The organism is Streptomyces sp. R33 (genome assembly GCF_041200175.1).
Classification (GTDB): Bacteria; Actinomycetota; Actinomycetes; order Streptomycetales; family Streptomycetaceae; genus Streptomyces; species Streptomyces katrae_B.
This window is the reverse complement of the sequence record NZ_CP165727.1, coordinates 7000001-7112015: the sequence shown is the minus strand read 5'-3', so window position 1 is coordinate 7112015 and position 112015 is coordinate 7000001. Positions and strand designations below refer to the sequence as shown.

The following is a 112015-nucleotide window of genomic DNA, read 5'->3' as shown; positions in this document are numbered from 1 at the left end:
ACCGTCAAGCGGTCCGACCTGGCCGGCTGGGCCGCTTACTCCTACTGCCCCTCGCACTCGCGGTTCTTCTGGGGTCTTCGCCTGCACCTGCTCTGCACCCCCGGCGGACTCCCGGTCGCCTGGGCCCTGGCCAACCCGAAAACGGACGAGCGGGAAGTCCTGGCCGGCATGCTCACCCAGGACGCCGATCTGCTGGCCACCCACCCCGGGCAGACCGTCATCGGCGACAAGGGCTACGTCTCCAAGCACCTCGACGCCTTCATGACCGACCACGGCCTGACCCTGCTCCGGCCCAGCTACCGCAACCGCACACCGCGGCCCGGCGAGCACCTGCTCAAGCCGGTCCGCCAGCTGATCGAGTCGGTCAACGACACCCTCAAGGGCCAGCTCGACCTCGAACGCCACGGAGCCAGGACCCCAGCCGGAGTCCTGGCCCGCGTCGGGCAACGGATCCTGGCCCTGACCGCGGCGATCTGGCACAACCGGGCCAACGGAACACCGTTAACCAGGTCACTCATCGCCTACGACCACTGACCAGCACTTCGGACTTACTCGTCTAGGGTGCCGGTTGATCACCGACCGCCCGGTGTTCACCGCGAGACCCGAGGAGACATCCGTGGCCACTCCGCCACCGCAGCACGGCGCCGGCCCGTACCACCACCCGTACGCCCCGCAGCAGGGCGGCCCCCAGGGCCCCTACGGCGTGCCGCAGCAGGCGGGCCCGTACGGCCACCCACCTATGCCGCAGGCCCCGTACGGCTGCCGCGTGTGCGGGGCCGGGCCCGCCGTGCAGGCCACCGTACGAGGGCACCAGGGCATGTTCGTCCTGATGCGTTTCCTGCGCCAGGAGGGGCCGTTCTGCCGCGACTGCGGGCTCGCCACCTACCGCACGATGTCCGCGGACACCCTGTGGCAGGGCTGGTGGGGTCCGCTGTCGGTGTTCATCACGCCGGTGACCGTGCTGCTGAACCTCGGAGCGCGCTCGCGCTTCGTCAAGCTCGCTCCCCCGGCGGGCGGCATCCTGCCCTCACTGCGCCCCGGCAAGCCGCTGTGGCGCCGCCCGCCGGCGCTGGTCTTCCTCGCGGCGACCGTGCTCATCGCCTTCACTCCGCCCCTCCTCGTGCTGCTGGGCCTGATGGCCGGGGACGACGAGCTGCCGACCGGCCCGGCCGTCGGGACGTGCGTGCGCGACGCGGACAAGCTGCGCAACGAGAAGCTGGTTCCGGAGGCCTGCGGTTCCCCGCTGGCCAAGTACCTGGTCACCAAGCAGCGGGGCACCGGCGGCGCGGACTGTGCCGACGGCGACCTGATCAGCGTCCCCGAGAAGTGGGTCGAGGGCGCCCACTCGCTGTGCCTCACGCCCGTGCACTGACGGACACACGCGTGAGGCACGGCGGCCCGGCTAGCGGATCGGCATCTGCGAGATCGTGCGGGCGATCACCAGGCGCTGGATCTCGCTGGTGCCCTCGAAGATCGTGTAGATCGCGCTGTCACGGTGCATGCGCTCCACGGGGTACTCGCGGGTGAAGCCGTTGCCGCCGAGGATCTGGACCGCCTGACCGGTGACCTTCTTTGCGACTTCGCTCGCGAACAGCTTCGACATCGAGCCCTCCGCCGAGGTGAAGGGCTTGCCCGCGACCGCCATCCAGGAGGCCCGCCACACCAGCAGCCGGGCCGCGTCGATGGAGGTCCGCATGTCGGCGAGCTGGAAGGCCACGCCCTGGTTGTCGATGATCGGGCGGCCGAACTGCGTACGGGTCTTGGCGTAGTCGAGGGCGACCTCGTACGCGGCGCGCGCGGTGCCGACGGCCATGGCGCCGACCGCCGGGCGGGAGGCCTCGAAGGTGGCCATGGCCGCGTTCTTCACCCGCTCGCCGCCGCCCGCCCTGGCCCGCTCGCGGGCCCGCGCGAGGCGCTCGTCCAGCTTGTCCTTGCCGCCGAGCAGGCAGGAGCCGGGCACGCGCACGTCCTCCAGGACCACCTCGGCGGTGTGCGAGGCGCGGATGCCGTGCTTCTTGAACTTCTGGCCCTGGGACAGGCCCGGGGTGTTCGGCGGCACGATGAAGGAGGCGTGGCCCTTCGAGCCGAGCTCCGGGTCCACGACGGCGACGACGATGTGGACGTTGGCGATGCCGCCGTTGGTCGCCCACGTCTTGGTGCCGTTGAGCACCCACTCGTCCTTGGCCTGGTCGTAGACGGCCCGGGTCCGCATCGAGCCGACGTCGGATCCGGCGTCCGGCTCGGAGGAGCAGAAGGCGGCGACCTTGACGTCGTCCGGGGTGCCGTACATCTGCGGGATCCAGGTGCCGATCTGCTCCTCGGTGCCGTTGGCGACGACGCCGATGGCGGCGAGCCCGGTGCCCACGATCGACAGGGCGATGCCCGCGTCACCCCAGAACAGCTCTTCCATGGCCATCGGGATGCCGAGGCCGGTAGGGTCGAAGAACTGCTGGGCGTAGAAGTCCAGCGAGTAGATGCCGACCTTCGCGGCCTCCTGGATGACGGGCCACGGAGTCTCTTCGCGCTCGTCCCATTCCGCGGCTGCGGGCCGGATCACGTCGGCAGCGAAGCCGTGGATCCAGTCCCGTACCTGCTTCTGGTCGTCATTGAGCTCCATGGTGAACTCCGCCATGTCCCCTCCAGCTGTGCATCCACCAGTGCGTTACTAGCGGTAACCCTTACGGTGGCCACAGTCTGTTACCGACGAGTAAGCACTGTCAAGCAGGGCCGCCTCCGAGCCGCCCGCGGGGCGTCCGCGGGACGGCCGATTCCTTCGCGAGGGTGTGCGGGGTGTTACGTTGCGTGGGCGTCACGCACCATCGCAAGGGCGGGGAGAGAAACACGTCATGGAGACCACTCAGCAGGCCGGCGAACCGGGAGCGGCCGAGCGCCGCAGGCGGGAGCTGCTCGAAGCGGCCGACCGGGTCGTCCTCCGGGACGGCCCCAAGGCCTCCATGAACGCCATCGCGGCGGAGGCCGGCATCACCAAGCCGATCCTCTACCGGCACTTCGGCGACAAGGCGGGGCTCTACCAGGCCCTCGCCGTGCGGCACACCGACGCCCTGCTCGACTCGCTGCGGGCCGCGCTCGACGCCCCGGCCGAACGCCGCAGCCGGGTGGAGTCCACCCTCGACACCTACCTCACGGCCATCGAGGCCCGCCCGCAGGTGTACCGGTTCCTGATGCACCCGGCCGAGGACTCGCACGCCGCCGAGCGCGGCTTCGACGTGGGCCTGCACTCGGCCCCGCTGCTGCGCCGGCTCGGCGAGGAGCTCGCCCAGGTGATCGGCGAGCGGGTGGACCTCGGCCCCGGCGGCGAACGCCTGGCCCGCATCTGGGGCCACGGAATCGTCGGCATGATGCACGCCGCCGGCGACTGGTGGCTCGGCGAGCGGCCGTGCGAGCGTGCGGAGTTGGTCACCGGACTCACCGACCTGCTGTGGGGCCGGCTGGCCACCGCCGGCAACCGCCTGGACGGCCCGGGCTTCTAGGGGGTGTCGTCAAAGTAGCGTCGTCCGCCCGTGAGGGCGGGGCCGGCGGGGTCTGGTGCGTGTGATCGCAAGGCGGAGGAGGGAGGCGACGCTCGCGTCGTCGACCGACGACAACGCCGCGAGCGCGCGTGCCAGACCCCGCCGGCCTGGGGGCACCTCCCAGCGGTAGCTGGGGGAGGGACTTTGACGACACCCCCTAGCGGACGGGGTCCCCGGCCGGGGACCCCCGCTCAGTTCTGCGCGGCCGCAGCGGCCCGCGCACCCCACGGGGTCTTGCGGATCGCCCGTCGCAGCCGCCGGGCGCGCAGCCCGGTGACCCGGTCCGCGTAGACCGTGCCGTCGAGGTGGTCGCACTCGTGCTGGAGGCAGCGGGCGAAGAACCCCGTGCCGGTGATCCGTACGGGCGCGCCGTCGGAGGTGACCCCTTCGACGACCGCGCGGTCGTACCGGACCGTGCCCGCCTCCAGACCCGGCAGCGACAGGCAGCCCTCGGGGCCGCGGAACTCGTCCCCGTCGGCCGCCACCAGGCGCGGGTTGACGATGTGCCCGACGTGGCGCACGTCCTCGTCGTCGGGGCAGTCGTAGACGAACACCCGCTGTCCGACGCCGATCTGGTTCGCGGCGAGGCCGACGCCCTCGGCGGCGTACATCGTCGCGAACATGTCCTCGATGAGCCGGTCGAGGGCCGGGCCGAATTCGGTGACCTCCGCGCAGGCCGAGTGGAGCACCGGATCGCCCAGCAGGCTCATGGTGCGGACGAGGCCGGTGGTACCGGGAATGGGGCGCTGTCGCATGGCCGTAAGGGTACGACGGGCGAATATATGAGGAGATCTGCGGCGCCCCGGGGGCGCCGCGGTCAAGGCCCCTGCCGGTACTGGATAGGCTGGGGCCGACCGACGCAAGGAGGACAAGGGACGATGGCAGGCAACACAGAGCCGCTTTCGCCGCGGGCCAAGCTGGCCGTGACGGCGGGCAAGGCCGCGGCGGCGGTGTCGCGGGCCGCGGGACGCGGAAGCGGATCGGTGATCGGTGGCAAGGTCGCACTCAGACTCGACCCCGATCTTCTCGGAGCGCTCGCGCAGCATCTCGACGTCGTCCTCGTCTCCGCGACGAACGGCAAGACCACGACGACCCGGCTGATCGCCGAGGCCCTGCGGGCCAGCGGTCCGGTCGTCTCCAACGCCCTCGGCGCCAACATGCCGGCCGGCATCACCTCCGCCCTCGCGGGCGGCTCGGACGCCAAGTACGGCGTCATCGAGGTGGACGAGAAGTACCTCGCCGGGGTCGCCCGGGACGTCACCCCCAAGGTGATCGCCCTGCTGAACCTCTCCCGCGACCAGCTGGACCGCGCCGCCGAGACCCGCATGCTCGCGGAGAAGTGGCGCGAGGGGCTCCAGGGCTCCAAGGCCGTCATCGTCGCGAACTGCGACGACCCGCTCATCGTGTGGTCGGCCTCCTCCTCGCAGAACGTGGTGTGGGTCGCCGCCGGCCAGGAGTGGAAGGACGACGCCTGGTCGTGCCCCTCCTGTGGTGGCGTCATGCAGCGCCCCGGCGACGACTGGTTCTGCGGCGAGTGCGGCTTCCGGCGCCCCACCCCGAGCTGGGTGCTGTCCGGGGACCACGTGCTGGACCCGCACGGCTCGGCCTGGCCGATCCACCTCCAGCTGCCGGGCCGCGCGAACAAGGCGAACGCCGCCACCTCGGCCGCCGTGGCCGCCGTCTTCGGCGTCCCGCCGCAGGTCGCGCTGGAGCGGATGTACCAGGTGCAGGCCGTCGCCGGCCGCTACGACGTGGTGAACTTCCAGGGCCGTGAGCTGCGCCTGCTGCTCGCCAAGAACCCGGCGGGCTGGCTCGAAACGTTTTCGCTGATCGACCCGCCGCCGACCCCGGTGATCCTTTCGGTGAACGCGCGCGGCGCCGACGGCACGGACACCTCCTGGCTGTGGGACGTGGACTACCCGCGCCTGGCCGGCCACCCGATCTTCGTGATCGGTGACCGCAAGCTGGACCTCGCGGTCCGGCTCGAGGTCGCGGGCCTGGACTTCCGGGTGTGCGAGACCCTCGACGAAGCCGTGCAGCTGGCGCCGCCCGGGCAGATCGAGCTGATCGCCAACTACACCGCCTTCCAGGACGTGCGCCGCCGCGTCGGCAACTAGTACTCATACCTCCAGAGGACACAAGAGCATGAGCGACAACAGCCTGCGTCTGGTGTGGGTCTACCCCGACCTGCTGAGCACGTACGGAGACCAGGGCAACGCCCTCGTGGTGGAGCGCCGGGCGCGCCAGCGCGGCCTGGACGTGCAGCGCGTGGACGTGCGCAGCGACCAGCCCATTCCCACCTCGGGTGACATCTACCTGATCGGCGGCGGTGAGGACCGGCCGCAGCGGCTCGCCGCGGAGCGTCTGCTGCGCGACGGCGGTCTGGAGCGGGCCGTCTCGAACGGGGCGATCGTCTTCTCCGTCTGCGCCGGCTACCAGATCCTCGGCAACGAGTTCGTCAACGACATGGGCGAGCGCCAGGAGGGCCTGGGCCTGCTCGACGTGGTCACCGTGCGCGGCGAGGGCGAGCGGTGCGTCGGCGACGTCCTCGCCGACATCGACCCGCGCCTGAACCTGCCGCAGCTGACGGGCTTCGAGAACCACCAGGGCGTCACGCACCTCGGCCCGTCCGCGAAGCCGTTCGCCCGCACCGTCCTGGGTCGCGGCAACGGCACGGGCGACGGCACCGAGGGCGCGTACAACGACACGGTCTTCGGCACGTACATGCACGGCCCCGTGATGGCCCGCAACCCGCAGATCGCGGACCTGCTGCTGAAGCTGGCCCTCGACGTGAACGCGCTGCCGCCCATCGACGACCGGTGGTACGAGGCGCTGCGCGCCGAGCGCATCTCGGCGGCGACGCAGCCCGCGTAGCAGCGCGCGGGCCGCTCATCGGGGCGGCCCCGCCATCATGTGTTCGGCCCGGTTTTCCCTAGGGGGAACCGGGCCGACGTGGTTTCGTACGACGAGCATGACCAGCATGTGGAGGATGGTTCGGTCCACCTCTCCACCACTTGTAGGGTGGCCGTAGTTCCAACCGGACGACGTGGTCCGGTCGTCGGCCCACGTTGCAAAGGTCTTCCTGCCATGCGCATTGGTGTGCTCACTTCCGGTGGCGATTGCCCCGGCCTCAATGCCGTCATCCGCTCCGTCGTACACCGCGCCGTCGTCGACCACGGCGACGAGGTCATCGGCTTCCACGACGGCTGGCGCGGCCTGCTGGAGTGCGACTACCGCAAGCTGGACCTCGACGCCGTGGCGGGCATCCTGGCCCGCGGCGGCACCATCCTGGGCTCCTCGCGGGTGCAGCCCGCGCACCTGCGCGACGGCGTGGAGCGGGCCCGCGGGCACGTCGCCGACCTCGGCCTGGACGCCATCATCCCGATCGGCGGCGAGGGCACCCTCAAGGCCGCGAACCTGCTCTCGCAGGCCGGTCTGCCGATCGTCGGCGTCCCGAAGACGATCGACAACGACATCGCCTCGACGGACGTCACGTTCGGCTTCGACACCGCCGTCGGGGTCGCCACCGAGGCGCTGGACCGGCTGAAGACCACCGCCGAGTCCCACCAGCGCGTGATGGTCGTGGAGGTCATGGGCCGCCACACCGGCTGGATCGCCCTGCACTCGGGCATGGCGGCCGGCGCGCACGCCATCGTCGTCCCGGAGCGCCCCTTCGACATCGACGAGCTGACGGCGATCGTCGGCGAGCGCTTCTCCGCGGGCAAGCGGTTCGCGATCGTCGTGGTCGCCGAGGGTGCCAAGCCGCGCGCCGGCTCCATGGACTTCCAGGACGGCGGCACCGACCAGTACGGCCACGAGCGCTTCGCCGGCATCGGCAACCTGCTCGCGGTCGAGCTGGAGCGGCGCCTGGGCAAGGAGGCCCGCCCGGTCATCCTGGGCCACGTCCAGCGCGGCGGCACGCCCACCGCGTACGACCGGGTCCTGGCCACCCGCTTCGGCTGGCACGCGGTCGAGGCGGCGCACCGCGGCGAGTTCGGGATGCTGACCGCGCTGCGCGGTACCGAGATCGAGATGGTCCCGCTCGCCGACGCCGTACAGACCCTCAAGACGGTCCCGGCGGAGCGGTACGACGAGGCGCAGAACGTTCTGTGACGTTTCCCCCCTTCTGACCCGACCCCCGGACGAGTCCGCGTCCGGGGGCGGCACTACTGTGGTGGGGCACCACGGGTCAAGGGAGTGAACTGATGGATCACAGCGGTCACGGCATGGACATGCACATGGACATGGACCTGCCGCCGTTCACTCTCGGGCGCGGGCTGGAGTTCTCCTTCGACGCCTTCTTCCTGATCGGCTCGCTCGTGGGCCTCGGCCTGTACCTGTGGGGTGTGGTGCGGCTGCGCCGCCGCGGGGACGCCTGGCCGCTGGGCCGGACCATCGCCTTCACCTCCGGCGTGCTGAGCATCGCCCTCATGATGTGCACCAAGCTGAACGACTACGGCATGGTCATGTTCAGCGTGCACATGGTCCAGCACATGGTCATCAGCATGCTCTCGCCGATCCTGCTGCTGCTGGGCGCTCCGGTGACGCTGGCGCTGCGCGCGCTCCCGCCCGCCGCCCGCGGCCGCAAGGGACCGCGCGAGCTGCTGCTGATGCTGCTGCACAGCCGCTACATGAAGGTGATCACGCACCCCGTGTTCACCATCCCGATGTTCATCGCGAGCCTCTACGCCCTCTACTTCACGCCGCTCTTCGACTTCCTCATGGAAAGCAAGGCCGGGCACATCGGCATGATGGTGCACTTCCTGGCCGTCGGCCTGATCTTCTTCTGGCCGATCATGGGCGTGGACCCGGGCCCGCACCGCCCCGGCTACGTGATGCGGATGCTGGAGCTCTTCGCCGGCATGCCGTTCCACGCCTTCTTCGGAATCGCCGTCATGATGGCGAGCCAGCCGATGATCAAGACGTACGCGAACCCGCCGGCCTCCCTCGGCATCGACCCGCTGCTCGACCAGCAGTGGGGCGGCGGCATCGCCTGGGCCTTCAGCGAGATCCCGTCGGTGCTGGTGCTGATCGCGCTGGTCTACCAGTGGTACCACTCCGAGCAGCGGGCGGCGAAGCGCGCGGACCGGGCCGCGGACCGCGACGGCGACCAGGAGCTGGAGGCGTACAACTCCTATCTCGCCTCGCTCCAAGCGCGTGGCCAGTAGCGGAGGAGCACCTTCGCGCGCGACCATGGGGCATGACCGGATCCGTTAAGGCGATGGCCGTCATGACCTTCGCCTCTCTGGTGGCCGTCGCCACGTACTCCGTGGCCCTCGGCAGCAACGGCTGGCTGTGGTTCGCCTGGGTGGTCCTCGGCCTGCTGACCGCCGGCATGGCCGCGTCCCGCAAGACCTGAACCGGCGCACCCGCACCACCTTCCCCTCCTCTGGCCCGGCGCTTTTGGCCGATTCCGATCGGCCTCCACATGAACTCCCGGCAACGCCGTCCGTTCTATAGGGCAGCGAAAGTTCCCTGTGACGCCCCCCACGGCCTGGAGGAACCCCATGTCCAAGGGCAAAGACGACGCAGAGCACGCCGAACCGGGAGAGGAGGAGCCCACCCTGCACCGGCTCGTGTGCGACTCGATGGGCAAGAACCGGCTCGTGCACATGCGGAGAGGCTCGCCCTCTGGGGCGTCGCGTCCTTTCTGGTTCGCCATGCCCATCTGGCACCGTGTACGGCACACTGACCCGACCGCCAGGTGAAGGGAAAACGCCCCGGTGTTCTACCACTTGCTCAAGCACGTGCTGCTCGGTCCGCTGCTGCGGCTGCTGTTCCGCCCGCGCATCGAGGGACTGGAGAACATCCCGCCGGAAGGGGCCGCGATCATCGCGGGCAACCACCTGTCCTTCTCGGACCACTTCCTGATGCCCGCCATCCTCAAACGCCGGATCACGTTCCTCGCGAAGGCCGAGTACTTCACCGGCCCCGGGGTGAAGGGCCGGCTGACCGCGTTCTTCTTCCGCAGCGCCGGGCAGATCCCGGTGGACCGCTCGGGCAAGGACGCCGGACAGGCCGCGCTGCGCGAGGGGCTCGGGGTACTGGCCAAGGGCGAGCTGCTGGGCATCTACCCCGAGGGCACCCGCTCCCACGACGGGCGGCTGTACAAGGGCAAGGTGGGCGTGGCCGCGATGGCGCTCGGGGCCGGGGTGCCCGTCGTACCGTGCGCGATGGTCGGCACCTTCGAGATCCAGCCGCCCGGTCAGAAGATCCCGAACATCCGGCGCGTGACGATCCGCTTCGGCCGGCCGCTCGACTTCTCGCGGTACGCGGGGCTGGAGGGCGAGCGGGCCGTGCTGCGGGCCGTGACCGACGAGATCATGTACGCCGTCCTCGAGCTGTCCGGCCAGGAGTACGTCGACCGGTACGCCGCCGAGGTCAAGGCGGAGGCGGAGGAAGCGCGGAAGAAGGCCCGGCGCAAGACGCGCTGAGCCTTCTCCCGTGCTGTGACGTGCCGTGCCGTCTGCCTTAGCGGACGGCCGGCAGTTCCTCCAGCGCCGGCAGGGCCGACGACGGGGCCGCGGCGAGCGACTTCGCGGTGGCCGGGGCCGGGGCGACCGGAGTGGCGTGCGGACCGCACTTCACGTCCGCGGCGTCTACCTTGCCCTCGAGCAGGTAGGCGTCCACCCGGGTGTTGATGCAGGGGTTCACCAGGCTGGTGACACCGTGCGAGCCGGCGTTCTGCTCGGTGATCAGGCGCGAGCCGGCGAGGCGGCGGTGCAGCTCGACGCCACCCTTGTACGGCGTGGCCGCGTCACGCTCGGACTGGACGATCAGGACCGGGGCCAGGCCGCGCTTGGCACCGACCTCGATCGGCGTGCTCTGCTTGGACTTCCAGGTCGCGCAGGGGAGATTCATCCACGCGTTGGACCAGGTCAGGAACGGGTACTTCTCGTGCAGCTTGCTGTTGTCCCTGTCCCACTTGGCCCAGCTGGTCGGCCACTTGGCGTCGGCGCACTCGACCGCGGTGTAGACCGCGTTGCCGTTCTCCGAGGCGATGTTGCCCTTGATGTCGGACATGTCCGGCGAGATCGCCTCGATCAGCGGCTTCTCGTCACCGGCCACGTACGCGCTGAACGCCTGGGCGACGGGCACCCAGGAGGAGTCGTAGTACGGGGCGCCCTGGAAGAAGCCGATGAGCTCGGCCGGGCCGACGACCCCGCCGAGCGGGTTGGCCTTGGCCTTGGCGCGCAGCTCCTGCCACTTGGCCTCGACCTTGGCGCGGGTGTCGCCGATGTGGAAGACGTTGTCGTTCTTGGCGACCCAGTCCTGCCAGTCGTTCCAGCGCATCTGGAAGGCGACGTCCTGCTCGAGGTTCGCCTCGTACCAGATGTTCTCCTGCGCCGGGTTGACGACGCTGTCGACGATCATGCGGCGCACGTGGGTCGGGAACAGGGTCGCGTAGACCCCGCCGATGTAGGTGCCGTAGGAGACGCCGATGAAGTTCAGCTTCTTCTCGCCGAGGGCGGCACGGATGACGTCCAGGTCACGCGCGATGTTCGGCGTGGTCATGTACGGCAGCATGTCGCCGCTGCGCTCCTTGCAGCCGTCCGCGTACTCCGCGGCGAGCTTGCGCTGGGCGTTCTTGTCGGCCTTGGTGTCCGGGACCGGGTCGGCCTTGGGAGCCTTGACGAACTCCTGCGGGTCGACGCACGAGATCGGCGCCGAGTGGCCGACGCCGCGGGGGTCGAAGCCCACGAAGTCGTACGCCTTGGCGGTGTTCACCCAGAGGGGGGACTTGGTGGTGACCCGGCGCGGGAAGCGCATGCCGGAACCGCCGGGGCCGCCCGGGTTGTAGAGGAGCGCGCCCTGGCGCTCCTGCTTGGTGCCGGTGCTGACGGCGCGGTCGACCGCGAGGTCGATCGTCTTGCCGAACGGCTTCGAGTAGTCGAGCGGAACCTTGACCCAGCCACACTGGATCGGGGCCTCGAAGCCCCAGTCCGCCGGGCAGTCCTTCCACTCGACCCCGGTGGCGGCGGCGCGGGCGGCGGCGAGCTGGACGCCCAGCGCCTCCGGAAGCCCGCTGTTCTGGCTGGCCGGAGCGGCGGCGGCCGGCGGGGCCAGCAGCAGGCCCGCGGCCAGCGCTCCGGTGATCAGAGTGGCAGCGCTCCCCAGCGCTGCAGTGCGTATCACGTGGTTGTTCCCCCTGCGTCAGGCCCGGCCGGAGGAGGCCGGGTTGGTCGGTGCAGTGTCTGTGCAGGTGGATCCTTTCGTCTGACGTACACCTGACAACAGACCAAGGTCGCGTTCTTTGCCAACCCGATAACCGGAAAGGCGTGTACCGCTGAGCGGTGTCGCATTCGTCCCAGGTTTGCTCGGCAGTTACCAGCCGTAGGTGTGCCACGCCGCGTCGAGTACCTCGCGCAGCCGCAGCGCGTCCGGTGCCAGCGCCGTCACGAGGACTGCGGGACCGGCCAGCGGAGTGACGGCCGCGAACTCCCCGAGCACCGCGGCGGCGGGCGGCGAGACGGCGAATGCCGGGTCCACGACCAGGAGCTGACCGAGCGCCCGATGTCCCGCCAGCCCCGCCGGCCCGTCCCAGCCGCCGGGTGCTCCCGGACCGCAGGCCAGCTCCTGGTCCAGCAGCGGGATCCCGCCCCGGCTCACGGCGAGCCTGCTGCGCAGCAGGCCCGGCTCCTCCCCCGTCCGGCCCAGCACCTGCTCCTCGCGCAGCAGCAGCCGGGCCGTGGGGGCGAGTTCGGCCCGGGTGTGCACCCGCAGGTCGCTGCCGCGTACGGAGACCAGCGGCTCCGGCAGCCACCGCAGCGCCGCGTCCTCGGCCAGGGTCAGCCGTACGTCGTACCGCGCGGGCTCACCACCGCGGCCTGGCAGCGCCAGGGTGGCGGCCGCCGAGGCCAGGGCGAGGCGGGCCCCGGGGCCGACGGAGGCCTCCACCGTGAGGTGGTCCCCGCCGAGCGGGGCGCTCATCGCGCCGACCAGCATCACCCCGGCCTCGGCGGGCGTGCCGCGGGTGCGGCGCAGCGCGAGCGGTCCCTCACCGGCCAGCAGCGGCAGGGCGGTACCGCCGCGGCCGTCGGCGACGGCGGAGATCCGGGCGGTGGCCCGTACGCCGGCCGGAGCAGGGGCGGGCCGGGCCGGGGCCGGCGGGGCCGGGTCGGGCGGAGCCGGGGCCGGCGGGGCGGCGGGAGGCGCGGAGGCCGCCGTAGGGCTCACCGGGCGGCCCAGGCGGCGATCCGCTCGCGCACCCACGCGGCCACCGGCGCCACGCCGTCCTCGCCGCGCAGCGACTGGAAGGCGACGGGCAGTTCGCCGCGCTGCTCGGCGGCGTCGCGGGCCATCCGGTCCAGGTCGGAGCCCACGTAGGGGGCGAGGTCGGTCTTGTTGACGACGAGCAGGTCGGCGGTGGTGACGCCGGGGCCGCCCTTGCGCGGGATGTCGTCGCCGCCCGCCACGTCGATGACGAAGATCTGGGCGTCGACGAGGCCGCGGGAGAAGGTGGCGGTGAGGTTGTCGCCGCCGGACTCGACGAGGATCAGGTCGAGCGGGCCGACCGTCTCCTCCAGCTCCTCGACCGCCTCCAGGTTGGCGGAGATGTCGTCGCGGATGGCCGTGTGCGGGCAGGCACCGGTCTCCACCGCGCTGATCCGCTCGGGCGGCAGGACGGCCTCGCGGAGCAGGAACTCGGCGTCCTCCCGCGTATAGATGTCGTTGGTGACGACGGCCATGGACAGCTCGGTGCGCAGGGCGCGGCAGAGGGCGGCGACCGTGGCCGTCTTGCCGGAGCCGACGGGTCCGCCGAGGCCGATCCGCAGGGCCCTGCGCGAGCCGTCGGCCCGTACCGGCCCGGCGCTGTGGGTGTGGCGTTGGGGGTAGGTCACGCCGTGGTCGAGATGCATGGGGGTCTCCGGAGTCGATCGTGGAGGCGGCGGTCGGGAAGCGGTGAGGGGGCGGTCACGAGGCGAAGAGCCGTACCGGCCAGTCGGCATGGCTCTGTGCCGCGATGTCCAGCAGCGGGGAGGAGGCCGCGGGCAGCGCGTCCGGGCCCTCCAGCCGTGCCCGGTGCGCGGCCTGGGCGGCCCGGGCGGCGACGGCGTCGAGCTCGGGGGCGAGGCGGGCCAGAACCCCGCTCGCCTCGAACGGGTCGAGGCCGAGCAGCCGCACGGTCGCGGTCGCCGGTCCGCCGACGCTCTCGTACGCCGCCACGTGCGCGGCGTCCAGCGGACCCAGCCCGGCGGCCCGGGCGGCGAGCCCGAGCACGACCGGCTGGTGCGCCCCGCGGGGGAAGGCCGCGGCGAGCGCGTCGAGTTCGGCGGCGGGCCAGGTGGCCCGGGCGGCCCGCAGCAGCTGCCGGCCCAGCCGCCGCGCCGCGGTGCGCAGCGCGGGCGACGGAGTACGGGCGTCGGCGGCGGTGTCGAGCACGGCCGGGTCGAGCCCGAGTGCTGCGGCCGCGGCGAGTGCGGCGGCGACGAGTCCGGCCGTGTGGAGCCGGCCGCGGCAGAACTCCTCGAGGGTGGCGGCGTCGTGGATCCGGCCCGCCTTGCAGGCGGCCTCGGCCCCGCCGGAGTGGGCGTGCCCGCCCGCGGGGAAGCGGCCGTCGGCGAGCACGAGCAGGGCGGCGAGGCTCATCGGGCCGCGCCCGTCGGAAGGGGGCCCATGTCAGAACAGGAAGTAGCGCTGGGCCATGGGCAGTTCCGCCGCGGGCGCAGGTTCCACGGCCTCCCCGTCGATGGTGACCGTGAAGGTGTCGGCGTCGACCTCGACCCTCGGCATGGCGTCGTTGTTGCGCATGTCCGCCTTGCTCACCTTGCGGGTGCTCTCGATGGCCACGAACTGCTTGCCGAGTCCGAGCCGTTCGGGCAGTGCGTCGTCGAGGGCGGCCTGCGCGGTGAAGTTGACCGAGTTCAGCCCGGGAGCCCGGCCGTGGCCGCCGAACATCGGGCGGGGCAGCACCGGCTGCGGGGTGGGGATGGAGGCGTTCGCATCACCCATCTGGGCGTAGGCGATCTGGCCGCCCTTGATGACCGTTTCGGGCTTGACCCCGAAGAAGGCGGGCGTCCACAGCACCAGGTCGGCGAGCTTGCCGGTCTCCACCGAGCCGATCTCGCGCGCGAGCCCCTGGGCCACGGCGGGGTTGATCGTGTACTTCGCGACGTAGCGGCGGGCGCGGTGGTTGTCGGCGGGTCCGTCGCCGGGCAGGAAGCCGCGCCGCTTCTTCATCACGTGGGCGGTCTGCCAGGTGCGCAGCACGACCTCGCCGACGCGGCCCATGGCCTGGGAGTCGGAGGAGATGATGGAGATTGCTCCGAGGTCGTGCAGGACGTCCTCGGCGGCGATGGTCGTGGGCCGGATCCGGGACTCGGCGAAGGCGAGGTCCTCGGGAACGGCCGGGTTGAGGTGGTGGCAGACCATCAGCATGTCGAGGTGTTCGTCGATGGTGTTGACGGTGTGCGGCCTGGTCGGGTTGGTGGAGCTGGGCAGGATGTTCGGCTCGGAGACCACGGTGATGATGTCCGGTGCGTGCCCGCCGCCCGCGCCCTCGGTGTGGTACGAGTGGATGGTCCGTCCGGCGATGGCGGCGAGGGTGTCGCCGACGAATCCGGCCTCGTTGAGGGTGTCGGTGTGGATGGCGACCTGGGCGCCGGTCTCGTCGCAGACGCTCAGGCAGGCGTCGATGACGGCGGGGGTGGACCCCCAGTCCTCGTGGATCTTGAACCCGAGGGCGCCGCCGCGCAGCTGGGAGTGCATGGCCTCGCGGGACATGGTGTTGCCCTTGCCCAGCAGGCCGATGTTGACGGGGTAGGACTCCAGGGCCGCGAACATCCGGGCGAGGTGCCAGGGGCCGGGGGTGACGGTGGTGGCCTTGGTGCCCTCGGCGGGTCCGGTGCCGCCGCCGACGAGGGTGGTGATGCCGGAGGCGAGGGCCTCGTCGATGACGGTGGGCGAGATGAAGTGCACGTGGGCGTCGATCGCGCCCGCGGTGACGATCTTCCCGTTGCCCGCGATGATCTCGGTCTCGGGGCCGATCACGAGTGCGGGATCCACACCGTCCATCGTGTCGGGGTTGCCGGCCTTGCCGATGCCGCAGATGCGGCCGTCGCGGATGCCGATGTCGGCCTTGACGATGCCCCAGTGGTCGAGGACGACGACTCCGGTGATCACGGTGTCGGGGGCGCCCTCGGCGCGGGTGGTCCGGGCCTGGCCCATGGACTCGCGGATCACCTTGCCGCCACCGAACACGGCCTCGTCGCCCGAGCGTCCGGGGCCGCCGCTGAGATCCTGCTCGATCTCGACGAAGAGGTCCGTGTCGGCGAGGCGGATGCGGTCGCCGACGGTGGGCCCGAAGAGGTCGGCGTACGCGCGGCGGTCGAGCTCAGCCATCGAGCGGCCCCCCGGTCTCCCCGCGCAGGCCCGGTACGGTGCGCAGCCCGCCCAGCGGTACGAGCTCCACGGCGACCGGGATGCCCGGCTCGAAGCGCACGGCGGTGCCGGCGGCGACGTTGAGCCGCAGCCCGCGGGCGGCCCGGCGGTCGAAGTCGAGGCCGGGGTTGGCCTCGGCGAAGTGGTAGTGGGAGCCGACCTGGACGGGCCGGTCGGCGGCGTTGAGCACGGTGAGACGGGTGACGGGCCGGCCCTCGTTGAGGCGCACCGGACCGTCCCCGTGGACGATTTCGCCGGGGATCATGCGGGTACTCCCCTTCAGACGATCGGGTCGTGGACGGTGACGAGCTTGGTGCCGTCCGGGAAGGTCGCCTCGACCTGGACGTCATGGATCATCTCGGGGATCCCCTCCATCACCTCGCCGCGGCCGAGCACGGTGCGGCCGGAGGCCATGAGCTCGGCCACGGTCCGCCCGTCGCGGGCGCCTTCGAGGATGTGCGAGGTGATCAGGGCGACCGCTTCGGGGTGGTTGAGGAGGACCCCGCGCGCCCTGCGCTTCTCGGCCACGTCGGCGGCCACGTGGATGAGCAGTCTTTCCTGCTCGTGCGGTGTCAGTTGCACTCGTAACTCACCAAGCTTCCAGGACAAGATCGACGTCGTGCCGGGCCGACCCTAGCGACCTTCAACACTTTGTTGACCTGCACGTATCCGAGCCAAGCATGTCTTGCCCAACGCAGAGAAAGGCTTTCCGTCCCGAGCACCGCCGCTTTACCGGCGTATGGGTGATCATTGACGGAATGCCGTGCCCGCCACGCTAGGCGCCGCGCTTTTCCGCCGCGTTAACCCACGTTTCGGGGAAGCACCCGGTTCAACTCACGGGCCGCCCGCAGCCGGTTCCGTATACGGACCGGACCGGTGGTGCTGCGGCCGCTGCCGCAGCACCCGCCCCCAAGGAGATGCATGTTCGTCAACCCGGTCCGCCACATCACCTTCGACGCGCTCGAGCCGTACAAGATCGCCGAGTTCTGGTCGGCCGTGACCGGCTTCCCGATCCACCCGGACGACGTCGAGGGCGACGACGAGATCCTGCTGGACCCGGCGCAGCCCGGGGTCCCGGGGCTGCTGTTCATCCGGGTGCCGGACGCCAAGTCCGTCAAGAACCGGGTCCACCTGGACATCCAGCCGCCCACCGGCACCCGGGACGAGACCGTCGAGCGGCTCATCGGGCTCGGGGCGGAGCTGGTCGACGACCGGCGCCGGGAGGACGGCTCCGGCTGGGCCGTGCTCGCCGATCCGGAGGGCAACGAGCTGTGCATCGAGCGCAGTGCCGGGGAGCGCGGGCAGGGCTGAGCGGCTCAACAGCCCGTGATGCTCTTCGCGGTGGCCCCGACGGGCCAGGGCAGGGCGATCCAGACGGTCTTGCCGCCGTCCTCGGTGGGGCTGACGGAGAGCCGGCCACCCGCTTCGGCGGTGAGCCAGCGGATGATGACCATCCCCCGGCCGTTGTCCTGCTGGACGGCGGCCGGGAGGCGCTTGGGCCAGCGCGGGTGACTGTCGGTCACCCCGACGCGGAGCCACTCCGCGCGCTCGAGGCGGATGTCCACGGTGAAGGTTGGCGACTGGCCGAAGGTGTGCTGCACGGCATTGGTGGCGAGCTCCGAGACGATCAGCCGGACACTGTCGGCGGTGTCGGCCTCGTCGGGCAGTCCCCATTCGCCGAGCACCTCCGCGACGTAGCGGCGGGCTGTGGCGACCGAGGCGGGATCGCTCGGCAGAGTGACGGATGCTTCCTGGTGGTCTGCCATGGCGACGGTCCCTTTCCCACCGGGGCGAAACCCCGGATCTGTGCTGGACGCCAGAGTGCCACCCATCGTCCCGCCAGTGCTGCCGTTCCCCCAAGATCTGCATATATCTGTCGCTCAATGCAGTGAACTCTGCTACGGAAGAGCGTATTTGGACGGCAGACTGGTGCGAGCTGTGCCGGTGGAAGGAGGCGGGTATGCAGCACGGTCCCGCGGTGCGTCGGCGCAAGCTCGGCGAGGAACTGCGCGCGCTGCGCGACCGGACCGGACTCACCAGTGGTGAGGCCGCCCGGATCGCGGGGTGGCACCAGTCGAAAATCAGCCGCATCGAGACAGGGCGCAGTGGCGTGAAACCGGAGGACATCCGCCTCCTCCTCGATGTCTACGCAGAGGTCGTCAGCCCCGAACAGCGGGCGCTGCTGGAGGCCCTGTCGGCCTCCGCGGCCGGCCCCGGTCCCGGCGGCGACGCCGTGCGCGGCCGCCAGTGGTGGCACGACTACCGGGGGCTGCTGCCGCAGGAGTACCGGGATTTCATCAGCCTGGAGGCCGGCGCCCGCTCGGCCCGTACGGTCGAACTCTCCGTGGTGCCGGGCCTGCTGCAGACCCCGGAGTACGCGCGGGCGGTGACCCGGGCCGCGCTGGGCGGGTTGCCGGAGCCCAAGGTCGACGCGCTGGTCGACGTACGGCTGGCCCGGCAGTCGGTACTGCGGGCGGATCCCCCGCTGGAGCTGAGCGCCGTGCTGGACGAAGCGGTGCTGCGGCGGCAGATCGGCGGCCCGGGGGTGATGGCGGCGCAATTGCGGCATCTGGTGCAGGTGGCCCGGCTGCCCCAAGTGCGGTTGCAGGTGCTTCCGTTCAGCGTGGGGGGTCATCTCGGCCTGACCGGACCGTTCGTTATTTTCTCATTTCCGAACATCGCCGATCTGGATGTGGTGGTACTCGACCATTTGACGAGTAGCCTCTATCTGGAGCGGAAGGAAGACCTCGAGGCGTACAGCGCCGCATTCCGCACCATCCAGGCGCACGCCCTCCCGCCCCAGGACTCGTCGGATCTCATCAGCTCACTCGCTGACGACGCGTAAGGAGGCACCCCCGTGTCCGCAACCCCCCTCTCCACCAGCGGACTTCTGATCAGCGCGCGGTGGCGGCGGAGCAGCCGCAGCACCGGAATGAACAACTGCGTGGAAACCGCCGTGCTCGGTGGCGGCGGCCTGATGGCCGTCCGCGACTCGAAGCGGACGGACGGCCCGGCCGTGCTCTTCACCGGGCCGGCCTGGGACGGCTTCCTCGCATCCGTACGGGCTGACGTGGACGTACTCGCGTGAGGCCCTAGCGGTCCGTGGCTCCGGCCGGGGCGGTCCCCAGGATCGTCTCGACGGCCCGGTCGATCTCGTCCCCCGTGAGATCGGCCCGTGCGGTCAGCCGCAGCCGGGAGATGCCGTCCGGCACCGACGGCGGACGGAAGCACCCCACGGACAGACCTGCCTCGCGGCAGTCGGCGGCCCAGCGCAGTGCCGCCGAAGCCGACGGGGCCCGTACCGACACCACGGCCGCGTCCGGCCGGGCCGCGGTCAGGCCGGACGCGGTGAGCCGCCCGTACAGCCGGTCGGCCACCTCGCGGGCCCGGCCGGCGCGCTCCGGTTCCCTCCGGAGCAGGCGCAGGCTCGCCAGCGCCGCACCCGCGGCGGCCGGTGCCAGCCCGGTGTCGAAGATGAAGGTCCGCGCCGTGTTGACGAGGTGCCGGATCACCTTGGCCGGACCGAGCACGGCTCCGCCCTGGCTGCCCAGGGACTTCGAGAGCGTGAGGGTGGCGACCACCCCCGGCGCGCCCGCGAGTCCGGCGGCGTGCAGGGCTCCGCGGCCGCCCTCCCCCAGTACGCCCAGCCCGTGGGCGTCGTCCACGACCAGGGCCGCACCCTCCTCCCGGCAGGCGGCCGCGTACGCGGCAAGCGGGGCGGCGTCACCGTCCACGGAGAACACCGAGTCGCTGACCAGCAGCGCCCGGCCCTCGTGGGTGGCGAGCGTCTTGCGCGCGGCGTCCGGGTCGGAATGCGGGATCACCTCGGTCCCGGCGCGCGAGAGCCGGCAGCCGTCGACGATCGAGGCGTGGTTGCCGGCGTCGGACACGACGAGGGTGCCCCTGTCGCTGAGCGCGGTGACGGCCGCCAGGTTGGCGGCGTATCCGGAGGACAGGACGAGCGCCGCCTCGAACCCGCAGAAGGCCGCGAGCTCCCGCTCGAGCTCCGCATGAAGCTCGGTCGTACCGGTCACCAGACGTGATCCCGTGGCTCCGGCGCCCCACCGCTCGGCCGCCTCGCGCGCGCCGCGCACGGTCTCGGGGTGCCGGGACAGGCCGAGGTAGTCGTTGCTCGCGAGGTCCAGCAGCGGCGAGGACACAGGGCGGGGGCGCAGCGTCCGGACGAGCCCGGCCTTCTCACGGGCCCGCTCCGCTTCGTCGATCCAGGCGAACACGTCTTCGGGCTCGGGGCTCTGCTGGGGCATCGGCGGGTCCTCGTGTTTTGTCGGCTGTCCACAGGCGTGCCTGACCCTAACGGCCGTCACCCAAGTGCCAGGTGTGGCGATACACACACTCCGTTCCGGCCATGTTGTGCGATCTCTCCTTGGCCGGGAGTGCTCGTGTGGTCCAGGATCGGCGTCATGGACCTGCTGAACACCCTGGTGGACAAGGGGCTGCGGCGCGAGCTGCCGACCCGCGAAGAGGCGCTCGCCGTACTGGCGACCTCTGACGACGAACTGCTCGACGTGGTGGCCGCGGCCGGCAAGGTGCGCCGCCAGTGGTTCGGGCGTCGGGTCAAGCTGAACTACCTGGTCAACCTGAAGTCCGGGCTGTGCCCCGAGGACTGCTCCTACTGCTCCCAGCGCCTGGGATCGAAGGCCGAGATCCTCAAGTACACGTGGCTCAAGCCCGACGAGGCCTCCCAGGCCGCGGCGGCCGGTGTCGCGGGCGGCGCGAAGCGCGTGTGCCTGGTGGCGAGCGGGCGCGGCCCGACGGACCGCGACGTCGAGCGGGTCGGCAAGACGATCGAGGCGATCAAGGAGCAGAACGAGGGCGTCGAGGTGTGCGCGTGCCTCGGCCTGCTCTCGGACGGCCAGGCCGAGCGCCTGAAGGACGCGGGCGCCGACGCCTACAACCACAACCTCAACACGTCCGAGGCCACGTACGGCCAGATCACCAAGACCCACACCTACGCGGACCGGGTCGACACGGTGCAGAAGGCGCACGCGGCGGGCCTGTCCGCCTGCTCCGGTCTCATCGCGGGCATGGGCGAGAGCGACGAGGACCTGGTCGACGTCGTCTTCTCGCTGCGCGAGCTGGACTCCGACTCGGTGCCGGTCAACTTCCTGATCCCCTTCGAGGGCACCCCGCTGGCCAAGGAGTGGAACCTCACCCCGCAGCGCTGCCTGCGGATCCTGGCGATGGTCCGGTTCGTCTGCCCCGACGTGGAGGTCCGGATCGCCGGCGGCCGCGAGGTGCACCTGCGCTCGATGCAGCCGCTCGCCCTGAACATCGCGAACTCGATCTTCCTCGGCGACTACCTCACCAGTGAGGGCCAGGCGGGCCAGGCCGACCTCGACATGATCGCGGACGCCGGTTTCGAGGTGGAGGGCGCCGGTACGACGACCCTCCCGGCGCACCGGGCGGACGCGGTGGCCGCGGCCGCCGCGGCCCACGGCCCGTGCGGCTCCTCGGCGGCCGAGGCGGGCTGCGGTTCGGCGTGCGGCGGCTGCTCGGGGCACGAGCACGAGGCCGTCCCGGCGCAGGCCGCGGCGCAGGCGTCGGGGCAGGCCCCGGCCCAGGCCTCGGCGGGCGAGGTCCGCTCGGACCTGGTGGCGGTCCGCCGCCGGGGCGCGGGAACGGATCTCGCGCCCAATGCCTGACCAGCACCACGCGATGCCGGCCGCCGAGCTGCTCGCGCTGGACCGGCAGCACGTCTGGCACCCGTACGGCCCGATGCCCGGGCGGCAGGAGCCGCTGGTCGTCTCCTCCGCCTCGGGCGTCCGGCTGCGGCTGGCCGAGCCCTCCCAGGGCCAGGACGAGCTGGTCGACGGCATGTCCTCCTGGTGGTCGGCGATCCACGGGTACAACCACCCGGTCCTGAACGAGGCCGTGACCGACCAGCTCGGCCGCATGTCCCACGTGATGTTCGGCGGGCTCACCCACGAGCCCGCCGTCCGGCTGGCCGCCCGGCTGGTCGAGATCACCCCGCCCGGCCTGGAGCACGTCTTCCTCGCCGACTCGGGCTCGGTCTCGGTCGAGGTCGCGGTGAAGATGTGCCTCCAGTACTGGCGCTCCATCGGCCGGCCCGGCAAGACCCGGCTGCTGACCTGGCGCGGCGGATACCACGGGGACACCTGGACGCCCATGGCGGTCTGCGACCCCGAGGGCGGCATGCACGAGCTCTGGTCCGGGATCCTCCCGCGCCAGTTGTTCGCCGACGTGCCGCCGAGCGGCTTCGACGCGCCGGTGGACCCGGCGTACGTCGACCACCTGCGCTCCCTGGTCTCCGCGCACGCGGACGAGCTGGCGGCGGTGATCGTGGAACCGGTGGTCCAGGGCGCGGGCGGCATGCGCTTCCACAACCCGGGCTACCTGCGGGTGCTGCGCGAACTGTGCGACGAGTACGACGTCCTGCTCATCCTGGACGAGATCGCGACGGGCTTCGGCCGCACCGGCGCGCTGTTCGCGGCGGACCACGCGGGGATGACCCCGGATGTGATGTGCCTGGGCAAGTCCCTGACCGGCGGTTACCTCACGCTGGCGGCGACGCTGTGCACGGAGCGGGTGGCGAACGGGATCAGCAGGGGCGCCGTCCCGGTCCTCGCGCACGGGCCGACGTTCATGGGCAACCCGCTCGCCACGGCAGTGGCGCTGGCCTCGATCGACCTGCTGCTCGGCCAGGACTGGCAGCGTGAGGTCAAGCGCATCGAGGCGGGCCTGCAGGAGGGCCTGGCGCCGGCGCGGAACCTGCCCGGTGTCCGGGACGTACGCGTCCTGGGCGCGATCGGCGTGGTCCAGCTGACCCACGAGGTCGACGTGGCCGCGGCGACCCGCGCAGCGGTCCGCGAAGGCGTGTGGGTGCGCCCGTTCAGGGACCTGATCTACGTGATGCCCCCGTTCGTCACGGGCGACGGCGACGTGGCGCGCATCTGCCGTGCGGTGTGCGCGGCGGCGGAGGAGGGCTGACATGCCGGTACTGATGGTCTCGGGCACGGGCACGGAGATCGGCAAGACGGTCGTCACGTCGGCGATCGCGGCGGCCGCGGTGGCGGCGGGCCGCTCGGTGGCGGTCCTCAAGCCCGCGCAGACCGGCGTGGACGCGACCGAGCCGGGCGACGCGGCGGAAGCGGTCCGCCTGGCGGGCCCGACGGTCACGGCGGTGGAACTGGCCCGCTACCCGGAGCCGTTGGCCCCCGACACGGCGGCCCGCCGAGCGGGACTGCCCACGGTCTCGCCGACCGCCGTCGCGGAGGCGGCGAGCCGGCTCGCCCGGTCCCACGACCTGGTCCTGGTGGAGGGCGCGGGCGGCCTCCTGGTCCGCTTCGACGAGGCGGGCCACACGCTGGCCGATGCGGCCCGGCTGCTCGGCGCCCCGGTGCTGGTGGTCGCCCCGGCCGCCCTCGGCACCCTCAATTCCACGACCCTGACGGCCGAGGCCCTCCGGGCCCGGGAGCTGGAGGCCCTGGGCGTGGTCATCGGCAGCTGGCCGGCCGAGCCGGACCTGGCCTGCCGCTGCAACCTGGCGGACCTCCCGTCGTCCTCGGGGCTGCCGCTGCTGGGCGCCGTCCCGGAGGCTTCGGGATCCCTGTCCCCGGAGTCGTTCCGTACGGCGGCACCCACCTGGCTGTCCCCCGCCCTCGCGGGCACCTGGTCCCCGGAGTCGTTCCTGACGGCCTGGCAGCCCTGATCCCGGACGCGGACCTCATCGGCCCGGCGGCGCCAAGCGGCCCGCCGGGCCCCCGTCCTCGGTGCGTTCAGTGGCCGCCGCGCGGCTCGTGGCAGCCGCCCTCCATGTACACCCCGTGCGCCTTCACGCTCATCGGCGGGGTCAGATGGCCCGTCACACACGGGCCGCTCTCCGGGATCGACAGGACGAACGAGAGGTTGCCCGTGCTCGATGCGTACACGTCCCCGGCCTCCGGCTTGTAGCCCATCCCGGTCAGGAGCCCGCTGAGCTCCTCCGTCGACTTCGGTGCGCCCTTCCCGTCGGAACCGCCCAGCGCCTTCCTGATCCGGGCGGCGTGCGCGTCGCCCCGGCACTTGGCCGCAGGCGTGAGCGTGGCCTCGTTCTTGTACGCGTGGTTCTCCGCGTACTTGCGCGCCTCCGGGTCCGTGGGCAGTTCACCCGGCGTGGCCGGCCCGGTCGGGGCCGCAGTCGCCTTGCCCCGGCACAGCTCGGCCACCTCGGGGAAGAGCTTGTCGTGGCGGGCCACGGCGGCCGCCGCCTGGGCGGCGTGGTCCGGGGTCTGACCGGTCGTCGGCACCGGGGACGGGTCCGCGGCAGCGCCGCTCCCGGACACCGTGGTACCGCAGGCGGTCAGTGCGAGCAGTCCTGCGGCGAACAGCACCGCGCCGGCGGTGGTGGTACGGGATGTCACGGTCTCCACTTTCCCTGGGCGGGCCCCCGCATGCGGGGCGGGTCACCCGATTGTCCCCACGTCAGGTCCCGGGCTCCTGAGTACGCGTACTCAATCCCCGTGCGGGCGGTCGTCCCCGACGGGCAGTGAGGTGAGACCGCGTGAGACGGGTCCGTCCCGCGGGCAGGCGGTTTTGCGGGCCGCCCGGAGGGGGAACAGCCGGGCAGGGCAACCGCACCCGCCGACCCCGCCCCGGAGGCCCGCCATGGCCACACCGCACCAAGGCCCGGATTCCGTCGACCACCCGCTCTTCGCCCGGTTCTACGCCCGGTTCAGCACCGCCGCCGACACCCGCGGAGGCATCGCCGCCCTCCGCAGCGAGCTCCTGCACGGGGTGTCCGGCCGGATCATCGAGATCGGCGCGGGCAACGGCCTCAACTTCGCCCACTACCCCCGCGCCGTCTCCGAGGTCGTCGCCGTCGAACCGGAACGGCGCCTGCGGCGGCTCGCGGCCGACGCCGCCGTGCGCGCCGAGGTCCCCGTCGACGTCGTGCCGGGCCTCGCCGAGGCCCTCCCGGTCAAGAGCGAGGCCTTCGACGCCGCCGTCGCCTCCCTCGTGCTGTGCACCGTACGGGACCTGCCCCGCTCGCTCGCGGAGCTCCACCGGGTGCTGCGCCCCGACGCCGAGCTCCGCTTCTTCGAGCACGGCCGGGCGCCCACCCCCGGCATGTCCGCCGTCCAGCGCACGCTGGACCGGACCGTGTGGCCCCACCTCTTCGGCGGGTGCCACACGTCCCGGGACCCGGTCGCCGCGATCGAGGCCGCGGGCTTCCGGGCCGTCTCGTACCGCAGTTTCCGGCTGCCCGAGCGCGGACCGGCGCTGCCCACCTCGTACTGCGTGATCGGTTCCGCCCGCCGCGGTCCCGCGTAGGGGGTTTGCGGCGGCCGGGGAGCTGGGCCCTGCCCGCCGGGCCTCAGTCGCCCAGCGGTTTGACCCAGCGCGTCCAGTGGTCCTCGGGGTGGTACCCGGCCGCGTCCCACGCCCCGTGCGCCCGCTCGTTGCGGTCCAGCACCATCGCGTCCGCCCGCCGTCCGCCGAGCGCGGCGAAGCGCTCCTCCGCGGCGGCCAGCAGCGCCGATCCGATGCCCCGGCGGCGGTGTGCCGGGTGGACCGCGAGCCGGTAGAGGTGGCAGCGCCAGCCGTCGAAGCCGGCGATCACGGTGCCGACCAGTTCGCCTTCGCGCCGGGCGAGCAGCAGGGCGTGCGGATCGCGGGCGTGGAGCTGCTCGACCCCGGCGAGGTCGTCGCTGATACTCGTTCCCTCGGCAGCGGTCTTCCAGAAGTCGAGCACGGTGCTGAGATCGGCGGCCGCCGCGGGACCGATGTGAAGATCGCCCATGTCCGGATCCCATCATCCGGGTGCGCTCAGCCAAAAGAATGATCCGCTCTCTTTGCCCGTCCTTTACCCTTGTGGACAGCAAGCCGACCGACCCGATCGAAAGGTGTGAGCGTCCGCCCATGGGCGAGCCCCCCAGTACCCGACATCGCGCGATACCCCTCCTCCTGGCTGATCATGGAATGGAGGTGACCGACCGATGACCGAAGTGCTCCTGCTCCTCGTGGCGCTGCTGCTCTGCCTTGCCTGCGGGGCCTTCGTCGCGGCCGAGTTCTCGCTGACCACGGTCGAGCGCAGCGAGCTCGACCAAGCCGTCGAGCGCGGCGAGCGCGGGGCGGAGAGCGCCCGGGCGGCCGTGCGCAGCCTGACGTTCCAGCTCTCCGGCGCCCAGCTCGGCATCACCGTGACCGGCCTGGTCATCGGCATGATCTCCAAGCCGTCGATCGCCGCCCTGCTCCAGGGCCCCTTCGAGGCCATGGGGCTGTCGGCCGGCGCCGCCTCCTCCACCGCCCTGATCCTCGGCACGGTGCTGTCGACCGTCGTCCTGATGGTCGTCGGCGAGCTGGTGCCCAAGAACTGGGCGATCTCGTCCCCGCTTGCCATCGCCAAGCGGGTGGCCACCATGCAGCGGGTCTTCAGCCGCGCCTTCCGGCCGTTCATCAGCCATCTGAACAGCACGGCGAACCACATGGTCCGCCGGTTCGGCATGGAGCCGGCCGAGGAGCTGGCCTCCGCGCGCACCCCGCAGGAGCTGGTGGCGCTGGCCCGGCACTCCGCCAAGGCGGGCGCGCTGGAGAAGGACACCGCCGAGCTGTTCGTACGGACCCTGAACCTGGCCGACCTGACCGCGGAGAACGTGATGACCCCGCGCGTCCAGGTCACCGCCCTCGACGTGCAGACCACCGCCGAGGACGTGGCGAACGCGACGCTGGCGACCGGCCTGTCGCGCTTCCCGGTCTACCGGGGCAGCCTCGACACCGTCGTCGGCACGGTCCACATCAAGGACGTGCTCGCGCTGCACGCCGAGGAACGGCGCCGCCGGCCCGTCTCCCAGCTGCTGCGCCAACCGCTGCTGGTGCCGGAGTCGCTGACCGTGGACCGGCTGCTGGACCTGCTGTCCGGCCGCCAGACGATGGCCGTGGTGATCGACGAGTACGGCGGCACGGCCGGCGTCGTCACCCTGGAGGACATCGTCGAGGAGGTCGTCGGCGAGGTGCGCGACGAGCACGACCCGCACGAGACCCCGGATCTGGCCCCGGCCGGTACGGACACCTCCGGGCGCCGCCTCTACTCCGCCGACGGCGCCGCGCGCACCGACCAGCTGGAGCGGATCGGACTGCGCGTGCCGGACGGCCCGTACGAGACGCTGGCCGGGCTGATAGCGACCGAACTGGGCCGGATCCCGGCCGTCGGCGACAGCATGGAGCTGGACGGCTGGCGGATCGACGTGGTGGACGCCAGCGGACGGCGGGCGGCGCGGGTGCTGCTGCACGCGCCCGTCGAGCCGTCGCAGGACAAGGGTGGGGAGGGAGCCCGATGACGGTGCTCCAACTGCTGATCGGCCTGGCGACCCTGGTCGTCAACGCCTTCTTCGTCGGCGCGGAGTTCGCGCTGATCTCGGTGCGGCGCAGCCAGATCGAGCCGTACGCCGAGCAGGGGGACCGGCGGGCCCGCGCCGTGCTGTGGGGGCTGGAGCACCTGTCGGCGCTGATGGCGGCGGCTCAGCTCGGGATCACGCTGTGCACCCTGGTCCTGGGCGTGGTGGCCGAGCCGGCCATCGCACACCTGCTGACCCCGCTGTTCGACCTGTTCGGGGTGCCGTCCGGGCTGACCCACGCGATCTCGTTCGTCGTGGCGCTGGCGCTGGCGACGTACCTGCACATGCTCTTCGGCGAGATGCTGCCGAAAAACGTGGCCCTCTCCGAGCCGGTGCGCACGGCGCTGCTGCTCGGTCCGCCGCTGGTGACCCTGACGCGGGCGCTCAAGCCGGTGATCTTCGCGATCAACGCCTTCGCCAACCTCCTGCTGCGGCTGCTCAGGGTGGACGTGAAGGACGAGGTCTCGGCGACCTTCACGGACGACGAGCTGGCGCGGATCGTGCGCGACTCCAGCGAGGCGGGGCTGATCGACGGCCGGGCGAGCGAGCGGCTGCACGACGCCCTGGAGCTGGGCCGCCGGCCGGTCAACGACGTGGTGCTGCCGCTGCACGGGGTCGTCGTGGCCCGGGAGGGCCTCACGCCCGCGGGGCTGGAGCGGTTGTCGGCCGAGTCCGGGTACTCCCGCTTCCCGGTGATCGACGCCCAGGCCAGGATCCTCGGATACCTGCACGTCAAGGACGCCCTGGACGCGGACGGACCGGAGCGTGACGAGGCGTTCCCGGTGTCGGCGCTGCGCCCGATCGCCCAAGTGCGGGCGGAGACGCCGCTGGACGACGTGCTGACCGCGATGCGGCGCAGCCGGACGCACCTGGCGGCGGTGCTCGGGGCGGACGGGGCGATGACGGGCCTGGTGACGATGGAGGACGTGCTGCGCGAGCTGTTCGGCAGGCCGGCCTCCGCCTGACGCGGCTTGCGCGCGCGGGTTCGACCCGGCGCTGCCGGATGCGGCGCCCCGGCCCTGCGGGGTCGGGGTACCGCGCGGTAACATCACTCCGCCATGGAGATGAATGCGTCTTACACCAGTTTCGTCGCGGTCGGCGACTCCTTCACCGAAGGCATGTCCGACCTGCTGCCCGACGGCTCCTACCGGGGCTGGGCCGATCTGCTGGCCGCCCGCCTCGCGGTGCGCGAGCCGGGCTTCCGGTACGCGAACCTCGCGGTCCGCGGGAAGCTGATCGGGCAGATGGCCGAGGATCAGGTCCCGGCCGCGGCGGCGATGCGCGCCGATGTGGTGACCCTGGTGGGAGGCCTGAACGACGCGCTGCGTCCGAAGGTCGACATGGGCCGGGTGCGCGGACACCTCGAGGAGGCCGTGGGGCTGCTGGCGCCCACGTGCAAGACGCTGGTGCTGATGCGCTCCCCGGGGCGCAACGGGCCGGTGATGGACCGCTTCCGGCCGCGCATGGAGGAGCTCTTCGCGTTCATCGAGGAGCTCGCCGCCCGGCACGGAGCCCTGGTGGTGGACCTGTACGGGGCCGCCGTACTCGCCGACCCCCGCATGTGGGACGTCGACCGGCTGCACCTGACGCCCGAGGGCCACCGCCGGGTGGCCGAGGCGGTCTGGCAGACGCTGGGCCTGCCGCCCGAGCAGGACTGGCGCGCCGAGCTCCCGCCCGCGGTGCCCCCGGGCTGGGCCGTACGCCGCTCGCAGGACCTGAGCTTCGCACGGCAGCACCTGCTGCCCTGGGTGGGCCGCCGGCTGACGGGCCGCTCCTCCGGGGACGGCCGCCCGGCCAAGCGCCCGGAGCTGCTGCCGTACGAGGCCGTCGCGGGCGACCGGCTCTCGTAGCAAGGCACAATCCGGGGCGGGGCCCCTACCTGCGTAAACGCACAGCTGCGGCCCAAGTAGAATCCCTACACGTGACAGCCAAGCCCCGCATCCCCAATGTCCTGGCCGGCCGCTACGCCTCCGCGGAGCTCGCCGTCCTGTGGTCCCCCGAGTACAAGGTGACACTGGAGCGGCGGCTGTGGCTCGCCGTCCTCCGCGCCCAGAAGGACCTCGGCATCGACGTCCCGGACGCCGCCCTCGCCGACTACGAGCGTGTCCTGGAGACGGTCGACCTCGCCTCCATCGCCGAGCGCGAGAAGGTCACCCGGCACGACGTGAAGGCCCGCATCGAGGAGTTCAACGCCCTCGCCGGCCACGAGCACGTCCACAAGGGCATGACCTCCCGCGACCTCACCGAGAACGTCGAGCAGCTGCAGATCCGGCTCTCGCTGGAGCTGGCCCGCGACCGCACGGTCGCCGTCCTGGCCCGTCTCGGCAAGCTGGCCGGCGAGCACGCCGAGCTGGTCATGGCCGGCCGCTCCCACAACGTCGCCGCGCAGGCGACGACCCTGGGCAAGCGCTTCGCCACCGCGGCCGACGAGCTGCTGGTCGCCTACGACCGCCTGGAGGACCTGCTCGGCCGCTACCCGCTGCGCGGGATCAAGGGCCCGGTCGGCACCGCCCAGGACATGCTCGACCTGCTCGGCGGCGACGCCGCCAAGCTCGCCGACCTGGAGCAGCGGATCGCCGCCCACCTCGGCTTCGCCCAGGCCTTCACCTCGGTCGGCCAGGTCTACCCCCGCTCGCTCGACTACGACGTGGTCACCGCCCTGGTGCAGCTGGCCGCCGCCCCCTCGTCGATCGCGAAGACGATCCGCCTGATGGCCGGCCACGAGCTGGTCACCGAGGGCTTCAAGCCCGGCCAGGTCGGCTCCTCCGCGATGCCGCACAAGATGAACACCCGCTCCTGCGAGCGCGTCAACGGCCTGATGGTCATCCTGCGCGGCTACGCCTCGATGACCGGCGAGCTGGCGGGCGACCAGTGGAACGAGGGCGACGTCTCCTGCTCCGTGGTCCGCCGGGTGGCGCTGCCCGACGCGTTCTTCGCTTTCGACGGCCTGCTCGAGACCTTCCTGACCGTCCTCGACGAGTTCGGCGCCTTCCCGGCGGTCGTGGCCCGCGAGCTGGACCGCTACCTGCCGTTCCTCGCGACCACCAAGGTCCTGATGGGCGCGGTGCGGGCGGGTGTCGGCCGCGAGGCCGCGCACGAGGTCATCAAGGAGCACGCGGTGGCCTCCGCGCTCGCCATGCGCGAGCAGGGCGCCGAGCGCAACGAACTGCTGGACAAGCTGGCCGCCGACGAGCGCATGCCGCTCGACCGGGCCCAGCTCGACGCCCTGATGGCCGACAAGCTGTCCTTCACGGGCGCCGCCGGTGACCAGGTCGCCGCGGTGGTCTCCCGTATCGAGGCGATCGCCAAGCAGCACCCGGAGGCCGCCGGGTACACGCCGGGGTCGATCCTCTGACCCCCGAGGAGCTGAGCGCCGCCCGTGACCGCGTCATCCCGGACGTGGTCGCGGGCGGTCTGCGCGTGCTGTTCTGCGGGATCAACCCGGGTCTCCTCTCCGCCGCGACGGGCCATCACTTCGCCCGCCCCGGCAATCGGTTCTGGCCAGTCCTGCACCTGTCCGGCTTCACTCCGCGCCGCTTCGCCCCCGCGGAGCAGGAGGAGCTGCTGACCCACCGGCTCGGCATCACCAACGTCGTCGCCCGCGCCACGGCCCGGGCCGACGAGCTGAGCGCCGAGGAGTTCCGCGAGGGCGGCCGCATCCTGACCGCCAAGGTGGAACAGCTGCGCCCGCAATGGCTGGCGGTCGTCGGTGTCACCGCGTACCGCACGGCCTTTGGCGAACGCAAGGCCCAGATCGGCCCCCAGGACCGGACCATCGGCTCCACCCGCATCTGGGCGCTCCCCAACCCCAGCGGCCTCAACGCCCACTGGACGGCAGAATCCATGGCCCAGGAATACGCCCGCCTCCGCGCGGCCGCCGAGGCAACCCCCTAGGTGACGCGCTGAGGTGCCGGACGCCAAAGGCGGGCAGGAGTTGAGTCAACGGTCAGCCAGCCGTGGACGCGGGGTCTCATCCGTGGGTTCCGCGTCGGTGTCGTCGGTGCCGACCGGGCCGCCGGGAAGCATCCAGTCCAGCCACTTCGGCAGCCACCAGTTGGTCCGGCCGAGGAGTGTCATGGTCGCCGGTACCAGCACCATGCGTACGACCGTGGCGTCGATGAAGATCGCGGTGGCCAGGCCGAGCCCGAACATTTTGGCAGAGGGGTCCTCGGCGACGGCGAAGGACAGGAAGACCGCCACCATGATGAGGGCGGCCGAGGTGATGATCCGGGCGGTGCCCGAGACGCCCTCAACGATCGCCGTGCCGTTGTCGCCGGTGCGCAGGTACTCCTCGCGTACACGCGAGAGGAGGAACACCTCGTAGTCCATCGACAGGCCGAACAGGATGGCGAAGAGGAACATCGGGATGAACGACACGATCGGAACCGTCGCTTCCAGCCCGATGAGTGCGCCTCCCCAGCCCCACTGGAAGACCGCGACCATGACCCCGTAGGCCGCGCCGATGCTCAGCAGGTTCAGCAGTACCGCCTTCAGCGGTACGAGTATCGAGCGGAAGACCAGCATCAGCAGCAGGAACGACATCGCCAGCACGGCGGCGACGAACACCGGCAGGCGTTGGCTGGTGCGTCGGCCCACATCGGACAGGCTCGCGGCGGCGCCGCCGACGTGGGCCCTGGCCGGGCCGTGCCCGATCGCCGTGGGCAGCACGTCGGTGCGCAGCCGGGCGATGGTGTCGGCCGTGGCCTTGTCCTGAGGGCTGGTGGTCGGGAACACCACGAGGGTCGCGATGCCGGTGGCCCGGTCGACGTGCGTCGGCGCGACGGATGCGATGCCCGGATCCGCCGCGACCGCCCCGACGAGTCGGTCCAGCACTCCCGGATCACCGGTGGGGTCCGCGGCGACGACGAGGGGACCGTTGGTGCCCGGGCCGAACCCCTCGGCGACGAGGTCGTAGGCGCGGCGCTCGGTACGGCTCTGCGGCAGTGAGCCCTCGTCGGGCAGGCCGACGCGCAGGCCGAGCACGGGCAGCGTCGCGGTCAGCAGCAGCCCCGCCGCGCCGATCGCGTACAGGACCGGGTGCCGGCTGACGTGCCCGATCCAGCGACGCCACCCGGCGGCGGGAGCGGCGCCCGCCACCGTGTCCCGCCGCCGTGCGAGTCGGCCCAGCATCCCGGTCTGCAGAGCCCGGCCGATCCGGCCGGCCCGGCCCAGCCGCGGGCCCGCCGCGCCGAGGAAGGCCGGCAGCAGCGTCACCGACGCGAGCACCATCGTCAGGACGACGATCGAGACGGCGAACCCGCCCACCGTCATGAACGGCACGTTCGCGACCGCCAGGCCGAGGATCGATACGACGACGGTGCCGCCGGCGAAGACCACGGGCCGCCCCGCCGTTGCCACCGCTCGTCCGGCCGCCTCCTGGGGATCGAGCCCGCGCGCGAGGTACTCCCGGTGCCTGGCGAGCACGAACAGCGCGTAGTCGATGCCCACTCCGAGCCCGACCATGCTGCCCAGGACCGGTGCGAAGGTCGGGACGTCCGTCACCCCCGCCAGTACCGTCATCGTGGCGACCCCGACGGTCAGTCCGAAGACCGCCATGCCGATCGGCAGCGCGGCTGCGACGAGCGAACCGAACGCCAGGAACAGGATCGCGGCCGCGGCGAGGAGGCCGATGAGCTCGCTCGCGCCGCCGTCGGGGTCGGAGAAGGCGTAGAAGAGGTTCCCGCCCATCTCGATGCGCAGGGGCAGTTCGGCGCGCAGCCGGTCGCCGAGATCGACGAGGGCGTCGAGGTCTTCGGCCGACAGCCGGCTCTGGTCGGGGTACTGCACCCGGACGACCGCGATCCGCCCGTCGGCCGAGACGAGGCCGCCGCGCACGGCGGTGTCCCCGCCTGCGTCGAGTGCCCCCGCCGGGTCGCTCGTGCCGAGCACGTGCGGCAACCGCTTCACCTCGGTCTGCAGCCGCGTGAGAGCGGTGCGCGCGCCGTCGTCGTCGAAGAACGTCGCACCGTCGTCGAGGGGGGTGACGACCACTTGGGCGGTCATCCCCTCCTGGCCGGTGCCGGCCCTCTCGATCAGTTCCGCGGCCCGTCCGGAGTCCAGCCCCGGAGCGGTCATCGAGTCCGCGGTCCGCCCGCCGAAGGCGATCGCGGCGAGGACGACAAGCGTGGCGGCGATCAGCCAGGCCGCGATCACCCGCCAGGGATGGCGGGCGGCGCTTGCGCCCAGGCGCAACAGGGCTTTCGAGAGCATCAGGTCCTCCAACCACCTCGTCGGCCGTCCTTGTACGGCCGCCGATGCCGAGGCTCGTCGCCACGGCGCTCCGCGGCATCGGCCCGCGGGCCGCGGATCCGTCGGCCCCGGGGCGGAGTGACGACCCGTCCTTTCGGCCGATGCGCGGCACGCCGCGGTCCCTAGGCTGAGAACCGTGCTACGAGACGACCTGCGAACCCTGTGGACCGAACCCCGGCCGCCCGGCGCGCCCGCCCGGGTGCGGCGGGACTGGGCGCTGCTCGCCGCGGGCCTTGCCGGTGTGGCGCTGGAGGCCACCCTGCGCGAGAACGTCGTGTGGCGGCCGGTGGCTGTGGTGTTCGCCGTATGGCTGTGCCTGGTGCCCCTGTGGCGCCGGACCCGCCCGCTGGCGATGGTGACGCTGGCGTTCGGCTCGGTGATCCTGCTTCAGGTGGCCTCGCTCGTCGCCGCACCGCGCGAGCCCGTCGGCCTGTACACCGGCGCGATCGTCCTCGTGCTGGTGTACGCGCTGCCCCGGTGGGGATCGGGACGCGAGATCGTGCTGGGCGGCGCGGTGATCCTCGCGGCCGGCGCGCTGTGTTCCGTCACGGACGAGACCCCGGTCGTCGAAAATCTCGTGGGCATCGTCTTCCTGCTGCTGCCCGGCGTGGTCGGGGCTGCCGTGCGGTTCCGTGTGACCGCTCGCGAGCGGCAGTTGGAGCAGGTGCGCTCCCGCGAGCGCGAGCAGCTCGCCCGGGAACTGCACGACACGGTGGCCCACCACGTGTCGGCCATGGTGATCATCGCCCAGGCGGGCCGGGTGCTCGCGGGCACCGACCCGTCCGCCGCCGTCGAGGCGCTGGAGGGGGTCGAGGAGGAAGGGGCGCGCACGCTGGAGGAAATGCGCGCCATGGTCGCCGCGCTGCGCGACCGCGGGGTCGGCGCCGAGCTGGCGCCGCCTGCCGGTGTCGCGGATCTGGAGCGCCTGGTGCGCACCCCGGGTGGTCGCCTCAGGGTCGACCTGGGGCTCGACGGCGAGCTGGACGCGCTGCCCCCGGCCGTGGACGCGGCCGTCTACCGGATCGTGCAGGAGTCGGTGACCAACGCGCTGCGCCATGCGGTCGACGCGACCGAGGTCGTCGTCCGGGTCGCCGCGGAACGGCACACGGTGCGGGTGAGCGTGCGGGACAACGGCCGGCGCACCGGCCGGGGTCGCGACGGATACGGACTTACCGGATTGCGCGAGCGCGCGACCCTGATCGGCGGCACACTACGAGCCGGCCCGGGTACCGACCGGGGCTGGCATGTCGACGCCGAACTGCCGAGAGCGAGGAGCGAGAGCGGTGTCCATTCGCGTCCTCGTCGCTGACGACCAGACGATCATCCGCAACGGGTTGCGGATCATGCTGAACGCCCAGCCCGGCATCGAGGTGGTCGGCGAGGCCGCCGACGGGCGGGAGGCGGTACGTCTGGCCCGCGAACTGTGCCCCGACGTCTGTCTGTTCGACATCCGCATGCCCGTACTCGACGGGCTCGAGGCCACCCGGCTGGTCGCCGGCCCGGGCGTCGCCGACCCGCTGGCCGTGGTCGTCATCACCACGTTCGACCTCGACGAGTACGTCTACGGCGCGCTGCGTGCCGGTGCCCGCGGATTCCTCCTCAAGGACACCGGACCAGACCTTCTGGCCCAGGCCGTACGGTCGGCGTCCGGCGGTGAGGCGCTCATTGCGCCCAGCGTCACCGTCCGTCTGCTCCAGGCATTCGCGGACCTGCCCGCCGGCCGGCCCGTGGCCCAGCCGGTCTCCCCCGTCACCGCCCGCGAGGAGCAGGTGCTCCTCGCCGTCGCTCGCGGGCTGACCAACACCGAGATCGCCGATGCACTGCACATCAGCCTCAGCACGGTGAAGACGCATCTGGCCAGCCTGATGGCCAAACTCGGCGCCCGCAACCGGGTCGAGATCGCGATGTGGGCCTACGAAACGCGCCGTATCCTCCCCGGAACCTGAGCCGGGTGCCGGGCCATGTCCCATGAGTCCCTGCCCGGACATCAGTGCACCGGTCGGCTCACGTCGGCTCCACGTGCCTCACCCGCCCAGAGCGTGATGTACCAGGAGGCCGGAACCGGGACGGTGAAACCCGAACGACAAGACTCCCGACAGCTACCTCGCCAGTCTCCACCTGCACGCCTCGATGATCTGGATCAAAGACCGCACCAGGACCACCCGATGATCACGACTCGATACGCGCCCGTGGATCTCGGGCTGTGGATGATCACGGCTCACGGGGCGGGGAGGCCTCACGGAAGAGCAGTGGGCGACGCTGGAGCCGTTGTTGCCGCAGGGGACGAGGGTGGGCGGCCGCCTGTCTGGTCTCGGCGGCCGCTGATCGACGGCATACGGTTCCGGGTCCGGACCGGTGTTCCGTGGCGGGATGTCCCCGTCGAGTACGGGCCGTGGGTCCGGGGCTGCGACCTGTTCCGCCGGTGGCAGCGGAATGGCACCTGGCAGCGGGTCCTCACCCGGCTCCAGTCCCTGGCCGATGCGAAGGGTGCGATCACGCGGGACTTGAGCGTCGACTCCACTGTCTGCCGCGCCCATCAGCATGCGGCCGGGGGCCGCAAGCGGGGCGACCTGAGAAGGAAGACACCGCGCCGTCGCCACGCGATATGACAAGCTCGCGGTCCGCTACGAGGCGACCGTCTTCGTAGCAGCCATCGGCGAGTGGCTGTGACCAGCGGTCATACGGGATTGGCCAGGATGGCGCACGGGCGTCAGCAACCCGCCGTGGCTCGGTCGGACTCGCTGCGGAGAACGCAGAATTCGTTGCCTTCGGGGTCGGCAAGGACTGCCCAGCCAGAGCCGTCGGGATTCCGGTGATCGGCGACCAAGGTGGCACCGAGGCCGAGCAGCCGTTCCACCTCCGGCTCACGCGATGTCTCAGGGCGCAAACACAGATGGATCCGGTTCTTGACGACCTTGGACTCGGGCACCTGGTTGAAGTACAGCACTGGGCCCTCCGCCAGCAGCACCTGAGTCTCCCGATCACCCGGTTTGTCCTCCGGATGCAGTGGACGGCCAGTCACTCCGCTCCAGAACCGGGCCAGCTCGTAGGCATCCGCACAGTCAATCGCCACGTTCTGCAATACCGAAACCATGCGCGCGAGCCTTCCTCACTTCCACTCCACATGCCACCGAGTTGCACTCAGCCATCGCGCACACAGCTCAGGCGCACGGCAGCGCTTTCGATTCACGGCCTAGGGCGGGTCGATCACCGTCACCGCGGCCATGAGCTGCGGTGAGTGGTCGGCCCCCCACCGGGCCTCGTAGATCGCGACCCAGCGGTCCCCGGCCCGCCACAGGTGCAGGTGGTCGCTCGTGTCGCCGATCTCCTGCCACGGCTGCGCCACCTCCCCGGACTCCGTCCGCAGCTTCAGGCTGTCGAGCGTGAAACGGTCGGGCTTGCCCCACCGCTCCTCCAGCCGCTGGGTCAGGGCCTCGTACTCGGCGGACACCTGGTCCTCGTGCGCCAGGCGGTCGGCCGCGTCCTCGTCCCCGTACCACCGGCTCCCGCCCAGCTCGGCAAGGTGGTAGCCGGGCCCGCTGGTGCCCACTTCGGACCTGCCCCGGACATCAGGAAAGTCACGTGTCCGGAGCCGGTCGATCGTGTCGAGATGCTCTGCCGTGGTCATGCCGTCAGTATCCAGGGAGGCACTGACAACTGGCTCCGTGTCACGCGTCCCGTCGGCGTACCGCCGTCCAGCCGCCGGCCAGCGCGGCCAGCGCCCAGAGCGCCAGCACCCCGAGACCGCTCCAGGGACCGAGCCGACCGGTGGAGTCCAGGTGCATGACGAGCTGCCCGGCCTGGTCCGGCAGGAACTCGGCCGCACCGCCGGCAGCCTGGCCGATGATGAACGGAACCATGACGACGAAGGGTATGAGCACACTCAGCACGACCGCAGCACTGCGCAGCACCGCCGTCAGCCCGGCCGCGAACAGGGCCATGAGCGTGAGGTACACACCACTGCCGAACACGGCGCGGAGAGACCCCGGGTCCCCCAGCGAGAGCGCGTGCCGGCCCATCGGCACCTGGCCCAGGACGAAGGTGAGAAGGCCGGTGACCTCGCCGACCACGAAGGCGAGTACGCCCACCACGGCGATCTTCGACAGGTAGAAGCGGGTTCGGTTCGGCACCGCGGTCAGCGAGGTGCCGAGGGCGCCGTTTTGGAACTCGGCGGACAGCGCGCTCGCCCCGAAGGCGAAGGCCGCTATCTGGCCGAAGTTGATGCCGTAGAAGGCCCCGAGGAGCGGATCGTCCCCCAGGCTGCCGGATTCGGCCTCGCCTGTCGCCGCGGCCGCGAGCACCTGGATCCCCACCGTCGCGGCAAGGACGGCGATCAGCGCCCCGAAGGTGCCGCGAAGGGACCGTATCTTGATCCATTCCGAGTGCAGGACGGGGACGGTGGGCAGGGCAGAGCTCATGGCGAAGCCTCCTGAGTGAGCGGGATGGTCAGTGGGTGGCGGCGAACTGGGCGTGGTCGGCGGTGAGGTCGAGATAGGCCTGCTCCAGCGAGGCGCGCTCGTCGGAGAGTTCCAGTACGGGGATGCCCTCGCGGGCTGCCATGCCGCCGAGCTGCTCGGCCCGTATGCCGTCCACCGTCCAGCGCCCGTCGTCGGCTCTCGCCATTTCGAAACCGTCCCGGGCCAGGGCGGCCCGGAGCCGGACCGGGTCGGAGGTGCGCAGGCGTACCTTCGGGGTGCTGCGGGCTTCGATGAACTCCTCCATCGAGGAGTCGGCCAGCAGCCGGCCCCGCCCGAGCACGACCAGGTGGTCGGCGAGCGCCGCGGTCTCGGACATCAGGTGGCTGGAGACGAGCACCGTGCGGCCCTCGGCGGCGAGGCTCCGCATCAGCTCCCGGATCCAGATGATGCCTTCGGGGTCGAGGCCGTTGGTCGGCTCGTCCAGCAGCAGCACCGCGGGATCACCGAGCAGTGCGGCCGCGATGCCGAGACGTTGCCGCATGCCGAGCGAGAAGGTCTTGATCCGCCGCCTGCCCGCCGAGGCGATGCCGGCCTGCTCCAGTACCTCTTCGACCCGGCGCACCGGGATGCGATGGGCGGCGGCGAGGAGGCGCAGGTGGTCCCGCGCGGTGCGCCCGCCGTGGGCCGCCTGTGCGTCCAGGAGCGCGCCGACCCGGTGGAGCGGGTCGGGGAAGTCGGTGAACCGCGCGCCTTCGATGGTGGCCGTCCCGGAGGTGACCCGGTCCAGGCCCAGCAGCAGGCGCATGGTGGTGGACTTCCCGGCGCCGTTGGGCCCGAGGAATCCGGTGACCCGCCCGGGCAGTACGTCGAAGGTGAGGTGGTCCACGGCCCGGGTGCGGCCGTATTCCTTGGTCAGTTCTCGGATCTCGATGCTGTTCATGGCTCAAGACTCGCCGCCCGACCCACCCCCCTCCCTCCCCCATGCGAGGGTGCCGTCTCCCCCACGTGGGGGAGACGCGGCCAGGCCGCGCACTGCCACGATGGGGGCATGTACCGACTGCTCCGTGCCCCGCTCCAACCGGTGACCTACTCACGCTGGTTGCATCTGTGCGTGCCCGTGCTGCTGCTGGCCCTGTGGATGTTCATAGAGCCTGCGTGGCCGTGGATGCCGTTGGTCATCGTCATACCGTTCGGCCTGGTGCCGTGGGTGCGGCTGGCGGAAGGGCTGCAGGCGCAGTTCCTGCTCACGCCGCACGACCGCGATTCCCCCGACAGCGGCATCAGTGCCGCGCCGTCGGCGCGGTGGGGCGACCGGTGGCGGACGCTGTTGTGGCTCGAGGCACGGCTCGTCATCGCGCTCGCCGCCATGGCCGCGACCGTATGGCTCCCGGTGGTGACGGTCGAGCTGATCGCGGCGGCGCTGGGACACCCGCTCAACTCGGACCTCATGATCCCCTTCGCTCCGCCGCGTTGGGCCGCCGCGCTCCTCGTTCCGGTGCCGTTGGTCCTTCTCATCGCCATAGTGGTGCTGCTCGGCGAGCTGGTCACGGCGGTCGCGCGCCGGCTGCTGGGGCCTTCGGCTGCCGAGCGGCTCACCGCCTTGGAGGCCCGCACCGAGCAGCTGTTGGAGCGCACCCGCATCGCGCGGGAGCTGCACGATTCGATTGGGCACGCTCTGACGGTGGCCGTGGTGCAGGCGGGGGCTGCCCGGGCGGCCGGCGACCCGGAGTTCACCGACCGGGCGCTGAGTGCGATCGAGGAGACCGGCCGGACCGCGCTGGAGGACCTGGAACGGGTGCTGCTGGTCCTGCGGGAGTCGGCGCAGCCCGTCTCGCAGCGGCCGACGCTGGCGGAGGCCGACCGGCTGCTGGAGTCGGCCCGGGCCTCGGGGGCGGAGGTGGACGCACAACTGACGGGACGACTGGAGCAGTTGCCGGGCCCGGTCACCCGGGAGGGCTATCGGATCCTGCAGGAGGCGCTCACGAACGTGCTGCGGCACTGCGGTCCGGTGCCGGTCCGGGTCCGGGTGGAAATGGCCGTCGGCAGGCTGGACATGGAGGTCACGAACCCGCTGCCGGACGGGCCCGTCTTCATCCCCGGCAGGGGGAGCGGGCTGCGCGGGATGCGGGAGCGGGCCGCACTGCTCGGCGGCGAGGCCGAGACCGGGCCGTTCGAGGGCGGTTGGAGAGTGCGCGCCCGGCTACCGCTGGAGCGAATACGCTGACCGGATGCCGGTTACCGTTCTGCTCGTCGATGACGAACCCCTGGTGCGCGCGGGGCTGCGTGCCGTCCTGGATGCCCAGCCCGACATCGAAGTGGTGGGCGAGGCGGCCGACGGGGCCTCCGTCGTCCCGCTCGTGCGGCAGCTGAGGCCGGACGTGGTGGCCATGGACGTGCGGATGCCGCTGCTCGACGGGATCGAGGCGACGCGGGCCGTGCTGCGGACCGTGGACTCCCCGCCGAAGATCCTCGTGGTGACCACGTTCGAGAACGACGAGTACGTGTACCAGGCCCTGCGGGCCGGGGCGGACGGGTTCCTGCTGAAGCGGGCCCGCCCCTCCGAGATCGTGCACGCGGTACGGCTGGTGGCGGAGGGCGAGACGCTGCTGTTCCCGGCGGCCGTGCGGGCGCTGGCCGCGGAGTACGGGAACCGGCAGGCGCGGGCGGTGCTGGAGCGGGCCGCGCTGACCGAGCGGGAGGAGGCGGTGCTGCGGCTGATGGCACGCGGACTGACGAACGTCGAGATCGCCAAGGAGCTGATCGTCGGCACGGAAACGGTGAAGTCCCATGTGAGCGCGGTTCTGGGCAAGCTGGGGGCGCGGGACCGGACCCAGGCCGTGATCGCGGCGTACGAGTCGGGATTCGTCGCCCCGGCCTGAGCCGCGCCGACCAGAGGGGAACAGCCGGTTCCGGCCGATGGGGGGCTGGTTCTCGCCCCGGCCCCGGGGGCGCAGTACCATCCGGCAGACAAGCTCGCTAGCTGGGAGGACACACGTTGGGGCAGCTGACCGGCGGGGATCCCTCTCTGCTCCGGCGGATCAATTCGGCCGTGGTGCTGCGTGCACTGCGGGCGGCGCAATCGCCGACACTCACCGACCTCACCCGGGTGACCGGGCTGTCGCGGCCGACCGTCGAAGGCGTGGTCGAAGGGCTGATCGGGACCGGCCTCGTCGTCGAGGCGGGCGCGGAGGAAGGTGCACGGCGCCAGGGGCGGCCGGCCAGGCGCTACCGGTTCCGGGCCGAGGCGGGGCACCTCCTCGGCATCGAGATCGGCTCGCACCGGGTCGCGGTGCTGCTGTCCGGGCTGGACGGGCGGGTGATCGGCGCCGGCACCAAGGAGGTCGCCGAGACGGCGTCCGCCGACGAGCGGCTGGAGCGGGTGCGGGCCGCGGTGGCCGATCTGCTGCGGCGGGCCGGCGTGCCGCGCGACTCCCTGCGGGCGGTCGGCGTCGGCAGCCCCGGCATCGTGGAGGCGGACGGCACCGTACGCCTCGGCACGGCTCTGCCCGGCTGGACGGGGCTGCCGCTCGGCGAGCGGCTGCGGCGCTCGTTCCGCTGCCCGGTGCAGGTGGAGAACGACGCCAATGCGGCCGCGGTCGCCGAGCACTGGAAGGGCGCGGCGCAGGACACCGACGACATGGTGTTCGTGATGGCGGGGCTCAGCCCCGGGGCGGGTTCGCTGATCGGAGGCCGGCTGCACCGGGGGTTCGGCGGGGCGGCCGGCGAGATCGGTGCACTGCACCTGCTGGGCCGTGACGTCACGCCCGAGAAGCTGCTGTCGACGACCGGCGAACCGCTGCATCCGCTGGACGAACAGGCAGTGGCCGAGGTGTTCGCCATGGCCAAGCGGGGCGACGAGCAGGCCGTGGCCGCGGTGGAGCGCTTCATCCAGCGGCTGGTACACGATGTGGCGGCGCTAGTCCTGGCCATGGATCCGGAGCTGGTCGTGGTCGGCGGCTGGGCGGCCGGCCTCAACGGGGTGCTGGATCCCCTGCGCAGGGAGCTGGAGCGCTACTGCCTGCGTCCCCCGCGCGTGGCGCAGTCCCTGCTCGGCGAGGCCGCGGTGGCCACCGGAGCCCTGCGCCTGGCGCTGGACCACGTCGAGGAAGAGCTCTTCGCGGTGGAAAAAACGGTCACCACCCGCCGCCGCTGACCGCATCCCGGGGGCCGGATCCCGGCGGCCGCATCCGGTCCGCCTTCGGCCGGAGCTCGCCGCGGACGCGGTCGGCCCTCGGGCGTCGGCCCGCCGGGGGGTCGGAGAACGCGGTCAGTCCCGGAACGTCGAACGGCCCTGGTCCGGGGGTGCCGGAGTCGGGCCGTTCAGGGGCGGGGGGTTACGAGGCGACGCGCGCCTCGTGCGCGATCTCCACCTCTCCCGTGTCTCCGAAGGTCAGGCGGCAGGTGTCCGCGCGGTACGTGGCAACCGAGACGGCTGCCGTTCCCGCGGCGGTGAAGTAGCGGGTCGTGACCACCAGCACCGGAGCGCCCGGCAGCCGGTCCAGCTCCTTGGCGTCGTCGGCACGCGCCGAGCCGAGTTCCACCGAGCGGTCCTGGCCGTCCAGGGCGAGCCGCTGGAGCTCGCGCAGCACGGCGCGGGCCCGGGCGGGTCCGGCCGGGGAGTCGATGGAGGAGAGGCCGGGCACGGAGGCGGCCGGCACGTACAGCAGCTCGGCGGCGACGGCCTGGCCGTGGGAGACCCGGCTCCGGCGCACGGTGTGCACGGGCTGGTCGGGGGCGCCGCCGAGGAGCTTCAGGACGGCCGCGGACGGCACGGCGTCCTCGGCCACGTCCACGATCTCCCAGCCGTCGGCGCTCTCGCCGGGCCAGCTGTGCCCGGTGCTGCCGACGGCCACGCCGACCCGCGGCGGGGCGACGGTGGTGCCGACGCCGCGGCGGCGCTGCAGGCGGCCTTCGAGTTCGAGCTGTTCCAGGGCCTGCCGCAGGGTCGCGCGGGCGACTCCGAACCGGGCGGCGAGCTCACGCTCGTTCGGCAGGACCTCGCCCACGGAGAAGTCGCGGTCGAGCGCCTCGCTGAGGACGGTCTTGAGGTGCCAGTACTTCGGCTCCGGCACCGTTTCGAGCTGCGTGGTCCCCACCCTGACTCCTCCTGCCATCGCTGCAATCGCCGTGTTCCAGCGGCAGTTCCGCGCCTTTGTTTATTAAAGGTTCCTGCACTATCCCTGCCGACCATAGGACCGCACACCCCCTTGGTCAAGACCAATCCTCACCCCTTTACCGGGCAGATCGGGCATACGTATCAAGCCGTTCACGCGATGTTCTCGCTCGCCGACGGCTCACTCCGACGGCTCACTCCAACGACCCACCCCGACACGCGCCAGAGGCTTGTCCCGCCGGGCTACCGGGCGGTAATCATGGCCTTAGTCATTACTGACAGCCTGTCTCACACGCGTCCACCCGACGAGGAGCAGCATGACCGCAACGGTCTCCTTCCCGATCGAATCGCCGCTGGGCCCCCGCACCGCCACCGTCGCCTACGAGCGCAAGGGCGCCGGCGCGCCGCTTCTCCTGCTCCACGGCATCGGCCACCACCTCCAGGCCTGGCACCCGGTGACCGACATCCTGGCCGCCGAGCACGACGTCATCGCCGTCGACCTGCCCGGCTTCGGCGCCTCGGGGCCCCTGCCCCAGGGAGTTCCGTACGACCTGGGAACCTTCGTCCCCGCGCTCGGCGCGCTCTGTTCGGCCCTCGGCGTCGAACGCCCGCACGTCGTCGGCAACTCCCTCGGCGGGCTCCTCGCCCTCGAGATGGGCCGGAGCAACCTGGTCCGCTCGGTCACCGCGCTCTCCCCCGCCGGCTTCTGGACCGAGGCCGAGCGCAAGTACGCCTTCGCCACCCTCCGCGCGATGCGCGTCGGCGCCCTCACGCTGCCCCACTCCACCCTGGAGCGGCTCTCGCGCAGCGCCGCCGGCCGGGCGGCGCTGACCGGCACCATCTACGCCCACCCGGCCCGCCGTTCGCCGGAGGCCGTCGTCGCCGAGACGCTCGCCCTGCGCGAGGCCACCGGCTTCGACGAGACCCTGGCCGCGGGCCGCTCCGTACGGTTCACCTCGGACGTGCCCGGCCTGCCGGTCACCATCGCCTGGGGCTCCCGCGACCGGCTGCTCCTGCCGCGCCAGGGCGTCCGCGCCAAGCGCACGGTCCCCGACGCCCGGCTGATCCGGCTCCGCGGATGCGGTCACGTCCCGATGAACGACGACCCGGCGCTGGTCTCCCGTGTGGTTCTGGACACGGTGCGCGCCACAACCAGCCAGGTGGGCTGAGCGGCTGACGGCTGTTCATCCACGGTTCGGTTGCGCGACGCGGGCGGGCCGGTGTGCGGCGGCACACTGGTCCGACCCGTCCCCGCCGGCCCCTGGAGACGCTCCGATGGCACCGATTCCGCACACCCGACGGTCCCTGCTCGGCGGTTCACTCGCCGTGCCGGTGGGCCTCGCCCTGTCCGGCGCGCTGGCCGCGCCCGCGCTCGCCGCACCCGCCGACGCCCCGGCGTTCACCCGCTCCGGGCGCCCGAGCGCGCCGTGGGGCGTCCAGTCCGGCGAGATCACCGCGCACTCGGCCACCGTCTGGACGCGCTCCGACCGGCCGGCGCGGATGTACGTCGAGACGTCCCCGAGCGAGTCGTTCCGCTACGGCGTCCGGCGGCACGGCGGTCCGTTCCTCGGCCCCGCCACCGACTTCACCGGCACCACCACCCTGCGCGACCTCCCGCCCGGGCAGCAGATCCACTACCGGGTGATCCTGGCCGACCCGGACGACCCGCGCCGCACCGGCGAGCCGGTCCGCGGCACGTTCCGGACCACCCCCGTCTCCCGCCGCCACGACGTGCGCTTCGTGTGGTCGGGGGACCTCGCGGGCCAGGGCTGGGGCATCAACCCGGACCTCGGCGGCTACCGCGTCTTCGACGAGATGCGGCAGCGCGACCCCGACTTCTTCCTCTTCAGCGGGGACACGATCTACGCCGACGGGCCGATCCAGGCCTCCGTCCCCCTGCGCGACGGCAGCCTCTGGCGCAACATCACCACCGAGGAAAAAGCGAAGGTCGCCGAAACCCTCGACGAGTTCCGCGGGAACTTCCGCTACAACCTGCTCGATCGCAACCTGCGCGATTTCAACGCCCAGGTGCCGGTCCTCGCCCAGTGGGACGACCACGAGGTGCGCAACAACTGGTACCCCGGCCAGGTGATCGACGACCCCCGTTACACCGTGCGGGACGTCGACACGCTCGCCGGCCGCGCCCGCCGGGCCTTCGGCGAGTACTTCCCCGTCACCGACCTCCGCGGCGGCCGCGCCGAGGGCCGGATGTACCGGGTGATGCGGTACGGGCCGCTGCTCGACGTCTTCGTCCTCGACATGCGCACCTACCGCGATGCCAACTCCCCCGGCCGCCAGACCGTGGACCCGATCGGCATCCTCGGCCAGGAGCAGCTGGCCTGGGCCAAGCGCGAGCTGTCGCGCTCGCGCGCCACGTGGAAGGTCATCGCCGCCGACATGCCGCTGGGCATCGTCGTACCCGACGGGGCCGCGAACTTCGAGGCCGTCGCCCAGGGCGACCCGGGCGCCCCGCTCGGCCGCGAGCTGCAGATCGCCGAACTCCTGCGTCACATCAAGCACCAGCGCATCACGGGCACCCTCTGGCTCACCGCCGACGTCCACTACACGGCCGCCAACCACTACGCCCCCGAGCGGGCCGCTTTCACCGACTTCGCGCCGTTCTGGGAGTTCGTCTCCGGTCCCGTCGGCGCGGGCGGGTTCCCCGCAGGGAAGCTGGACGCCACGTTCGGGCCCGAGACCGCGTACGTCCAGTCGGCCCCGTCGGCCAACATGTCGCCGTCCGAGAACCCCCCGTACTACGGGGAGGTCGACATCGACGGCGCGTGCGGGGAGCTCACCGTCCGGCTGCGGCGCCAGGGCGGCGGCGTACTCTTCACCACGACGCTCCAGCCCGGCCGCGTGGGCCAGTAGGGCTGCGGGCAGGACCGCAGACGCCAGACGCCAGACGCCAGACGCCAGACGCCAGCGGGATCCTGCCTCTCAGATCCGGAAACCCGGGGTCCCGCCAGGAAAACAGGGCGAAATCGACCAGACGGACACTTAACCAGTCGGTCACAGACCGTTCGTGATCACGCAACACCCCTGCGCCACAGTGGCATGCATGACTGAACGCATCCACACCCCCGCACACCGCCACCACCGCCACCACTGGCGCCGCGACATCGTCGAACTGGCAGCGCTGTTCTGCGCCGTCGCGGTCGCCGACGGCATCGCCAATCTCGTCGTGCACGGCCCGAAGGGCCCGGTCCTGCTCGTCGCCTCGGCCGTCGCACTCCTGGTCACGGCGGCGTTCCACACCTGGTGGGCACGCCGCCACAGCCATGCGCCGCCGCCGCTGAGCACGGCTCCCTCCGATACGGCCCCCGGCGCGGTCCTGGCCGGGTCGCCGTCCGGGGCCGCGCCCGGGTCCACGTCCGAGTCCACGGCGCAGACCGCCGCCACCACCTCCTTGTGGCGGATGCGGACGACCGTACGGGACGAGCCCGGCAGCCTCGCCGCCCTGTGCACCGCGCTGGCCCGCCACGGCGTGGACATCCTGACCCTGCAGACCCACCCGCTCCCCGAGGGCGGCACCGTCGACGAGTTCCTGCTGCGCTCCCCGCAGCAGCTGGCCTCCGCCGACCTCACCCGCGCCATCGCCGGCGCCGGCGGTCACAGCACCTGGATCGAGCGCGCCGACGCGCACGACCTGGTCGACACCCCGACCCGCGTCCTGGGCCTGGCCACCCGCACCGCCCTGGACGCCGCCGAGCTGCCCCTGGCGCTGCGCCAGCTGCTCGGCCGCTGCACCATCCACTCGATCCCGGCCACCACCCTCTCCGGCCGCCCCAACGCGGCCGCCGACGCCCCGGTCGAGGGCGTCCTGGAGGCGACCGTGATGCGGCTGCGCGACCCCTCGGGCGGTGCCATCACCGTGGAGCGCCCCTACCTGCCCTTCACCCCGACCGAGTTCGCCCGGGCCCGCGCCCTCGTCGAGCTCGACACCCGGCTGGGCCCGCGCGTCCCGCGCAGCCAGGACGTGCTGACCCTGCCCGAGGGCAACGAGATCACCGTGCGCCGCGCCGACGCCTCCGACCTCGCCGACGCCCGCGCGATGCACGACCGCTGCTCCGAGCGCACCCTGGGCCTGCGCTACCACGGGCCCGTCGCCGACGCCGACCGCTACCTCGGCCACCTGCTGAGCCCCCGCTTCGGCCGTACCCTCGCCGCCACCACGGCCTCCGGCAAGCTCGTCGCCCTCGGCCACCTGCTGTGGGACGGGGACGAGACCGAGGTCGCGCTCCTGATCGAGGACGACTGGCAGCGCCGCGGCATCGGCTCCGAGCTCCTGCGCCGCCTGATCGCGATGGCCGTCGAGACCGGCTGCGACAGCGTGTACGCCGTCACCCAGGCCGCCAACACCGGCATGGTCGCGGCCATGCGCGGCCTCGGCCTCCCCCTCGACTACCAGATCGAGGAGGGCACCCTCGTGATCACGGCCCGGCTGGACGCCACCCCGGTCGTCTCCCGCGTCCCGTACGAACTGCCCCGCGCGCAGCACCCGTACGGGCAGCAGAACCATCCGCGCTGAACCCGGCCCGGCGGGATCCGGCCGGGCGGCGTGAAGGCGCCCCCGGGCGGACCCGCTTGACGGCGCGGGAGCGGCGGCCCGGTCCACCGCTCCCGCGCACGTCAGGAGGCTGACAGCGAACGGTGATGACGCGGGGCGGTCCGCCGTACGAAGATGGCCGCATGTCAGAGACCCTTCGCAGCGACAGCGCCTCCCGGCTGCCCCGCCAGGTCGCCGACGCATATGTCGACGACCTCATCGCCATCGATCCGATCACGGGCACCTATCTCGGTGTCGCCGCGAGCTCCAGCCGGCTCCCGGACTTCTCCCCGGCCGGCCGCGCGGCCGCCGCCGACCTGTCCCGCTCCACCCTCGCCCGCCTCGACGCCGCCGAGCGGCTGCCCGGCGCGGACAGCGACGCCGAGCGCCGCTGCGCCCGCCTGCTGCGCGAGCGCCTCACCGCTGAACTCGCCGTGTACGAGGCGGACGAGGACCTGCGGGCCGTCAGCAACATCCACTCGCCCGCGCACTCCGTCCGCGACGTCTTCACCCTGACCCCGGCCGACACGGACGAGGACTGGGCGGCGATCACCGAGCGGCTGCGGGCCGTCCCCGCCGCCCTCGCCGGCTACCGCGAGAGCCTCGGACTCGGCCTGGACCGCGGCCTGTACGGCGGCCCGCGCGCCACCGGGACCTTCATCGGCCAGCTCACCACCTGGGTGGGCGAGGACGGCGACGGCGAGGCCTTCTTCGGCGAATTCGCGTCCCGCGGCCCGGAGTCGCTGCGCTCCGGGCTGGAGGAGGCGGCCGCCGGGGCGACCGCGGCCCTGGCCGAGCTCCGCGACTGGATGCGCGACGTGTACGCACCCGCCGTCGCCGGCGCCTGCGACCCGGTGGGCCGCGAGCGTTACGCCCGCTGGTCGCGGTACTTCAACGGCACGGACCTGGACCTGGACGAGGCGTACGCCTACGGCTGGTCGGAGTACCACCGCCTGCTCGCCGAGATGAAGGCCGAGGCGGCCAAGATCCTGCCGGGCGCGGGCCCTTGGGAGGCACTGAAGCACCTCGACGAGCAGGGCACCCACATCGAGGGCGTCGAGGAGGTCCAGGCCTGGCTGCAGGGCATCATGGACGAGGCCATCCAGAACCTCGACGGCACGCACTTCGAGCTCGCCGACCGCGTGAAGCGGGTGGAGTCCATGATCGCCCCGCCGGGTGGCGCGGCGGCCCCGTACTACACCAACCCGTCGGAGGACTTCTCCCGCCCGGGGCGCACCTGGCTGCCGACGATGGGCCAGACCCGCTTCCCGGTGTACGACCTGGTCTCCACCTGGTACCACGAGGGCGTCCCGGGCCACCACCTCCAGCTCGCGCAGTGGACGCACGTCGCGGACCAGCTCTCCCGCTACCAGGCCAGCGTCGGCCTCGTCAGCGCCAACGTCGAGGGCTGGGCGCTGTACGCGGAGCGCCTGATGGACGAACTGGGCTACCTCAAGGACGCCGAGCAGCGCCTGGGCTACCTGGACTGCCAGATGATGCGCGCCGCGCGCGTCATCGTGGACATCGGCATGCACCTGGGCCTGGAGATCCCGGCGGATTCGCCGTTCCACCCCGGCGAGCGCTGGACGGTGGAGCTGGCGCAGGAGTTCTTCGGCCTGCACAGCGGCCGGCCTGCGGACTTCATCGAGAGCGAGGTCACCCGCTACCTGTCGATGCCGGGACAGGCGATCGGCTACAAGCTGGGCGAGCGGGCCTGGCTGCTCGGCCGGGACAACGCCCGCGCCGCGCACGGCGACTCCTTCGACCTGAAGGCGTGGCACATGGCGGCGCTGTCGCAGGGCTCGCTGGGCCTGGACGACCTGGTGGACGAGCTGTCGAAGCTCTGACCCCGGCGCCGGAACGCCGTACGGGCCGTCTGCTCCCCCTGTGCGGGAGCGGGCGGCCCGTACGGCGTCCGGCGCGCACGCAGGCTCAGCAGCCGCAGTCGTCGGAGTCGGTCGGCGCGGTCAGCGGGTCCGCCTCGGCGCGCTGCTGGCTGCCCTGCCAGGTCTCGACCCCGAAGCCCTCGCGGATCCAGTACTCGATGCCGCCGAGCATCTCCTTGACCTGGAAGCCGAGCTGGGCCAGGGCGAGGGCGGAGCGGGCGCCCCCGTTGCAGCCGGGACCCCAGCAGTACGTGACCACGGGAAGGCTCTTGTCGAGGAGCTGCTCGGCCTGCTCGGGGATCAGGGCGGTCGGCAGGTGGACCGCGCCGGGCACGTGGGCCTGGTCCCAGGCGGGGGTGGAGCGGGAGTCGACCAGCTGGAAACCGAGCTCGGCGCCCTGCTCGCGGTGGGCCTTGAAGGCCGCGGCGACATCGGACACGTCCGCGTGGAAGGCCAGGCTCGCGGCGAAGTACGCGGCCGCCGCGGCCGGGGTCGCGGGGGCCACCCGGAGCACGGGGTTGGTGGCGGGAGCGGGGGCGGCGGCCGGGGCGGCGGTGTTCTGTGTCGTCGTCATGGCTCAGAATCTACGAGGCGCTGATCATCTCGGGAAGTGCCATTCCCCGGCCTTCCCCTTGTTCAGCCGGGGATTCCCCTGCTACATCTGCTCCATGACCGACTATTCCCCTGACGCCACCGACTGGCGCATCCTGACCGCCCTCCAGGAGGACGGCCGGGCCAGCTTCGCCGAGCTCGCGCGCGCCGTCTCCATGTCCGCGAGTGCGGTCACCGAGCGGGTGCGCCGACTGGAGGAGGCGGGCGTGATCACCGGGTACACCGCCGTGGTGGACCCGGAAAAGCTGGGCAAGTCCATCCTGGCGCTGGTCCGGCTGCGCTATCCGCACGGCAACTACAAGCCGTTCCACGACCTGTTGGAAGCCACGCCGGAGATCCTGGAGGCCCATCACGTCACGGGCGACGACTGTTTCGTGCTCAAGGTCGCCGCCCGCTCGATGGGGCATCTGGAGGAGGTCGCGGGCCGGATCGCGGGCCTCGGCGCCGTCACCACCAGCATCGTGTACTCCTCGCCGCTGTCCCGCCGCCCGCTCAGCCCGTGAGCACTGCTTGGCAACGGCGGCGCTCAGTCCGTGAGCGACGCCGTGCGGTGGCGCACCACCGAGCCGCCGCGCTGTTTGACGATCTCCAGCTGTGCCTGCACCCGGGTCCGCAGGTCGGCGACGTGGCTCACGATGCCGACGCTGCGGTCCCGTTCGCGCAGCGAGTCCAGGACGTCGAGCACCTCGTCCAGCGCCTGGTCGTCCAGGCTGCCGAAGCCCTCGTCGATGAAGAGGGTGTCCAGGCGCATGCCGCCCGCCTCGTCGGTGACCACGTCGGCCAGGCCTAGGGCCAGGGCCAGCGAGGCGAAGAAGGTCTCGCCGCCCGACAGCGTGGCGGTGTCCCGTTCACTGCCGGTCCAGGCGTCCACCACGTGCAGCCCGAGGCCGGAGCGTCCGCGTCCGCTCGCCTTGGCATCGGAGTGGACGAGCGTGTAGCGGCCGCCCGACATCCGCAGCAGCCGTACCGTCGCGGCGGCGGCGACCTGCTCCAGCCGGGCGGCCAGGACGTACGCCTCCAGCCGCATCTTGCGCTCGTTGTCGGCGGAGGTGCCGGCGGTGAGCCCGGCCAGCCGGGCCACCCGGTCGTACGCCTCGCGCAGCGGGCCGAGCGCCCTCAGTTCCTGCTCCGCCTGGCGGGAGAGCCGGTCCAGCTCCGCGCAGCGCACCCGGGCCGCGTCCACGGCAGACCCTGCCGTACGAAGCTTCGCCGCGGCCCGCGCTTCGTACGCCTCGGCGGCATCCGGCGCGGCCGGGGGCAGCGTCGCGGCGGCGACGGTGTCGGTCTCGCCGCGGCGGTCCGCCAGCATGGCCTCCTCCGCCTGCCAGGCGTCCAGCCTCCGTTGGAGCGCGGTGCGTTCGTAGTCCGGAAGAACCGCGTCGGCGGCGGCCTCGACGGTGTCGAACCCCGCCTTGAAGGCGGCGTCGGCGAGCTGGGCGTCGGCCTCCTTCAGCCGGGCAGCGGTGTCCTCGGCCCGGCGCAGCGTGGCGGCCGCCCGGGTGACCATCCGTACCCGCTCCTCCAGGAGCCTGGCGCGAGCGGCGACCGTGGGCGCATCCCCCCGGACGAGGGCCAGTTCGGCCTCCAGCTTGGCCCGTTCCTGGTCCAGGGAGTCGCGCAGGGTGGCCCGGGCGGCGGAGCGGCGCTCGGCGTCGAGCCGGTCGGAGCTGCGTACGGCGTGCTCGCGCTCGGCGCGGGCCAGCCGCTCCCGGGCGGCGTGCAGTCCGGCGGCAGCGGCATGGGCGGCGGCGTGCCGGGAGCTGAGGTCGGAGGTCAGCGCGAGGAGTTCACCGGTGGTGGCCTCCCCGGCGGCGGCCGCGGCCTCGGCCCGGGCTTCCCGGACGGCGGCGAGTTTCCGCTCGACCGCGGCCCTGCGCTCCTCGGCCTGCTCGTAGCGGGCGTGGGCGGCGTCCTCGGCGGCCCGGTCCACGTGCCCGGGGGCCGGGCGCGCCGGAGCGGGATGCTCCGCCGATCCGCACACCGCGCACGCCTCCCCCGCCACCAGCGCCTGGGCGAGCTCGGCGGCGATCCCGCGCAGCCGGGTCTCCTTGAGCTCCAGCCAGCGCTCCCGGGCGGCGGTCGACTCCTCGCGCACGGAGAGCAGTTCGCCCTCGGCGCGCTGCGCATCACCGTCCAGCGCGTCCCGGCGCTGGGATGCCGTCAGCTGCATCCGGGCCGGCTCCAGCCGTCCCGCGAGCTGCTCTGCCAGCGTCGCGGCCTGCTGTGCGGCGTCCACCCGCTCCGTCAGCGCGGTCCGGGTGGCCTCCCAGCGGGCGAGCCAGTCGGCGGACTCCCGCAGCTGCTCCTCGGCGTCGCGGGCCTCGCGTTCCAGGGTGGCCCGCTCGCGGCCGATCTCGGCGCTGCGCTGCTCGGACCGCTGGGCGGCGCCGAGCGCGCCGAGGTCCTCGCGCAGCCGCTGCTCGACGGCGGACAGCTGCTCGGTGCCCGCCTCGGCGAGGGCTGCCGGGAGCTCCGCCCGGGCGGCCGCCTCCGCGTGGGCGGCGGACAGGTGGGCTGCGGACGCGGCTCCGCGCAGCTCCAGGGCCGGGGCCACCAGGGCGCCCCGGCGGGCCCGGTCCAGCAGGGCGCGGACCCGGTCGCGCTCGGGCTCCGCCTCGGCGAGCAGGGCGGCGCGGCGGGCCGTCTCGGCGTGCCGGCGCTGGAGGCGGTCGAGCTCCCGCGCCTCCTCGGCGGCCCGCCGGGCGGCGGCGTGCCGGCTTTCGACGGCGGCCAGCGCGTACTCGGCGACGGTCAGCCGCTCCCGGGCCGCGCAGCGGGCGACGGCCGCCCAGGCCCGGATCGCCCCGGCCAGCCCGGGGTCACCGGGCTGGTGCCCGGGCAGCGGCCAGGCGCGCAGGTCGGCGCTGTCCCCCGCGGCCTGGGCGAGCCGCTGGGCGGTGCCGAGCACCTTCTCGTCGCCGGCACGCACCTTGGCCTCGGCGGCGCGGCGGCGCTCGGCGAGCAGGGTCTCGACGGCGGCGAACCGGCGGGTGTCGAAGAGCCGGCCCAGCAGCCGACCCCGCGCCACCTCGTCGGCCCGCAGGAACTTGGCGAACTCGCCCTGCGGCAACAGCACGACCTGGCAGAACTGCTCGCGGCTCATGCCGAGCAGCTGCTCGATCTCCTCGCCGATCTCCTGGTGGGAACGGCTGAGCGCCTGCCACCGTTCCCCGTCGTACTCGCGCAGCCAGCTCTGCGCCTTGTCCTTGGTGGTGCCGGTGCCGCGCTTCTTCGGCCGGTCCTGCTCGGGGCGCCGGCTGATCTCCAGGCGCCGCCCGCCCGCGGTGAGTTCGAGGGTGACCTCGGTCGGCGTCCCGGCGTCGGCGTGGTCGCTGCGCAGGCTGGTGCCCGGGGCCTGGCGGGGGCCGGGCACCGATCCGTACAGGGCGTAGCAGACGGCGTCGAGGACGGAGGTCTTGCCCGCGCCGGTGGGACCGTGCAGCAGGAAGATCCCGGCGCCGGAGAGCGCGTCGAAGTCGATCTCCTGGGGTTCGGCGAAGGGCCCGAAGGCGGTGATCCTGAGCCGGTGCAGCCTCATCGGTGGGTCTCCTGCCGGCCGTCGCCCGCCCGTACGTCCTCGAAGGCGTCCTGCAGCACGGCCCGTTCCGCCTCGTCGGCGACGCCGCCGCCGCGCACGTGGGCGACGAAGTCCTCGGCGATCTCCTGGTCGCTGCGCCCCTTGAGGCGCTGGGCGTACGAGGTCCCGCCGTCCTCCTCGCGGCCCTCGGGGTCGAAGGCGAGGCTGAGGGTGTGCGGGAAGCGGCCGGCGAGCCGGGCCATGGGGTCCTCGGGCCGGACCGGGTCGGTGAGGGTGGCCTCGATCCAGGAGTCCTCGTACGCGGCGTACGACGCCTCCTCGAGCAGCTCGTCGAGTCGCCCCCGGATCCGGGCGAGCGGCCGCGGCACGGGGGTCTCGATGCGCTCGGCGGTGATCTCCCCGGCCGGGTCGAGTTCGACCAGCCACATGGTCTTGCGGTGGTCGGCCTCGGAGAAGGAGTAGGCGAGCGGGGAACCGGAGTAGCGCACCCGTTCGTTGATCGTCTGGCAGCCGTGGAGGTGGCCGAGGGCTGCGTAGTCGACGCCGTCGAAGACGGCGGCGGGCACGGCCTCGACCCCGCCGACGGCGATGTCGCGCTCGCTGTCACTGGCCTGCCCGCCGGTGACGAAGGCATGGGCGAGGACGACGGAGCGGGTGCCGGGGGCGCGCGCGGCGAGATCGGCCCGGACCAGGTCCATGGCCGCGCCCAGCACGGCCTCGTGGCTCACCTTCTCCGCGCCGAACCGGTCCTTCACCAGGGCGGGCTCCAGGTACGGCAGTCCGTACAGCGCCACCTCACCGTGTACGTCGGCCAGCACCACGGGATCGGCGCAGCCCCCGGGGTCGGTCCGCAGGTGGATCCCGGCCCGGCCGATGAGTCCTGCGCCGACGCCGAGCCGGCGGGCGGAGTCGTGGTTCCCGGAGATCATCACCGTGGGCACGCCCAGGTCGGCGAGCCGGTGCAGGGCCCGGTCGTACAGCTCGACGGCGGGCAGCGGGGGCACGGCCCGGTCGTAGACGTCACCGGCGACGAGGACGGCGTCGACCTCGTGCTCGCGGACGGTCTCGACCAGGTGGTCGATGAAGGCGGCCTGGGCCCCGAGCAGGTTCACGCGGTGGAAGGACCGGCCGAGATGCCAGTCGGAGGTGTGCAGGAGCCTCACTCGCCGGTCCCGCCGGACGTCTCGCCGCACATGTTTCTTCCGTCCCCCTGGTCGTCCCGGTCGTCTCCCGCTCGCTGAGCCCCTCTACGCTAACGCGTCGCCGGGGCCCCCAGGACTCGTCCGCAAAGGCTCGTCCTCAGGACGCGTACGTCTCCCCGCCGAGGGTGAGGGTGGCGCTGCCCGCCGTACTGTCGGCGAGCCAGGCCTCGAAGGCGGGCAGGTCCGCCTCCGGGAGGGCGACCTCGATCTCGACGGCGGCCCCGTAGCGCAGGTCCACCACGGTCCGGCCGGTGGAGCGCAGGTCGTTCTGGGTCTTGCCGGCCCGCTGGTGGTCCACGGTGACGGTGGCCAGCCGGTAGCGCCGGCGGGTGACGGTGCCGAGCTCGTCCAGGGCCTCGCCGACGACGCCGCCGTAGGCCCGGATCAGGCCGCCGGCGCCGAGCTTGACGCCGCCGTAGTAGCGGGTGACGACGGCCACCGCGTACCGGATGTCGCGGCGCATCAGCATCTGCAGCATGGGCACCCCGGCGGTGCCGCCGGGCTCGCCGTCGTCGCTGGCCTTCTGGACGGAGGCGTCGGCCCCGATGACGTACGCGAAGCAGTTGTGCGTGGCGGTGGGGTGCTCCTTGCGGATGCGCGCGATGAACTCCTGCGCCTCCTGCTCGGTCGCGGCGGGCGCGAGCGAGCACAGGAAGCGCGAGCGGTTGATCTCCGACTCGTGCACGCCCTCACGGGCCACCGTCACGTACTGGTCCGACTTCACCGCTCCACCCTACGGGGAATCGGACACGTGTCCTTTCGGTTGATCACGAGTGCGGCCCGGAGCACCGGACCGCGCCCGGAAGGCAACAGGAGGCGGCACCCGTGTACGGCGACCCGGCAACCATCCGCAAGATCCTCACCGAGCTCGGCGACACCTGGGCCGTGGTGGGCCTGTCCAACAACCGGGACCGGGCGGCCTACGGGGTGGCGCGCACGCTCCAGCGGTTCGGCAAGCGGGTGGTCCCCGTGCACCCGAAGGCGGAGACGGTCCACGGCGAGCAGGGCTACGCATCGCTGGAGGAGATCCCGTTCAAGGTGGACGTGGTGGACGTCTTCGTGAACAGCTCGCTCGCCGGGGCGGTCGCCGACGAGGCCGTGGCCGTCGGCGCGCAGGCCGTCTGGTTCCAGCTGGGCGTGATCGACGACGAGGCCTTCGCGCGCACCCGCGAGGCCGGCCTGGACATGGTGATGGACCGCTGCCCGGCCATCGAGATCCCGGCGCTGTAGCCGGCCGCTGCGCGCCGTCGAAGGGCGGGACCGGGACGGCCGGGGCCGGCTCGGCAGTGTGGCGATGCGCACGCCCGGGGCGTCGCCCGGGGTTGTGCCGGGGCAGGGGGGACAGGATCAGGCGGGTTCCGCGGCCGCGTCGGCGGAACGCTGTTCGGCCTCCGCCAGCTGCGCCACCGCGCGGAGCTGCTCCGGCGTCACCCCGTCCGGGATCGGTACGGGCGCCGGGGTCCGCAGCGGCGGCTGCCAGCCCGTCTCCGGCTGCCACCGGCGGACGATCCGCGCGGGCGCCCCGGCCACCACGGCGTGGTCCGGCACCTCTCCCCGTACGACGGCCCCCGCGGCCACCACCACGTTGCGCCCCAGCCGAGCCCCCGGGAGGATCACCGCGCCCGTGCCGAGCCAGCAGCCGGGGCCTATCTCCACCGGTGCACTGCGCGGCCACTGCTTGCCGACGGGCTCGTGCGGATCGTCGTAGCTGTGGTTGGTGGAGGTGATGTAGACCCCGGGCCCGCAGAAGGTGTCGTCCCCGATGGTGATCCGGGTGTCGGCGATGACGTGCGTGTCCCGGCCGAGCACCACGCCGTTGCCGAGGACCAGCACCGGCTCGGTGCCGAGGTCCAGGCCGGGCATCATCCCGGCGGTCAGCGTGACCTGCTCGGCGATGATGCAGTGCTCGCCGAGCCGGATCCACGGCTCGCCGAAGACCGTGCCCTGGGGGAAGGCGAGGCGCGTGCCGTGCCCGATCGCGCCGAAGCGCAGCCGCCCCGGGGTCTGCGCGGTGACCGCACCGGCCTGCTGCATCCAGCGCCAGCCGGCGTGGACCGCGCGGTTGGCGAGTCTGCGGCGCAGGGCCGTCAGGGATGAGAACGTGTTCTGGTTCTTCGGCACCGGGCCACCGTAACGCGCCGGGCACCCGGAGCGCGCCGTGATCTTCACCCCATCGCCGGTCGGGCCGGACCCGTGCCCTACCGTGCCGGTAGCGCGACACGCAGGCCACTCCAGCACACAGGACTGAGGAAGAGAACATGACGTATCACGCGGACCGGGGCCAGGCACTCGTCGCGGGCGTGGGCGGCAAGAGCCCGCAGATCGACCCCACGGCCTTCACCGCGCCCACCTCGGTCGTGATCGGCGACGTCACGATGGCCCCGGGCGCGAGCATCTGGTACTCGGCGGTGCTGCGCGCCGATTGCGGCCCGATCACGCTCGGCGCGGACAGCAACGTGCAGGACAACTGCACGCTGCACGTCGACCCCGGGTTCCCGGTCTCGATCGGCGAGCGCGTCTCCATCGGCCACAACGCCGTGGTGCACGGCTGCACCGTCGAGGACGACTGCCTCATCGGCATGGGCGCCACCGTCCTCAACGGTGCCGTGATCGGTGCCGGTTCACTGGTGGCCGCGCAGGCGCTGGTCCCGCAGGGCATGGTGGTCCCGCCCGGTTCGCTGGTCGCGGGCGTGCCGGCCAAGGTGCGGCGCGAGCTGACCGACGAGGAGCGCGAGGGCATCAAGGTCAACGCCCTGATGTACGCGGACCTGGCCGAGCAGCACCGCGCCGCCGTCCAGCCCCCGCAGTAGCCGTACGCGACGACCTGCGCCCCGCGGCCGGCTACTCGGCCGCGGCGGCCGCCGTCTCCGAGGCGGCCGCAGCCGCCTTCTTCATGCGGCTGCGGAGCACGAGCGTCACGGTGAGGCCGATGACCAGCGCCAGCACCAGCGCGACCCAGGAGAAACCCTTCAGCCAGGGCTCCGCGACGATGCCGATCGAGTAGATGACGGCCGTGGTGCCGCCCGCCCAGAGGATGCCGCCGAGGATGTTCGCGACCAGGAACCGCCAGTACGGCATGTGCAGCACGCCTGCGAGCGGACCGGCGAAGATCCGCAGAAGCGCGACGAACCGCCCGAAGAAGACGGCCCACATCCCCCACCGGTCGAAGGCGCGCTCCGCCTGGGCCACGTGGTCCGGCCCGAAGTGCTTGGGGAAGCGCCGGCCGAGCCGGTCCAGCAGCGGCTTGCCGCCCCTGCGCCCGATCGCGTAGCCGATCGAGTCGCCGACGATCGCCCCGGTGGACGCGCAGACCCCCAGGACCACGGGGTCGATCTCGCCGTGCTGCGAGGCCAGCAGTGCCGAGCTGACCAGGATGATCTCCCCCGGCAGCGGGATGCCGAGGCTCTCGAGCCCGATGACCAGACCCACCAGGAGATAGATGCTGACCGCCGGAATCGTCTCCAGCCATTCCTGGATGTGCACCGGTACGTCCTCCCGTATCGCGGCGGCGCGTCCCCTGTGACACGCCGAACGGGCAGCCTATCTGCTCTTGACCACAGCCTTTGCCGTCAGGTGGAGTTCGCGGGAGGAACGGCCCGCGAACACTTCACGACGGCCTGAACCCAGCACCCAGGCGTGCCGTTCGGGATCCCAGGACGACAGCGTGCGGGCGTCGACGTCGAGGACCACCTGCTGCGCCTCGCCCGGCCCCAGGGTGAGCCGCCGGTAGCCGGCCAGCGCGCGCACCGGCTGGTCGAGCTTCAGCTCCGCGGAGGGGCCGACGTACACCTGGGCCACCTCGGTGCCCTTGCGGCGCCCGGTGTTGCGGACCGTGAACTCCACGCGCAGCCCGTCGCGCCCCGGCCGGACGCTGAGCTTCTCGTACTCCCACGTCGTGTACGAGAGCCCGTGCCCGAACGGGAACAGCGGGACCACCTGCTGCGCGTCGTACCAGCGGTGGCCGACGTGGATGCCCTCGGTGTACTCCTGCCGGCCGCCCACCCCCGGGTAGCGCAGCGGGTCGCCGGCGACCGGGGTCGCGTGCTCGTCGGCCGGGAAGGTCTGGGTGAGCCGGCCGCCCGGGTCCACGTCCCCGAAGAGGATGTCGGCGGTGGCTGCGGCCCCCTCCTGGCCCGGGTAGTACATCTGGAGGACCGCTCCGGTGCGGGAGAGCCACGGCATGGTCGTACTGGAGGAGGTGTTGAGCACGACCGTGGTACGGGGGTTCGCGGCGGCGACCGCCTCGATCAGCCGCGCCTGCCCGCCCGGCAGGCCCAGCGAGGTCCGGTCGCTGCCCTCGGTGGCGTCCTCGTAGGCGAACAGCACGACGCTGCGCGCCGCCGCGGCGGTCTTCACGGCCTCGGCGAGATCGGCGGCCCGGGTCGCCTTCGTGGTGTGCCGCAGCCGGAACCGCCCGCCCTTGTCCCCGCCCTCGGCGAAGACGGCGAGCCGGTGGGTTCCCGCCGTCAGGGCGAGGGTGCGGCGGCGGACGGCGAGCCCGTCGGGCGCCCTGCCGAGGAGTCCGCCCGCGAAGTACTCGGCCACGCCCTGCCGGACGGGGAACAGCTCCTCGCCGTCGAGACGCACGCTCGGCCGCTTCCCGGCGTAGTGGACGAGCAGCGTCCACTCGTCGTCCGCGGCGAGCGTGAACTCGCCCTCGTGGCTCCAGTTCCGCCCGGCCTCCACCCGCCGGTCGTCGAGCCCGGCCGCCGGGGTGAGCAGGTTCGCCGGGAGCGGGCGGCCGTACACGTCCTCGCCGAGGGCGTGGCGCACCGTACTGCCGTTCCCGGCGCGCTGCCGGATCGCGTCGAGCGGGGAGAGCGCCTTGTCGGGGACCACGTGCGCGCTGCCGCCCCCGCTGACGAAGGGCACCTGCCCCGTGGGTCCGATCACGGCGATGGAGCGGGCAGCGGCGCCGGTCAGCGGCAGGGTGGCGTGCTCGTTGTGCAACAGCACCGCGCCCGCCGTGGCGACCCGGCGGGCGACCCGGGCGCCGGCGGCTGCGTCCCGGGCGGGCCGGGCCGGCGGGTGCGCCGCCAGCAGCCCGAAGCGGTCCATGGTGGCCAGGATCCGGCGTACCGCCAGGTCCACGGCGTCCACGCGGACGGAGCCGCCGCGCACGGCCTCCTGCAGCGGGCCGCCGAAGTGCGTGCCGCCGGGCATCTCCATGTCGAGGCCAGCGCCGATGGCGGCGACGGTGCTGTGCGCCGCGTCCCAGTCGGACATCACCCAGCCGCCGAACCCCCACTGCCCGCGCAGCAGTTCGTCGAGCAGCGGTTTGTTCTCGCAGGCGTACGTGCCGTTGACCTTGTTGTACGCGCCCATCACCGCGCCCGCGCCGGCGCCGACGGCGGCCTCGAAGCCGCGCAGCTCCGTCTCGTGCAGGGTCTGTTCGGCGGCCACGACGTCGACGGTGTCGCGGCCCTGCTCCTGGTTGCCCAGGGCGAAGTGCTTGACGGTGGCGATGAGCCCTTCGTCCTGGATGCCGCGGACCATCTCCGCGACGAGGTCCGCCGTGAGGCGCGGATCCTCTGCGAAGGTCTCGAAGTTCCGCCCGGCGTAGGGGGTGCGGATCAGGTTGGCCATGGGGGACAGCAGCACGTCCTGGCCGAGCGCCCGGCCCTCGCGGCCGACGACCCTGCCGTACTCGCGGGCCAGCGCCGGGTCGAAGGCGGAGGCCAGCATCACGGGCGCGGGCAGTGCGGTCGCCGGCTCGGCGACCCGTACCCCGGCGGGCCCGTCGGCGAGCCGCAGCGCCGGGATGCCGAGGCGCGGTACGCCGGGCAGGTAACCGGCCTGGCCGAGCGGGGCCGGATCCCGGCCGCCGTGCAGCAGGGTGGTCTTCTCCTCGAGGGTGAGCCGTTCCAGGAGGGCGTCGATCCGGGCGGTGGCGCCGGGCGGGGCCTCGGCCGGGGCGGCTGCTGCGGTCGCCGGGGCCGTACGGGGGAGCCCGCCGGGCGGCACCGCGGCCACGCAGCCGCCCGTTCCCAGGGCGACCCCCATCGCCCCGAGCAGCCGCATCGCGCAGCGTCTGGACACGGCCTCGCTCATGGCGCTCCCTGCGGCTCCGGTCGGCGGGAGCGGCCCGCGCCGGACCGCTCCCGCGCCCACTGTGCGCCGCCGGCCCGCCCGCGTCCGCTCAGACGCGCCACCGCTGCGCCGAGGTTCAGCCCTGCGGCGGCGGCTCCAGGACGTCGGCGTCGCGGCGGGGCCCGTCCTGTGCCTGGACGCGCGCCTCGGTGCGGTGCCCGCGCGCGATGTAGTCCCGTACGACGGCCTCCACGGCGTCCTGGGGCGAACCGATCCCGGCGAGGACCATCACCTCCACCACGAGCTCGGCGTCGAGACTGATGTCGACCTTGGCCACGGCCACCTCCTGATCGTCGGACGGGGACTCTAGCCTCCCCCGCCCCCGACCGCAGCCGGAGGCAACTTCCCGTCTCCGCCCCGGTGTCGGCGGCACACCCCGCCGCCCGGGCACACCGCGCCGCACCGCCCACCGCACGGCGCCGCCGGAAAACACGGAACCCGCCCGGGACGAGGGTTCTCCCTCGTCCCGGGCGGGTCCACGACCGGCGGCTCGGCCCCGGGCGGCTCGGGCGGCGCACCGGCCGCGGGCGTGACCGGGGCGGCGTCGCCCGACTACGCGTTCGGGCGCAGCGTCCAGACGACCGTCATCTCGCCCGTCACGGCCTCGTCCTCGCGCTGGATGGCGATGGTGACGGGGAACTCCGGGCGGCCGCCCGCGTCGAGTTCGGCGACGACCTCGGCGGCCGGGCGGCCGAGGGTGGCGGTGGCCGTCACGACGCCCTTGGCGAGCTTCTTGTAGCCGATCTCCGCCTTGACCGCGAGGGGCACGGCGCGCGAGAGCTGGTCACCGAAGGCGGCCAGGACGATCGCGCCGCTCGCGGACTCGGCGAGGGTGAACATGGCTCCGGCGTGCGGGCCGCCCACGTGGTTGTGGTAGTCGGGCTGGTCCGGCAGCCGGACGACCGCACGCTCGGGGGTGGTCTCCAGGAACTGGAGGTTCAGGGTCCGGGCCATCGGCACCGTAGCGGCGAGCAGTTCGCCCACGTTCATCTGGTCTGCGCTCATGGAACGCGATGTTACCCGCGAGTAGACACCCTTGGCCAGACCTTCACACGGGGCGGACGTGCCTCCCGACACCGACTCCCACTATCGTTACCGGCCATGTGGCCAGGACAGCAGCAGCCGCCCGGGGGAGAACAGAACCCTCAGGACGCGCATCAGAACCCGTACCAGCAGCAGCCGGGACAGCCGGGGCAGCAGCCGAACCCCTACCAGCAGCAGCCCGGCTACGGATACCCGCAGGCGGGCTACCAGACGCCCCCGCCGGTCCAGCCGTGGGGCCAGCCCCAGCAGGCCGTGCCGCCGCAGGGCGGCGGCAGCCCGTACGCGACCAAGACCGTGGCCATCGTCGCGGCGGCCGCGGTCGTCGTGGTGGCGGCCGCCACCGGCGCGTTCGTCCTGACCCGGGACGACAAGAAGAACGACGAGGCCGACAACAAGCCCGCCACCGCCTCCTCGGCCCCCGCCACCTCCGAGGCCCCCGCCTCGCCCGGCGCCAACCCGCGCGCCGGCGGCGACGTCAAGCCGGTGATCCCGGGCTGGAAGGTCGTCGTCAACCCCAAGTACGGCACCGCCTTCGACGTCCCCCCGGAGTGGGAGGTGTCGAGCGCCGGCGTCATCGCCGGCTTCGAGGACTCGGTCAAGAACGACGGCAAGCCGATCGTCAGCTTCTCCGCGCCCGCCTTCCTCAAGCCGGACTGGTGCAAGATCGACTCCAACAAGGACGGCCGCGAGGAGTCGAGCGAGCTCGCCGGCACCGGCACCAAGGGCGGCCAGGGCGCCAAGGACACGGCCGAAGCCGTGAAGAACGAGGCCGGCAACTGGGCGTTCGCGGCGTTCGCACAGAAGGCGCCGAAGGGCACCGTCAAGGTCTCGGACCCCAAGGAGTACACCACCTCCTCCGGGCTCAAGGGCCACATGGCGACCGCCACGGCCACCGGAGTGCCCAAGGAGAACAAGTGCTCCTCGGACGGCAAGTCGATCGCGTTCAGCTTCAAGACCGCGAACGGTGACTTCTCCAGCTGGGTCCTCTTCGCCGCCGCGGGCGTCCAGGGCGAGGTCCCCCAGGAGACGATGGACAAGATCCTCAGCTCGGTGCGCCTGAACGGCACCGCAAGCAACAGCTGACACACAGGTCACACGTCACCGATCCGCCTGTCCGCGATCCGCCTGTTCGCACCATCCGTTCCACCCCGCGCCCCGGGCCGTAATCCGTTTGGATTCCCGGCCCGGGGCGTGGATAGTCCGGGGGTGAGCTCTCCCCCCACCACCCCGTCCTGTACGACCGCACACCGCCGCCGGCCCGCCTGGGCCGGCCGCAACTACACCCTGCTGACGGGTGCCGCGGTCGTGACGAACCTCGGCAGCCACGGAGCGCTCATCGCGTCGGCCTTCGCCGTCCTGGAGGCGGGTGGATCCGGCGGCGACGTCGGCCTGGTGGCCGCGGCCCGCACGCTCCCGCTCGTCCTCTTCCTGCTCATCGGCGGCGCCCTCGCCGACCGGCTGCCCCGGCACCGCGTGATGGTGGCGGCCAACGCCCTCAACTGCGTCTCGCAGGCGGCCTTCGCCGTGCTCGTCCTGACCGGGCATCCGCAGCTGTGGCAGATGATGCTGCTCACCGCGCTCTGCGGCACCGGTACGGCCTTCTTCAACCCGGCCGCCGAGGGCATGCTGCTCTCCAGCGTCTCCGGCGAGCACGCCAACCGCGCCTTCGCGCTCTTCCGGATGGCCATGAACGGCGCCGGCATCGGCGGGGCGGCCCTCGGCGGGGCCATGATCGCCGCGATCGGCCCCGGCTGGGTCCTGGCCGTGGACGCCGCCGCGTTCGCACTGGCCGGAGCCCTCCGCGCCTTCCTGGACGTCGGCCACGTCCCCGACCGGGCTCCCGGGGGCGGCCTGCTGGCCGACCTGCGCGAGGGCTGGGTGGAGTTCCGGACCCGGCCCTGGCTGTGGAGCATCGTGCTCCAGTTCTCCGTGGTCGTCGCCGTCGTCGGTGCGGCCGAGGCGGTCTACGGTCCGCTCGTCGCCCGCGACCGGCTGGGCGGGCCCGCCCCCTGGGGGCTGGCGCTGGCCTTCTTCGGCATCGGCACCATCGCCGGGGCCCTCCTGATGGTGGCGTGGAAACCGCGCCGACTGCTGCTGGTCGGCACCCTGTGCGTGTTCCCGCTGGCGCTGCCGTCCGCAGGGCTGGCGGTCCCGCTGCCGGTGTGGGGCCTGTGCGCGGTGATGTTCGTCAGCGGCACGGCCGTCGAGGTGTTCGGCGTGAACTGGATGACGACCATGCACCAGGAGATCCCGGAGGAGAAGTTCTCCCGGGTCTCCGCATACGACTGGTTCGGCTCGGTGTCGATGCTCCCGCTGGCCACCGCCGTCGCGGGCCCGGTCGAGTCGGCCTTCGGCCGCACCTCGGCCCTGTGGGGCTGCGCCACGCTGGTCGTACTGGGCACCGCGGCGGTCCTCTTCGTCCCGGACGTGCGCCGGCTGACCCGCAAGCCCTCGCCCCCGAAGGCCTCCTCGGTCCCGGCCGCCGCACCTCCCGACCCGGCGGCCGCGTCCACCAAGGTCAGCCCAGGCTGAACGCGCCCTCCGGCGGCTCCGGCGAGGCAACGGCGTCCACGTCCCCGACCGGCACCGCCCCCTTCATGAACCGGGCCAGCGCCGCCCCCTCCTCGACCCGCGCGGGGAACGCGTCCGCCGCGCACAGCCGCGACAGCGCGGCCACCGGCAGCTCCGCGTCCGAGGCGAGCAGCACCGCGTTCCCGAACCGCCGCCCGCGCAGCACACCCGGCTCCGCGACGAGCGCGAGCTGCCCGAACAGGGCACCGAAGTTGGCGAGCTGGGCCCGCAGGAAGCCGAACGGCGCCCCGTCGGCCAGGTTCGCCGCGTAGACCCCGCCCGGCCGCAGCACCCGGGCGGCCTCCCGCGCGTACTCCACGGAGGTCAGCTGCGCCGGTACCCGCGAGCCGCCGAACACGTCGGCGACCAGGACGTCCGCACTGTCGGCGGCCGCGCCCTCCAACCAGGCCCGCGCATCGGCGGCGTGCACCGTGACACCCGACCCGGCCGGCAGCGGCAGGTGCTCCGCCACCAGCTCCACCAGCCCTGCGTCGAACTCCACGACCGCCTGCCGGGAGCCCGGCCGGGTCGCCGCCGCGTACCGGGGCAGCGTCAGCGCGCCCCCGCCGAGGTGCAGCACGTCCAGCGCGGTCCCGGGCTGCGCCACGCAGTCCAGGACGTGCGCGAGCCGGCGTACGTACTCGAACTCCAGGTGCTCGGGATCGTCGAGGTCCACGTACGACTGCGGTGCGCCGTCGACGGTCAGCAGCCAGGCCCGCTCCCGGTCGACGTCCGGCATCAGCTTGGCGGTGCCCTGGCCCACGACCCGGACGACCGGGATCTGTTCGTCGCTCACCGCACCATTGTCCGGCAAGCAGTACGTCAGGCCGCCCAGACGGCGGCCGCCTCGGCGGCGTGCTCCGCCGCCTGCGCGAGCCCGGCCTGCGCCGCCGGGGCCCGCCGCGCCGGGTCCAGGACATTGCGCCCGAAGGCCTTGCGGGCCTGCGCGGACGGGGTGATCAGCAGCACCCGTGCCCCCGCCTCCCGCAACCGCGCCGCCTGGGCGGCCGGTGAGGGGACGAGCCCGGATCCGAGCGCCAACGGCGCGAGGATCACCACCCGCGCACAGCCGGAGGCCAGGTCGGCGTTGGTCGCCGACCGGACCCCGCCGTCGATGAACCGGCGTCCGCCCACGGTGACCGGCGGCCACACCCCGGGCACCGCGCAGCTCGCCGAGACCGCGTCGACCAGCCCCGCCCCGCTCTCCCGGTCAAAGGCCGCGAGGTCTCCGGTGAGCGCGTCGACGGCGGTGACGACGAGCCTGCGCTCGGGCCACTCGTGCGAGACGAGCCGGGCCTCCAGCACCTTGCGCCGCTCCGCCTCCCCGCCGGTGTCGGCGGCCAGCGCGAGGGCGCCGACCCGCTTGCGGTAGCTCTCCGGGTCCCGCGAACGCGCCATCGCGACGGCGTAGCGGGCGAAGAGCCCCGCCCCGAACCGGGCCACGGCCTCGCCGGCGGGGTCGCCGAGCTGGCGCTCGTACAGCTCCTGCGGGGTGAGCAGCCCGGAGGTGAGCTGGGCGCCCACCACCGAGCCCGCCGAGGTGCCGACGACGAGGTCGGCCGCGGCCAGGTCCACGCCCGCCTGCGCGAGCCCGTACAGGATCCCGGACTCCCAGCCGATGCCGGTGAGTCCTCCACCGCCCAGCACCAGTGCCGTACCGTCGCCGCCCATCCCGGCCCACCCCTTCATCGCACGCCCGTGGTGACGGCAGTCTGGCGCAACCGGACCGCCGCCACCACGGCAGGGTCGCCGCCGCGGGCGGCGGTTCAGTCGAGGACGGCCGTGACCGTCCCCGCGCCGACGGTCCGCCCGCCCTCACGGATCGCGAAGCCGAGCCCCGCCTCCAGCGGCACGTCGCGACCGAGCTCGACGGTCATCGCGACCGTCTGGCCCGGCCGGGCGAGCCCCGCCTCGCCCAGGTCCACGTCCCCCACCACGTCGGCGGTGCGGATGTAGAACTGCGGCCGGTACCCCGACGCCAGCGGTGTCGTACGCCCGCCCTCCCGCGCGGACAGCACGTACACCTGCGCGGTGAAGCGGCGCCTGGGCACGACGCTCCCGGGCGCGGCGACCACCTGCCCGCGGCGTACGCCGTCCCGCGGCACCCCGCGCAGCAGCAGTGCGACGTTGTCCCCGGCCTCGGCGGACTCCATCGGCTTCCCGAAGGTCTCCAGGCCGGTCACCACGGTCTCGACGGGCTCGCCGTCGCCGCCGAGGACGCTCACGCGGTCGCCCGTGCGGACGCTCCCGCGCTCGACGGCGCCGGTCACGACCGTCCCGCGTCCGGTGATGGTCAGGACGTTCTCCACCGGCAGCAGGAACGGCGCGTCGGTGTACCGCACCGGCATCGGCACGTACGTGTCCACGGCGTCGAGCAGCGCCTCGATCGCCCCGGTCCAGCGCGGGTCGCCCTCCAGCGCGCCGAGTCCGGAGACCCGTACGACCGGAGCGGCGTCCCCGCCGTACCCGTTGGCGGTGAGCAGCTCGCGGACCTCGAGCTCGACCAGGTCGGTGAGCTCGGGGTCCCCGGCGTCGGCCTTGTTGAGCGCGACGACGATGTGGTCGACGCCGACTTGCCGGGCGAGGAGCACGTGCTCGGCGGTCTGTGGCATGACCCCGTCGAGCGCGGAGACGACGAGGATCGCCCCGTCGAGCTGCGCGGCGCCGGTGACCATGTTCTTGACGTAGTCGGCGTGCCCGGGCATGTCAACGTGGGCGTAGTGCCGGGTGTCGGTCTCGTACTCGACGTGCGTGAGGTTGATGGTGATGCCGCGCCGGGCCTCCTCGGGGGCCCGGTCGATGCGGTCGAACGGCACGAAGGAGGCGCCGCCGCGCTCGGCCAGCACTTTGGTGATGGCAGCGGTGAGGGTGGTCTTGCCGTGGTCGACGTGACCCATGGTGCCGATGTTGAGGTGCGGCTTGGTGCGCACGAAGGCCGTCTTGGCCATGATGTCTTCCCGAGTGCTTCCGAAGCTGGAGACGGGACCCCTGGAACGAACCGACCCTCCCCCTGTGGGGTCCGCCGGACGATCCGGGAAGGGTCAGCTTCGTGCGCCGTCGAATGCGGCGAAGGCGGTTGCCTCGAGGACTGCGAGGGTCTCGGGCGCCTTGAACGCCTCGAATGCCTCGAAGAGGAAAGCGGCAGCCTTCGGCGCGTCCGCGACTGCGGACGGCGCTGCGGGGAAGGCGTACCGGGACATGCCCCTGATCCTGCCGGACCGCCCCGGGCACGTCGAACGAATTACCGCGGGGCTAAGGGCTGTCCCGTAATCCCCGGCGGGCGCACGACGACAGCTACGGCGCCTCGCTGCGTTGTCGGAACGTCCGCATACGCCCAGTATGCGAACGCCCCTCCGCCTTGCGATGCACCGCATCTGACGCCGTGCGCTGATCCGCCAGGGATTACGGGACAGCCCTTAGACGTTCTTGAGCGCCTCGCGCACGGACAGCGGGGAGAGCGCGGCCCGTTCCGCCTCGACGAAGGCGCGGACCGCGTCCGGGTCCGTCTTCGCGTACTTGCGCAGCGCCCAGCCGATCGCCTTGCGGATGAAGAAGTCCGGGTGGCCGCACTGGCGGCGGCAGTAGCCGAAGAGGCGCTCGGTGTCCGTCGCGGACTCGTAGCGCAGCTGGTGGAGGAGGGCCGTGCGGGCGAGCCAGAGGTCCTCGTCCCCGATCCATTCGTCCATCACGGCCGTGAGTTCCGGATCGGCGGCCACGAGCGGGCCGGCCGCGTGCGCCGCGAGGTGGTCGACGGTGTCCCACCACGGGACGGTGACGATCAGCTGCCGGACCACCGGGAGGAAGCCGGAGGAGCACACCCGGACGTGGCGGCGCAGGTAATCCACCGCGAAGTAGTGGTACTCGCGCTCCCGGAGCTCCCAGCACCGCAGCACGAGCGCCGCCACGTCCGCCTCCGCCGGCTTCGGGGTCTGCGCGGTCACGGCTTTCGACAGCTCGCGCCGCAGCGGGGTGCGGATGCCGAGGAAGGGCGCGACGTCCTTCATGTACGCGGCCATGACCCGGGCCTGCACCGGGTCGGCGGCCGCCCCGTACGTCGTGGTGAGGCGGTCGAGGAGGGTGTCCGCGAGGGCGCTGCGCGGGACCTTCGGGGGTCGCTGGTCGTTCGGCCGCATGAGGCCCAGATTACGGCGCGACGCCGCATTGGTCGGCTAGTCTCCCGGGATGTCCCTCCTCCTCGCGCCGTGGACCCGGCTGTCGCTGCTCGTCGTGCTGCTGCTGGCCGCCGGCGTGTGCGTCGTGCTGTACGAGCCCCAGCGCATCCTGTCGGAGGGCTGGCCCCCGGGTCTTCCGGTGGGCGCGGCGGTCTTGCTGTTCGCGGCTGCGTACGGGGTGGCCACGGCGGCCCTGGTGCCGCGACCGCTGCTCAACCTGGCGGCAGGGGCCGTCTTCGGCATCCCGTTCGGCCTGCTCGCGGCGGTCGGCGGCTCCGTCATCGGCGCCGGGATCTCCTTCGGGCTGGGCCGGATGATGGGGCGGGACGCCGTGCGGCCGCTGCTGCGCGGCCGCTGGCTCCGGGCGGCCGACGACCAGCTCGCCCGGCACGGCTTCCGCTCGATGCTGGCCGTCCGCATCTTCCCCGGCCTGCCCTTCGCGGTCGCCAACTACTGCGCCGCCGTGTCCCGCTGCGGCTGGCTGCCCTTCCTCCTCGCGACGGCGATCGGCGTCGTCCCGAACACCGCCGCGTACGTGGTCGCGGGCGCGAGCGCCTCCTCGCCGGACTCGCCCGCCTTCCTCGCGTCCTTCGGCTTCATCGCCGTCTCCGCGGTGGCGGCCGCAATCGTCGGGTGGCGGGGGCGGCACCGGCTGGCGCCCGAACCGGTATGCGAAACGTACGATCATGCACCTCAGCACCCCCCTGTGGTCAGCGCCGCTCCCCACGGGCCCTAGCATCGGACCCGAACTGCCCGACGATCACAAGGACGAGCGCACCCCGACATGAGCTGGTTCGAATCCCTAATCCTCGGTCTCGTCCAGGGGCTTACGGAGTTCCTCCCGATCTCCTCCAGCGCCCACCTCCGGCTGACCGCGGCATTCGCCGGCTGGCAGGACCCGGGCGCGGCCTTCACCGCGATCACGCAGATCGGCACCGAGGCCGCCGTGCTGATCTACTTCCGCAAGGACATCGCGCGGATCATCTCCACCTGGTTCCGCTCGCTGTTCACGAAGGCGCTGCGCTCGGAGCAGGACGCCAAGATGGGATGGCTGGTGATCGTCGGGTCGATCCCGATCGGTGTCCTCGGCGTCGCGTTCAAGGACCAGATCACGGGCCCGGCCCGTGATCTTCGGCTGACCGCCACCACCCTGATCGTGATGGGCGTCGTCCTCGGCATCGCGGACCGGCTGGCCGCCCGCGACGAGGAAGGGGGCCGGCACCGCGCCATCCGCGAGCGCAAGACGCTCAAGGAACTGGGCGTCAAGGACGGCCTGATCTTCGGCCTCTGCCAGGCGATGGCCCTGATCCCCGGCGTCTCCCGCTCCGGTGCGACGATCTCCGGCGGTCTGCTGCTGGGCTTCACGCGCGAGGCGGCCGCCCGATACTCGTTCCTCCTCGCCATCCCGGCCGTGCTGGCCTCGGGCGCGTTCGAGATCAAGGACGTCGCCGAGAACCCGGGGCACATCTCCTGGGGGCCGACGATCTTCGCCACGGTCATCGCGTTCTTCGTGGGCTACGCCGTCATCGCGTGGTTCATGAAGTTCATCTCCAGCAAGAGCTTCATGCCCTTCGTGGTCTACCGGATCGCCCTGGGCATCGCACTGTTCGTGCTGATCGGCATGGGTGTGCTGAGCCCCTTCGCCGCCGAGTCGGCCGGCTGACACGGCTGCCGCTCACCGCTTCGCGTGAACCGGAGGCCGCTCGGGAACGTTCCCGGGCGGCCTCCGCGTCGTTGTGCCTGAAGAGACCTGAAGAGACCGGAAGGCAAGCAGCAGGGGGTGTCCCATGGGTCGAGTGGTGCTGGAGCGGTTTCCGGCCGGAAGTCCGAGGGGAAGCTGGCCCGCCGAGGAGTACGCCGCCGAGCGGATGCGCGAGGGCGTGCCGGCCGAAGTGGTGATGGACCTGGCCACCGACGCGTTCCTCGTCGTGGTCCGGCAGCGGGAGGCGCATTCCGGTCACTGATCCACCGTACGGAGATCCGGTGCGCGCACGCCCCTTGGCCTCGCCGCCCCGCACCCCCACACTGACCCGATGACGCAGCGTGTGGACCTCGCCACGGTCATGGACCGGCTGGCGATCGACGAGGTGGTCACGGGGTACGCGGTGGCCGTGGACGACGGCGACTGGGCGGCGTACCGTGCGCTGTTCACGCCCGCCGGACGGGCCGACTACAGCTCGGCGGGCGGGATCGAGGGCCCGGCCGCCGAGGTCGCGGACTGGCTCGCGGAGACCATGAAGCTGTTCCCGGTGCGCCAGCACCTCATCGTCAACCGGCTGATCCGGCTGGAGGACCTCGGCGGCTCCCCCGGCGACCGTGCCGAGGTGCGCGCCGACTTCCTCAACCCGATGCGGCTGGCCGGCGAGGAGTTCGACGGGACGGTGACCGCGCCGAACTTCGTCGCCGCCGGCCGCTACACCTTCGGTCTCGCCCGCACCGCCCGCGCCGGCTGGCGGCTCACCCGCGTCATCGTGCACGAGAAATGGCGGCACATGTCCGCCTAGGGGGCGTCGTCAAAGTCCCGTCTGGCCGGCGGGGTCTGGCACGCGCGCTCGCGGCGTTGTCGTCGGTCGACGACGCGAGCGTCGCCTCCTCCCCCTGCCTTCGGCGGGGGGACCCCCACCTCCGCCTTGCGATCACACGCACCAGACCCCGCCGGCCCCGCCCTCACGGGCGGACGACGCTACTTTGACGACACCCCTAGGGCTGTCTGCGGATCCTGCTCGAACGGCCGCCCGGACGGCCCTGTTCCACACTGGAAGCGGAGGCGCGTCATGCTCTCGAAGCGGACCCGGTGCTGGCGTGCGGCGGCCGCGGCCGCCGCCGGGGCGCTGGCGTGCCTCGCCTTCCCCGCCCCCGCCCTCTGGTGGTTCGCGTACGTCGCCCTCGTGCCCTGGATGCTGCTGCTGAGGTCGGCGCCGACCGGGCGGCGCGCCGCCCTGGAGGGCTGGCTGGGCGGCGCCGGCTTCATCGTGGCCGTCCACCACTGGCTGCTGCCCAGCCTGCACGTGTTCCTGCTGCCGGTGGCGACCCTGCTGGGGCTGCTCTGGATCCCCTGGGCCCTGCTGGTGCGGGAGTTCCTCGGCGGGCTCCCGGAGCCGGGCCGGGCGGCGGCCGCGCTGTTCCTGGTACCGGCGGGCTGGCTGCTGTCGGAGCTGGCCCGGTCCTGGCAGGGGCTGGGCGGGCCGTGGGGGCTCTTGGGGGCGAGCCAGTGGCAGGTGGCGCCCGCAATGCGGCTCGCGTCCGTGGGCGGGGTGTGGCTGGTGAGCCTGCTGGTGGTGGCGGTGAACTGCGGTCTGGTGCTGCTGATCGCGGTGCCGGGCGCCCGGGTCCCGGCGGTGGCCGGGGTGACGGGGTGCGCGGTGCTGACAGGGGTGGTGTGGCTGTGGGTGCCGCGGCCCGAGGTGTCGGGCACGCTGCGCGTGGCCGTCGTACAACCGGGCCTGGTGGCGGACGGCCCGGACAGTACGGACCAGCGGTTCGCGGCCGGGGAGCGGCTGACGCGGACGCTGGCCGGGCAGCCGGTGGACCTGGTGGTGTGGGGCGAGAGCAGCGTCGGGGCCGACCTGGCGGCGCGCCCGGACCTGGCCCGGCGGCTGGCTTCGCTGTCCGCCGAGGTCGGGGCGCCGCTGCTGGTCAACGTCGACGCCCGGCGCCCGCCCGGCCCGGCTGCAGCCCCGGCTGCGGCGCCGGTCCCGACGGCAGCCGCGCTGCCCGACGGCGGCATCTACAAGAGCTCCGTCCTCGTCGGCCCCCGCGGGCCGACCGGCGACCGGTACGACAAGATGCGCCTGGTCCCCTTCGGCGAGTACATACCGGCCCGGTCCCTGCTCGGCTGGGCCACCTCGGTCGGCAGGGCCGCCGGCGAGGACCGCCGGCGCGGCGAGAACCCGGTGCTGATGGATCTGCCGGGGCGGCCCGGTGTGCGGTTCGGCCCGCTGGTCTGCTTCGAGTCGGCCTTCCCCGACATGAGCCGCCGTCTGACCCGCGACGGGGCCGCCCTGCTGATCGCCCAGTCGGCCACCTCGAGCTTCCAGGACAGCTGGGCCCCGGCGCAGCACGCCTCGCTCTCCGCCGTGCGCGCCGCCGAGAACGGCCGCCCCGTGGTGCACGCCACCCTCACCGGGATCAGCGAGGTGCACGGTCCCTCCGGCGAGCGGATCGGCCCGGCGCTGGCGACCTCCGCGCGTGCGGCGCAGGTGTACGAGGTCCCGCTCGCCGGCGGCAGGACGTTCTACGTCCTCTTCGGGGACTGGCCCGTGGGGGCCGCCCTCGCGCTGCTGGCGGCGTACTGCACCCTCGAGGGCGCCCGCTCGCTCGGGCTCAGGAAGCCTGCTCCAGAGCCGACGACACCACCTGCTCGCACAGCTCGTGGGTGAGCAGCGCGTCGCGGGCGCTGACCGTCCTGCCCGCCGCGACGGACTGCAGGAACGCGTCCACGGCCTGCTCGATGCCGCGCTGGCGGGCGACCGGCACCCAGTCCCCGCGGCGCCGCACGGTCGGCTGGCCCCGGTGGTCGATGATCTCGGCGAGGTTGACGACCTGTCGCTTGGTCTCCTGCCCGGACACCTCGAGGATCTCCTCGTTGGAGCCGGACAGCCGGTTCATGATGCCGAGCGCGGTGAAGCCGGCGCCCGACAGCTGGAGGACGACCTGGTGCATCAGCCCGTCGCGCACCTGCGCCCGGACGTCGATGTGGTCGGTCTCGCCGGGCAGCAGGAAGCGCAGGGTGTCGACGACGTGGATGAAGTCGTCGAGGACGAAGGTCCGGGGGTCCTCGGGCAGCCCGATCCGGTTCTTCTGCATGACGATCAGGTCGCGCGGGTGGTCGGCGCACTGCGCGTAGCCGGGCGCGTGGCGGCGGTTGAAGCCGACGGCGAGCGACACCCCGCGCTGCTCGGCGAGTTCCACCAGCCGCCGCGATTCCCCGAGCTCGTAGGCGAGCGGCTTGTCCACGTACGTCGGCACGTCCGCTTCGAGCAGCCGTGTCACGATCTCGGGGTGAACGGCCGTCGGGGCGTGCACGAATGCCGCGTCGAGGCCTTCGGCCAGCAGTCCGTCGAGGTCGCCGTGCCGGCGCGCGGCCGGGATGTGGTGCATCTCCCCGATCCGCGCCAGCGTGGCGGGAGTACGGGTCTGCAGGTGCAGCTCGACGCCCGGGCGGGCGGTGAGGACGGGCAGGTACGCCTTCTGGGCGATGTCGCCGAGTCCGATGACGCCGACCTTCACCGGGAACCTCCAGGTTGATCCAGTCTGGACTCCCGCAGCTTAATCCCTGGTGGCGGGGCCCGCGTTCGCCGAGGATGTCGTCCATGACCACCACCACCGGATCCCACCGCACCGAGCCCTCCACCACTGCGAACGAGCGGGAGATGCTGGACGGCTGGCTCGACTACCACCGCGCCACGCTCGCCTGGAAGTGCGAGGGCCTCGGGGACGAGCAGCTGGGCCGCCCCTCGCTCGCCCCGTCCGAACTGAGCCTGCTGGGCCTCGTACGGCACATGGCGGAGGTGGAGCGGTACTGGTTCCGGGAGATCATGCTGGGCGAGGACCTCCCCGAGCTGTACTGCACGCGCGAGGACCCGGACGGGGACTTCCACTTCGGCGCGGACGACACGTGGGCCGAGGCCGAGCAGACCTGGCAGACCGAGGTCGAGCTGGCGCGGCAGGCCGCGGCGGGCCGTTCGCTGGACCTGCTCTCGGATCCCGGGAGCCACCACCGCGGCGAGACGTTCAGCCTGCGCTGGGTCTACACCCACATGATCGAGGAGTACGCGCGCCACAACGGGCACGCGGACCTGCTGCGCGAGCAGATCGACGGCGCCACGGGCGACTGACGCCCTCCGGTGCGCGCGGGTGCCGGGCCGGTGTCCGGCGGATGTCCGTCACCCGTGTGGGGTCAATATCGGCTCCGGGTTTTCGCAACGGGGTCCTCGCACAGCAGAGTTGCGCGAGTGCATCCAACGCGAACCACGACAAAGCTGCTGCTCGGAGTCGCCTGTGCCGTCTCGGCCGTCTCGGGCTGCGTGCATGTGACCCCCGCCCCGATGCAGCCGGCGGCCGCCCCCGGCACCACCGGGGCGCCGCCGCAGTACGAGCCGCGCGGCGGACCGGGGGCCGCGCCGGTGGCGGTCCAGGCACCCGCCCTGGAGGCGCTGAAGGCCGTACCGGGGCAGTCCGCGCAGCCGGCCGCCTCCGCCGCGGGCCGGCAGGCCGCGCCCCGCAGCGCGGCGGCTGCGGCGGGCGCGGCGGGCACGGTGCCCGAGGCGTCCTCTCGGGCCGTTCCGCCGGTGCCGGACATCCCGGAGCCGCACCGGCCCGGCGCACGCCGCTCAGTGGGCGAGGGGGGCCGTACGGACCCGTCGGGGCGGGACGTGGAGGTGCCGCGCGAGCTGGTGAAGGAGCTGCCGGTCCGGCCCGCCGACGTGTGTGCGCTGGGCCGCCGGCACGGCCGCTGGCACCCGGACAGCCCGGAGGCCCGCATCTGCGCGGGCGTCCACGGCGGCTGAGCTCGCTACGGGGACTGCTCCGGGGACTGCTCAGGGAACGGCCGGGGCCGCCTGCCCGGCTCCGCGGCCAGGCGCCGCTCCAGCCGGGCGATGGCGGCCCGTACTCCGTTCCCGTACCCGTCGTCGCCCAGGGCCCCGGTGGCGGCCCGGGCCCGGGCCAGGTGCACCCGCGCCGCCTCGGGCCGCTGCAGTTTGACGTAGTCGGCGGCCAGGCTGAGGTGCAGGGACGGGTAGAACACGCGCACGGCGGGATGCGGCTCGTGCCGCGCGGGCAGCCCGTCCCGCAGCCCCCTGCCCAGCCCGTCGGCTGCGGTCAGGGCCCGCAGGTCCCAGGCCAGTTCGTCGGCGGGGTCGTCCTGGGCGTCGGCCATGTAGTGCGCGAGGGTGCACCGGTGGAGGCCGTCACCGTCCTCGCCGATCTCGTTCCAGATCTCGCCGAGGCGGTTGCGGGCCTCTTCGCGGTCACCGGCGTGCAGCAGGATGACGGCCTGGCCGATCCTGGTCATGACGGCGTCCTCCGACGCCTCCTGCTGCTCCGTCACGGCGGCCTCCGTCTTGCTCTGCCAGACCTGTTCCGGCCTGGTTCGTCACGACGCTAACGGCAGGCACCGGCAATGGCGCCGAGGCGCGGTGGGGCGTCAGCCCAGGTCCGGGATCGTCCAGTCGATCGGCGCATGGCCCTGGGCCGCGACGGCCTCGTTGATCTGCGTGAAGGGCCGGGAGCCGAAGAACTTCTTGGCCGACAGCGGGGAGGGGTGGGCGCCCTTGACGACCGCGTGCCGCTCCTCGTCGATCAGCGGGAGCTTCTTCTGGGCGTAGGCACCCCACAGCACGAAGACGGCCGGGTCGGGCCGGTCGGCCACCGCGCGGATCACCGCGTCGGTGAACTTCTCCCAGCCCTTGCCCTTGTGCGAGTTGGGCTCGGCCTCGCGGACGGTGAGCACCGCGTTGAGCAGCAGGACGCCCTGCTCGGCCCACGGCATCAGGTACCCGTTGTCCGGGACGGGCGTGCCCAGCTCCGCGTGCATCTCCTTGTAGATGTTGCGCAGCGAGGGCGGGGTCTTGACCCCGGGCCGCACGGAGAAGCACAGGCCGTGCCCCTGGCCGGCGCCGTGGTAGGGGTCCTGGCCGAGGACGAGGACCTTCACCTTGTCGAAGGGAGTGGCCTCCAGGGCGGCGAAGACCTGCTCTCGGGGCGGGTAGACCGGCCCGTTCGCCCGCTCCTTCTCGACGAACTCGGTGAGCTCTTTGAAGTAGGGCTGGTCCAGCTCGTCGCCGAGGACGGGGAGCCAGGACTCGGGCAGCATCTGGGTCACGTCTACAACCTCCGGTACAAGTTCGCGCAACTGCGTGGTGCAACAGCTCAGAACCTACCGGGGCCCACTGACAACGCCTCATCCGCGGGCGCCCGAAGGCGTCCGCGGACGAGGCGGGCCGGCTGCCGGCTGTGCTACCAGCTGGTCTTGCGGTACAGCTCCCACATCTGGAAGACGGTCTGCGGGTCGAGCGCCCGCTCGGCGCCCGCAATGTCCTCGCGGGCGGCGACGTACAGCTTGCCCTGCCACAGGGGCAGGAGGCGGACGTCCTCGGCGAAGATCTGCTGGGCCTGCTCGAACTCGCGGACGCCGGCGGCGCGGTCGCTCTCGCGGCGGGACTTGGGCAGCAGCTCGGTGAGGATCTGGGCGGGCTCGTACGGGGTGCCGACCGCGTTCTCCTTGCCGACGAACGGCGCGATGAAGTTGTCCGGGTCCGGGAAGTCGGGGAACCAGCCGCGGCCGAAGACCGGGTACTCGCCGTTCTTGTAGCCGACCTGGAAGACCTTCCAGGGCTGGCCGCGCAGGGTGACCTTGAAGAGCCCGCTCTCGTCCAGCTGGCGCTTGAGCTCGGTGAACTCGTCGGCGGTGGAGGCGCCGTAGCGGTCGGTGGTGTACCAGAAGGTCAGCTCCACCGGCTGGGTGATCCCGGCGTCCTTGAGGATCTTCTGGGCCTTCTTGATGTCGGCCTGGCCGTACTTGTCGTAGAAGGGCGTCTTGTGGCCCACGACCCCCTTGGGGACCATCGAGTACAGCGGCTCGGCGGTGCCCTGGTAGACCTTGGAGACGATCGCGCCGCGGTCGATGACCTGGGCGATGGCCTGGCGCACCGGCAGCTTGGCGACCTGCGGGTCCTTGGGGTTGAAGACCAGGTAGCGGATCTCGGCGCCGACGTTCTCGACGACCTGGACGCCCTGCGCGTGCGAGGCGGGGGTCTGCAGGTCCTTGATCTCGGGAGCCGACAGACCGCGGTAGGTCGCGTCGATCTCCTTGTCCTTGAGCGCCGCGATCATCTTGGTGGAGTCCGCGAAGTAGCGGATGGTCACCCCGTCGTTACGCCGGTTCGCGAAGCCGTTGTAGGTCCCGTTCTTGCCGAGGACCGCCTCGCTGCCCTCCTTGTACGAGTCGAGCACGAACGGGCCGGAGCCGGTGACCTTGCCGTCCTCCCGCACCTTGTCGGCCGGGTAGTCCTTGGGGGCGACCAGCGAGGCGGCCGGCGAGCCGAGGACGAAGGGGAAGGTGGCGTCCGGCGTCTTCAGGTGGAAGACGACCGTCAGCGCGTCCGGGGTCTCGATCTTGTCCAGGCTGCCGAACAGGCCCTGCGGACCGGTCTGGGAGTTGATCGTCCGGATCCGGTCGAGCGAGTGCTTGACGGCCTTGGCGTCGAGCGCCTCGCCGTTGGAGAACTTCAGGCCCTTCTTCAGCGTGCACCGGTACGACTCGTTCGCCGCGTCGGTGAACTCGCAGTTCTGGGCGGCGTCGGGCTGGGGCTTGGTGGAGCCCGTGGGGAACGCCAGCAGGGTCTGGTAGACGTTCCGGTACAGCTCCCAGGAGCCGTCCCAGGCGGCGGCGGGATCGAGGGTGCTCGGGGCGCTCGTCGTGCCGACGACGATCCTCTTCGCGGCGTCACTGCCGTCGTCCGAAAGCAGACCGCATCCGGCGAGCAGGGATATGGACGCAAGGGCCGCAGTGATCTGCAGGCATCTGGTCCGGATGAACACGTGCACGCTCCTCGATCAGCCAGGGGTGCGGCAGACCCTACCGCAGTGCCTCACAAATCCAATGGGCAGGTTTCATGTGACACTTGACCGATTTCGTGCATATTAGGTACGCATTTGCCTCCCCTCGGGAGGCAAATGCGTCCGATTATCGATCAGTGCACTCCGGCATTGAGGAACATTCCCCCGTCAACGACCAGAGTTTGGCCAGTGATCCATTCCGCTTGTGCAGATGTAAGAAAAGCCGCCGCGCCGCCGATGTCCTCCGGCAGCCCGAGCCGGCCGAGCGGGTACGCGGCCGCGGCCTCCTGCTCCCGGCTCTCGTAGAGCGCCTGGGCGAACTTCGTCTTGACCACCGCGGGGGCGATCGCGTTCACGCGGACCCCGGGCGCCATCTCGTGGGCGAGCTGGAGGGTGAGGTTGACCATGGCGGCCTTGCTCATCCCGTACGCGCCGATGAAGGGCGAGGCGGAGACGCCGGCGATGGACGCGATGTTCACGATCGCGCCGCCGTTGTCCTTCTGCCAGGCGTGCCAGGTCCGCTGGGCGAACCCGAGCGCCGAGATCACGTTCGTCTCGAAGACCTTGCGCGCGACGCCGAGGTCCAGGTCCGCGATCGGACCGAAGACCGGGTTGGTGCCCGCGTTGTTGATCAGGAAGTCGACCCGTCCGAAGGCCTCCATCGTCCGCTCGACGGCGACCGCCTGGTGGGCCTCGTCGTGCGCCTTCCCGGCGACCCCGATCACCCGGTCCGCGCCGAGCGCCTCGACGGCCTCCTTGAGGGCGTCCTCGTTGCGCCCGGTGATGCACACCCGGTCGCCGCGGGCGACGAGCGCCTCGGCGATGCCGTAGCCGATGCCCCGGCTCCCACCGGTGATCAGCGCGACCTTGCCGCTGTCCGCCGCGTTCGTGCTGCTGTTCGTCATGAGCCTGCGCCCTGCCTCTCGTCAGTTGAGCGGGCCGCCGGCCACGTACATGACCTGGCCGGAGACGAAGCCGGCGGCCTCGCCCGTGAAGAACGCGATCGCGTTGGCGATGTCGTCCGGACGGCCGACGCGCTGGACGGGGATCTGGGTGGCCGCGGCGGCCTGGAAGTCCTCGAAGCCCATGCCCACGCGTGCGGCCGTCTGGGCGGTCATCTCCGTGACGATGAAGCCGGGGGCGACGGCGTTGGCGGTGACGCCGAACTTGCCGAGCTCGATGGCCAGGGTCTTGGTGAAGCCCTGCAGGCCGGCCTTGGCGGCGGAGTAGTTGACCTGGCCGCGGTTGCCCAGCGCCGAGCTGCTGGAGAGGTTGACGATGCGGCCGAACTTGGCCTCCACCATGTACTTCTGACAGGCCTTCGACATCAGGAACGCACCGCGCAGGTGGACGTTCATGACGGTGTCCCAGTCGTTCTCGCTCATCTTGAAGAGCAGGTTGTCGCGCAGCACACCCGCGTTGTTGACCAGGATGGTCGGGGCGCCCAGGGTGCTCGCGACGCGCTCGACGGCCGCCTCCACCTGCGCCGCGTCGGAGACGTCGCAGCCGACCGCCAGGGCCTTGCCGCCGGCCGCCGTGATCGCCTCGACGGTGTCCTTGCAGGCCGCCTCGTCGAGATCGAGCACGGCGACGGCCCGGCCTTCGGCGGCCAGACGCACGGCGGTGGCCGCGCCGATGCCCCGGGCCGCCCCGGTCACGATCGCGACGCGCTGCTCGGTGGTGGACATGGTGGATCTCCTCGCGCTCGGAATCCTCATCAGCGGTTCCTCGTCGGTGAGCAACCGCTTAGTAGCTTCAGCTGAGGAGACGCTAGGAGCCCTGGCACCCGGTGTCAACGGCACCCGGCCCCAGGGCTCCTCACGTCGCGACGGACGCCGTACGGATCGCCGTACGGCCGCCTTGCGGATCAGCGCACCAGCAGGTCCAGCAGCCGTTCCACCTCGGCCTCCGGGTCGGTCGTCAGACCGGTGTGCACCGGCCCGGGCTGCACCACCGTGCTGCGCGGGGCGATCAGCCAGCGGAACCGGCGGCCCGCGTCGTCGCCCGCCGCCTGGCCGGCCCACTCGCCGCCGGTGCACACGCCCTCGACCCCGTGCAGGGCGGCGCGCACGCCGGCCACGTCGGCCTCCGGGTCCAGGACGAGGAGCTTGGCCTCGTCCAGGTGGGTGCGCGCGGCCACGTACGAGCGCGCCCGGCAGTAGACGATCACGCCGGCGTTGAAGCACTCGCCGCGCTCCATCCGGGGCACCACGCGCACCAGCGCGTACTCGAACACGTCCCGCTTGCTCACTCGCCGTCGCTCTTCTTCTTGGTCTTGTGGGGCCATTCGGTCAGATGGTCCGTCAGCCACCCGGGCGGCTTGGAGGGCGCCTTCACCTCGGCCTCCATCGAGATCCTCTCGTGGATCGTGGCCGCGCGCGGCAGCAGCACCTCCACGTAGGCGCGGCGCACCGCGTCGGTGGAGTCGAAGCCCGGCTCGTCGACCAGCCACTCGTCGGGCACGTCGGCGACGACCTCCTCGAGCAGGTCCCGGGTCACCAGGGGCGCGAGCGCGGCGGCGGCCGCCGCGATGTCCGGGCCGACGGGCGCCAGGACGTGGTCGGATGCGTTGTACGGCTTGGCGGCGGCGCTCTCGGCGGTGGGCCAGTTGTGGTGCCAGATCATGGTGGCGCCGTGGTCGATGAGCCACAGGTCCCCGTGCCAGACCAGCATGTTCGGGTTGCGCCAGGACCGGTCGACGTTGTTGATCAGCGCGTCGAACCAGACCACGCGCCCCGCCTCGGCGGGGTCCACCTGGTACGCGAGCGGGTCGAAGCCGATCGACCCGGGCAGGTAGTCCATCCCGAGGTTGAGTCCGCCGCTGGCCTTCAGCAGCTCCTGGACCTCCTGGTCGGGTTCGCCGAGCCCGATGACGGGGTCGAGCTGCATCTGCACCAGCCGCGGGACCCGCAGGCCGAGGCGCTGCGCCAGGCGCCCACAGACGACTTCGGCGACCAGGGTCTTTCGGCCCTGGCCGGCTCCGGTGAATTTCATGACGTAGGTACCGAGGTCGTCGGCCTCGACGATCCCCGGGAGCGAGCCGCCCTCACGCAGAGGCGTGACGTAACGGGTCGCGATCACTTCGGACAGCATCCGCCCAGGTTACGGGGGTCAGTGCGCGGGAGCCCACTGCGCGAGGAGGGCTTCGGCCGTGGTGACGGTCGCGACGAGCGCCAGGCAGTTGCGGATCACCTCGGCGGTGTACGCGGCGGGCACCCCCGCGATGGCATCGGACGGCACCACCACCCGGTAGCCGAGGTTCACGGCGTCGAAGACGGTGTTCGGGATCGCGATGTTCGAGGAGACCCCGGCGACGACGAGGGTGCGGATGCCGAGGTTGCGCAGGAGGGCGTCCACGTCGGTGCCCGCGATCGGCGAGAGCCCGTGCAGCCGGCGGACCACCAGGTCGTTCTCGGCCACCTCGATCGGCGCCGCCACCTCCACCGCCCGGCTCCCCGACAGCTGCCGGACGGGCAGCTTCCCGGCGGCCCGGAACAGCCGCGCGTTGTCGTTGGCCGCGAGCCCGTCCGGCCGCCGCTCGGCGATCGCGTGCAGCACCTGTACGCCGGCCCCGTGTGCGGCGTCGACCAGCGCGGCCACCCGCCCCAGCATCCCGGAGTCCCTGGCCTCCTTCGCCAGCTCGGGCAGGGCGCTCTCCTCGCCGACGACGCCGTTCTGGCACTCGACGGTGAGCAGCGCGGTGGTGGCGGGATCGAGTTCCGGCATGGCTCCCCCTGGCGTGACGACCATCGATCCCGCATGATTCCTGACACACAGTCAGATGTGAAGGGGTGCGGGACGGATGGACGGGACACAGCGGCGGGGCCGCCGCATCATGATGACCGACGCCGAAGTGGACGCCTTCCTGGGCGAGCAGCGCACCTGCCGGGTGGCGACCGTCTCCCCGGACGGCCGCCCGCACGTGGGCGCGCTGTGGTTCGCCTGGGACGGCAGCTCCCTGTGGCTGTACTCGATCACGCGCAGCCGCCGCTGGTCCGACCTGCGCAAGGACCCTCGGATTTCGGTGGTCGTGGACGCGGGCGAGGCGTACGACGAACTGCGCGGGGTCGAACTCTCCGGCAGCGCAGTCTTCGTGGGCGAGGCCCCGCGCACGGGCGAGCCCTGCCCGGAGCTGGCCGAGGCGGAACGGCTGTTTCCGGCGAAGAACTTCGGCATCGAGGAGATGCCGCACGACGGCCGCCACGCATGGATCCGGCTCACCCCGGAGTCGATCGTCTCCTGGGACTTCCGCAAGCTCTGACGCCCATGGCGCTCCGACCCCCTAGAGCGCCGCGGCGGCCTCCCGCAGGGCCTCGACGGCGGCCCGGATCGAAGGCCGCCGGTCGGCGTCCGCCCGCCAGACGACGTACACGTGACGGCGGACCGCGTCGCTCACGGGCAGCAGCCGGACCCCGGGCGGCACCGGGCCGCGCCCGAGCCGGGGCGCCACGCACACCCCCAGCCCGGCCTCCACGAAGGCCAGCTGGGTGTGGTGCTCCTCGGCGATGTGCGCGATGCGCGGCTCGATGCCGGTGCCGCGCAGCGTGTACACGAGCCACTCGTGGCAGAACTGGCCCTCGTTCCAGGAGATCCAGTCGTCGTCGGCGAACTCGGAGAGGGAGATCCGGTCGCGGTCGGCCAGCCGGTGCCGCGCCGGCACGGCGATGTCGCAGGAGTCGTCGAGCAGGTGTGCCCGGGTGAGCTCGGCAGGCACCGGCATGCGCTTGTTGTGCCAGTCGATGGCCAGGGCCAGGTCGAGATCGCCGCGCACGACGGCCGCCATGCTGTCCTCGGGCTCCTGCTCCCGTACCAGGGGCCGCAGTTCGGGATGCCCGGCGCGCAGGGCGGTGAGCACCTGGGGCAGCAGTCCGCGCATGGCGGTCGGGAAGGCGCCGATCCGCAGCTCGCCGACGGCGCAGCCCCGCTGGGCCTCCACGTCGGCCTGGGCGAGCTCCACCTGGGAGATGATCCGGGCCGCGTGATCGGCGAGCAGCCGGCCCGCGTCCGTGAGCCGGACCCCGCGGCCGTTCTTGGCCAGCAGGGGCTGGCCGACCTCCCGCTCCAGCTTGGCCATCTGCTGGGAGACGGCGGAGGTGGTGACGTGGAGCCCGTCGGCCGCGCCGCTGACCGAGCCGTGGCGGGCGAGGGCGTCCAGGGTGCGCAGGCGCTCCAGGTTCAACATGTAAGCAATGCTACGCCGTCACCACGAAGAAGTCTCGCTTGTCCTACGCAGTCGAGCGGAGCAGAGTGCTCCTCATGAGCGCACCCGCCACCCCTCGCCCCACTCTCACCCCGCCGGTCGCCCCCGTCCGGGCCGGGCGGGTGGACTGGCGGCTCCGCTTCGCGGTCCTCTCGGTGGTCTGGGGCTTCAGCTTCCTGCTGATCAAGGTGGGCACGGAGGCGTACGCGCCGTTCCAGGTCGCACTCGGCCGGGTGCTGTTCGGTGCGCTGGCGCTGCTGGCCGTGCTCGTCGTCCGCCGCGAGCCGCTCCCCCGCGGCCGCCGCACCTGGGCCCACCTGTTCGTGGCGGCGCTCCTGCTCAACACCGCCCCCTTCTCGCTCTTCTCGTACGCCGAGCTGAGCATCCCCTCGAGCCTGGCCGGGATCTGCAACGCCACCTCGCCCCTGTGGGGCATGGCGCTGTCGCTGGTGGCCCTGTCCGAGGACCGCCCGACACGCCGCCGCTTCGCCGGCCTCGGCCTGGGCTTCCTCGGCGTCCTGACGGTCCTCGGCGCCTGGCAGGGCTTCGAGGGCATCGACGCCGAGGGCACCGCACTCGCCCTGCTCGCCTCGCTCTGCTATCCGATCGGCTGGATCTACGTGAGGCGCACGCTGGCCTCGGCCCCGGGCTCGCCGGTGGCGCTGACCGGCGCCCAGCTGATGCTCTCCACAGTCCAACTGCTCGCGGTCAGCGCCGTGTTCACCCCGACCCCCGCCTCGTTCCCGCTCTGGCCGACCCTGTCGGTGATCGCGCTGGGCGCCCTGGGCACGGGGATGGCCCTGCAGATGCAGTACGGCCTGGTGGCGGAGATCGGCCCGACCACGGCCCAGATGGTCACGTACTTCATCCCGGTCATCGCCACCACGGCGGGCGTCCTGCTCCTGGGCGAACCGCTCCACTGGAACACCCCGGTGGGCGCGGCGATCGTGCTGGCCGGGGCGGCCCTGACCCAGACCCGCCGCCGCTAGGACCTGTCTTCCGGCCCCTGGGGTCCCGGGAGCCGTCAGTCGAAGCGGCCGCCCGTCGCGGGCCGGACCGATGCCGCCACCGCGGCTGCGAGCCCCGGCACTTCGCCGAGCTGCACGCCCGACACCGTGATCCGTACGCCCGGCCCCGACTCCACCCGGAACCGGCCGCCAGGTGCCGCCGCCCAGCCCGCGGCCAGCAGCCGCGTCACCGCCCCCGTCTCGTCGGCGACGGGCACCCATACGTTCATCCCGCTGCGCCCGTGGGCCCGTACGCCCCGCTCCCGCAGGGCCTCGACCAGCCCGTCCCGCCGCTCCCCGTAGGACCTCGCGACCGCTGCCCGGTCCACCGCTCCCGAGGTCCACAGCTCGACCACCGCGTACTGGAGCAGCCGGCTCACCCACCCCGGGCCCAGCCGCTGGCGCCCGCGTACCCGGTCCAAGGTCACGGCGTCGCCGGTCAGCACCGCGAGGCGCAGGTCGGGCCCGTACGCCTTCGCCGTGGACCGCACCAGCGCCCAGTGCCGGGTCACCCCGCCCAGCGAGTGCAGCGGCAGGTCCACGATCGCGTGCCCGTGGTCGTCGTCGACCACCAGCACCTCCGGGTACCGCGCCAGCACGCCGCGCAGCTGCGCCGCCCGGTCCGCGCCGACCGCCGCCCCGGTCGGGTTCTGCGCCCGCGCCGTCACGATCAGCGCCCGCGCGCCCTGCGCGAGCACCCGCTCCACCGACGAGACGACGGGCCCGTCGTCGTCCACCGCCACCGGCACCACGCGCAGCCCCAGCGCCGCCGCCAGGTCCAGCACGCTCCCCCACCCCGGGTCCTCGATCGCCACCGCGTCCCCCGGCCGCAGGTGCGCGGCCAGGACCCGCTCGATCCCGTCCAGCGCGCCCGAGGTCACCCCGACCGGCCCGGCCGGCACCCCGTCCGCGTCGAGGTCGGCCCGGGCCAGCCGCTGCAGCTCCGGCACCACCGGGTCGTCCCCGTACAGCGTCGGCGCCTGTGCGTACCGGCGCGCCGCCTCGGCCAGGGCCCGGTCCAGCGGGGGCAGCAGTCGTACGTCCGGGTTTCCCGAGGCGACGTCCCGCGCGCCCGGCGGCACCGCCATCCGCAGCTCGTCGCGCGGCGCACTCGCCGGCCGCCCGCGTACGCGGCTGCCGCGCCGCCCGTCGGTCTCGATGACCCCGCGCTCGCGCAGCGTCCGGTACGCGGCGGCCACGGTGTTCGGGTTCACCCCGAGCACCCCCGCGAGCTCCCGCATGGGCGGCAGCAGCGTTCCCGGCGCGAGCGCGCCCGATCCGACGCCCGCTTCGACACTGGCCGCGATATCCGATGCGCGGCACCCTGCAATCCGATACTCTCCTAGCACAAAGCCAAGTATGCACTAGTACAACGGAGCGCGCATCATGACCGCCACGACCGACACGCAAGAGGTGCCCGAGACGAACGGGACGACCGGTGGCTACGAGCCCACCGACCGCACCGTCCCGAGCCGCTCCCGCGAGCGGGCGCGCTACGACCGAGAGACGGTCCACTCGATACTCGACCAGGCCTACGTCTGCCACCTCGGCTTCGTCCGCGACGGCGCACCGGTGGTCCTGCCGACGCTCTACGGCCGGGTCGGCGAGACCCTGTACGTCCACGGCTCGACCGGCTCGCGCCCGCTGCTCGCCGCCGGCCAGACCGACCCGGGGCTGCCCGTGTGCCTGACCGTGACGCACGTGGACGGCCTGGTGCTGGCCCGGTCGGCCTTCCACCACTCGATCAACTACCGCTCGGTGATCGTGCACGGCACCGCGTACCAGGTGACCGACGAGGACGAGCGCCGGATGGCTCTGGACGCCCTCGTCGACCACGTGGTCCCGGGCCGCTCGGCGGACTCCCGGCCCGCCAACGCGAAGGAGCTCGCCGCGACCGCGGTGATCCGCCTGGACCTGAACGAGGTGTCGGCGAAGCTCCGCACCGGCGGCCCCAACGACGAGCCCGAGGACATGGACCTGCCCTACTGGTCGGGCGTGGTCCCGGTCGCGCCGGTGCACGGAACCCCGATCCCGGCCGACGACCTGGCCCCCGGGATCGCCACCCCGGACTACCTCGCCGCGCTCTGAGCCTCACGGGGCTCGCGGGGCTCACGGGGCTCGTCGGGCTCACGTGCCTCGGGAGCATCGCGGGTCCCCCGGGCGGGCCGGACCACCGGCCCGTCCGCCGGCCTGCGCGCCTCGGCCGCGATCAGCGCGCCCACCGCCGTCAGCAGCAGTACGGTGCCCAGCACCACAGCGCCGGTCAGCCGCTCGCCGAGCACCAGTACGGCGATCACCGCCGCGCTGACCGGCTCGATGAGCATGATCACGGACACCGTCGCGGCCCGCACCGCGGCGGCCCCGGTGAAGTACAGCGCGTACGCCAGGGCCGTCGGCACGGTGGCCACGTAGACCAGCAGCCAGAGCACCCGCCCGAGTTCGGCGGTGTGCGGCACCAGCCCCTCCGCCGCGGCGAGCGGCAGCAGGCACACCGTGCCCACCGCGACCGACCAGGCGGTGGTGACCAGCGGGTCCCCGCCCGCCCCGCGCCGCCCCAGCGAGCGGGCCCGCAGGGTCATCGCGGCGTACCCGGCGGCCGACAGCAGGGCCCAGCCGACGCCGGCCGGCCGCACCTCCCCGCCCCCGCCGCCCAGGACCAGCACGGCGAGCCCGGCGAGCGCCCCGACGACGGCGGCCACCCCGCCCCGGCCGAGCCGCTCGCCCATCCAGTGGCGCGCCCCGAGCGCGATCAGCACCGGCCCGGCGCCCAGGGTCACCACGGTCCCGACCGCGAGGCCGGTGCCCCGTACTGCGGCGAAGTACGCGGCCTGGAACAGGGTGAACATCAGCCCCGTCCCGATCAGAGAGGCGACCGACGGCCGCGCCGCCGGCCGCGGGTCCCGGGGCCGGCGTACGGCGAGCACCCCCAGCAGCACCACCAGCCCGCCGGCGCACCGCCAGAACGACAGGGCGAGCGGGCCGAGGTCACTGGCCAGGAAGAGGAGGGAGGCGGCCGCCCCGGCGGTGCCCCAGGCGGCTCCGGCGACGACGAGGTACAGCAGACTGCGCCCTGAGGCGGGCGAAGGATTCGACACGAGTGTGCTCCGCGCATGCGTGAAGGATGAAAGAGGAAGGTCATCGCTTCGCGGGCAGCGCGAACCCGCCCGGGAACTGCCCGGGCCGGGTCCTCGTCACAAGGGGCAGCTGCCCGCGGCTACGCGGCCGGAGGCGGAAGCACGGTCGAATGCATGATCGCCACCTTAGGCCGTCATCGTCTCGCGGTCCAGAACGGCCGATTCCGGATCTGCCGCTCCCGGCGGGGTGGGCCGCGAGGACTGGGCGATGAAGGCCCCGCCGAGCACCAGCGCTCCGCCGACGATCTGCGGGGTGGAGAGGTGCTCGCCCAGCAGGATCCAGGCGAAGACGGTGGCCACGACCGCCTCCAGGCAGGCCACGACACCGGCCACCTGGGGCGAGAGCCTGCGCACCGAGACCACGCCGGTCAGGTACGCGAAGACCGTCGCGATCAGCACCACCCAGCCGAGCAGCACCCACGCGGGCACCGTCGTGTCACCCATCGCGGCCTGCCCGCCCAGCAGCTGCCAGTCGATCTGCCACGGCCGGGCGATCACCGTCATCACCAGCGCGCCGACGAGCATGCCGTACGCGATCACCCCGAGCGGGTCGGGCACGTCGTCCGCGGCGCCGTCGGCACCGTGGTCCGCGAAGACGAAGTAGAAGGCCTGGCAGCAGGCGGCGGCGAGGCCGAGCAGTACCCCGAGCAGGTCCAGGCTCAGCCCGGACCAGACCTCGACGACACAGGCGAGACCCACGACGGCCACGGCGGCGCCCGCCGCGGCGGCCCGGGTCACCGGCTTGCGCTGTACGAACCGGATCCAGCCGAGCAGCAGCGCCGGGCCGAGGTACTCCAGGAGCAGGGCCACGCCGACCGGGATCCGGGACAGGGAGGCGAAGTAGAAGGCCTGCACGCCCGCGACGCCGACGAGCCCGAAGCCGGCGAGCAGGAGGGGTTTGCGCAGCAGGAGATCCCGGTGCCGCCAGGCCAGCGGGGACAGCACCAGCGCGGCCCCGGCCACCCTGAGCCAGACCATGTGCAGCGGGTCCAGACCCGCCTCGATCAGCGGCTTCGCCGCCACACCCGAACCACCGAACGCGAACGCCGAGACGAGCGCGAGGCCCAGTCCGGCGTTTCTCCCTGACGCTTGCATCCGGCCATCATGGCAGGGGCGGTCAGCACCGTCACGGGCGTGACACCTGTTGAGACGCATCCGAGACCGGGCGTGACCGGGCCGATCATTTCTGACAGGTCGTCAGTATTGAATGTTCCGCCCACCAGGGCTACGTTCCGCCGCACGTACCCGACGAGAAGGGGTGGTCGCATGGCCGAAGTCACCGCGGAATCACGCATCGAGGCGTCCGCCGCGAAGCTCTGGGCCCAGCTGACGGACTGGTCGGCGTACGGCCAGTGGAGCATGACCCACACGAATTTCCCGAAGGGCGGCCCCGGGACCCTCGCGGTCGGCGCCACCTTCGAGGAGAACATGAAGATGATGGGCTTCCCGGCCGAGGTCGCCTGGACCGTCTCGGAGCTGGAGACCGAGCGCGTCTTCGCCATCACGGGCAAGGGCCCCATGGGCGTGGCCATCCTCACCCGGTACACCCTGATCCCGGACGGCGATGCCACCACGGTCCGCATCGACGGGGAGTTCAACGGGGCCGCCGTCTCCCTGATGGCGGGCAAGCTCAAGGACTCGGCCACCGCCGCCCTGAACGAGTCGCTCCGCAAGCTCGCCGGCCTGGTCGTCTGACCCCTCCCCCGGCGGGTACCCGGATACGACGGCGCGCCCCGCGAGAGGACTCGCGGGGCGCGCCGTTTTCATTTCACCGGCCGGCTCAGTGCTCGTCGGCCAGGATCAGGTAGAGCTTCTTGCGGGCGTCGTTGATGACCGCGAGGGCCTTCTCGCGCTGCTCGGCCGAGCCGGTCTTGAAGACCTGGCCGAAGGCCTCGAACAGGCCGATCCCGGCCGTCCGGACCTCGTGCATCGCCTCGAAGTCGAACCCGCGCCCGGCTTCGGCCCAGGGGGCCTCCGGGGCCGACTCGGCCTCGGTGCGGCCGGCGTCGGTGAGCGTGAACAGCTTCTTGCCGCCCTCGCTCTCGCTGGTGATGAGCCCCTCGTCCTCGAGCAGCTGCAGGGTCGGGTAGACCGAGCCCGGGCTGGGCTTCCAGGCCCCGCCGCTGCGCTCGCCGATCTCCTGGATCATCTCGTAGCCGTGCATCGGCCGGTCCTTGAGCAGCGCCAGGATCGAGGCGCGCACATCTCCCCGCCGGGCCCGGCCGCGCGGTCCGCCGCGTCCGCCACGTCCGCCGAAGGGGCCGCCGCCGAAGGGGGGCCCGAAGGGGCCGAAGGCACCGCGCCGCCCCTGGAACTCCTCCCGACGATCGGGCCCGCAGTGACCGTGGCCCCGTCCGTGCTCGTGTTCGTGCTGTCCGTGTGAACGCATGACTGCGCTCCTTTCGTCTTCCGGTCTCTCGCTATCGCTCTTGCGATACGTCAACTATCGCCGACCCATCGCGATGCGTCAACGATATATCGGAAACTAATAACGAGCACCTCCGCGCCTCCCTCGGTCGGCACCGTGATCACGCCACCGACGACGGGAAGCAGGCGGAGCGGGCCGCGCTGTCGGGTGACGGCACGGGACCGGCCGGCGACGGCGTCCGCTGCAGATGGGACGGGGCCAGTCATCGCGAATTGGCCTTTGCCGACGATCAAGAACCGGCCCTACGGTCGCTCCATGCGCCTGCGAATCGTCGATGCCTTCACCGACCGCCCCTTCCGCGGCAACCCCGCCGGGGTCCTGCTCCTCGACGGCGAGTTCCCCCCGGACGCCTGGCTCCAGCAGGTCGCCGCCGAGGTCAACCTGTCCGAGACCGCGTACGCCCGCCCGCTCCCGCCCGGCGGGGACGCCGACTGGGCCCTGCGCTGGTTCACCCCGTCCGCGGAAGTCGACATGTGCGGCCACGCCACGCTCGCCACCGCGCACGTGATCGCGACGAGCGGCCTGGCGACGGGGCTGATCCGGTTCTCCGCGCGGTGCGGCATCCTCACCGCCGAGACCGCCGGGGACGGCACGATCACGATGGACTTCCCGACGTCCTCCCTGACCCCCGTGGACGCGGACCCCGCCGTACGGAGCGCGCTGGGCGCCGAGATCCGGTCCGTCCACGACACGTCCGGGCACATCGGCGACCTGGTCGTCGAGCTGGCGGACGAGCGGGCCGTACGCGAGCTCACCCCCGACATCGCCGCCCTGCGCGGCTACTCCCGCCGCGGGGTGATCGTCACCGCGGCCGCCGAGGACCCGTCCCGCGGGTACGACTTCGTCTCCCGCGGCTTCTTCCCGGCCTTCGGGATCGACGAGGACCCGGTCACCGGCAGCGCCCACACCGCGCTCGCCCCGTTCTGGGCCGCCCGCCTGGGCCGCACCTCGCTCGTCGGACTCCAGGGCGGCGCCCGCACCGGGCTCGTCCGGGTCCGCCTGGCGGGCGACCGTACGCTCCTGACCGGCCACGCGGTCACGGTCGTCGACGGCGAACTCCTCGCCCGCCCCTAGCCGAGGGTGACCTACGGCGTCGGCAGCCAGCCCACCTTGCCCGCGAGCAGCGCGTACCCGCCGAAGGCCACGACGTCGAGCAGTGCGTGCGCGACGACGAGCGGACCCACCCGGCCCCAGCGCCGGTAGGCCAGGACGAAGACGACGCCCATCACCATGTTGCCCAGGAAGCCGCCGATGCCCTGGTACAGGTGGTACGAGCCGCGCAGCACCGCGCTGGCCAGCAGCGCGGCCGTCGGCGACCAGCCCAGCTGATCGAGCCGGCGCAGCAGGTAGGCCAGCACGATGACCTCCTCCACCACGGAGTTCTGCACCGCGGAGAGGATCAGCACGGGGAACTTCCACCACACGTCCGGCAGCGCCTCCGGCACCACCGTGAGGTTGAAGCCGCTCGCCCGCGCCGCCAGGTAGAAGGCCAGCCCCGCGCTCCCGATCCCGGCCGCGACCAGGGCTCCGCGCCCCAGGTCCCAGCCGGGCCGGGTGCGGTCGAAGCCCAGCACGCGCAGCCCCGGCGCGCCCTCCCGGGTCAGCAGGTGGGCGACCAGCAGCACCGGCACCAGCGCGGTGCCGATGCCGAACAGCTGCCACGCCAGGTCCAGCCAGGGCCGGCCGGGGGCGTACGAGCCGTTGAGCGTGGCGGCCTGGTCCTTGAGGCCGCCCGGCTTGGTCAGCGAGCCGATGAAGCTGATCAGCGAGGAGAAGGCGCTCGCCCCCAGCGACAGGGCCAGCACGAGCAGCGTCTCGGTGCGCAGCATCCCGCGCCCGCCCTCGGGCACCGCCTTGACCACCGGCTCCGGCTCCAACCGCACGTGCGACTCCCGTCCCGCCGTTCCGCTTCGTGCCCCCATATTGCCTCTTCGGCGGGGGAACGGGATCGCCGGACCCGGAGCGGCCGGTTCAGCGCCGGACCGGCACCGGAGCGCTCACCTCCTCGTCCACCAGCCCGACCGGCCAGGTGTGCACGGGATCGCCCTTGTGCATCAGCTCGCTGTAGCGCCGCGTGATCGCGGCCAGCGCCGCGTCCCGTTCCATCCCGGATGCGAGCGCCCGGTGGTAGGTGTCCACCTGCCAGGTCGCCCCGTTGACCCGCCGCTGGCAGCGCTCCTCGATGATGCCGAGGTAGTGGTCGCGGTCGGCGGGTTCGATGCCCCAGGCGTCCAGACCGGCCGCCGCCATCGGCAGCAGCTCGTCCAGGACCAGCCGTACGGCGGAGACACTGGCCAGGCCTCCGCCCCGGCCCCGGCGCGGCCAGCGCAGCCGCGCGTCGATCCCGTACCGGCAGGCCGCGTCGAAGTTGGCCTCCGCCTCGGCGAAGGGCAGCCGGGTCCACACCGGCCGCTGCTCGTCGGCGAGCGTGCGGACGAGCCCGTAGTAGAAGGCGGCGTTCGCCACGACGTCGGCGACCGTCGGCCCGGCCGGCAGCACCCGGTTCTCCACCCGCAGGTGCGGCATCCCGTCGGCGACCCCGTAGACGGGCCGGTTCCACCGGTAGACCGTGCCGTTGTGCAGGACCAGCTCCTGCAGGCTCGGCACCCCGCCCTCGGCGAGCACGCGCAGCGGCTCCTCCTCGTCGCAGATGGGCAGCAGGGCCGGGAAGTAGCGGACGTTCTCCGCGAAGAGCTCGTACGCCGACTCCACCCAGCGCTCCCCGAACCAGGTCCGCGGCCGCACCCCCTGGGCCTGGAGCTCCGGCGGCCGGGTGTCGGTGGCCTGGGTGAACAGCGGCGGCCGCGACTCCCGCCACAGCTCACGCCCGAACAGGAAAGGGGAGTTGGCGCCGACGGCGATCTGCACGGCGGTCACCGCCTGCGCCGCGTTCCACACGTCGGCGAACCGGGCCGGCGTCACCTGCAGGTGCAGCTGTACGGAGGTGCAGGCGGCCTCCGGGACGATCGACCCGGTGCTCCACGTGAGCCGCTCGACCCCGTCGATGTCGAGCATGAAGTCCTCGCCGCGCATCATCAGGATCTGCTCGTTCAACAACGAGTAGCGGTCCACCGCCGAGAGGTTCGCGGTGACCAGGTCGGCTCGGGTGATCGTCGGCAGGATGCCGATCATCACCACCCCGGCGTCGATCTCCGCGGCCTGCCGGTGGGCATAGCCGAGCCCCGCACTCAGTTCCTCGGCGAGCTGGTCGAATACCCGGCCGCCGAGCCGGTGCGGAAGGACGTTCACCTCCAGATTGAACATTCCGAGTTCGGTCTGGAAATCCTGGCTCGCTATCCGCTCCAGAACCTGGGCATTCACCATTCTCGGCAACCCGTCGGCACCCGCCAGATTCAGCTCGATCTCCAGCCCCATCATGTTCTTGGGCCGATCGAACCTCTTCTCCGCCAGAAGCCGCTCCAGCCCCTCCAGGCACTCGTGAAGCTTCCTCCGATACCTCTGCCGATCGGACAGGTCGAATCCGCCCGCCACGACCTTCTCCCCCATCGAAGCGTCCCTCCTCGAGTGGGCCTGGCATGTGCCACCCAGGCGCGCATGTACGGTCGATGATGCCCCGGCGGCGTGATCGATAACGCCGAGGGGGCGTGCGTGGCGGGGAGCGCGCGCCGGTTTGGCCGAAGGGCGCTATGGCACATTCACTTGGCAAGACACCGTATGCAAATTCCGCATGTGCTTTGCCGGTTCCACATAATGGACGCTTTCCAGCCGAGCCCCTGTCCGGTAACCTCCGAGGTCAGCGCGACATGTTCGCGCACAACCGGCATGAATGCCATGTCAGCGGGACCGGTAAGCGCCTTGTCGGCAATAGGCGGGACAGCTAGCCGAAACACTGCGTGAACACATGTCGTATAAACTCCGCAAACGAGGCAGAGAGTTGGCGCGCGGCCATTGCCCCTCAGCCCCCCTCTGGCCCCAGAATGCGACAGCGCCGTCCGCACCTGCCCCGATCCACAGGTCTCCCAAGTGAGAGGCGACCCACCATGCCGCTGCATGTCCCTCCGGCTCCCGCGCCCGCCCTGCGCAGCGTCCTCGCGGCACTCGGTTCCCCCACCGCCGTCCACGAGGCGCACACTCCGGCCCTGCGCGCGCTGCAGGGTCCGATGACCGCCGAACTGCCGCTTCCGGTCCATGTCCTCGACCGGTTGAACATCTCGGAGCTGGCTGCGGGGGGCCGTCCGCCCCGCACCCGGCTGACCGCGTGGCGGTTCCTGATCCGCAGCGGCGACCGCTACGTCGCCGCCGCGGACACCCGGCTGACGCCGGACGGCTGGGCCTTCTCCCATTTCTTCGAGGGCCCCTACGTCGCGGCCACCGAACGCGCCCTGCGCCAGGCGGAATCCCTCGGCAAGAGCTACCAGCCCCGCCTGCTGTCCGTACCGGAGCTGTACATGCTGACGCTGTGGCTGCACGGCGCGGTCGGCGCCGATGCCTCCGCGGGGCTGCCGGCCGCCGCGGATCTGCTGGTTCCGCTGGCGCCGGCCCCGCCCGGCATCGCCGCGTACCGGCCGCATCCGGTGTCCGAGCTGCTGCCCGTGATGACCCACCGGCTCGCTCCGCCGAGTCCGCCGCTGCCGCCGTCACTGGCCGCGCCGGCCGCCTGAGCTGGCCCGATCGGGGCCGATGACCCGTCCGGCCCATTCGGCCTAGCCCACTCGGGTCACCTGCGAACCACCCGAAATGACAGGGGAGTTGAGCTGAACCGCCCGCACGAGTGATGCGTCATCAATCTATGAGGACAGCTGCCGGGAAATCCCTGCGGACTCAAGTCCGGAGGGGAACACTGGGACCCTGACCAAGCCAAGACGTTGATACGGGGGGCGGCCATGAACAACGCATCGAGCCGCAGCACACAGACCACATCGCAGCGAAAGAACGCATCCATGTGCCAGCACCAGCCAGCGTGCCCGTCAGCAGACTCCGCCGACCGGGAGGCCGCCAAGCCCGTGGCCAACCACCCGGAACAGGGCTGGAGCCTGCTGTGCAACGGCGTCCTGCTCTTCGAGGACACCGGTGAGCTGCTGCCGGACGGCCAGATCATCGCCCCGCACCGCCCGCTGGCGGCGGCGCAGGTGATGAAAGCGGCCTAGTCCGACGACAGCGCGCAATGAACGGAACAGAACAGAACGCAAAGGGGCCGGCCCGGGAATGATTCTCCCGGACCGGCCCCTTCGTCATGCCGTCATGTCATACGAATATGTCATGTCACCGGACGGACACGGTGTCGTAGTGCCGTACGGCTCAGTTGTCGTACTCGTCCAGCGGCGGGCAGGAACACACCAGGTTGCGGTCGCCGAAGGCACCGTCGATGCGCCGTACCGGCGGCCAGTACTTCTCCGCCGCAGTGACCCCGCCCGGGAAGACGGCCTCGTCACGGCTGTACGGGTGGTTCCACTCGCCGCCCAGCGCCGCCGCCGTGTGCGGGGAGTTGGCCAGCGGGTTGTCGTCCACCGGCCACTCGCCGCCCGCGACCCGCTCGATCTCGGCGCGGATGGCGATCATCGCGTCGCAGAAGCGGTCGATCTCGGCGAGGTCCTCGGACTCCGTCGGCTCGATCATGAGCGTGCCGGCCACCGGGAAGGACATGGTCGGCGCGTGGAAGCCGTAGTCGATCAGACGCTTGGCGATGTCGTCCACGCTGACGCCCGTCGCCTTCGACAGCGGGCGCAGGTCGATGATGCACTCGTGCGCGACCAGGTTGCCCGGGCCGGTGTAGAGCACCGGGTAGTGCGGCTCCAGGCGCTTGGCGATGTAGTTGGCGCCGAGCACCGCCACCTGGGTGGCGCGCTTGAGGCCCTCGCCGCCCATGAGGCGCACGTACGACCACGAGATCGGCAGGATGCCGGCCGAGCCCCACGGCGCCGCCGAGATCGGGCCGACGCCCGTCTCCGGGCCCGCGGTCGGCTGGAGCGGGTGGTTCGGCAGGTACGGGGCCAGGTGCGCCCGGACACCGACCGGGCCGACGCCCGGACCGCCGCCGCCGTGCGGGATGCAGAAGGTCTTGTGCAGGTTCAGGTGCGAGACGTCGCCGCCGAAGTGACCCGGCTTGGCCAGGCCCACCAGGGCGTTCAGGTTGGCGCCGTCCACGTAGACCTGGCCGCCGGCGTCATGCACCTGGGCGCAGATGTCGGCGACGTGCTCCTCGAACACACCGTGCGTCGAGGGGTACGTGATCATCAGCACCGCGAGCTCGTCGCGGTACTGCTCGATCTTGGCGCGCAGGTCGTCCGCGTCCACCTCGCCGTCGTCGGCGGTCTTGACGACGACCACCTTCATCCCGGCCATCACGGCGCTGGCGGCGTTGGTGCCGTGCGCAGAGGACGGGATGAGGCAGACGGTGCGCTGCTCGTCGCCGTTCGCCCGGTGGTAGGCCCGGACGGCCAGCAGGCCGGCGAGCTCACCCTGGGAGCCGGCGTTCGGCTGGATGGAGACCTTGTCGTAGCCGGTGACCTCGCAGAGACGTTCCTCCAGCTCGGAGATGAGCGTGAGGTACCCCTCGGCCTGCTCGACGGGGGCGAACGGGTGCAGCTGGCCGAATTCCGGCCAGGTGACCGACTCCATCTCGGTGGTCGCGTTGAGCTTCATGGTGCAGGAGCCCAGCGGGATCATGCCCCGGTCCAGCGCGTAGTCCTTGTCCGCCAGCTTGCGCAGGTAGCGCAGCATCGCGGTCTCGCTGCGGTGCTGGTGGAAGACCGGGTGCGCCAGGTAGTCGTCCGAGCGCAGCAGGCCCTCGGGCAGGGCGTCGGCGGTGGTCTCGTCGAGGGCCTCGATGTCGGCGCTCACGCCGAAGGCGGCCCAGACGGCCTCGACGCCGGCGCGCAGGGTCGTCTCGTCGCAGGAGAGGGAGACGTGGTCGGCGTCGACCTGGAACAGGTTGACCCCGCCCTCACGGGCCGCGGCGACGACCTGGGCGGCCTTGCCGGGCACCCGGGCGGTCAGGGTGTCGAAGTACGAGCCGTGCACGAGCTCGACCCCGCCGGCCGTCAGACCGGCCGCGATCAGGGCCGCGTAGCGGTGCGTACGGCGGGCGATCGTCCGCAGGCCGTCCGGGCCGTGGTAGACGGCGTACATGCCGGCCATGACGGCGAGCAGCACCTGCGCGGTGCAGATGTTGCTGGTGGCCTTCTCACGGCGGATGTGCTGCTCACGGGTCTGCAGCGCCAGGCGGTAGGCCTTGTTGCCGTCCGCGTCCACGGAGACGCCGACGAGGCGGCCCGGCAGCGAGCGGGCGTGCTTGTCCTGGACGGCCATGTAGCCGGCGTGCGGGCCGCCGAAGCCCATCGGGACGCCGAAGCGCTGGGTGGTGCCGACGGCGATGTCCGCGCCGAGCGCGCCCGGCGAGGTCAGCAGGGTCAGGGCGAGCAGGTCGGCGGCGACGGCGACGATCGCGCCGAGCCCGTGCGCCTGGTCGATGACCGGCTTGATGTCCCGGACGGCACCGGAGGCGCCGGGGTACTGGAGGAGCACGCCGTAGACGCCGCGCTCGGCGACCTCGGCCGGGATGCCCTCGGACAGGTCGGCGACGACGACCTCGATGCCGATCGGCTCGGCGCGGGTCTCGATCACGGCGATGGTCTGCGGCAGAGCGTCGGCGTCGACGAGGAAGACGTTCCCCTTGGACTTGCCCACGCGGCGGGCCAGCGTCATGGCCTCGGCGGCCGCGGTGCCCTCGTCGAGCAGCGACGCGCCGGAGGTCGGCAGGCCGGTGAGGTCGGCGACGACGGTCTGGAAGTTGAGCAGCGCCTCGAGGCGGCCCTGCGAGATCTCGGGCTGGTAGGGCGTGTACGCCGTGTACCAGGCCGGGTTCTCCATGACGTTGCGCAGGATCACCGGCGGCGTGAAGGTCCCGTAGTACCCGAGACCGATCATCGGCGTCAGGACCTGGTTGCGATCGGCGAGCGAACGCAGCTCGGCCAGCACCTCGGCCTCGGTCAGCGCCTCGGGCAGGTCAAGCGCCTCGGCGCTCTTGATCACATCCGGTACCGCGGCGGCGGTCAGTTCGTCCAGCGAGCCGTAGCCCACGTGGGCGAGCATCTTCGCCTGCGCCTCGGCATCCGGGCCGATGTGGCGCTGCTCGAAGGGGATGCCTCGCTCCAGCTGGGAGAGCGGAATGCGGTTGGCGGTCATGTACGGAGGCCTCCTGGGTCGTACGACCTGCGAGGGGCACCACGGCGCGGGCACCCGGACGGCCTCCCCCTCTGTCATCTCAACCTGAGAGCTTCACCGGAGTCGCGGGGATGGCCCGCGGATTCCGGCTTTCACCGTCGGTGAGGAGAGGAACCGGCGCTGCGCACCCGGTACCTGCCCCTGCTTTCCAGAGTGGCCTCGTCACGTGCGGTACGTATGCCTGAGAGATTCCGGGGAGGATTTGCTCCTTCGGCGCCTCCGTCATGCTCACTCGGAGGACTCTCCCGCACAGGGTCAACAGCCGTCACCCAGCCTACCAGCGAGGTTCCGGGACCTCCCTCGAGTGGCCCCCACTGCGGAAATGCACTTTTGTAGTCGTTACGGAGGAGTTGCGACCATTTGGAGGGACCGTGCAGACCGACATCGATCCGCGCAGCCTGATCGGCCGCAAGGCGTTCGACCGCAACGGAACCAAGATCGGCACCGTCGACGAGGTCTACCTCGACGATGCCACAGGCGTGCCCGAGTGGGCCGCCGTACGGACGGGCCTGTTCAGCCGGGACGCGTTCGTCCCGCTGGAACCGAGCGAGGTGGTCGACGACACCCTGCGGGTCCCCTTCGAACGCTCCCTCATCAAGGACGCCCCTGACTTCGGCGTCGGCCGCCACCTCTCCCCCGAACAGGAGCTGCAGCTCTACCACCACTACGGACTGGACGTCTCCCTCCCCTCGGACATCCAGCGCGACTTCGGCCGCCTGGCGAACGGCGACGACACCCCCTAGCCCTCTTCCGGTACGGGTTCGCCCACCGCCGGGTCGCCCACGAGGGGCAGCGGATCGGACGGCTCCAGCTCGGGGTCGTCCACCCGGAAGGTGCGCACCCGGCCCGGTGGCGATCCGGGCCGCTCGAACCGCACGGTCACCCTCCCGACCCCGCTGCCCTGCACCCACCCCGGCCCGTACACGGCGTGCTGTACGTCGCTCCCCGCCGCCCAGCGGCGTTCCCGGGCGGGCCCGGCCTCCCCGGCCGCCCCCGTGCCCTCAGGGGCCTCTGCGGGCCCGCCAGGCCCTGTGGACCCCGTCGGCTCTGCCGGGCCACCAGACCCGCCCGCCCCTCCCGTCCCTCCGGCCTCCGCAGCCCCGTCCGGCTCGGCTGCCGGGCCCCCGCCCCCGCCGGCCGTGGCAGCCTCCGCAGCGGCCTCCGCGGCCATGGACTGCGCGAACAGGTCCTCCTGGGTGTAGTCCGCCAGCCCGGTCACGCCGACGCCCAGCAGCCGCACCCCGCCCGTGGTGTCCACCGCCTCCAGGAGCCGCGCCGCGGCCTCCCGCACCACCGCGGGGTCGTCGGTGGGCCCCCGCAGCGTCTCGGAGCGCGTCAGGGTCGAGAAGTCGTACCGCCGCACCTTCAGCACGATCGTGCGCCCGGAGTGCCCCGACTCCCGCAGCCGGTGCACGCACCGGTCTGCGAGCCTCTGCACCTCGTTGCGGATCCGCACCCGGTCGTGCAGGTCCACGTCGAAGGTGTCCTCGACCGACACGGACTTCGCGTCGCGCTCGGCGACCACCGCCCGGTCGTCCAGCCCCAGCGCCATCCGGTACAGCCCGACCCCGTGTGCACGCCCGACCATCCGGACCAGCTCGTCCTCGCCGGCCTCGGCCAGGTCCCCCACAGTGGTGATCCCGGCCCGCCGCAGGTGCTCGCCGGTGGCCGGCCCCACCCCCGGCAGGGTCCGTACCGACATCGGCGCGAGCAGGGCCCTCTCCGTCCCCGGCTCGATCAGCAGCAGCCCGTCCGGCTTGGCCTCCTCCGAGGCCACCTTCGCCAGCATCTTCGACCCCGCCAGCCCCACCGAGGCACTGAGCCCGGTCGCCGCCAGGATGTCCGCCCGCAGCCGCTGACCCGTCTCCAGGGCGGATTCCGCGTCGAAGGCGGTTCCGCCCGCCTCCAGGTCCACGAAGGCCTCGTCGAGGCTCAGCGGCTCCACGAGCGGCGACAGCTGCCGCAGCAGCGCCATGACGACGTCGCTGACCGCCCGGTACAGGCTGAAGCGCGGGATCAGGTAGGCGCCGTTCGGGCAGAGCCGCCGCGCCTGGGCCATCGGCATCGCCGAGTGCACGCCGAAGCGGCGGGCCTCGTAGGAGGCGGTGGCGACCACCCCGCGCGGCCCGAGCCCGCCGACGATCACGGCCTTGCCGCGCAGGCTCGGCTTCGATGCCTGCTCCACGGATGCGTAGAAGGCGTCCATGTCCAGATGCAGGATGGTCGGCGCGGCTCTCACAGCCCCGATGCTGCCCTACGCCACTGACAATCGGCCCGGGCCGGGCCCGGCGCCTGCGCGACCGGGCCCGGGACCGCTCTCAACCGGCCCGGTTGCGCCGTGCGGCCAGCTCGTCCGTCGGGTTGTGGCCGACCACCGTCTCGCCGGTGTCGACCCGCTCGCCGTGCAGTTGCGACAGTGCGTTCTCGACATCGCGCCAGACCACGCCGACGGCGATGCCGAAGACGCCCTGCCCGCCCTGGAGCAGGCTCACGACCTGGTCCGGCGAGGTGCACTCGTACACGGTGGCGCCGTCGCTCATCAGCGTCATGCGCTCGAGGTCCGCGAAACCGCGGTCCCGCAGGTGCTGGACGGCGGTCCGGATGTTCTGCAGCGCCACACCGGTGTCCAGGAAGCGCTTGACGATCTTGAGGACGACCACGTCCCGGAAGCTGTACAGGCGCTGCGTGCCCGAACCGTACGCGGGGCGCACCGTCGGCTCCACCAGCCCGGTCCGCGCCCAGTAGTCGAGCTGCCGGTACGTGATGCCCGCCGCGGCGCACGCCGTCGGACCCCGGTAGCCGACCTGTTCGGGTGCCGGGTCCGCGCCGGCCGCTGCGACCGACGCCGCCTCCGGCTGACGGCGCGCGGAACCTGCCGCGCTGCCGTGGAGCGGGTACGGCCCACCGTCACTCCGCACGGGGATGCCCCCGGTCGTACCGTCGCCCGTGACTCTCACGCCGACCCTCCGTCCTTGACCTGCCCCCTCGAAGGTAGGCAGTCACCAGGGGTGCGTCAACGATCGCCACACTCGGCACGCCGAGTGATAATCACCCTGAGAGTGGTTTCCCGTGCCCCATATCGGGGAAAGGCTAACCGAATGGGCTGTCACTCCCCGTGGACGGCGCGGCCGACGGATCACTGCGGCCCGGTGCCGAAGTCCTCCGGAGAGATCTGGTCGAGGAACTCGCGGAACTTCTCCACCTCGTCCTCCTGCTCGTCCGGAATGGCGATTCCGGCGTCGTCCAGCACGCCGTCACTGCCGTAGATCGGCGTCCCCGTACGCAGGGCCAGCGCTATGGCGTCGGAGGGCCGCGCGCTCACCTCCACCCCGCTGGCGAAGACGAGCTCCGCGTAAAAGACGCCCTCCCGCAGATCCGTGATCCGGACCTCGGTGAGCTCCTCGCCGATCGCCTCCAGCACGTCCTTGAACAGGTCGTGCGTCAGCGGCCGGGCAGGGGCCATGCCCTGCTGCGCGAAGGCAATGGCGGTCGCCTCCCCTGGTCCGATCCAGATGGGGAGGTACCGGTCGCCTCCCACTTCACGCAGGAGCACGATCGGTTGGTTGGAGGGCATTTCCACCCGGACACCCACAACGTCGAGCTCGTTCACACAGCAACCCTAGGACCTGCCCGGCAGGTTTGGGTAGTCGGGCCCCCCTCGAAGATCCCCGGGTCAGTGCAGACGGACCCCGAGAGCCGTCTGTACCAAGGCCTCATGGAGCCTTACGGAGAGTCCCGCGAGCTCTTTCATGGTGGCCTCGGCATGCGCCCTGGTCTGCGGGTTGCGGTGCCGGCGCAGTGGTGCAACGACCTGCTCCACCAGGCCCGCCTCCCGGTCGGCGGCGGCCTTCATGGCCCGCAGGTGCCGGGGCTCCAGCCCGAACCGGCCCAGATCCGCCACCAGGCGGGCCACCGTGACCGCCTCGGCGTCGAATCCGCCGCCCGGAGCCTCGCCGATCAGCCCGTACGACTCCCATTCGGCGAGCTGCGCCTCGTCCACCTCGGCCGCGGCCATCAGCTCGGCCCGGCCCACCCGGGCCGCGATGGGCCGCTCCCGGCCGACCTCGCCGTAGACGGCGGAAGGTCCTGCCGGATCGACGCAATCCCCGTGCGCGGTGGGCGACGGGATGCGGATCTGCTCGCCGCGGGCGAGCGCGTCCAGCTGTTCGCGGATGACCTTCAACGGCAGGTAGTGGTCCCGCTGCAGCCGCAGGATGCGGGCCAGCCGCTCGACGTCCTCCGTGCTGAACTTGCGGTATCCGGAAGGTGTGCGCCTGGGCTCGACGAGCCCCTCCGCCTCCAGGAAACGAATCTTCGAGATCGTGACTTCGGGGAACTCGTCGCGCAGCATGGTGAGCACCGTGCCGATGCTCACCAGCCGCCCGGCCGAGCCGGCCATGCCGGCGGTGCCGCTCTTCGGGGCACCGCCGGTCGGGGTACGCAGCATGGGACCTTCCCTCTGGGGATCCCCGGGCCGAGTCCGGGGTGGGGGTCCCCCCAGGCGGAGCCCAGGGGGCGTCAGACGCCCCGCAGGCTCGCGTAGAAGACCAGCCGGTACTTGCCGATCTGCACCTCGTCGCCGTTGTGCAGGGCGACCGAGTCGATCGGCTCACGGTTGACGTACGTGCCGTTGAGGCTGCCCACGTCGGCGACGGTGAAGCCGCCGTCCTGGCTCCTGCGGAACTCGACATGCCGCCGGGAGACCGTGACGTCGTCCAGGAAGATGTCGCTCTGCGGGTGCCGGCCCGCCGTGGTCAGCTCACCGTCCAGCAGGAAGCGGCTGCCGGAGTTGGGGCCGCGCCGCACGATCAGCAGGGCGGAACCCGGAGGCAGAGCTTCCACCGCGGCCTGGGCCTCGGGGGACAGCGAGGACGACACGTGCTGTTGTCCCGACACCTCGGCCTCGTAGGCCTCGAGGCCCGAGATCGAGATGGTGGACGTGGTCTCCGAGGCACGCTCCGGCGTCAGACCCGCCCGCAGCGGCGCGCCGCAGTTGGAGCAGAACCGGCTGGCCGCATCGCTGCGGTGTCCGCACCTGCTGCAAACCTGCTCGGCCGACATGGACGGCTCCTCGCGCCGCGGCTGCCCCGCGGAGGCATTGGTGGCATACGGGTCGGGGGCAAACCCTCCACCCGAACTTGAGGTTGATGGTTCACCGAAACCTATGCGTCCGGAACCCGCAGGGTCAACAGACGACGCGCCCTGCGCGCCCGAAACATCACCCGCGCCGGCGACCTCGTCACGGAAGAGCGGCCGGCCGCCCTGCCCTTCCACCTCCCCCTGCCCCGCGCGGTGCTTCGCTGCACCGTCCTCGCGGTTCTTCTTTCCGAACAACTTCTCAAACAACTTCACGGGCGATTCCCCTTGAACGAAACAGACCCGCCCGTGGGGCAGGACGAACTCCGAATGCACACACCTGCCGACCCGGACATTCTCACAACGTCCGTAACCACCAGACAGTTTCCACCACGCACCACGACTTCACTGCGCCGACCCCCCGCAGGCATCAGCCCGCGTGAGCCCGTCCGCTCCCCGTCCCGCATCACGACGATGACGACCGAGCGTAGTCAGGCTGCTTCGCAGCCCGCAAGGCATCCACAACGATCTTCGCCGACCGTGTGACGGCGACGGTGGCCTGTTCCTTCTCCAGCGTCTGCACGACACCGCCGGGAATGTTCAGAGCAGGCTCCAGATCCTGTGCCTTGCCGATCACCTTGAACTCATAAGGCTGTGTGATCTTCTTACCGTCGATCCCGATCCCGCCGCCCTCGTCCGAGAAGAACGAGCCCGCCACGATGCGCACCCCGTTGACCTGGATCGCCTCGGCCCCGGCCGCCCGCAGCTCCTGAAGGGTGTCCAGCAGCTGGTCCGACTGCACCTGGCCCTTGGGATCGGTGATCTTCAGCGTGATGCCCGGACCCTGCGCTGCCACCGTACCGGCCAGGATCCCGAGTTGGCGTTCCTTCTCGATCGTCTGCCGCCGGGCCTCCTCGGCCTGGTTGGAGCTGCTCTCCAACTCCTTGCGCTGGTCCTCCAGCTGCTGCTTCTCGTCCTCCAGGCGCTTGGTCCGCCCGTCGAGCTCGTCGAGGATCCGTACGAGGTCCTCCTGACGGGCCCCGCGCAGCGCGCTGGAGTCGCTGTTCGACCGCACCTGGATGGCCAGGCCCAGCCCGAGGACGAACAGCAGCAGCGCGACGATCAGTTGGGCCCGGCTCACCCGCGGCGGCCACAGCCCCTCCGCCAGCCGCTGCCGCCCGGTCTGCGCGGGCGCGACGGCCTGGTCAGCGTCCGGTGCCGCGTCTGCGGCGGATGCGGCGGATGCGGCGGATGCGGCGGATGCGGCGGATGCGGCGGATGCGGCCGGTTCAGCAGGGCGAGCGGGCTGGGCGGGCTGCGCCTCGCGCGGCACGTCCTGCTCCGGCCGGTCCTGCGGCGGCAGCTCCGAGCCCATCGGCTCCTCGGGCTGACTGTCGTTCGTACTCATCGGCCTCACGCCCGGAACACGTGCCGGCGGATGGCCGCGGCGTTGGAGAAGATGCGGATGCCCAGGACCACGACCACACCGGTCGACAGCTGCGAGCCGACGCCCAGCTTGTCACCGAGGAAGACGATCAGCGCCGCCACGACGACGTTCGACAGGAACGACACCACGAAGACCTTGTCCACGAAAATGCCGTCCAGCATCGCGCGCAGGCCCCCGAACACCGCGTCCAGCGCCGCCACCACGGCGATCGGCAGATAAGGCTCGACGACGGCCGGCACTTCGGGCCGGACCAGAAGTCCGACCACCACTCCGGCCACCAGGCCCAGTACCGCGATCACGATGCACCCTTCTTCGGCTCTTCTGCTGTAGCTGTACGTACGGTCAGGCTCGACGCGGCCGGCAGCCGCAGCTCGTCCGCGGGGGACAGGGTGTAGCGGATCCCGTAGTTCTCCTGCAGCGCGTGCAGGTACTGCCCGTCCGCGGAGTCCTGGAACGCAGTACCGAGCCGCTTCTTGTCCCCCACCGCCAGCACCTCGTACGGCGGTACCAGCGGCCTGTTGTCGACCAGTATCGCGTCACCCGCGGCCCTGATCGCCGACAACGCCGTCAGCCGCTGCCCGTTGATCGAGATGGCCTCCGCCCCCGACTGCCAGAGCCCGTTGACGATCTTCTGCATGTCCCGGTCGCGGAGCCGGCCGGTGTCCGAGAAACCGGCGCTCTCACGCGGCTTGCCACCGCCGCCCGACGAAGAGCCCTTGGCGTCGTCCACGACCAGCTTGATCCCCGGACCGCGGACCTCCGTCGCACCGGCCATCAGCGCCACGAGCTGCCCCTGGTCGCCGCCGTGCTGCTTGAGCGCCTCGCGCTGGCGGCTCGCGACGTTCGCCCGCAGCCGCTCGATGTCCCGCTCCAGGCCGTCCGCGCGCTCGTCGGCCCGCTGCACCCGGTCGATCAGCTCCTGGCGCTCCTTGGCCAGAACCGGCGCGGCTATCCGCGCCTGGGCGGCGCCCAGCGTGACGACCATGGCCGCGAGCACGAGCCCGGCGCCCAGCGCCAGCTTGGCCTTGAGGGTGCGCGGCAGGCCCGCCGTACCGTCCGCCTCACGCCGGGCCGACGCTTCCGCGTAGCCCTCGTCGAGACTGTGGTCCATCACGTGCGTCAGCAGCGACATGGATGCGTCCGGGCGCGCGGGAGGCGCCGGCGCCGAACTCCGGTTGTGGGGCGGCTGCGACATGCCGCTCATCGTCGCATGTCGGCGCCGCCCACACCGAATGCGCCCGTCCGGTGGACAGGGAGCAACGCGCTCCGCACCCGGTCCACCGGACTGCGCCGGTCCACGACGTCTACGGCTGCCCTCAGTGCCCGGCGCCGTCCACCACGCCCGCCCACTCGTCCAGCAGCGCCTGCGCGGACGCGTCGTCCGGGCCTTCGGCCCACAGGTGCGTGACCGCCTCCGCCGGGTCCGGCAGCACCAGCGCCCACCGCCCGTCGGCCTCGACCACCCGCACACCGTCGGTGGTGTCCACCTGCCGGTCCCCGGCCGCCTCCACGACCCGCCGCATCACGAGCCCCTTCACCGCCCACGGGGTCGGTACGTCCCGCTTGAGTACATGGGCTCGCGGTATCCGCGCATCGATCTGACTCAAGGTGAGCTGGGTCCGCGCCACCAGACCGATCAGCTGGACGAACGCCGCCGACCCGTCGAAGACGCTACTGAACTCCGGGACGATGTATCCACCCCGGCCGTCCCCGCCGAAGATCGTGTTCTCGGCCCGGCCCACCCGCGTCAGGTCGTCGGGCGAGGTCGTCGTCCACTCCACCTGCGTCCCGTGGTACGCCGCCACCTGCTCGGCGATCCGGGTCGTGGTCACCGGCAGCGCCACCTTGCCGCTGCGCTTCTCCGCGGCCACCAGGTCCAGCAGTACCAGCAGCGCCCGGTCGTCCTCGATGATCCGCCCGCGCTCGTCCACCAGGGAGATCCGCTCCCCCACCGGGTCGAACCGCACACCGAACGCGGCCCGCGCCGAAGCCACGATCTCCCCGAGCCGCACCAGCCCGGCCCGCCGGGACTCCGCGGTCTCCGTCGGCCTGGTTTCGTCGAGCCCCGGATTGATCGTCAGCGCGTCCACACCGAGCCGGCCCAGCAGGCTCGGCAGAACCAGCCCGGCACTGCCGTTGGAGGCGTCCACGACCACCTTGAGCCCGGAATCGGCGATCCCGGTCGTGTCCACCCTGCGCAGCAGCGAGCCCGTATAGGCGTCGAAGACGCTGCCCGGGAACTGGAGGTCACCGATCTCGCCCGGGAACGCCCTCCGGTACTCCTGCCGCGCGTACACCCGGTCAAGCTTGCGCTGCTGCTGGAGCGAGAGGTCCGCTCCCCGCTCGTCCAGGAACATGATGTCGACCGAGTCCGGTACTCCCGGCGAGGTCCGCAGCACGATCCCGCCCGCGCTGCCGCGTGCGGTCTGCTGCCGGGCCACGGGCAGCGGTACGTTCTCCAGGTCGCGCACGTTGATCGCGCTGGCCTGCAACGCCGAGATCACGGCCCGCTTGAGCGCTCTCGCGCCACGGGAGTGGTCTCGGGCCGTGGTGACCGTCGCCCCCTTCTTCAGGGTCGTCGCGTACGCGCCGGCGAGCCGGACCACCAGCTCGGGGGTGATCTCCACGTTCAGGATCCCGGAGACGCCACGGGCGCCGAAGAGATGCGCCTGCCCGCGGGACTCCCAGATCACCGACGTGTTGACGAAGGCGCCGGCCTCGATCGTCTTGAAGGGGTAGACCCGCACGTTCCCCTGAATGATCGATTCCTCACCGACCAGACACTCGTCACCGATCACGGCCCCGTCCTCGATCCGGGCCGCCCGCATGATGTCGGTGTTCTTGCCGATGACGCAGCCGCGCAGATTGCTGTGCTGCCCGATGTAGACGTTGTCGTGGATGACGGCCCTGTGCAGGAAGGCACCGCTCTTCACGACGACGTTGGACCCGACGACGGTGTGCTCGCGGATCTCCACGCCGGCCTCGACCTTGGCGTAGTCACCGATGTACAGCGGCCCGCGGAGCACGGCGTCCGGGCTCACCTCGGCGCCTTCGGCGATCCACACGCCGGGCGAGATCTCGAAGCCGTCCATCTCGACCTGGACCTTGCCCTCGAGTACGTCGGCCTGCGCCTTGACGTAGCTCTCGTGCGTGCCGACGTCCTCCCAGTAGCCCTCGGCCACATAGCCGTAGATCGGCCGGCCTTCCTTCATCAGCTGCGGGAAGACATCGCCGGACCAGTCGACCGGAACATCCGGGTCCACGTAATTGAAGACCTCGGGCTCCATGACGTAGATACCGGTGTTGACGGTGTCCGAGAACACCTGCCCCCACGTCGGCTTTTCGAGGAAACGCTCGACCTTTCCTTCCTCGTCCACGATGGTGATGCCGAATTCCAGCGGGTTCGGCACCCGGGTCAGGCACACCGTGACGAGTGCGCCCTTCTCTTTGTGGAAGCGGATCAGGTCGGTGAGGTCGAAGTCGGTGAGTGCATCGCCGGAAATGACGAGGAAAGCATCGTCCTTCAAGGCCTCCTCGGCGTTCTTCACACTGCCGGCAGTGCCGAGTGGCTTCTCCTCGTTGGCATAGGTGAGCTCCATTCCGAGCTCCTCGCCGTCACCGAAGTAGTTCTTGACGAGTGACGCCAAGAACTGGACGGTAACAACGGTCTCGCTGAGCCCATGCCGCTTGAGCAGCCTGAGCACGTGCTCCATGATCGGCCGGTTGGCCACCGGCAGGAGCGGCTTGGGCATACTCGAGGTCATGGGGCGAAGGCGAGTGCCTTCGCCACCGGCCATCACGACGGCCTTCATGTCGGAAGAGTCCTCCTTGAGAGACGACGTTCTCGCCGACCTCACCCGTCCCGGACGGTGACTTCGCAACTCTTCCGCGTCAGCCGGGCGCCGAGCGAGCTCAATCGGCCGCGGCGTCCGCCTTCACGAGCCGGCGGACTTGCACCACGTAAAGGATTCCTGCCCACCAATAGAGGGTTGTACCCCATCCGGCGAACGCCCATCCGAAAACTGCCCCCATCCAGGCCAACCAACCCGTACCGTCACTGAGCAACAGCAGGGGGAAGGCGTACATCAGGTTGAAGGTCGCGGCCTTGCCGAGGAAGTTGACCTGCGGCGGCGGATAGCCGTGACGGCGCAGGATCCAGACCATGACCAGCAGCATCAGCTCACGGGCGATCAGCGCCCCGGTGAGCCACAGCGGCAGAATGTCTCGATAGGTCAGGCCGAAGAGCGTGGAGAGGATGTACAGCCGGTCCGCGGCCGGATCCAGCAGCCGGCCCAGGCTGCTGATCTGATTCCAGCGCCGCGCCAGCTTCCCGTCGAGGTAGTCGCTGACCCCGCTGAGCATGAGGACGGCGAGTGCCCAGCCGTCGTGCTTCTCCAGAATCAGCCAGAGGAACAGGGGCACGCCGACGAGGCGAGCCATGCTCAGGATGTTCGGAATGGTGAAAATTCGGTCCGTCTGAACCCGAGTCTCCTGGACCTCCACCCGGGGGCCTCCACTGTTGAACGTACGAACGATGCCTCCTGACCCTACAGGAAGCCGCACCGGCCCTGAACGCAGAAAAGCCCCGCACCATAGGTGCGGGGCTTTCCCACAATGATTGTTCGGCGGCGTCCTACTCTCCCACAGGGTCCCCCCTGCAGTACCATCGGCGCTGAAAGGCTTAGCTTCCGGGTTCGGAATGTAACCGGGCGTTTCCCTAACGCTATGACCACCGAAACACTATGAAATTTGAACGCTGGCATGAACACAGCTGTTCGTTATTTCAGAACTAACACAGTGGACGCGAGCAACTGAGGACAAGCCCTCGGCCTATTAGTACCAGTCAGCTCCACCCGTTACCGGGCTTCCACATCTGGCCTATCAACCCAGTCGTCTACTGGGAGCCTTACCCTCTCAAGGAGGTGGGAATACTCATCTTGAAGCAGGCTTCCCGCTTAGATGCTTTCAGCGGTTATCCCTCCCGAACGTAGCCAACCAGCCATGCCCTTGGCAGGACAACTGGCACACCAGAGGTTCGTCCGTCCCGGTCCTCTCGTACTAGGGACAGCCCTTCTCAATATTCCTACGCGCACAGCGGATAGGGACCGAACTGTCTCACGACGTTCTAAACCCAGCTCGCGTACCGCTTTAATGGGCGAACAGCCCAACCCTTGGGACCGACTCCAGCCCCAGGATGCGACGAGCCGACATCGAGGTGCCAAACCATCCCGTCGATATGGACTCTTGGGGAAGATCAGCCTGTTATCCCCGGGGTACCTTTTATCCGTTGAGCGACGGCGCTTCCACAAGCCACCGCCGGATCACTAGTCCCGACTTTCGTCCCTGCTCGACCCGTCGGTCTCACAGTCAAGCTCCCTTGTGCACTTACACTCAACACCTGATTGCCAACCAGGCTGAGGGAACCTTTGGGCGCCTCCGTTACCCTTTGGGAGGCAACCGCCCCAGTTAAACTACCCATCAGACACTGTCCCTGATCCGGATCACGGACCGAGGTTAGACATCCAGCACGACCAGAGTGGTATTTCAACGGCGACTCCACCCCAACTGGCGTTGGGGTTTCAAAGTCTCCCACCTATCCTACACAAGCCGAACCGAACACCAATATCAAACTGTAGTAAAGGTCCCGGGGTCTTTCCGTCCTGCTGCGCGAAACGAGCATCTTTACTCGTAGTGCAATTTCACCGGGCCTATGGTTGAGACAGTCGAGAAGTCGTTACGCCATTCGTGCAGGTCGGAACTTACCCGACAAGGAATTTCGCTACCTTAGGATGGTTATAGTTACCACCGCCGTTTACTGGCGCTTAAGTTCTCAGCTTCGCACGCCCGAAAGCGCACTAACCGGTCCCCTTAACGTTCCAGCACCGGGCAGGCGTCAGTCCGTATACATCGCCTTACGGCTTCGCACGGACCTGTGTTTTTAGTAAACAGTCGCTTCTCGCTGGTCTCTGCGGCCACCCCCAGCTCACGGAGCAAGTCCGATCACCAGTGATGGCCCCCCTTCTCCCGAAGTTACGGGGGCATTTTGCCGAGTTCCTTAACCATAGTTCACCCGAACGCCTCGGTATTCTCTACCTGACCACCTGAGTCGGTTTAGGGTACGGGCCGCCATGAAACTCGCTAGAGGCTTTTCTCGACAGCATAGGATCATCCACTTCACCACAATCGGCTCGGCATCAGGTCTCAGCCTTATATGAGGGACGGATTTGCCTACCCCTCGGCCTACACCCTTACCCCGGGACAACCACCGCCCGGGCTGGACTACCTTCCTGCGTCACCCCATCGCTTACCTACTACAAGTCTGGTTCGTCGGCTCCACCACTTTCCTTTCCCCGAAGGGTCCGGAACGGCTTCACGGACTTAGCATCGCCTGATTCGATATTGGGCGTTTCAAAGCGGGTACCGGAATATCAACCGGTTGTCCATCGACTACGCCTGTCGGCCTCGCCTTAGGTCCCGACTTACCCTGGGCAGATCAGCTTGACCCAGGAACCCTTAGTCAATCGGCGCACACGTTTCTCACGTGTGTATCGCTACTCATGCCTGCATTCTCACTCGTGAACCGTCCACAACTAGCTTCCGCTGCTGCTTCACCCGGCACACGACGCTCCCCTACCCATCACAGCAGGCGTTGGCCCTATTGCTGCAATGACACGACTTCGGCGGTACGCTTGAGCCCCGCTACATTGTCGGCGCGGAATCACTTGACCAGTGAGCTATTACGCACTCTTTCAAGGGTGGCTGCTTCTAAGCCAACCTCCTGGTTGTCTCTGCGACTCCACATCCTTTCCCACTTAGCGTACGCTTAGGGGCCTTAGTCGATGCTCTGGGCTGTTTCCCTCTCGACCATGGAGCTTATCCCCCACAGTCTCACTGCCGTGCTCTCACTTACCGGCATTCGGAGTTTGGCTAAGGTCAGTAACCCGGTAGGGCCCATCGCCTATCCAGTGCTCTACCTCCGGCAAGAAACACACGACGCTGCACCTAAATGCATTTCGGGGAGAACCAGCTATCACGGAGTTTGATTGGCCTTTCACCCCTAACCACAGGTCATCCCCCAGGTTTTCAACCCTGGTGGGTTCGGTCCTCCACGAAGTCTTACCTCCGCTTCAACCTGCCCATGGCTAGATCACTCCGCTTCGGGTCTAGAGCGTGCAACTCAATCGCCCTATTCGGACTCGCTTTCGCTACGGCTTCCCCACACGGGTTAACCTCGCTACACACCGCTAACTCGCAGGCTCATTCTTCAAA

At 71.9% G+C, this 112015-nt stretch carries 111 protein-coding genes, 2 rRNA genes and 1 riboswitch (2 of these 114 cut by a window edge); of the genes, 51 read left to right on the top strand and 62 right to left on the bottom strand.

The annotated features are described in order from the left end of the window. Together AB5J51_RS32770 and AB5J51_RS32765 are read left to right on the top strand one after the other, a co-directional pair. Positions 1–534, top strand: partial view of an IS982 family transposase gene (locus AB5J51_RS32770; protein WP_369777534.1) — the 3' portion only. The gene continues 360 nt to the left of window position 1, outside the view; only the last 534 of its 894 coding nucleotides appear in the window; its start codon lies off the left edge, out of view; its stop codon occupies positions 532–534. 82 nt (positions 535–616) lie between these two features. Next, positions 617–1372, top strand: a complete 756-nt coding sequence (locus tag AB5J51_RS32765; protein WP_053790233.1) for a hypothetical protein — start codon at positions 617–619, stop codon at positions 1370–1372. 30 nt (positions 1373–1402) lie between these two features. Here the strand turns inward: AB5J51_RS32765 and AB5J51_RS32760 are convergent, their stop codons facing one another. Next, entirely contained in the window at positions 1403–2632 is a 1230-nt protein-coding gene (locus AB5J51_RS32760; RefSeq protein ID WP_369779262.1) for an acyl-CoA dehydrogenase family protein, read from the bottom strand. Positions 2633–2846: 214 nt separating this feature from the next. Between AB5J51_RS32760 and AB5J51_RS32755 the strand changes: the two genes are divergently transcribed. After that, positions 2847–3491 carry a TetR family transcriptional regulator gene (locus AB5J51_RS32755; protein ID WP_030300130.1) on the top strand — a complete coding sequence of 215 codons (645 nt, stop codon included), beginning with the start codon at positions 2847–2849 and terminating at the stop codon, positions 3489–3491. A gap of 230 nt (positions 3492–3721) precedes the next feature. Here the strand turns inward: AB5J51_RS32755 and def are convergent, their stop codons facing one another. Beyond that, complete coding sequence (gene def, locus AB5J51_RS32750; RefSeq protein ID WP_030300132.1) at positions 3722–4285, bottom strand: peptide deformylase; 564 nt, start codon at positions 4283–4285, stop codon at positions 3722–3724. A 123-nt stretch (positions 4286–4408) separates the two neighbouring features. Between def and AB5J51_RS32745 the strand changes: the two genes are divergently transcribed. The 6 genes from AB5J51_RS32745 (at position 4409) to AB5J51_RS32720 (ending at position 9964) form a co-directional block, all read left to right on the top strand. Further along, positions 4409–5647 carry a MurT ligase domain-containing protein gene (locus AB5J51_RS32745; RefSeq protein WP_053790204.1) on the top strand — a complete coding sequence of 413 codons (1239 nt, stop codon included), beginning with the start codon at positions 4409–4411 and terminating at the stop codon, positions 5645–5647. A gap of 28 nt (positions 5648–5675) precedes the next feature. Continuing rightward, positions 5676–6404, top strand: coding sequence for a type 1 glutamine amidotransferase (locus AB5J51_RS32740; RefSeq protein ID WP_053790205.1), 729 nt, complete (start codon positions 5676–5678; stop codon positions 6402–6404). Positions 6405–6617: 213 nt separating this feature from the next. Then, positions 6618–7643 (top strand): 6-phosphofructokinase, encoded by a 1026-nt coding sequence (locus AB5J51_RS32735; protein ID WP_030300138.1) that lies wholly within the window; start codon positions 6618–6620, stop codon positions 7641–7643. 92 nt (positions 7644–7735) lie between these two features. After that, a complete protein-coding gene (locus AB5J51_RS32730; protein ID WP_369779261.1) occupies positions 7736–8698 on the top strand; it encodes a cytochrome c oxidase assembly protein in 963 nt (320 codons plus the stop codon). 32 nt (positions 8699–8730) lie between these two features. Continuing rightward, complete coding sequence (locus AB5J51_RS32725) at positions 8731–8889, top strand: hypothetical protein (RefSeq protein ID WP_166663198.1); 159 nt, start codon at positions 8731–8733, stop codon at positions 8887–8889. Positions 8890–9253: 364 nt separating this feature from the next. Beyond that, positions 9254–9964 (top strand): 1-acyl-sn-glycerol-3-phosphate acyltransferase, encoded by a 711-nt coding sequence (locus AB5J51_RS32720; RefSeq protein ID WP_053790207.1) that lies wholly within the window; start codon positions 9254–9256, stop codon positions 9962–9964. Positions 9965–10001: 37 nt separating this feature from the next. On the opposite strand, the gene AB5J51_RS32715 is transcribed toward AB5J51_RS32720, so the two are convergent. From AB5J51_RS32715 to AB5J51_RS32685, 7 genes are all read right to left on the bottom strand, one after another. Beyond that, entirely contained in the window at positions 10002–11666 is a 1665-nt protein-coding gene (locus AB5J51_RS32715; protein ID WP_053790208.1) for an alpha/beta hydrolase, read from the bottom strand. A gap of 189 nt (positions 11667–11855) precedes the next feature. Further along, positions 11856–12584, bottom strand: coding sequence for an urease accessory protein UreD (locus AB5J51_RS32710; protein ID WP_240805140.1), 729 nt, complete (start codon positions 12582–12584; stop codon positions 11856–11858). Between the two features lie 119 nt (positions 12585–12703). Beyond that, positions 12704–13390, bottom strand: coding sequence for an urease accessory protein UreG (gene ureG, locus AB5J51_RS32705; RefSeq protein WP_053790209.1), 687 nt, complete (start codon positions 13388–13390; stop codon positions 12704–12706). Between the two features lie 55 nt (positions 13391–13445). After that, positions 13446–14120, bottom strand: coding sequence for an urease accessory protein UreF (locus AB5J51_RS32700; RefSeq protein ID WP_053790210.1), 675 nt, complete (start codon positions 14118–14120; stop codon positions 13446–13448). 30 nt (positions 14121–14150) lie between these two features. Beyond that, positions 14151–15872, bottom strand: coding sequence for an urease subunit alpha (locus AB5J51_RS32695; RefSeq protein WP_053790211.1), 1722 nt, complete (start codon positions 15870–15872; stop codon positions 14151–14153). Then, positions 15865–16176 carry an urease subunit beta gene (locus AB5J51_RS32690; protein ID WP_030300159.1) on the bottom strand — a complete coding sequence of 104 codons (312 nt, stop codon included), beginning with the start codon at positions 16174–16176 and terminating at the stop codon, positions 15865–15867. Before AB5J51_RS32690 ends, AB5J51_RS32695 begins: the two co-directional genes overlap by 8 nt. Before the next feature lie 14 nt (positions 16177–16190). Continuing rightward, on the bottom strand, positions 16191–16493 hold the full coding sequence (locus AB5J51_RS32685) for an urease subunit gamma (RefSeq protein ID WP_053790212.1): 303 nt from the start codon (positions 16491–16493) through the stop codon (positions 16191–16193). Positions 16494–16832: 339 nt separating this feature from the next. On the opposite strand from AB5J51_RS32685, the gene AB5J51_RS32680 reads away from it, so the two are divergent. Beyond that, complete coding sequence (locus tag AB5J51_RS32680) at positions 16833–17222, top strand: VOC family protein (protein ID WP_053790213.1); 390 nt, start codon at positions 16833–16835, stop codon at positions 17220–17222. 5 nt (positions 17223–17227) lie between these two features. On the opposite strand, the gene AB5J51_RS32675 is transcribed toward AB5J51_RS32680, so the two are convergent. Then, a complete protein-coding gene (locus AB5J51_RS32675) occupies positions 17228–17677 on the bottom strand; it encodes an ATP-binding protein (RefSeq protein WP_053790214.1) in 450 nt (149 codons plus the stop codon). Positions 17678–17871: 194 nt separating this feature from the next. Between AB5J51_RS32675 and AB5J51_RS32670 the strand changes: the two genes are divergently transcribed. Both AB5J51_RS32670 and AB5J51_RS32665 read left to right on the top strand, forming a co-directional pair. Further along, complete coding sequence (locus tag AB5J51_RS32670) at positions 17872–18756, top strand: helix-turn-helix transcriptional regulator (protein WP_053790215.1); 885 nt, start codon at positions 17872–17874, stop codon at positions 18754–18756. Positions 18757–18768: 12 nt separating this feature from the next. After that, complete coding sequence (locus tag AB5J51_RS32665) at positions 18769–18999, top strand: DUF397 domain-containing protein (protein WP_133898681.1); 231 nt, start codon at positions 18769–18771, stop codon at positions 18997–18999. A 4-nt stretch (positions 19000–19003) separates the two neighbouring features. On the opposite strand, the gene AB5J51_RS32660 is transcribed toward AB5J51_RS32665, so the two are convergent. Next, complete coding sequence (locus tag AB5J51_RS32660; protein ID WP_369779259.1) at positions 19004–20176, bottom strand: 8-amino-7-oxononanoate synthase; 1173 nt, start codon at positions 20174–20176, stop codon at positions 19004–19006. A 156-nt stretch (positions 20177–20332) separates the two neighbouring features. On the opposite strand from AB5J51_RS32660, the gene bioB reads away from it, so the two are divergent. From bioB to bioD, 3 genes are read left to right on the top strand one after another with little or no spacing between them, the layout of a single operon-like run. After that, complete coding sequence (gene bioB, locus AB5J51_RS32655; RefSeq protein ID WP_053790218.1) at positions 20333–21574, top strand: biotin synthase BioB; 1242 nt, start codon at positions 20333–20335, stop codon at positions 21572–21574. After that, positions 21567–22880, top strand: a complete 1314-nt coding sequence (locus tag AB5J51_RS32650) for an adenosylmethionine--8-amino-7-oxononanoate transaminase (protein ID WP_053790219.1) — start codon at positions 21567–21569, stop codon at positions 22878–22880. Before bioB ends, AB5J51_RS32650 begins: the two co-directional genes overlap by 8 nt. Position 22881: 1 nt before the next feature. Further along, on the top strand, positions 22882–23601 hold the full coding sequence (gene bioD, locus AB5J51_RS32645) for a dethiobiotin synthase (RefSeq protein WP_053790220.1): 720 nt from the start codon (positions 22882–22884) through the stop codon (positions 23599–23601). A gap of 67 nt (positions 23602–23668) precedes the next feature. On the opposite strand, the gene AB5J51_RS32640 is transcribed toward bioD, so the two are convergent. Beyond that, positions 23669–24292: a hypothetical protein gene (locus tag AB5J51_RS32640; protein ID WP_053790221.1), complete on the bottom strand. Its 624-nt coding sequence runs from the start codon at positions 24290–24292 to the stop codon at positions 23669–23671. 244 nt (positions 24293–24536) lie between these two features. Here AB5J51_RS32640 and AB5J51_RS32635 point away from each other — a divergent pair, with 244 nt between their 5' ends. Beyond that, positions 24537–25202: a class I SAM-dependent methyltransferase gene (locus AB5J51_RS32635; protein WP_053790222.1), complete on the top strand. Its 666-nt coding sequence runs from the start codon at positions 24537–24539 to the stop codon at positions 25200–25202. 43 nt (positions 25203–25245) lie between these two features. Here AB5J51_RS32635 and AB5J51_RS32630 read toward each other — a convergent pair whose 3' ends face one another. Next, positions 25246–25671: a GNAT family N-acetyltransferase gene (locus tag AB5J51_RS32630; protein WP_369779258.1), complete on the bottom strand. Its 426-nt coding sequence runs from the start codon at positions 25669–25671 to the stop codon at positions 25246–25248. Between the two features lie 196 nt (positions 25672–25867). Here AB5J51_RS32630 and AB5J51_RS32625 point away from each other — a divergent pair, with 196 nt between their 5' ends. The 5 genes from AB5J51_RS32625 (at position 25868) to mug (ending at position 31159) form a co-directional block, all read left to right on the top strand. Then, positions 25868–27208, top strand: a complete 1341-nt coding sequence (locus AB5J51_RS32625; RefSeq protein ID WP_369779257.1) for a hemolysin family protein — start codon at positions 25868–25870, stop codon at positions 27206–27208. Beyond that, entirely contained in the window at positions 27205–28230 is a 1026-nt protein-coding gene (locus tag AB5J51_RS32620) for a hemolysin family protein (protein WP_053790225.1), read from the top strand. Before AB5J51_RS32625 ends, AB5J51_RS32620 begins: the two co-directional genes overlap by 4 nt. 93 nt (positions 28231–28323) lie before the next feature. Next, positions 28324–29115 (top strand): SGNH/GDSL hydrolase family protein, encoded by a 792-nt coding sequence (locus tag AB5J51_RS32615; RefSeq protein WP_369779255.1) that lies wholly within the window; start codon positions 28324–28326, stop codon positions 29113–29115. A gap of 71 nt (positions 29116–29186) precedes the next feature. Then, on the top strand, positions 29187–30620 hold the full coding sequence (gene purB / locus AB5J51_RS32610) for an adenylosuccinate lyase (RefSeq protein WP_030300188.1): 1434 nt from the start codon (positions 29187–29189) through the stop codon (positions 30618–30620). Then, a complete protein-coding gene (gene mug, locus AB5J51_RS32605) occupies positions 30617–31159 on the top strand; it encodes a G/U mismatch-specific DNA glycosylase (RefSeq protein ID WP_053790227.1) in 543 nt (180 codons plus the stop codon). The genes purB and mug overlap by 4 nt, the downstream gene beginning before the upstream one ends. 45 nt (positions 31160–31204) lie before the next feature. Here the strand turns inward: mug and AB5J51_RS32600 are convergent, their stop codons facing one another. After that, positions 31205–33475, bottom strand: coding sequence for an MMPL family transporter (locus AB5J51_RS32600; protein WP_369779254.1), 2271 nt, complete (start codon positions 33473–33475; stop codon positions 31205–31207). A 175-nt stretch (positions 33476–33650) separates the two neighbouring features. Between AB5J51_RS32600 and AB5J51_RS32595 the strand changes: the two genes are divergently transcribed. From AB5J51_RS32595 to AB5J51_RS32585, 3 genes are read left to right on the top strand one after another with little or no spacing between them, the layout of a single operon-like run. After that, positions 33651–34823 (top strand): sensor histidine kinase, encoded by a 1173-nt coding sequence (locus AB5J51_RS32595; RefSeq protein WP_369779253.1) that lies wholly within the window; start codon positions 33651–33653, stop codon positions 34821–34823. Next, entirely contained in the window at positions 34798–35460 is a 663-nt protein-coding gene (locus tag AB5J51_RS32590) for a response regulator transcription factor (protein ID WP_053790229.1), read from the top strand. The genes AB5J51_RS32595 and AB5J51_RS32590 overlap by 26 nt, the downstream gene beginning before the upstream one ends. A gap of 15 nt (positions 35461–35475) precedes the next feature. Next, positions 35476–36123 carry a transposase gene (locus AB5J51_RS32585; protein WP_369779252.1) on the top strand — a complete coding sequence of 216 codons (648 nt, stop codon included), beginning with the start codon at positions 35476–35478 and terminating at the stop codon, positions 36121–36123. 101 nt (positions 36124–36224) lie between these two features. On the opposite strand, the gene AB5J51_RS32580 is transcribed toward AB5J51_RS32585, so the two are convergent. From AB5J51_RS32580 to AB5J51_RS32565, 4 genes are all read right to left on the bottom strand, one after another. Then, positions 36225–36608 (bottom strand): VOC family protein, encoded by a 384-nt coding sequence (locus AB5J51_RS32580; RefSeq protein ID WP_369779251.1) that lies wholly within the window; start codon positions 36606–36608, stop codon positions 36225–36227. Between the two features lie 99 nt (positions 36609–36707). After that, complete coding sequence (locus tag AB5J51_RS32575) at positions 36708–37142, bottom strand: hypothetical protein (RefSeq protein ID WP_053789681.1); 435 nt, start codon at positions 37140–37142, stop codon at positions 36708–36710. A 40-nt stretch (positions 37143–37182) separates the two neighbouring features. After that, positions 37183–37932 (bottom strand): ABC transporter permease, encoded by a 750-nt coding sequence (locus tag AB5J51_RS32570; protein WP_369779250.1) that lies wholly within the window; start codon positions 37930–37932, stop codon positions 37183–37185. A gap of 28 nt (positions 37933–37960) precedes the next feature. Then, positions 37961–38872 carry an ABC transporter ATP-binding protein gene (locus AB5J51_RS32565; protein WP_369779249.1) on the bottom strand — a complete coding sequence of 304 codons (912 nt, stop codon included), beginning with the start codon at positions 38870–38872 and terminating at the stop codon, positions 37961–37963. 108 nt (positions 38873–38980) lie between these two features. Here AB5J51_RS32565 and AB5J51_RS32560 point away from each other — a divergent pair, with 108 nt between their 5' ends. The 3 genes from AB5J51_RS32560 to AB5J51_RS32550 all read left to right on the top strand — a co-directional run bounded on the left by AB5J51_RS32560 (position 38981) and on the right by AB5J51_RS32550 (position 42085). Then, positions 38981–40156, top strand: coding sequence for a sensor histidine kinase (locus AB5J51_RS32560; protein ID WP_136222459.1), 1176 nt, complete (start codon positions 38981–38983; stop codon positions 40154–40156). A 4-nt stretch (positions 40157–40160) separates the two neighbouring features. Then, positions 40161–40811 (top strand): response regulator transcription factor, encoded by a 651-nt coding sequence (locus tag AB5J51_RS32555; protein WP_136222461.1) that lies wholly within the window; start codon positions 40161–40163, stop codon positions 40809–40811. 116 nt (positions 40812–40927) lie between these two features. Next, positions 40928–42085: an ROK family transcriptional regulator gene (locus tag AB5J51_RS32550; RefSeq protein ID WP_136222463.1), complete on the top strand. Its 1158-nt coding sequence runs from the start codon at positions 40928–40930 to the stop codon at positions 42083–42085. Between the two features lie 181 nt (positions 42086–42266). On the opposite strand, the gene AB5J51_RS32545 is transcribed toward AB5J51_RS32550, so the two are convergent. Continuing rightward, entirely contained in the window at positions 42267–43028 is a 762-nt protein-coding gene (locus AB5J51_RS32545) for a GntR family transcriptional regulator (protein ID WP_053789686.1), read from the bottom strand. A 334-nt stretch (positions 43029–43362) separates the two neighbouring features. Between AB5J51_RS32545 and AB5J51_RS32540 the strand changes: the two genes are divergently transcribed. From AB5J51_RS32540 to AB5J51_RS32525, 4 genes are all read left to right on the top strand, one after another. Further along, positions 43363–44214 carry an alpha/beta fold hydrolase gene (locus AB5J51_RS32540; protein WP_053789687.1) on the top strand — a complete coding sequence of 284 codons (852 nt, stop codon included), beginning with the start codon at positions 43363–43365 and terminating at the stop codon, positions 44212–44214. Between the two features lie 106 nt (positions 44215–44320). Beyond that, positions 44321–45916, top strand: coding sequence for an alkaline phosphatase (locus AB5J51_RS32535; RefSeq protein WP_369779248.1), 1596 nt, complete (start codon positions 44321–44323; stop codon positions 45914–45916). Positions 45917–46106: 190 nt separating this feature from the next. Beyond that, the gene (locus tag AB5J51_RS32530) at positions 46107–47576 is read left to right on the top strand and encodes a GNAT family N-acetyltransferase (protein WP_369779247.1); all 1470 of its coding nucleotides are present in this window, start codon (positions 46107–46109) and stop codon (positions 47574–47576) included. Between the two features lie 161 nt (positions 47577–47737). Continuing rightward, positions 47738–49441: a DUF885 domain-containing protein gene (locus AB5J51_RS32525; protein ID WP_133898662.1), complete on the top strand. Its 1704-nt coding sequence runs from the start codon at positions 47738–47740 to the stop codon at positions 49439–49441. An 85-nt stretch (positions 49442–49526) separates the two neighbouring features. Here the strand turns inward: AB5J51_RS32525 and AB5J51_RS32520 are convergent, their stop codons facing one another. After that, complete coding sequence (locus tag AB5J51_RS32520) at positions 49527–50054, bottom strand: rhodanese-like domain-containing protein (RefSeq protein ID WP_369779246.1); 528 nt, start codon at positions 50052–50054, stop codon at positions 49527–49529. Positions 50055–50148: 94 nt separating this feature from the next. On the opposite strand from AB5J51_RS32520, the gene AB5J51_RS32515 reads away from it, so the two are divergent. Further along, on the top strand, positions 50149–50595 hold the full coding sequence (locus tag AB5J51_RS32515; protein ID WP_053789735.1) for an Lrp/AsnC family transcriptional regulator: 447 nt from the start codon (positions 50149–50151) through the stop codon (positions 50593–50595). Between the two features lie 23 nt (positions 50596–50618). Here the strand turns inward: AB5J51_RS32515 and AB5J51_RS32510 are convergent, their stop codons facing one another. The 3 genes from AB5J51_RS32510 to AB5J51_RS32500 form a co-directional block, all read right to left on the bottom strand. Continuing rightward, the gene (locus tag AB5J51_RS32510) at positions 50619–53630 is read right to left on the bottom strand and encodes an AAA family ATPase (RefSeq protein ID WP_136222471.1); all 3012 of its coding nucleotides are present in this window, start codon (positions 53628–53630) and stop codon (positions 50619–50621) included. Beyond that, positions 53627–54793, bottom strand: a complete 1167-nt coding sequence (locus tag AB5J51_RS32505; RefSeq protein ID WP_369779245.1) for an exonuclease SbcCD subunit D — start codon at positions 54791–54793, stop codon at positions 53627–53629. The genes AB5J51_RS32510 and AB5J51_RS32505 overlap by 4 nt, the downstream gene beginning before the upstream one ends. A 136-nt stretch (positions 54794–54929) precedes the next feature. Beyond that, a complete protein-coding gene (locus AB5J51_RS32500) occupies positions 54930–55556 on the bottom strand; it encodes a YigZ family protein (RefSeq protein WP_053789692.1) in 627 nt (208 codons plus the stop codon). A gap of 101 nt (positions 55557–55657) precedes the next feature. On the opposite strand from AB5J51_RS32500, the gene AB5J51_RS32495 reads away from it, so the two are divergent. Next, positions 55658–56062, top strand: coding sequence for a CoA-binding protein (locus tag AB5J51_RS32495; RefSeq protein ID WP_053789693.1), 405 nt, complete (start codon positions 55658–55660; stop codon positions 56060–56062). Positions 56063–56179: 117 nt separating this feature from the next. Here AB5J51_RS32495 and AB5J51_RS32490 read toward each other — a convergent pair whose 3' ends face one another. After that, complete coding sequence (locus AB5J51_RS32490; RefSeq protein WP_030300226.1) at positions 56180–56953, bottom strand: DapH/DapD/GlmU-related protein; 774 nt, start codon at positions 56951–56953, stop codon at positions 56180–56182. A 137-nt stretch (positions 56954–57090) separates the two neighbouring features. On the opposite strand from AB5J51_RS32490, the gene AB5J51_RS32485 reads away from it, so the two are divergent. Then, positions 57091–57642, top strand: a complete 552-nt coding sequence (locus AB5J51_RS32485; RefSeq protein WP_053789694.1) for a gamma carbonic anhydrase family protein — start codon at positions 57091–57093, stop codon at positions 57640–57642. 31 nt (positions 57643–57673) lie between these two features. Here AB5J51_RS32485 and AB5J51_RS32480 read toward each other — a convergent pair whose 3' ends face one another. The 4 genes from AB5J51_RS32480 to AB5J51_RS32465 form a co-directional block, all read right to left on the bottom strand. Further along, on the bottom strand, positions 57674–58315 hold the full coding sequence (locus AB5J51_RS32480) for a DedA family protein (protein ID WP_053789695.1): 642 nt from the start codon (positions 58313–58315) through the stop codon (positions 57674–57676). A gap of 57 nt (positions 58316–58372) precedes the next feature. Continuing rightward, positions 58373–60883 carry a beta-glucosidase gene (locus tag AB5J51_RS32475; protein ID WP_369779244.1) on the bottom strand — a complete coding sequence of 837 codons (2511 nt, stop codon included), beginning with the start codon at positions 60881–60883 and terminating at the stop codon, positions 58373–58375. Between the two features lie 115 nt (positions 60884–60998). Beyond that, a complete protein-coding gene (locus tag AB5J51_RS32470) occupies positions 60999–61199 on the bottom strand; it encodes a hypothetical protein (protein WP_053789697.1) in 201 nt (66 codons plus the stop codon). Between the two features lie 275 nt (positions 61200–61474). Beyond that, positions 61475–61927, bottom strand: coding sequence for a DUF4442 domain-containing protein (locus AB5J51_RS32465; RefSeq protein ID WP_189973593.1), 453 nt, complete (start codon positions 61925–61927; stop codon positions 61475–61477). A 96-nt stretch (positions 61928–62023) separates the two neighbouring features. Here AB5J51_RS32465 and AB5J51_RS32460 point away from each other — a divergent pair, with 96 nt between their 5' ends. Then, entirely contained in the window at positions 62024–63049 is a 1026-nt protein-coding gene (locus AB5J51_RS32460; protein WP_133898652.1) for a hypothetical protein, read from the top strand. Between the two features lie 123 nt (positions 63050–63172). Then, a complete protein-coding gene (locus tag AB5J51_RS32455) occupies positions 63173–64498 on the top strand; it encodes an MFS transporter (protein WP_053789699.1) in 1326 nt (441 codons plus the stop codon). Here AB5J51_RS32455 and AB5J51_RS32450 read toward each other — a convergent pair. From AB5J51_RS32450 to AB5J51_RS32430, 5 genes are all read right to left on the bottom strand, one after another. After that, the gene (locus AB5J51_RS32450) at positions 64485–65276 is read right to left on the bottom strand and encodes a spermidine synthase (RefSeq protein WP_369780348.1); all 792 of its coding nucleotides are present in this window, start codon (positions 65274–65276) and stop codon (positions 64485–64487) included. The genes AB5J51_RS32455 and AB5J51_RS32450 overlap by 14 nt on opposite strands. Before the next feature lie 83 nt (positions 65277–65359). After that, a complete protein-coding gene (locus AB5J51_RS32445; protein ID WP_369779243.1) occupies positions 65360–66208 on the bottom strand; it encodes a patatin-like phospholipase family protein in 849 nt (282 codons plus the stop codon). A gap of 95 nt (positions 66209–66303) precedes the next feature. Continuing rightward, positions 66304–67485 carry an elongation factor Tu gene (tuf, locus tag AB5J51_RS32440; protein ID WP_053789701.1) on the bottom strand — a complete coding sequence of 394 codons (1182 nt, stop codon included), beginning with the start codon at positions 67483–67485 and terminating at the stop codon, positions 66304–66306. A 93-nt stretch (positions 67486–67578) separates the two neighbouring features. Beyond that, entirely contained in the window at positions 67579–67737 is a 159-nt protein-coding gene (locus tag AB5J51_RS32435) for a hypothetical protein (protein WP_166662992.1), read from the bottom strand. Between the two features lie 216 nt (positions 67738–67953). Further along, positions 67954–68670 carry a DNA alkylation repair protein gene (locus tag AB5J51_RS32430; RefSeq protein ID WP_369779242.1) on the bottom strand — a complete coding sequence of 239 codons (717 nt, stop codon included), beginning with the start codon at positions 68668–68670 and terminating at the stop codon, positions 67954–67956. Between the two features lie 49 nt (positions 68671–68719). Between AB5J51_RS32430 and AB5J51_RS32425 the strand changes: the two genes are divergently transcribed. The 5 genes from AB5J51_RS32425 to lnt all read left to right on the top strand — a co-directional run bounded on the left by AB5J51_RS32425 (position 68720) and on the right by lnt (position 73088). Then, entirely contained in the window at positions 68720–69445 is a 726-nt protein-coding gene (locus AB5J51_RS32425; protein ID WP_053789702.1) for a TVP38/TMEM64 family protein, read from the top strand. 48 nt (positions 69446–69493) lie between these two features. Continuing rightward, positions 69494–70372: an undecaprenyl-diphosphate phosphatase gene (locus AB5J51_RS32420; RefSeq protein ID WP_053789703.1), complete on the top strand. Its 879-nt coding sequence runs from the start codon at positions 69494–69496 to the stop codon at positions 70370–70372. 124 nt (positions 70373–70496) lie between these two features. Next, on the top strand, positions 70497–70673 hold the full coding sequence (locus tag AB5J51_RS32415; RefSeq protein ID WP_099893904.1) for a hypothetical protein: 177 nt from the start codon (positions 70497–70499) through the stop codon (positions 70671–70673). Between the two features lie 69 nt (positions 70674–70742). Next, entirely contained in the window at positions 70743–71213 is a 471-nt protein-coding gene (locus tag AB5J51_RS32410) for a nuclear transport factor 2 family protein (RefSeq protein ID WP_078987816.1), read from the top strand. A 270-nt stretch (positions 71214–71483) separates the two neighbouring features. Next, positions 71484–73088, top strand: a complete 1605-nt coding sequence (gene lnt / locus AB5J51_RS32405) for an apolipoprotein N-acyltransferase (RefSeq protein ID WP_369779240.1) — start codon at positions 71484–71486, stop codon at positions 73086–73088. Here the strand turns inward: lnt and AB5J51_RS32400 are convergent. Beyond that, the gene (locus AB5J51_RS32400; protein ID WP_053789706.1) at positions 73033–73938 is read right to left on the bottom strand and encodes a Gfo/Idh/MocA family protein; all 906 of its coding nucleotides are present in this window, start codon (positions 73936–73938) and stop codon (positions 73033–73035) included. The two genes, lnt and AB5J51_RS32400, sit on opposite strands and share 56 nt — an antisense overlap. An 83-nt stretch (positions 73939–74021) precedes the next feature. Here AB5J51_RS32400 and AB5J51_RS32395 point away from each other — a divergent pair, with 83 nt between their 5' ends. Both AB5J51_RS32395 and AB5J51_RS32390 read left to right on the top strand, forming a co-directional pair. Further along, positions 74022–74546: a DinB family protein gene (locus tag AB5J51_RS32395; protein ID WP_369779239.1), complete on the top strand. Its 525-nt coding sequence runs from the start codon at positions 74022–74024 to the stop codon at positions 74544–74546. Between the two features lie 117 nt (positions 74547–74663). Further along, a complete protein-coding gene (locus AB5J51_RS32390; protein WP_369779238.1) occupies positions 74664–75218 on the top strand; it encodes a hypothetical protein in 555 nt (184 codons plus the stop codon). 5 nt (positions 75219–75223) lie between these two features. Here AB5J51_RS32390 and AB5J51_RS32385 read toward each other — a convergent pair whose 3' ends face one another. The 8 genes from AB5J51_RS32385 to AB5J51_RS32350 form a co-directional block, all read right to left on the bottom strand. Further along, positions 75224–75760 carry a hypothetical protein gene (locus AB5J51_RS32385; protein ID WP_206310624.1) on the bottom strand — a complete coding sequence of 179 codons (537 nt, stop codon included), beginning with the start codon at positions 75758–75760 and terminating at the stop codon, positions 75224–75226. Positions 75761–75856: 96 nt separating this feature from the next. Beyond that, positions 75857–76525 (bottom strand): uracil-DNA glycosylase, encoded by a 669-nt coding sequence (locus AB5J51_RS32380; protein ID WP_053789737.1) that lies wholly within the window; start codon positions 76523–76525, stop codon positions 75857–75859. 143 nt (positions 76526–76668) lie between these two features. Next, on the bottom strand, positions 76669–78252 hold the full coding sequence (locus AB5J51_RS32375) for an ABC transporter substrate-binding protein (protein ID WP_053789710.1): 1584 nt from the start codon (positions 78250–78252) through the stop codon (positions 76669–76671). 152 nt (positions 78253–78404) lie between these two features. Beyond that, positions 78405–79175 (bottom strand): SDR family oxidoreductase, encoded by a 771-nt coding sequence (locus AB5J51_RS32370; RefSeq protein WP_369779237.1) that lies wholly within the window; start codon positions 79173–79175, stop codon positions 78405–78407. A 21-nt stretch (positions 79176–79196) separates the two neighbouring features. After that, positions 79197–79958, bottom strand: coding sequence for a 3-oxoacyl-ACP reductase FabG (gene fabG, locus AB5J51_RS32365; protein WP_053789712.1), 762 nt, complete (start codon positions 79956–79958; stop codon positions 79197–79199). A gap of 179 nt (positions 79959–80137) precedes the next feature. Then, positions 80138–80521, bottom strand: a complete 384-nt coding sequence (locus tag AB5J51_RS32360; protein WP_053789713.1) for a DUF3037 domain-containing protein — start codon at positions 80519–80521, stop codon at positions 80138–80140. Continuing rightward, complete coding sequence (locus tag AB5J51_RS32355) at positions 80518–81363, bottom strand: HipA family kinase (protein ID WP_206310625.1); 846 nt, start codon at positions 81361–81363, stop codon at positions 80518–80520. Before AB5J51_RS32355 ends, AB5J51_RS32360 begins: the two co-directional genes overlap by 4 nt. An 18-nt stretch (positions 81364–81381) precedes the next feature. Next, on the bottom strand, positions 81382–81996 hold the full coding sequence (locus AB5J51_RS32350; protein WP_133898641.1) for a cysteine hydrolase: 615 nt from the start codon (positions 81994–81996) through the stop codon (positions 81382–81384). A 76-nt stretch (positions 81997–82072) separates the two neighbouring features. On the opposite strand from AB5J51_RS32350, the gene AB5J51_RS32345 reads away from it, so the two are divergent. Continuing rightward, positions 82073–82531 carry a pyridoxamine 5'-phosphate oxidase family protein gene (locus tag AB5J51_RS32345; protein WP_369779236.1) on the top strand — a complete coding sequence of 153 codons (459 nt, stop codon included), beginning with the start codon at positions 82073–82075 and terminating at the stop codon, positions 82529–82531. Between the two features lie 21 nt (positions 82532–82552). Here AB5J51_RS32345 and AB5J51_RS32340 read toward each other — a convergent pair whose 3' ends face one another. Continuing rightward, complete coding sequence (locus AB5J51_RS32340; RefSeq protein WP_369779235.1) at positions 82553–83452, bottom strand: LysR substrate-binding domain-containing protein; 900 nt, start codon at positions 83450–83452, stop codon at positions 82553–82555. Between the two features lie 74 nt (positions 83453–83526). On the opposite strand from AB5J51_RS32340, the gene AB5J51_RS32335 reads away from it, so the two are divergent. After that, complete coding sequence (locus AB5J51_RS32335) at positions 83527–84459, top strand: DMT family transporter (RefSeq protein ID WP_369779234.1); 933 nt, start codon at positions 83527–83529, stop codon at positions 84457–84459. A 35-nt stretch (positions 84460–84494) separates the two neighbouring features. On the opposite strand, the gene AB5J51_RS32330 is transcribed toward AB5J51_RS32335, so the two are convergent. After that, positions 84495–85826 (bottom strand): aminotransferase class I/II-fold pyridoxal phosphate-dependent enzyme, encoded by a 1332-nt coding sequence (locus tag AB5J51_RS32330; protein ID WP_369779233.1) that lies wholly within the window; start codon positions 85824–85826, stop codon positions 84495–84497. A 37-nt stretch (positions 85827–85863) separates the two neighbouring features. On the opposite strand from AB5J51_RS32330, the gene AB5J51_RS32325 reads away from it, so the two are divergent. Continuing rightward, positions 85864–86565, top strand: a complete 702-nt coding sequence (locus tag AB5J51_RS32325) for a pyridoxamine 5'-phosphate oxidase family protein (RefSeq protein WP_053789719.1) — start codon at positions 85864–85866, stop codon at positions 86563–86565. Here AB5J51_RS32325 and AB5J51_RS32320 read toward each other — a convergent pair. Both AB5J51_RS32320 and AB5J51_RS32315 read right to left on the bottom strand, forming a co-directional pair. Continuing rightward, positions 86547–87572 carry a DMT family transporter gene (locus tag AB5J51_RS32320; protein WP_369779232.1) on the bottom strand — a complete coding sequence of 342 codons (1026 nt, stop codon included), beginning with the start codon at positions 87570–87572 and terminating at the stop codon, positions 86547–86549. The two genes, AB5J51_RS32325 and AB5J51_RS32320, sit on opposite strands and share 19 nt — an antisense overlap. 165 nt (positions 87573–87737) lie before the next feature. Continuing rightward, positions 87738–88706, bottom strand: coding sequence for a DMT family transporter (locus tag AB5J51_RS32315; RefSeq protein ID WP_369779231.1), 969 nt, complete (start codon positions 88704–88706; stop codon positions 87738–87740). Positions 88707–88877: 171 nt separating this feature from the next. Between AB5J51_RS32315 and AB5J51_RS32310 the strand changes: the two genes are divergently transcribed. After that, a complete protein-coding gene (locus AB5J51_RS32310) occupies positions 88878–89306 on the top strand; it encodes an SRPBCC family protein (protein WP_053789721.1) in 429 nt (142 codons plus the stop codon). Positions 89307–89391: 85 nt separating this feature from the next. Here the strand turns inward: AB5J51_RS32310 and AB5J51_RS32305 are convergent, their stop codons facing one another. Beyond that, on the bottom strand, positions 89392–90000 hold the full coding sequence (locus AB5J51_RS32305) for a PadR family transcriptional regulator (RefSeq protein WP_078987822.1): 609 nt from the start codon (positions 89998–90000) through the stop codon (positions 89392–89394). A 294-nt stretch (positions 90001–90294) separates the two neighbouring features. Here AB5J51_RS32305 and AB5J51_RS32300 point away from each other — a divergent pair, with 294 nt between their 5' ends. Beyond that, positions 90295–91113 (top strand): PhzF family phenazine biosynthesis protein, encoded by an 819-nt coding sequence (locus tag AB5J51_RS32300; protein WP_136222599.1) that lies wholly within the window; start codon positions 90295–90297, stop codon positions 91111–91113. Positions 91114–91124: 11 nt separating this feature from the next. Here AB5J51_RS32300 and AB5J51_RS32295 read toward each other — a convergent pair whose 3' ends face one another. Beyond that, entirely contained in the window at positions 91125–91868 is a 744-nt protein-coding gene (locus tag AB5J51_RS32295) for a CPBP family intramembrane glutamic endopeptidase (RefSeq protein ID WP_369780347.1), read from the bottom strand. A gap of 142 nt (positions 91869–92010) precedes the next feature. Next, positions 92011–93546: a glutamate-cysteine ligase family protein gene (locus AB5J51_RS32290; protein WP_136222601.1), complete on the bottom strand. Its 1536-nt coding sequence runs from the start codon at positions 93544–93546 to the stop codon at positions 92011–92013. Between the two features lie 494 nt (positions 93547–94040). Between AB5J51_RS32290 and AB5J51_RS32285 the strand changes: the two genes are divergently transcribed. Together AB5J51_RS32285 and AB5J51_RS32280 are read left to right on the top strand one after the other, a co-directional pair. Continuing rightward, a complete protein-coding gene (locus tag AB5J51_RS32285) occupies positions 94041–94661 on the top strand; it encodes a hypothetical protein (protein ID WP_053789725.1) in 621 nt (206 codons plus the stop codon). A gap of 279 nt (positions 94662–94940) precedes the next feature. Continuing rightward, positions 94941–95147: a DUF5999 family protein gene (locus AB5J51_RS32280; RefSeq protein WP_030303831.1), complete on the top strand. Its 207-nt coding sequence runs from the start codon at positions 94941–94943 to the stop codon at positions 95145–95147. 151 nt (positions 95148–95298) lie between these two features. Here the strand turns inward: AB5J51_RS32280 and gcvP are convergent, their stop codons facing one another. Beyond that, positions 95299–98184 carry an aminomethyl-transferring glycine dehydrogenase gene (gcvP, locus tag AB5J51_RS32275; protein WP_369779229.1) on the bottom strand — a complete coding sequence of 962 codons (2886 nt, stop codon included), beginning with the start codon at positions 98182–98184 and terminating at the stop codon, positions 95299–95301. 198 nt (positions 98185–98382) lie between these two features. Then, a riboswitch (glycine riboswitch) is annotated at positions 98383–98481 on the bottom strand. 113 nt (positions 98482–98594) lie between these two features. Between gcvP and AB5J51_RS32270 the strand changes: the two genes are divergently transcribed. Further along, the gene (locus AB5J51_RS32270; RefSeq protein WP_037637096.1) at positions 98595–98966 is read left to right on the top strand and encodes a PRC-barrel domain-containing protein; all 372 of its coding nucleotides are present in this window, start codon (positions 98595–98597) and stop codon (positions 98964–98966) included. Here the strand turns inward: AB5J51_RS32270 and AB5J51_RS32265 are convergent. The 12 genes from AB5J51_RS32265 to AB5J51_RS32210 form a co-directional block, all read right to left on the bottom strand. Then, positions 98963–100462, bottom strand: coding sequence for a DNA polymerase IV (locus AB5J51_RS32265; RefSeq protein ID WP_369779228.1), 1500 nt, complete (start codon positions 100460–100462; stop codon positions 98963–98965). The genes AB5J51_RS32270 and AB5J51_RS32265 overlap by 4 nt on opposite strands. A 79-nt stretch (positions 100463–100541) precedes the next feature. Next, a complete protein-coding gene (locus AB5J51_RS32260; RefSeq protein ID WP_053789729.1) occupies positions 100542–101180 on the bottom strand; it encodes a MerR family transcriptional regulator in 639 nt (212 codons plus the stop codon). A 179-nt stretch (positions 101181–101359) separates the two neighbouring features. Then, the gene (locus tag AB5J51_RS32255; RefSeq protein ID WP_030009777.1) at positions 101360–101833 is read right to left on the bottom strand and encodes a bifunctional nuclease family protein; all 474 of its coding nucleotides are present in this window, start codon (positions 101831–101833) and stop codon (positions 101360–101362) included. 63 nt (positions 101834–101896) lie between these two features. Beyond that, positions 101897–102670, bottom strand: a complete 774-nt coding sequence (locus tag AB5J51_RS32250) for a MerR family transcriptional regulator (RefSeq protein ID WP_369779227.1) — start codon at positions 102668–102670, stop codon at positions 101897–101899. A 71-nt stretch (positions 102671–102741) separates the two neighbouring features. Beyond that, positions 102742–103683, bottom strand: a complete 942-nt coding sequence (locus AB5J51_RS32245) for an FHA domain-containing protein (RefSeq protein ID WP_166663319.1) — start codon at positions 103681–103683, stop codon at positions 102742–102744. 82 nt (positions 103684–103765) lie between these two features. Then, positions 103766–104707 (bottom strand): DUF881 domain-containing protein, encoded by a 942-nt coding sequence (locus tag AB5J51_RS32240; protein WP_369779226.1) that lies wholly within the window; start codon positions 104705–104707, stop codon positions 103766–103768. A 5-nt stretch (positions 104708–104712) separates the two neighbouring features. After that, positions 104713–105045: a small basic family protein gene (locus AB5J51_RS32235; protein WP_030158423.1), complete on the bottom strand. Its 333-nt coding sequence runs from the start codon at positions 105043–105045 to the stop codon at positions 104713–104715. Then, entirely contained in the window at positions 105042–105950 is a 909-nt protein-coding gene (locus AB5J51_RS32230; RefSeq protein ID WP_199828165.1) for a DUF881 domain-containing protein, read from the bottom strand. Before AB5J51_RS32230 ends, AB5J51_RS32235 begins: the two co-directional genes overlap by 4 nt. Positions 105951–106062: 112 nt before the next feature. Continuing rightward, the gene (locus tag AB5J51_RS32225) at positions 106063–108558 is read right to left on the bottom strand and encodes a mannose-1-phosphate guanyltransferase (RefSeq protein WP_053789732.1); all 2496 of its coding nucleotides are present in this window, start codon (positions 108556–108558) and stop codon (positions 106063–106065) included. A 100-nt stretch (positions 108559–108658) separates the two neighbouring features. After that, positions 108659–109249 (bottom strand): CDP-alcohol phosphatidyltransferase family protein, encoded by a 591-nt coding sequence (locus tag AB5J51_RS32220; protein WP_030303851.1) that lies wholly within the window; start codon positions 109247–109249, stop codon positions 108659–108661. A 117-nt stretch (positions 109250–109366) separates the two neighbouring features. Further along, positions 109367–109483: ribosomal RNA gene (rrf, locus tag AB5J51_RS32215) — 5S ribosomal RNA — on the bottom strand. 76 nt (positions 109484–109559) lie between these two features. Next, positions 109560–112015: ribosomal RNA gene (locus tag AB5J51_RS32210) — 23S ribosomal RNA — on the bottom strand (it continues 668 nt past the right edge of the window).

Bases quoted from the DNA above. Each gene is read 5' to 3' on its own strand.
- AB5J51_RS32350 (WP_133898641.1), bottom strand. From the start codon at position 81,996: ATGCCGGAACTCGATCCCGCCACCACCGCGCTGCTCACCGTCGAGTGC.
- AB5J51_RS32335 (WP_369779234.1), top strand. From the start codon at position 83,527: ATGAGCGCACCCGCCACCCCTCGCCCCACTCTCACCCCGCCGGTCGCC.
- AB5J51_RS32240 (WP_369779226.1), bottom strand. From the start codon at position 104,707: ATGAGTACGAACGACAGTCAGCCCGAGGAGCCGATGGGCTCGGAGCTG.
- AB5J51_RS32290 (WP_136222601.1), bottom strand. From the start codon at position 93,546: ATGGGGGAGAAGGTCGTGGCGGGCGGATTCGACCTGTCCGATCGGCAG.
- AB5J51_RS32660 (WP_369779259.1), bottom strand. From the start codon at position 20,176: ATGCCCCAGCAGAGCCCCGAGCCCGAAGACGTGTTCGCCTGGATCGAC.
- AB5J51_RS32585 (WP_369779252.1), top strand. From the start codon at position 35,476: ATGTCCCATGAGTCCCTGCCCGGACATCAGTGCACCGGTCGGCTCACG.
- AB5J51_RS32345 (WP_369779236.1), top strand. From the start codon at position 82,073: ATGGACGGGACACAGCGGCGGGGCCGCCGCATCATGATGACCGACGCC.
- gcvP (WP_369779229.1), bottom strand. From the start codon at position 98,184: ATGACCGCCAACCGCATTCCGCTCTCCCAGCTGGAGCGAGGCATCCCC.
- AB5J51_RS32305 (WP_078987822.1), bottom strand. From the start codon at position 90,000: ATGCGTTCACACGGACAGCACGAACACGAGCACGGACGGGGCCACGGT.
- AB5J51_RS32620 (WP_053790225.1), top strand. From the start codon at position 27,205: ATGACGGTGCTCCAACTGCTGATCGGCCTGGCGACCCTGGTCGTCAAC.
- AB5J51_RS32325 (WP_053789719.1), top strand. From the start codon at position 85,864: ATGACCGCCACGACCGACACGCAAGAGGTGCCCGAGACGAACGGGACG.
- AB5J51_RS32700 (WP_053790210.1), bottom strand. From the start codon at position 14,120: ATGAGCCTCGCCGCCCTGCTCGTGCTCGCCGACGGCCGCTTCCCCGCG.
- AB5J51_RS32730 (WP_369779261.1), top strand. From the start codon at position 7,736: ATGGATCACAGCGGTCACGGCATGGACATGCACATGGACATGGACCTG.
- AB5J51_RS32615 (WP_369779255.1), top strand. From the start codon at position 28,324: ATGGAGATGAATGCGTCTTACACCAGTTTCGTCGCGGTCGGCGACTCC.
- AB5J51_RS32555 (WP_136222461.1), top strand. From the start codon at position 40,161: ATGCCGGTTACCGTTCTGCTCGTCGATGACGAACCCCTGGTGCGCGCG.
- AB5J51_RS32540 (WP_053789687.1), top strand. From the start codon at position 43,363: ATGACCGCAACGGTCTCCTTCCCGATCGAATCGCCGCTGGGCCCCCGC.
- AB5J51_RS32300 (WP_136222599.1), top strand. From the start codon at position 90,295: ATGCGCCTGCGAATCGTCGATGCCTTCACCGACCGCCCCTTCCGCGGC.
- AB5J51_RS32600 (WP_369779254.1), bottom strand. From the start codon at position 33,475: ATGCTCTCGAAAGCCCTGTTGCGCCTGGGCGCAAGCGCCGCCCGCCAT.
- AB5J51_RS32530 (WP_369779247.1), top strand. From the start codon at position 46,107: ATGACTGAACGCATCCACACCCCCGCACACCGCCACCACCGCCACCAC.
- AB5J51_RS32295 (WP_369780347.1), bottom strand. From the start codon at position 91,868: ATGCTGCGCACCGAGACGCTGCTCGTGCTGGCCCTGTCGCTGGGGGCG.
- AB5J51_RS32475 (WP_369779244.1), bottom strand. From the start codon at position 60,883: ATGAGCGAGGCCGTGTCCAGACGCTGCGCGATGCGGCTGCTCGGGGCG.
- AB5J51_RS32485 (WP_053789694.1), top strand. From the start codon at position 57,091: ATGACGTATCACGCGGACCGGGGCCAGGCACTCGTCGCGGGCGTGGGC.
- AB5J51_RS32460 (WP_133898652.1), top strand. From the start codon at position 62,024: ATGTGGCCAGGACAGCAGCAGCCGCCCGGGGGAGAACAGAACCCTCAG.
- bioB (WP_053790218.1), top strand. From the start codon at position 20,333: ATGGACCTGCTGAACACCCTGGTGGACAAGGGGCTGCGGCGCGAGCTG.
- AB5J51_RS32445 (WP_369779243.1), bottom strand. From the start codon at position 66,208: ATGGGCGGCGACGGTACGGCACTGGTGCTGGGCGGTGGAGGACTCACC.
- def (WP_030300132.1), bottom strand. From the start codon at position 4,285: ATGCGACAGCGCCCCATTCCCGGTACCACCGGCCTCGTCCGCACCATG.
- AB5J51_RS32450 (WP_369780348.1), bottom strand. From the start codon at position 65,276: ATGCCGGACGTCGACCGGGAGCGGGCCTGGCTGCTGACCGTCGACGGC.
- AB5J51_RS32575 (WP_053789681.1), bottom strand. From the start codon at position 37,142: ATGACCACGGCAGAGCATCTCGACACGATCGACCGGCTCCGGACACGT.
- AB5J51_RS32725 (WP_166663198.1), top strand. From the start codon at position 8,731: ATGACCGGATCCGTTAAGGCGATGGCCGTCATGACCTTCGCCTCTCTG.
- AB5J51_RS32420 (WP_053789703.1), top strand. From the start codon at position 69,494: ATGAGCTGGTTCGAATCCCTAATCCTCGGTCTCGTCCAGGGGCTTACG.
- AB5J51_RS32510 (WP_136222471.1), bottom strand. From the start codon at position 53,630: ATGAGGCTGCACCGGCTCAGGATCACCGCCTTCGGGCCCTTCGCCGAA.
- lnt (WP_369779240.1), top strand. From the start codon at position 71,484: ATGCTCTCGAAGCGGACCCGGTGCTGGCGTGCGGCGGCCGCGGCCGCC.
- AB5J51_RS32310 (WP_053789721.1), top strand. From the start codon at position 88,878: ATGGCCGAAGTCACCGCGGAATCACGCATCGAGGCGTCCGCCGCGAAG.
- AB5J51_RS32380 (WP_053789737.1), bottom strand. From the start codon at position 76,525: ATGCTGCCCGAGTCCTGGCTCCCCGTCCTCGGCGACGAGCTGGACCAG.
- AB5J51_RS32675 (WP_053790214.1), bottom strand. From the start codon at position 17,677: ATGGCAGACCACCAGGAAGCATCCGTCACTCTGCCGAGCGATCCCGCC.
- AB5J51_RS32355 (WP_206310625.1), bottom strand. From the start codon at position 81,363: ATGCTGTCCGAAGTGATCGCGACCCGTTACGTCACGCCTCTGCGTGAG.
- AB5J51_RS32370 (WP_369779237.1), bottom strand. From the start codon at position 79,175: ATGACGAACAGCAGCACGAACGCGGCGGACAGCGGCAAGGTCGCGCTG.
- AB5J51_RS32415 (WP_099893904.1), top strand. From the start codon at position 70,497: ATGGGTCGAGTGGTGCTGGAGCGGTTTCCGGCCGGAAGTCCGAGGGGA.
- AB5J51_RS32280 (WP_030303831.1), top strand. From the start codon at position 94,941: ATGTGCCAGCACCAGCCAGCGTGCCCGTCAGCAGACTCCGCCGACCGG.
- bioD (WP_053790220.1), top strand. From the start codon at position 22,882: ATGCCGGTACTGATGGTCTCGGGCACGGGCACGGAGATCGGCAAGACG.
- AB5J51_RS32395 (WP_369779239.1), top strand. From the start codon at position 74,022: ATGACCACCACCACCGGATCCCACCGCACCGAGCCCTCCACCACTGCG.
- AB5J51_RS32670 (WP_053790215.1), top strand. From the start codon at position 17,872: ATGCAGCACGGTCCCGCGGTGCGTCGGCGCAAGCTCGGCGAGGAACTG.
- AB5J51_RS32625 (WP_369779257.1), top strand. From the start codon at position 25,868: ATGACCGAAGTGCTCCTGCTCCTCGTGGCGCTGCTGCTCTGCCTTGCC.
- AB5J51_RS32340 (WP_369779235.1), bottom strand. From the start codon at position 83,452: ATGTTGAACCTGGAGCGCCTGCGCACCCTGGACGCCCTCGCCCGCCAC.
- AB5J51_RS32230 (WP_199828165.1), bottom strand. From the start codon at position 105,950: ATGAGCGGCATGTCGCAGCCGCCCCACAACCGGAGTTCGGCGCCGGCG.
- AB5J51_RS32515 (WP_053789735.1), top strand. From the start codon at position 50,149: ATGACCGACTATTCCCCTGACGCCACCGACTGGCGCATCCTGACCGCC.
- AB5J51_RS32630 (WP_369779258.1), bottom strand. From the start codon at position 25,671: ATGGGCGATCTTCACATCGGTCCCGCGGCGGCCGCCGATCTCAGCACC.
- AB5J51_RS32635 (WP_053790222.1), top strand. From the start codon at position 24,537: ATGGCCACACCGCACCAAGGCCCGGATTCCGTCGACCACCCGCTCTTC.
- AB5J51_RS32740 (WP_053790205.1), top strand. From the start codon at position 5,676: ATGAGCGACAACAGCCTGCGTCTGGTGTGGGTCTACCCCGACCTGCTG.
- AB5J51_RS32690 (WP_030300159.1), bottom strand. From the start codon at position 16,176: ATGATCCCCGGCGAAATCGTCCACGGGGACGGTCCGGTGCGCCTCAAC.
- AB5J51_RS32560 (WP_136222459.1), top strand. From the start codon at position 38,981: ATGTACCGACTGCTCCGTGCCCCGCTCCAACCGGTGACCTACTCACGC.
- AB5J51_RS32755 (WP_030300130.1), top strand. From the start codon at position 2,847: ATGGAGACCACTCAGCAGGCCGGCGAACCGGGAGCGGCCGAGCGCCGC.
- ureG (WP_053790209.1), bottom strand. From the start codon at position 13,390: ATGCATCTCGACCACGGCGTGACCTACCCCCAACGCCACACCCACAGC.
- AB5J51_RS32745 (WP_053790204.1), top strand. From the start codon at position 4,409: ATGGCAGGCAACACAGAGCCGCTTTCGCCGCGGGCCAAGCTGGCCGTG.
- AB5J51_RS32565 (WP_369779249.1), bottom strand. From the start codon at position 38,872: ATGAACAGCATCGAGATCCGAGAACTGACCAAGGAATACGGCCGCACC.
- AB5J51_RS32410 (WP_078987816.1), top strand. From the start codon at position 70,743: ATGACGCAGCGTGTGGACCTCGCCACGGTCATGGACCGGCTGGCGATC.
- AB5J51_RS32760 (WP_369779262.1), bottom strand. From the start codon at position 2,632: ATGGCGGAGTTCACCATGGAGCTCAATGACGACCAGAAGCAGGTACGG.
- AB5J51_RS32250 (WP_369779227.1), bottom strand. From the start codon at position 102,670: ATGCTGCGTACCCCGACCGGCGGTGCCCCGAAGAGCGGCACCGCCGGC.
- AB5J51_RS32315 (WP_369779231.1), bottom strand. From the start codon at position 88,706: ATGCAAGCGTCAGGGAGAAACGCCGGACTGGGCCTCGCGCTCGTCTCG.
- AB5J51_RS32520 (WP_369779246.1), bottom strand. From the start codon at position 50,054: ATGACGACGACACAGAACACCGCCGCCCCGGCCGCCGCCCCCGCTCCC.
- AB5J51_RS32465 (WP_189973593.1), bottom strand. From the start codon at position 61,927: ATGAGCGCAGACCAGATGAACGTGGGCGAACTGCTCGCCGCTACGGTG.
- AB5J51_RS32225 (WP_053789732.1), bottom strand. From the start codon at position 108,558: ATGAAGGCCGTCGTGATGGCCGGTGGCGAAGGCACTCGCCTTCGCCCC.
- AB5J51_RS32535 (WP_369779248.1), top strand. From the start codon at position 44,321: ATGGCACCGATTCCGCACACCCGACGGTCCCTGCTCGGCGGTTCACTC.
- AB5J51_RS32695 (WP_053790211.1), bottom strand. From the start codon at position 15,872: ATGGCTGAGCTCGACCGCCGCGCGTACGCCGACCTCTTCGGGCCCACC.
- AB5J51_RS32735 (WP_030300138.1), top strand. From the start codon at position 6,618: ATGCGCATTGGTGTGCTCACTTCCGGTGGCGATTGCCCCGGCCTCAAT.
- AB5J51_RS32430 (WP_369779242.1), bottom strand. From the start codon at position 68,670: ATGCGGCCGAACGACCAGCGACCCCCGAAGGTCCCGCGCAGCGCCCTC.
- AB5J51_RS32680 (WP_053790213.1), top strand. From the start codon at position 16,833: ATGTTCGTCAACCCGGTCCGCCACATCACCTTCGACGCGCTCGAGCCG.
- fabG (WP_053789712.1), bottom strand. From the start codon at position 79,958: ATGTCCACCACCGAGCAGCGCGTCGCGATCGTGACCGGGGCGGCCCGG.
- AB5J51_RS32285 (WP_053789725.1), top strand. From the start codon at position 94,041: ATGCCGCTGCATGTCCCTCCGGCTCCCGCGCCCGCCCTGCGCAGCGTC.
- AB5J51_RS32435 (WP_166662992.1), bottom strand. From the start codon at position 67,737: ATGTCCCGGTACGCCTTCCCCGCAGCGCCGTCCGCAGTCGCGGACGCG.
- AB5J51_RS32425 (WP_053789702.1), top strand. From the start codon at position 68,720: ATGTCCCTCCTCCTCGCGCCGTGGACCCGGCTGTCGCTGCTCGTCGTG.
- tuf (WP_053789701.1), bottom strand. From the start codon at position 67,485: ATGGCCAAGACGGCCTTCGTGCGCACCAAGCCGCACCTCAACATCGGC.
- AB5J51_RS32580 (WP_369779251.1), bottom strand. From the start codon at position 36,608: ATGGTTTCGGTATTGCAGAACGTGGCGATTGACTGTGCGGATGCCTAC.
- AB5J51_RS32570 (WP_369779250.1), bottom strand. From the start codon at position 37,932: ATGAGCTCTGCCCTGCCCACCGTCCCCGTCCTGCACTCGGAATGGATC.
- AB5J51_RS32650 (WP_053790219.1), top strand. From the start codon at position 21,567: ATGCCTGACCAGCACCACGCGATGCCGGCCGCCGAGCTGCTCGCGCTG.
- AB5J51_RS32525 (WP_133898662.1), top strand. From the start codon at position 47,738: ATGTCAGAGACCCTTCGCAGCGACAGCGCCTCCCGGCTGCCCCGCCAG.